General features: G+C 39.2%; 87 protein-coding genes, 3 pseudogenes and 1 riboswitch (1 of these 91 only partly in view). Of the genes and pseudogenes, 50 read left to right on the top strand and 40 right to left on the bottom strand.

What is annotated here, in order from left to right:
• Positions 1-162: 162 nt before the first annotated feature.
• The gene (locus tag PVK63_RS03865) at positions 163-582 is read right to left on the bottom strand and encodes an Hsp20 family protein (protein ID WP_130049326.1); all 420 of its coding nucleotides are present in this window, start codon (positions 580-582) and stop codon (positions 163-165) included.
• Between the two features lie 397 nt (positions 583-979).
• On the opposite strand from PVK63_RS03865, the gene PVK63_RS03860 reads away from it, so the two are divergent.
• Complete coding sequence (locus tag PVK63_RS03860) at positions 980-2,077, top strand: YcjF family protein (RefSeq protein WP_130087313.1); 1,098 nt, start codon at positions 980-982, stop codon at positions 2,075-2,077.
• On the top strand, positions 2,064-3,680 hold the full coding sequence (locus tag PVK63_RS03855) for a GTPase family protein (protein ID WP_130087311.1): 1,617 nt from the start codon (positions 2,064-2,066) through the stop codon (positions 3,678-3,680). Before PVK63_RS03860 ends, PVK63_RS03855 begins: the two co-directional genes overlap by 14 nt.
• A gap of 57 nt (positions 3,681-3,737) precedes the next feature.
• Here the strand turns inward: PVK63_RS03855 and PVK63_RS03850 are convergent, their stop codons facing one another.
• The gene (locus tag PVK63_RS03850; RefSeq protein ID WP_130087309.1) at positions 3,738-5,423 is read right to left on the bottom strand and encodes an amidohydrolase; all 1,686 of its coding nucleotides are present in this window, start codon (positions 5,421-5,423) and stop codon (positions 3,738-3,740) included.
• Positions 5,424-5,555: 132 nt separating this feature from the next.
• Here PVK63_RS03850 and PVK63_RS03845 point away from each other — a divergent pair, with 132 nt between their 5' ends.
• Positions 5,556-6,455 (top strand): LysR family transcriptional regulator, encoded by a 900-nt coding sequence (locus tag PVK63_RS03845; protein ID WP_130087308.1) that lies wholly within the window; start codon positions 5,556-5,558, stop codon positions 6,453-6,455.
• Positions 6,456-6,676: 221 nt separating this feature from the next.
• Positions 6,677-7,318 (top strand): hypothetical protein, encoded by a 642-nt coding sequence (locus PVK63_RS03840; protein WP_130087306.1) that lies wholly within the window; start codon positions 6,677-6,679, stop codon positions 7,316-7,318.
• Here PVK63_RS03840 and PVK63_RS03835 read toward each other — a convergent pair.
• Together PVK63_RS03835 and PVK63_RS03830 are read right to left on the bottom strand one after the other, a co-directional pair.
• Positions 7,315-7,842 (bottom strand): CIA30 family protein, encoded by a 528-nt coding sequence (locus PVK63_RS03835; protein WP_130087304.1) that lies wholly within the window; start codon positions 7,840-7,842, stop codon positions 7,315-7,317. The genes PVK63_RS03840 and PVK63_RS03835 overlap by 4 nt on opposite strands.
• 1 nt (position 7,843) lies before the next feature.
• The gene (locus tag PVK63_RS03830; RefSeq protein WP_130087302.1) at positions 7,844-8,119 is read right to left on the bottom strand and encodes a DUF3081 domain-containing protein; all 276 of its coding nucleotides are present in this window, start codon (positions 8,117-8,119) and stop codon (positions 7,844-7,846) included.
• Between the two features lie 174 nt (positions 8,120-8,293).
• Here PVK63_RS03830 and PVK63_RS03825 point away from each other — a divergent pair, with 174 nt between their 5' ends.
• From PVK63_RS03825 to avs4, 4 genes are all read left to right on the top strand, one after another.
• Positions 8,294-9,598, top strand: a complete 1,305-nt coding sequence (locus PVK63_RS03825) for a DASH family cryptochrome (RefSeq protein WP_165371198.1) — start codon at positions 8,294-8,296, stop codon at positions 9,596-9,598.
• 83 nt (positions 9,599-9,681) lie between these two features.
• The gene (locus PVK63_RS03820) at positions 9,682-9,822 is read left to right on the top strand and encodes a DUF2256 domain-containing protein (protein WP_130087298.1); all 141 of its coding nucleotides are present in this window, start codon (positions 9,682-9,684) and stop codon (positions 9,820-9,822) included.
• 37 nt (positions 9,823-9,859) lie between these two features.
• Positions 9,860-11,431, top strand: coding sequence for a cryptochrome/photolyase family protein (locus PVK63_RS03815; protein ID WP_130087296.1), 1,572 nt, complete (start codon positions 9,860-9,862; stop codon positions 11,429-11,431).
• A 252-nt stretch (positions 11,432-11,683) separates the two neighbouring features.
• Positions 11,684-16,396 carry an AVAST type 4 anti-phage nuclease Avs4 gene (gene avs4, locus PVK63_RS03810; RefSeq protein ID WP_130087294.1) on the top strand — a complete coding sequence of 1,571 codons (4,713 nt, stop codon included), beginning with the start codon at positions 11,684-11,686 and terminating at the stop codon, positions 16,394-16,396.
• Positions 16,397-16,631: 235 nt separating this feature from the next.
• Here avs4 and PVK63_RS03805 read toward each other — a convergent pair whose 3' ends face one another.
• The gene (locus PVK63_RS03805; protein ID WP_242511072.1) at positions 16,632-16,970 is read right to left on the bottom strand and encodes a hypothetical protein; all 339 of its coding nucleotides are present in this window, start codon (positions 16,968-16,970) and stop codon (positions 16,632-16,634) included.
• A gap of 155 nt (positions 16,971-17,125) precedes the next feature.
• Between PVK63_RS03805 and PVK63_RS03800 the strand changes: the two genes are divergently transcribed.
• Together PVK63_RS03800 and PVK63_RS03795 are read left to right on the top strand one after the other, a co-directional pair.
• Entirely contained in the window at positions 17,126-18,796 is a 1,671-nt protein-coding gene (locus PVK63_RS03800; protein ID WP_274439851.1) for a hypothetical protein, read from the top strand.
• Between the two features lie 99 nt (positions 18,797-18,895).
• The gene (locus tag PVK63_RS03795) at positions 18,896-19,741 is read left to right on the top strand and encodes a LysR family transcriptional regulator (protein ID WP_130087288.1); all 846 of its coding nucleotides are present in this window, start codon (positions 18,896-18,898) and stop codon (positions 19,739-19,741) included.
• Between the two features lie 4 nt (positions 19,742-19,745).
• Here PVK63_RS03795 and PVK63_RS03790 read toward each other — a convergent pair whose 3' ends face one another.
• Positions 19,746-20,123 (bottom strand): RidA family protein, encoded by a 378-nt coding sequence (locus tag PVK63_RS03790; RefSeq protein ID WP_130087286.1) that lies wholly within the window; start codon positions 20,121-20,123, stop codon positions 19,746-19,748.
• A gap of 2 nt (positions 20,124-20,125) precedes the next feature.
• Positions 20,126-21,256: a threonine synthase gene (locus PVK63_RS03785; protein ID WP_130087284.1), complete on the bottom strand. Its 1,131-nt coding sequence runs from the start codon at positions 21,254-21,256 to the stop codon at positions 20,126-20,128.
• Positions 21,257-21,637: 381 nt separating this feature from the next.
• On the opposite strand from PVK63_RS03785, the gene PVK63_RS03780 reads away from it, so the two are divergent.
• Positions 21,638-24,100, top strand: coding sequence for a hypothetical protein (locus tag PVK63_RS03780; protein ID WP_274439850.1), 2,463 nt, complete (start codon positions 21,638-21,640; stop codon positions 24,098-24,100).
• On the top strand, positions 24,097-24,399 hold the full coding sequence (locus PVK63_RS03775) for a hypothetical protein (RefSeq protein WP_130087280.1): 303 nt from the start codon (positions 24,097-24,099) through the stop codon (positions 24,397-24,399). Before PVK63_RS03780 ends, PVK63_RS03775 begins: the two co-directional genes overlap by 4 nt.
• 70 nt (positions 24,400-24,469) lie before the next feature.
• Here PVK63_RS03775 and PVK63_RS03770 read toward each other — a convergent pair whose 3' ends face one another.
• Together PVK63_RS03770 and PVK63_RS03765 are read right to left on the bottom strand one after the other, a co-directional pair.
• Positions 24,470-25,951 carry a carboxypeptidase M32 gene (locus PVK63_RS03770; protein WP_130087278.1) on the bottom strand — a complete coding sequence of 494 codons (1,482 nt, stop codon included), beginning with the start codon at positions 25,949-25,951 and terminating at the stop codon, positions 24,470-24,472.
• Positions 25,952-26,105: 154 nt separating this feature from the next.
• Entirely contained in the window at positions 26,106-26,237 is a 132-nt protein-coding gene (locus tag PVK63_RS03765; protein ID WP_130044623.1) for a hypothetical protein, read from the bottom strand.
• 235 nt (positions 26,238-26,472) lie between these two features.
• On the opposite strand from PVK63_RS03765, the gene PVK63_RS03760 reads away from it, so the two are divergent.
• Positions 26,473-27,102 carry a LysE family translocator gene (locus PVK63_RS03760; RefSeq protein WP_130087277.1) on the top strand — a complete coding sequence of 210 codons (630 nt, stop codon included), beginning with the start codon at positions 26,473-26,475 and terminating at the stop codon, positions 27,100-27,102.
• A 66-nt stretch (positions 27,103-27,168) separates the two neighbouring features.
• Here PVK63_RS03760 and PVK63_RS03755 read toward each other — a convergent pair whose 3' ends face one another.
• Both PVK63_RS03755 and PVK63_RS03750 read right to left on the bottom strand, forming a co-directional pair.
• Positions 27,169-28,854: a mechanosensitive ion channel family protein gene (locus tag PVK63_RS03755; protein ID WP_130087275.1), complete on the bottom strand. Its 1,686-nt coding sequence runs from the start codon at positions 28,852-28,854 to the stop codon at positions 27,169-27,171.
• 376 nt (positions 28,855-29,230) lie between these two features.
• Positions 29,231-30,613, bottom strand: coding sequence for an alanine/glycine:cation symporter family protein (locus PVK63_RS03750; RefSeq protein ID WP_130044620.1), 1,383 nt, complete (start codon positions 30,611-30,613; stop codon positions 29,231-29,233).
• Positions 30,614-30,710: 97 nt separating this feature from the next.
• A riboswitch (glycine riboswitch) is annotated at positions 30,711-30,816 on the bottom strand.
• 301 nt (positions 30,817-31,117) lie between these two features.
• On the opposite strand from PVK63_RS03750, the gene PVK63_RS03745 reads away from it, so the two are divergent.
• The 3 genes from PVK63_RS03745 to PVK63_RS03735 all read left to right on the top strand — a co-directional run bounded on the left by PVK63_RS03745 (position 31,118) and on the right by PVK63_RS03735 (position 33,665).
• A complete protein-coding gene (locus PVK63_RS03745) occupies positions 31,118-31,276 on the top strand; it encodes a hypothetical protein (protein WP_130044619.1) in 159 nt (52 codons plus the stop codon).
• Between the two features lie 79 nt (positions 31,277-31,355).
• Positions 31,356-32,102 carry a hypothetical protein gene (locus PVK63_RS03740; protein WP_130044618.1) on the top strand — a complete coding sequence of 249 codons (747 nt, stop codon included), beginning with the start codon at positions 31,356-31,358 and terminating at the stop codon, positions 32,100-32,102.
• A 93-nt stretch (positions 32,103-32,195) separates the two neighbouring features.
• On the top strand, positions 32,196-33,665 hold the full coding sequence (locus tag PVK63_RS03735) for an MATE family efflux transporter (protein WP_130087273.1): 1,470 nt from the start codon (positions 32,196-32,198) through the stop codon (positions 33,663-33,665).
• A 111-nt stretch (positions 33,666-33,776) separates the two neighbouring features.
• Here PVK63_RS03735 and PVK63_RS03730 read toward each other — a convergent pair whose 3' ends face one another.
• Positions 33,777-36,437 carry an ExeM/NucH family extracellular endonuclease gene (locus PVK63_RS03730; protein WP_130087271.1) on the bottom strand — a complete coding sequence of 887 codons (2,661 nt, stop codon included), beginning with the start codon at positions 36,435-36,437 and terminating at the stop codon, positions 33,777-33,779.
• Positions 36,438-36,804: 367 nt separating this feature from the next.
• Here PVK63_RS03730 and PVK63_RS03725 point away from each other — a divergent pair, with 367 nt between their 5' ends.
• Positions 36,805-37,659, top strand: a complete 855-nt coding sequence (locus tag PVK63_RS03725) for a DNA ligase (RefSeq protein WP_130044615.1) — start codon at positions 36,805-36,807, stop codon at positions 37,657-37,659.
• Between the two features lie 57 nt (positions 37,660-37,716).
• Here PVK63_RS03725 and PVK63_RS03720 read toward each other — a convergent pair whose 3' ends face one another.
• From PVK63_RS03720 to rbsD, 6 genes are all read right to left on the bottom strand, one after another.
• Positions 37,717-38,724, bottom strand: coding sequence for a substrate-binding domain-containing protein (locus PVK63_RS03720; protein WP_130047554.1), 1,008 nt, complete (start codon positions 38,722-38,724; stop codon positions 37,717-37,719).
• Positions 38,725-38,799: 75 nt separating this feature from the next.
• Complete coding sequence (rbsK, locus tag PVK63_RS03715) at positions 38,800-39,717, bottom strand: ribokinase (protein WP_130087269.1); 918 nt, start codon at positions 39,715-39,717, stop codon at positions 38,800-38,802.
• Between the two features lie 183 nt (positions 39,718-39,900).
• Positions 39,901-40,779, bottom strand: a complete 879-nt coding sequence (gene rbsB, locus PVK63_RS03710) for a ribose ABC transporter substrate-binding protein RbsB (RefSeq protein WP_130047552.1) — start codon at positions 40,777-40,779, stop codon at positions 39,901-39,903.
• 136 nt (positions 40,780-40,915) lie between these two features.
• Entirely contained in the window at positions 40,916-41,902 is a 987-nt protein-coding gene (gene rbsC / locus PVK63_RS03705; protein WP_130047551.1) for a ribose ABC transporter permease, read from the bottom strand.
• Positions 41,899-43,413, bottom strand: a complete 1,515-nt coding sequence (rbsA, locus tag PVK63_RS03700; protein ID WP_130087267.1) for a ribose ABC transporter ATP-binding protein RbsA — start codon at positions 43,411-43,413, stop codon at positions 41,899-41,901. The genes rbsC and rbsA overlap by 4 nt, the downstream gene beginning before the upstream one ends.
• Positions 43,414-43,425: 12 nt before the next feature.
• Positions 43,426-43,845 (bottom strand): D-ribose pyranase, encoded by a 420-nt coding sequence (rbsD, locus tag PVK63_RS03695; protein WP_130087264.1) that lies wholly within the window; start codon positions 43,843-43,845, stop codon positions 43,426-43,428.
• A gap of 344 nt (positions 43,846-44,189) precedes the next feature.
• Here rbsD and PVK63_RS03690 point away from each other — a divergent pair, with 344 nt between their 5' ends.
• The 6 genes from PVK63_RS03690 to PVK63_RS03665 all read left to right on the top strand — a co-directional run bounded on the left by PVK63_RS03690 (position 44,190) and on the right by PVK63_RS03665 (position 48,212).
• A complete protein-coding gene (locus PVK63_RS03690) occupies positions 44,190-44,900 on the top strand; it encodes a hypothetical protein (RefSeq protein WP_130087262.1) in 711 nt (236 codons plus the stop codon).
• A gap of 105 nt (positions 44,901-45,005) precedes the next feature.
• The gene (gene catB, locus PVK63_RS03685) at positions 45,006-45,632 is read left to right on the top strand and encodes a type B chloramphenicol O-acetyltransferase (protein WP_130087260.1); all 627 of its coding nucleotides are present in this window, start codon (positions 45,006-45,008) and stop codon (positions 45,630-45,632) included.
• Between the two features lie 68 nt (positions 45,633-45,700).
• Positions 45,701-46,966 carry a DEAD/DEAH box helicase gene (locus tag PVK63_RS03680; RefSeq protein ID WP_130087258.1) on the top strand — a complete coding sequence of 422 codons (1,266 nt, stop codon included), beginning with the start codon at positions 45,701-45,703 and terminating at the stop codon, positions 46,964-46,966.
• A 107-nt stretch (positions 46,967-47,073) separates the two neighbouring features.
• Positions 47,074-47,235, top strand: coding sequence for a hypothetical protein (locus tag PVK63_RS03675; protein WP_130044605.1), 162 nt, complete (start codon positions 47,074-47,076; stop codon positions 47,233-47,235).
• A gap of 65 nt (positions 47,236-47,300) precedes the next feature.
• The gene (locus tag PVK63_RS03670) at positions 47,301-47,753 is read left to right on the top strand and encodes a YccF domain-containing protein (protein WP_130087256.1); all 453 of its coding nucleotides are present in this window, start codon (positions 47,301-47,303) and stop codon (positions 47,751-47,753) included.
• A gap of 99 nt (positions 47,754-47,852) precedes the next feature.
• Positions 47,853-48,212 (top strand): DUF4156 domain-containing protein, encoded by a 360-nt coding sequence (locus tag PVK63_RS03665; protein ID WP_130087254.1) that lies wholly within the window; start codon positions 47,853-47,855, stop codon positions 48,210-48,212.
• Between the two features lie 49 nt (positions 48,213-48,261).
• Here PVK63_RS03665 and nqrM read toward each other — a convergent pair whose 3' ends face one another.
• From nqrM to PVK63_RS03650, 3 genes are read right to left on the bottom strand one after another with little or no spacing between them, the layout of a single operon-like run.
• Positions 48,262-48,459 carry a (Na+)-NQR maturation NqrM gene (gene nqrM, locus PVK63_RS03660; protein ID WP_130087252.1) on the bottom strand — a complete coding sequence of 66 codons (198 nt, stop codon included), beginning with the start codon at positions 48,457-48,459 and terminating at the stop codon, positions 48,262-48,264.
• The gene (locus PVK63_RS03655; RefSeq protein ID WP_130087250.1) at positions 48,459-48,896 is read right to left on the bottom strand and encodes a NifB/NifX family molybdenum-iron cluster-binding protein; all 438 of its coding nucleotides are present in this window, start codon (positions 48,894-48,896) and stop codon (positions 48,459-48,461) included. Before PVK63_RS03655 ends, nqrM begins: the two co-directional genes overlap by 1 nt.
• Positions 48,896-49,180, bottom strand: coding sequence for a DUF134 domain-containing protein (locus tag PVK63_RS03650; protein ID WP_122034507.1), 285 nt, complete (start codon positions 49,178-49,180; stop codon positions 48,896-48,898). Before PVK63_RS03650 ends, PVK63_RS03655 begins: the two co-directional genes overlap by 1 nt.
• 223 nt (positions 49,181-49,403) lie before the next feature.
• Here PVK63_RS03650 and PVK63_RS03645 point away from each other — a divergent pair, with 223 nt between their 5' ends.
• Together PVK63_RS03645 and PVK63_RS03640 are read left to right on the top strand one after the other, a co-directional pair.
• Positions 49,404-49,748, top strand: coding sequence for a hypothetical protein (locus PVK63_RS03645; RefSeq protein WP_130044600.1), 345 nt, complete (start codon positions 49,404-49,406; stop codon positions 49,746-49,748).
• Between the two features lie 8 nt (positions 49,749-49,756).
• On the top strand, positions 49,757-50,032 hold the full coding sequence (locus tag PVK63_RS03640) for a nitrogenase-stabilizing/protective protein NifW (RefSeq protein ID WP_130044599.1): 276 nt from the start codon (positions 49,757-49,759) through the stop codon (positions 50,030-50,032).
• A gap of 76 nt (positions 50,033-50,108) precedes the next feature.
• Here the strand turns inward: PVK63_RS03640 and PVK63_RS03635 are convergent, their stop codons facing one another.
• Positions 50,109-51,680: an arylsulfatase gene (locus PVK63_RS03635; RefSeq protein WP_130087248.1), complete on the bottom strand. Its 1,572-nt coding sequence runs from the start codon at positions 51,678-51,680 to the stop codon at positions 50,109-50,111.
• Between the two features lie 310 nt (positions 51,681-51,990).
• On the opposite strand from PVK63_RS03635, the gene PVK63_RS03630 reads away from it, so the two are divergent.
• From PVK63_RS03630 to PVK63_RS03590, 10 genes and pseudogenes are all read left to right on the top strand, one after another.
• Positions 51,991-53,538 carry an arylsulfatase gene (locus PVK63_RS03630; protein ID WP_130047539.1) on the top strand — a complete coding sequence of 516 codons (1,548 nt, stop codon included), beginning with the start codon at positions 51,991-51,993 and terminating at the stop codon, positions 53,536-53,538.
• A gap of 162 nt (positions 53,539-53,700) precedes the next feature.
• A complete protein-coding gene (locus PVK63_RS03625; RefSeq protein WP_130087246.1) occupies positions 53,701-55,953 on the top strand; it encodes a multiheme c-type cytochrome in 2,253 nt (750 codons plus the stop codon).
• A gap of 83 nt (positions 55,954-56,036) precedes the next feature.
• Positions 56,037-56,616, top strand: a pseudogene (locus tag PVK63_RS20020) (AAA family ATPase); the annotation flags it as partial.
• Positions 56,617-56,693: 77 nt separating this feature from the next.
• Positions 56,694-57,041, top strand: a pseudogene (locus PVK63_RS20015) (AAA family ATPase); the annotation flags it as partial.
• A gap of 8 nt (positions 57,042-57,049) precedes the next feature.
• A complete protein-coding gene (locus PVK63_RS03615; RefSeq protein WP_130087243.1) occupies positions 57,050-57,988 on the top strand; it encodes a DUF58 domain-containing protein in 939 nt (312 codons plus the stop codon).
• Entirely contained in the window at positions 57,985-58,521 is a 537-nt protein-coding gene (locus tag PVK63_RS03610; RefSeq protein WP_130087241.1) for a DUF4381 domain-containing protein, read from the top strand. The genes PVK63_RS03615 and PVK63_RS03610 overlap by 4 nt, the downstream gene beginning before the upstream one ends.
• A complete protein-coding gene (locus PVK63_RS03605; RefSeq protein WP_130087239.1) occupies positions 58,511-59,578 on the top strand; it encodes a VWA domain-containing protein in 1,068 nt (355 codons plus the stop codon). Before PVK63_RS03610 ends, PVK63_RS03605 begins: the two co-directional genes overlap by 11 nt.
• Positions 59,571-61,268, top strand: a complete 1,698-nt coding sequence (locus PVK63_RS03600) for a vWA domain-containing protein (protein ID WP_130087237.1) — start codon at positions 59,571-59,573, stop codon at positions 61,266-61,268. Before PVK63_RS03605 ends, PVK63_RS03600 begins: the two co-directional genes overlap by 8 nt.
• Before the next feature lie 2 nt (positions 61,269-61,270).
• Positions 61,271-62,620 (top strand): BatD family protein, encoded by a 1,350-nt coding sequence (locus PVK63_RS03595; RefSeq protein ID WP_130087235.1) that lies wholly within the window; start codon positions 61,271-61,273, stop codon positions 62,618-62,620.
• A 63-nt stretch (positions 62,621-62,683) separates the two neighbouring features.
• Positions 62,684-63,598: a LysR family transcriptional regulator gene (locus tag PVK63_RS03590; protein WP_165371201.1), complete on the top strand. Its 915-nt coding sequence runs from the start codon at positions 62,684-62,686 to the stop codon at positions 63,596-63,598.
• A 57-nt stretch (positions 63,599-63,655) separates the two neighbouring features.
• Here PVK63_RS03590 and PVK63_RS03585 read toward each other — a convergent pair whose 3' ends face one another.
• Together PVK63_RS03585 and PVK63_RS03580 are read right to left on the bottom strand one after the other, a co-directional pair.
• Positions 63,656-65,308, bottom strand: coding sequence for an alkaline phosphatase family protein (locus tag PVK63_RS03585; RefSeq protein ID WP_165371200.1), 1,653 nt, complete (start codon positions 65,306-65,308; stop codon positions 63,656-63,658).
• Positions 65,309-65,403: 95 nt separating this feature from the next.
• The gene (locus tag PVK63_RS03580; protein WP_207215672.1) at positions 65,404-66,189 is read right to left on the bottom strand and encodes a formylglycine-generating enzyme family protein; all 786 of its coding nucleotides are present in this window, start codon (positions 66,187-66,189) and stop codon (positions 65,404-65,406) included.
• 215 nt (positions 66,190-66,404) lie between these two features.
• Here PVK63_RS03580 and PVK63_RS03575 point away from each other — a divergent pair, with 215 nt between their 5' ends.
• Positions 66,405-67,721, top strand: coding sequence for an anaerobic sulfatase maturase (locus PVK63_RS03575; protein ID WP_274439848.1), 1,317 nt, complete (start codon positions 66,405-66,407; stop codon positions 67,719-67,721).
• A 14-nt stretch (positions 67,722-67,735) separates the two neighbouring features.
• Positions 67,736-68,725, top strand: coding sequence for a tetratricopeptide repeat protein (locus PVK63_RS03570; protein WP_130087226.1), 990 nt, complete (start codon positions 67,736-67,738; stop codon positions 68,723-68,725).
• Between the two features lie 70 nt (positions 68,726-68,795).
• On the opposite strand, the gene PVK63_RS03565 is transcribed toward PVK63_RS03570, so the two are convergent.
• Positions 68,796-70,178, bottom strand: coding sequence for an MATE family efflux transporter (locus tag PVK63_RS03565; RefSeq protein ID WP_130087224.1), 1,383 nt, complete (start codon positions 70,176-70,178; stop codon positions 68,796-68,798).
• 278 nt (positions 70,179-70,456) lie between these two features.
• Here PVK63_RS03565 and PVK63_RS03560 point away from each other — a divergent pair, with 278 nt between their 5' ends.
• Positions 70,457-71,062, top strand: coding sequence for a riboflavin synthase subunit alpha (locus tag PVK63_RS03560; protein WP_130044585.1), 606 nt, complete (start codon positions 70,457-70,459; stop codon positions 71,060-71,062).
• Between the two features lie 17 nt (positions 71,063-71,079).
• Here PVK63_RS03560 and PVK63_RS03555 read toward each other — a convergent pair whose 3' ends face one another.
• Together PVK63_RS03555 and PVK63_RS03550 are read right to left on the bottom strand one after the other, a co-directional pair.
• A complete protein-coding gene (locus PVK63_RS03555) occupies positions 71,080-71,283 on the bottom strand; it encodes a CPXCG motif-containing cysteine-rich protein (protein ID WP_130087222.1) in 204 nt (67 codons plus the stop codon).
• A gap of 182 nt (positions 71,284-71,465) precedes the next feature.
• Positions 71,466-72,335, bottom strand: coding sequence for a fructosamine kinase family protein (locus PVK63_RS03550; protein WP_130044583.1), 870 nt, complete (start codon positions 72,333-72,335; stop codon positions 71,466-71,468).
• Between the two features lie 273 nt (positions 72,336-72,608).
• Between PVK63_RS03550 and PVK63_RS03545 the strand changes: the two genes are divergently transcribed.
• Positions 72,609-72,944, top strand: coding sequence for a DUF3802 family protein (locus PVK63_RS03545; RefSeq protein ID WP_130047526.1), 336 nt, complete (start codon positions 72,609-72,611; stop codon positions 72,942-72,944).
• 69 nt (positions 72,945-73,013) lie between these two features.
• On the opposite strand, the gene PVK63_RS03540 is transcribed toward PVK63_RS03545, so the two are convergent.
• The gene (locus PVK63_RS03540) at positions 73,014-73,490 is read right to left on the bottom strand and encodes a C40 family peptidase (RefSeq protein ID WP_130087218.1); all 477 of its coding nucleotides are present in this window, start codon (positions 73,488-73,490) and stop codon (positions 73,014-73,016) included.
• A 334-nt stretch (positions 73,491-73,824) separates the two neighbouring features.
• Here PVK63_RS03540 and PVK63_RS03535 point away from each other — a divergent pair, with 334 nt between their 5' ends.
• The gene (locus PVK63_RS03535; protein ID WP_130087216.1) at positions 73,825-75,417 is read left to right on the top strand and encodes an AbgT family transporter; all 1,593 of its coding nucleotides are present in this window, start codon (positions 73,825-73,827) and stop codon (positions 75,415-75,417) included.
• A 168-nt stretch (positions 75,418-75,585) separates the two neighbouring features.
• Complete coding sequence (locus PVK63_RS03530; protein ID WP_130087332.1) at positions 75,586-76,275, top strand: pseudouridine synthase; 690 nt, start codon at positions 75,586-75,588, stop codon at positions 76,273-76,275.
• Between the two features lie 34 nt (positions 76,276-76,309).
• Here the strand turns inward: PVK63_RS03530 and PVK63_RS03525 are convergent, their stop codons facing one another.
• Entirely contained in the window at positions 76,310-77,113 is an 804-nt protein-coding gene (locus tag PVK63_RS03525; protein WP_130047523.1) for a sterol desaturase family protein, read from the bottom strand.
• 86 nt (positions 77,114-77,199) lie between these two features.
• On the opposite strand from PVK63_RS03525, the gene PVK63_RS03520 reads away from it, so the two are divergent.
• The gene (locus tag PVK63_RS03520; protein ID WP_130087214.1) at positions 77,200-77,943 is read left to right on the top strand and encodes a tRNA-uridine aminocarboxypropyltransferase; all 744 of its coding nucleotides are present in this window, start codon (positions 77,200-77,202) and stop codon (positions 77,941-77,943) included.
• Positions 77,944-78,069: 126 nt separating this feature from the next.
• The gene (gene nagK, locus PVK63_RS03515) at positions 78,070-78,981 is read left to right on the top strand and encodes an N-acetylglucosamine kinase (RefSeq protein WP_130044577.1); all 912 of its coding nucleotides are present in this window, start codon (positions 78,070-78,072) and stop codon (positions 78,979-78,981) included.
• A gap of 139 nt (positions 78,982-79,120) precedes the next feature.
• Here the strand turns inward: nagK and PVK63_RS03510 are convergent, their stop codons facing one another.
• The 7 genes from PVK63_RS03510 to PVK63_RS03480 form a co-directional block, all read right to left on the bottom strand.
• A complete protein-coding gene (locus PVK63_RS03510) occupies positions 79,121-79,453 on the bottom strand; it encodes a PBPRA1643 family SWIM/SEC-C metal-binding motif protein (protein ID WP_105054831.1) in 333 nt (110 codons plus the stop codon).
• A gap of 110 nt (positions 79,454-79,563) precedes the next feature.
• Positions 79,564-80,562 carry a PDDEXK nuclease domain-containing protein gene (locus PVK63_RS03505; RefSeq protein ID WP_242511073.1) on the bottom strand — a complete coding sequence of 333 codons (999 nt, stop codon included), beginning with the start codon at positions 80,560-80,562 and terminating at the stop codon, positions 79,564-79,566.
• Positions 80,563-80,848: 286 nt separating this feature from the next.
• Positions 80,849-82,630: a bifunctional molybdopterin-guanine dinucleotide biosynthesis adaptor protein MobB/molybdopterin molybdotransferase MoeA gene (locus tag PVK63_RS03500; RefSeq protein ID WP_130087210.1), complete on the bottom strand. Its 1,782-nt coding sequence runs from the start codon at positions 82,628-82,630 to the stop codon at positions 80,849-80,851.
• Complete coding sequence (mobA, locus tag PVK63_RS03495) at positions 82,627-83,211, bottom strand: molybdenum cofactor guanylyltransferase MobA (protein ID WP_130044571.1); 585 nt, start codon at positions 83,209-83,211, stop codon at positions 82,627-82,629. Before mobA ends, PVK63_RS03500 begins: the two co-directional genes overlap by 4 nt.
• Positions 83,189-83,896: an energy-coupling factor ABC transporter ATP-binding protein gene (locus tag PVK63_RS03490; protein ID WP_130044570.1), complete on the bottom strand. Its 708-nt coding sequence runs from the start codon at positions 83,894-83,896 to the stop codon at positions 83,189-83,191. The genes mobA and PVK63_RS03490 overlap by 23 nt, the downstream gene beginning before the upstream one ends.
• Positions 83,897-83,908: 12 nt before the next feature.
• Positions 83,909-84,607, bottom strand: coding sequence for an ABC transporter permease (locus tag PVK63_RS03485; RefSeq protein WP_130044569.1), 699 nt, complete (start codon positions 84,605-84,607; stop codon positions 83,909-83,911).
• A 3-nt stretch (positions 84,608-84,610) separates the two neighbouring features.
• Complete coding sequence (locus tag PVK63_RS03480; protein WP_130087208.1) at positions 84,611-85,432, bottom strand: substrate-binding domain-containing protein; 822 nt, start codon at positions 85,430-85,432, stop codon at positions 84,611-84,613.
• Positions 85,433-85,713: 281 nt separating this feature from the next.
• Here PVK63_RS03480 and PVK63_RS03475 point away from each other — a divergent pair, with 281 nt between their 5' ends.
• The 4 genes and pseudogenes from PVK63_RS03475 to PVK63_RS03460 form a co-directional block, all read left to right on the top strand.
• The gene (locus PVK63_RS03475; RefSeq protein ID WP_130087206.1) at positions 85,714-87,135 is read left to right on the top strand and encodes a sigma-54-dependent transcriptional regulator; all 1,422 of its coding nucleotides are present in this window, start codon (positions 85,714-85,716) and stop codon (positions 87,133-87,135) included.
• Positions 87,132-89,174, top strand: coding sequence for a sensor histidine kinase (locus tag PVK63_RS03470; protein WP_130087204.1), 2,043 nt, complete (start codon positions 87,132-87,134; stop codon positions 89,172-89,174). Before PVK63_RS03475 ends, PVK63_RS03470 begins: the two co-directional genes overlap by 4 nt.
• Positions 89,175-89,627: 453 nt before the next feature.
• Positions 89,628-90,359 (top strand): glycosyltransferase family 2 protein, encoded by a 732-nt coding sequence (locus PVK63_RS03465; RefSeq protein WP_130087202.1) that lies wholly within the window; start codon positions 89,628-89,630, stop codon positions 90,357-90,359.
• Positions 90,360-90,380: 21 nt separating this feature from the next.
• Positions 90,381-90,953, top strand: a pseudogene (locus tag PVK63_RS03460) (DedA family protein); the annotation flags it as partial.
• Between the two features lie 108 nt (positions 90,954-91,061).
• On the opposite strand, the gene PVK63_RS03455 reads toward PVK63_RS03460, so the two are convergent.
• From PVK63_RS03455 to PVK63_RS03445, 3 genes are read right to left on the bottom strand one after another with little or no spacing between them, the layout of a single operon-like run.
• A complete protein-coding gene (locus PVK63_RS03455) occupies positions 91,062-92,426 on the bottom strand; it encodes an ATP-binding protein (protein ID WP_274439845.1) in 1,365 nt (454 codons plus the stop codon).
• Between the two features lie 17 nt (positions 92,427-92,443).
• Entirely contained in the window at positions 92,444-93,100 is a 657-nt protein-coding gene (locus tag PVK63_RS03450; RefSeq protein ID WP_130087196.1) for a response regulator transcription factor, read from the bottom strand.
• 32 nt (positions 93,101-93,132) lie between these two features.
• Complete coding sequence (locus PVK63_RS03445) at positions 93,133-93,522, bottom strand: PepSY domain-containing protein (protein ID WP_274439844.1); 390 nt, start codon at positions 93,520-93,522, stop codon at positions 93,133-93,135.
• A 329-nt stretch (positions 93,523-93,851) separates the two neighbouring features.
• Between PVK63_RS03445 and PVK63_RS03440 the strand changes: the two genes are divergently transcribed.
• Positions 93,852-95,408 (top strand): BCCT family transporter, encoded by a 1,557-nt coding sequence (locus PVK63_RS03440; protein WP_130087194.1) that lies wholly within the window; start codon positions 93,852-93,854, stop codon positions 95,406-95,408.
• Positions 95,409-95,503: 95 nt separating this feature from the next.
• Positions 95,504-95,938 carry a hypothetical protein gene (locus PVK63_RS03435; protein WP_130087192.1) on the top strand — a complete coding sequence of 145 codons (435 nt, stop codon included), beginning with the start codon at positions 95,504-95,506 and terminating at the stop codon, positions 95,936-95,938.
• Between the two features lie 66 nt (positions 95,939-96,004).
• Here the strand turns inward: PVK63_RS03435 and PVK63_RS03430 are convergent, their stop codons facing one another.
• Positions 96,005-97,720, bottom strand: a complete 1,716-nt coding sequence (locus PVK63_RS03430; RefSeq protein WP_130087190.1) for a chitinase — start codon at positions 97,718-97,720, stop codon at positions 96,005-96,007.
• A 186-nt stretch (positions 97,721-97,906) separates the two neighbouring features.
• On the opposite strand from PVK63_RS03430, the gene PVK63_RS03425 reads away from it, so the two are divergent.
• Positions 97,907-98,200, top strand: the 5' portion of a protein-coding gene (locus PVK63_RS03425) for a GNAT family N-acetyltransferase (RefSeq protein WP_130087188.1). Its footprint extends 153 nt past the window's final position; the window shows 294 of its 447 coding nt (coding positions 1-294); it begins with the start codon at positions 97,907-97,909; its stop codon lies beyond the right edge, outside the window.

The following is a 98,200-nucleotide window of genomic DNA, read 5'->3' as shown; positions in this document are numbered from 1 at the left end:
ATTCGTTGTACCTAGGTCGATACCAATGATTTTACCCATAATAATTTTTCCTTTGAATTCGCATTAGTTATTTTAATGCAAATATTTTAAATTAGATGTTTTTTGTAAGCGTAAACCGAGTATGAAGATATAGGTTTACGCTATTCTCAATGAAATATATTGCTATTTGTTGATGGCAATCTTACGTGCTTGGACGGCTTCTGGTACTTCTCGAACAAGGTCAATATGAAGTAATCCATTTTCCATGCTTGCTGCAGATACGGTTACATAATCAGCAAGTTGAAATTTTCTTTCAAAGTTGCGCTCTGCAATGCCTTGATAAACGTAAGTTGGTTTTATTTCAGATGAAGTAATGTCACCTGACACAATCAGCATATGTTCGTCTTGAGAAATTGTTAACGAATCTTCAGAGAAACCAGCAACAGCCATGGTAATACGGTAGTTGTTCTCGTCTTTCTGTTCGATGTTATAGGGTGGGTAACCATTTTGAGATGGTTTGTTAGCGCTGTTTTCTACAAGATTAAACAGGCGATCAAAACCAATGGCGTGACGGTATAGGGGAGAGAAATCGATATTACGCATAATACTATCCTTTAAAATAAGCAATAGTTCTCGACGCACTAAGCGAGGAGAAAGAACACATATTCAGAGCCAATATAGACTCATTAATGACATATGGTTCAAGATTAAATATTAGAAACAACGCTACTATTCTTAAATAAGTAATCAGTAGAGCCGCTTCATTGTGATAACGTTTTGTTCCCTATAATAAGGCGAACCAGTTATCAATGAACTCCAAATGGCAATTCATGTAATCAATATATGCTTCCGAAACTTTGCTGTCAACACTTTGATTAGAAAATTTAATGATTATTTTTTGATTTGTATTTTTAATGCAGATATTCGCTTTCAATGATGATTGATCCTTTAAGTGTTATAATCGAGAAATACTTTATTCTTTTCCATTAGTTGGAATGATATGTTCGACCAAATCAAAGCATTCATAAATCCAAATAAAAACCCTGATTTAACTCAAGCTCACGAGTTTCAGCGCAAGCATTTACCTACCTTATGGCTACTCGGTAAAACAGGTGCGGGTAAATCTTCTTTCATTCAGACGTTAACAGGGCTTTCATCTGTGGAAGTGGGTAATGGTTTTGCTCCTTGCACCATGACCGCCGAGGCGTATGAGTTTCCGCAAGATAAGCCAATTATGCGCTTTTTAGATACCAGAGGGTTAGGTGAGGCAGATTACGATCCAAAGGGCGATCTTGAAGAAATAGGTCAATCAGGTCATGCGCTTGTCGTTGTCATGAAGGCCGATGAACCAGAACAATCTTCAGTCATAGCGGCACTAAAACAGATCAAGAAGAAAAAGAAAATTAAGCATTTGTTGTTGATTCATACCGCGGTACTTCTTAGTGAAAAGGCAAATCGTGATCGTCAAACGACCTTTAACGAACAGCAGGTTAAAGAGGTATGGGGTAAAAAAGTTGAGGCAATCTCGGTTGATTTCGAAACCAGCGACGGCACAGTATATAACTATGATGAGTTAATAGAAGAACTCACTAAGATATTACCTGTCATCGGCATGATGGTGGATGATAAAGATCACGCCACTGTTGAAGAAGCAAACTTTGATAAAGTTGAGAACGAAGTGCTTTGGTATTCAGGCAGTGCCGGCGCTAGTGATTTAATTCCAGGGGTAGGGTTAGTCTCTGTTCCTGCCATTCAAGCTAAAATGTTACACAGCTTAGCCAATCAATACGGCGTTGAATGGAATAAGAAAACTTTTAGTGAACTGATAGGTACGCTTGGCAGCAGTTTTGCTTTGCAATATGGAGTAAAGCTCGGTGCAAGGCAATTGGTTAAATTTATCCCCGTTTATGGTCAAACCGTGGGTGCGGTTGCCGCTGCTGCAATGAGTTTTGGAACCACTTACGGATTAGGCAGAGCCGCTTGTTTCTACTTTTATCATAAGAGTAAAGGCGAAGAAGTATCAACTCTGGACATGCAAGATCTCTATAAAGACTCTTTGAAAAAAGGTAAGGAAGTGTCAGGTTATGCACAAGATTAAACGCCTATATCGTCTATTATCGGATCTCTCTGGTGGACGCTGGGGGATAGTCATTATTTCCTCAGTGCTTCCTGTCATCATTATGATGTGTTTCGCTCTGTTTTTTGCAGTTAAATATGGCCACCTATTAGAGCTGTCAATTACCATTGCTATCAGCACGTTGGCGGTCAGTATTCCTTTATTTATTCTAAGCCGCACCGCAGATAAACCAGTTAAAGCCGTAACAGAAGAAACCAAAATTGAGATTAAAGAGGGTCTGGTTAAAGCCTCTGAAGAGTGGTCTCATAATGAAGTCGCCATATGGAAGCAATCACAGCACTATTCACGAGAGTTACTCAAAGACAATGTTGAGTGGGGAAACCTTGACGAAATAGGGTTGGACGTTCTTGAATTTGTGGCAACTAAGTTTGATAAAAAAGCGTTAGATTTCTCAATTCCTGAAGGCTTAAAACTGTTTGAAGAGATCAGCCAGCGATACAAAGTCGTGGTGCAAGAACATATTCCCGGTATTGAGTATTTAAAGCTCTCGTATATTAAAGCGGGATATGACGCTTATGATAAATATGGCGATGTGGGTCAAAAGATAGTAAAAGCCGCGATCTGGGCGAATCATGCAAAAAATCTTTATTATAATCCGCTAAAAGTCGTATCTGATCTCAGTCGAGAGCAAGCTATCTCATCAATGACCAGAGGGGTGGTGTCTGATATGCAGCAAACCGCAAAAGAAGCGTTACTAGATGAAGTCGCTGCGGTTGCCATTGATTTATACAGTGGTCGTTTTAGTTTGGAAGAGGGTGACTTACAAGCATCAAAGATTTCAAAGCAAGATGAAAAGAGAGTAGCGACAGAGTTAGAGCCGATCCGAATTGTGATGGTCGGTCAAACCAGCTCGGGTAAGTCATCGATTATAAATACATTAAAAGAAGAATTTGTCGCAGAGGTCGATGTACTGCCATCTACCGATAACGTGACGGTTTATAGTGCACTCGTCAATGAAGCCGAAGTGAATGTGGTTGATTTACAAGGACTAGACGGTAACGAAAAAACTGAAAAACAGATGTTAAAAGAGATGACCCAAGCGGATTTAGTGTTGTGGGTATTAAAAGCCAATCAATCGGCTCGTGATCTTGATAAGCAACTGAATGAAAAATTCGAGCGCTATTATGCCGATCCAAAAAATATCTCTCGTAAAAAACCAACCGTTATTTCAGTGGTAAACCAAGTCGATAGATTAAATCCGGCTTGGGAGTGGGAGCCACCTTACGATCTAGAACAGCCAACAGCAGCAAAAGCAAAAGTGATTAAACAAGCGATGGAATACAACAAAAAATTACTGTGTTCCGATCTTGTTTTACCGTTATCAATTTCAATAGATAAGACGCATTTTGGTGTTGAAGAGTTAAAACAGACGTTAGTCGATAAGATCACCGAGGCTTATAACGTACAGCGCAATCGTCAGCGAAAAGAGGCGATGGAGAGAGGTGCATCATTGAAAAAACAACTGGGACGCGCAGTTAACGTCGGTAAGAAGGTAGCGCCAAGTGCCCTAAAAGCCGCCGCACCAAAACTGGCTGAAATGGCAATAAAGAAAACAATAAAATAGTTTTTTGTGTTAACTCGCCACCTTTAATAATAGAGGTGGCAAGTTATTTATCTCGAGCTAGTAATCATTATTTACATAGACCGTTTTCCCATCTTTAATCGTTTCTAAAACAACGATGTCTTTTATCTTCATTGGGTCAATCTCAAGTAGGTTCTCATTTAAAATCACCAAGTCGGCACGTTTTCCAATCTCAATTGAGCCTTTACTTTTCTCTTCAAAGTTCTGATACGCGGCATTAATGGTTATTGCTTCTAACGCTTGATATGGCGTGATTTTATGGTGCTCACCTAAGGTTTGATTACTGCGTGTAACACGATTTACTGCACTCCACATATTAGTCATCATGTCTGGGAATAACACAGGGGCGTCCATGTGAATAGTAAACATCAACTCATTTGAATTTGCCCAACCCATAGGCGAGATATTAGATGCACGCCAAGGGCCTAACACGGAATCACGATGCCAATCCCCCCAGAAGAAGGTGTGAGCAGGGAAGAAAGAAGGGATCATCTCATTTTTCTTCATGCGTTTTATTTGGTCTAAACGTGTGGTTTGAGCGTGGATCACCACTGTTCGACGATCTTCTTTGCCATATTTGGCATCAGCCAGCTCAACCGCATTTAATAGGATATCTGCCGACGCATCGCCGTTACTGTGGCTTAGGATCTGAGCATTCATTTGATACGCGGTATCTACCCATTGATTCATCTCATCTTGAGTTAACACTGGGTAGCCGTGATAATCATAAGCGTGGCTGTGTGGGGGTACAAAATATGGCGTTGAGAGATAAGCGGTTTTACCTTGTGGAGAGCCGTCACCCACCATTTTCACGCCTGCTAACGTTAAACCATTAATGGATGATTTCATCGGCATGACTTTTACTGCTTCTTTTAAATCTACCCATTTTGCATAAGCAAGTAGGTCAATTTTTAATAAATCTTGCTCTGCCATGGTTTTCATCGCATTAAGTGCCGGAAGTGTTGCTAAGCCTTCTTGTGTGGTGGTAATGCCATAACCGGCGTATAAATCCTGAACCTTACCAAAACGGCGGATAGCATCTTCTTGAGTCATTTCAGGAAGGTTTCCTAAAATCGGATAAATTGCAGACTCTTCTAAAACGCCAGTGAGTTCACCATTATTATCACGACGCAATACGCCACCATCTGGGTTCGTGCTTTGCTTAGTGAATCCAATGAAATCAAGCCCTTTGCTGTTACAACTCGCAAGGTGTCCTGATATATGCACAGCACAGAAAGGGTACTCTTTACTAAAGGAATCAAAAAATTGTTTAGTAGGATGTTGCTTCTCTTTTAGCTCGGCATCGTCATAACCAAAAGCCACATGAAGGCTGTTGGTATCAAGATTTGGTTGATTAAAGTAGTCCGCCATTCTCTGTTTAATGTCATCAAACGAGTTCACCTCTCCCATTGGTGCAGGATAAAGGAACGGGCTTTCAATTAAAGGAAGATATTGAGCAAAATGCCCATGACTGTCGATAAATCCTGGCGCAAGAGTTTTGCCTTTTAAATCTTTGATTTGGGTATTGGTGCCTTTTTGCTTAAGGATCTCTTGGTTATTACCAACAGCGACAATGATGCCATCTTTTATCGCAACGGCTTCAGCGCGATCAGATTCACCGGTCACCGTAATTATGTCACCATTGGTAAAAATCAGATCAGGTGAAGCCAATACAAAAGGTGAAACAAGAAAGCCTGCAAGTAAACTCAATGGGAACGTCTTCATAATGTCCTCTCTGTTTTTGCCATAACTAAAATTAAGTAATATCTTTTCATGTAATACCAAAACAAAGAAGTCAGTTATGATAGGGTATACCTAACAAGCTGGGTGGAGATATAAAATCAAAGGAGTGATTGAATGCATACATTAGAACAAGTGAGCGCTTTTGTTGCCGTATATGAACAAGGCTCATACAGCAGCGCAGCAAGAAAGCTTAAAAAATCTCGAACTACAGTACGTGAACATGTGGTGGCCTATGAAGATCTGTTAGGTTATTCGCTGTTTGTGATTGAAGGCAGAAAAGCCATTCCAACAGAGAAAGCTGATCATTTGTATCACCGTGCTAAGTTAGTTGAAAAACAAAATCGCTCTCTGTTTGTGCAAAGCCAAGCCTTGTACGAATCTAACGTTCATACCGTTACGATCTATTATGATGTGATCACGCCTCTCAGTTTAATTACGCACATTGAAAAACGTGTGATGGATTACAACTCAGACATCGTTATAAATTGGAAGCATCGCACTCGGCAAGAAGCAATGGATAAATTGCAAGAAGGTGAATGCGATATCGCCATCATGCCATATCGTGGGCAGTTGTTTGCAGAGAAAGAAGTCACATGGAAGGCGATAAAACCGATCCAAGTTGGTTGTTATGCAGGCGTCAACTCACCTTTGGCATTAATTGATGATTTAAAGATCGAAAACTTAATGCTAGATACTCAATACGTCACAGAGAACTTCGTAACTTTAAAATTAAATTTTACCTCGGTTCAAGTTTCACCAAAAATGCACACCGTTAGTAATAACGATCTCCTATGTGAGTTAGTAAAACAGCATGGCTGGACAATTATGCCAAGGCATTACATGACGTCATACGTAGAGCGAGGAGAGGTGGTTGAATTGAAGCTAAAAGAGTTAGGAAGTAATGTGTCTTTTGGCCTCAATGCCTTTTATTGTTACGGCAAGGCAGAGGTAGAAGTGTTTGGACTTATTCTGGAGTGGATTGAAGAATGGGGTGAGGCGCTGGCGCGTTGTTGAGGGGATACATATCTGTTATTTTTCTCATTTATAGTAATTAAAGCTGGCTCTCAAGCAAAGCCACAGGTCAATTATCATCGATGGGCTTTACCATTGAAGCGATCGAACTGAAATAAAAAAGGATATTAACAATGATAACGATTCAAAAAATCGCAATGGGACTGGGCTCTGGCTTACTTGAGCTGTGATGTGGAAGCAAGGTTGGTAAGGGAAGTAAAGGGATGATTTTTATTATTTGCTCAGTCATGTCTATCGTCTATATGATGATAACCATTACTTATGTAGGATACATTAACTATTTTGAGTCGGCATCGAGCATTCTCTCATACGCATCATGGAGCTGTGCATTCATTTTGTTATTGTTTCTGATTTATAAGGGACGTCACAATCCAAACAATCTGAGCAAAATGAAGCGTTGCTCTGTGTTGTTTGTTTTTACGGTTGTGATAGCGGCGATATTTCGGATTGGCCCTATAGGGAGTATCGCACTGGTTTATCACATGGTCATGGGTGAAAAAGTAGCCTTAATAGCTAAAGTTACTCAAAGTCATGATCACTATTTGGTGAATAAAAGTTGTCGAGGACAATTGCAGGCTTTCGATCATACTAACCTAAGGGATGATAAATTATGCGGGATTGGTTTTGAAGATTGGAAAAGGATAGAGCCTAACACTCCGGTGCTTCTTATTGGCACTCAATCTTATTTTGGGGTTAACTTCGAGCGTTATGCGATTCCACCGTTAGACAGCAGAGAGGTTATATTAAATCAATTTACTGATCTGTCTAATTTTGTTTATATTAATGGTTCTGTTCAGGATATTAACATTCCAACGAAAAGACTTATCTACAAAAGTTTTGATTAGGTATGGCTAGGAACGTTATTGAGCGTTTTAAATTGAATGTGAGTCAAACCTAGAGCGAAGGGTGATGTTTGTTTATTCGCAATGAGAAAGCCAACTTGTTTGATATCGTCCGCTACAAGATCGGGAGCGTGACTAAGTAATTGCCCTCTAAAAACAGCTTGAAAATTGTGTAAGTGAAATGTCTTTTTCTGCTGTTTACATTTAGTGGTGGTAAAATCGTGTTTGTATTGAATGCGCTCACCATTCTTCCACGTGGTAAGTCTTAATTGATAGGTATGCCCATCGCCCGTGAACATAAATTCTATTGTGTTTACTTCTTTAGATAGAGGCTCAATATAGCGCTTTATAGAGCTAAAGCCTCCATTGTTTTCTAGTGATAATGCACCTAGAAATCGGCATGTTTTCCCATCGTAGTAAAGCTGGCCAATTGAAATGCCACCCATTACGTTGTCATTTACCACAGACCACCGTTGATACTCGTCGGGGTTTGTAAAATCAATAATTTCAAATTGTTGTTCACTCATCCTAACTTTCCTTAACACTATAATTTTCCGAGAGCACTGACAAACACTGGGTCGTGAAATCAGAATAGTTTGATGCGCGGTCAAATTCGATTTTGAGAGAGCCATGAAACATCAACGTGACGGTCACATCTTTATAGCCCAACCAACAGGTATATCCATCGTAATCGTGCCATGCACAGAGATCGCCCAATACATATTTGTCATTGAGAATATGTCCTGATGAGCGAACGCACTCAAATACTCTAAGAAACTCTTTAATGGTAAGTCTGTTTTCCATGAGAAACTCCTGACTTGTCTACGGGAGAGAGTAGTTTTTGTTACCTAGCTAACTACGATTGAGTGCCGTACCTAGATCACTCTGAATATAAATGAGTTGAAATAGTTGATTTTTTTGTGAACCACAAAGTGCTTTATTACGTAAATTTTAAGTAGTCAGATAATGAGGTTGAAGATGAAAAAAGCATTGTATTGGTTTAGTCATGATTTACGTTTGCAAGACAATTGCAGTTTGGCGTCATTATTAAAACTGGCGGATAAAATTGCCTTTGTCTATGTGGTCGATCCTAGATGGGTTAACTCTGATAATTACGGTCATAAGCAGGTAGGGTATCATCGTTGGCAACTGATATATCAATCGTTGCAACAGCTTAATTCACAGCTACGGGATCACGGGCATCAGTTGCATATTTTATATGGCCGTTCCGAGCAAGTGATAGTCTCTTTAGTGAAAGAGCAAAAAATTGATTTACTTGGTCATTCACAGCAAGTGGGTGTTTACGAGCAAAGCCATTGGCAAAAGGTTCAACAACAACTACCAGAGGTTCATTTTGTATCACATTGGGATTCAACCTTATTTTCACCAAACCAATTAACGTTATCTGAAAAAAATTTAGCGTCCTTTTCAAAATTTAGAAAATCAGTAGAAAAAGCGCCTATAGACCCTTATGAAATCACCGCTATTTCTCTTGAGTCGTTACCACAACCTCTGCAAATTATGGATGCAGCAACGGCTGAGGCGGGATGGGCAAAAGCCAACACTTTATCTGCCGACGTTTATGGCAAAACAGAACACCATGATGGGCCATTTATAGGCGGTGAATTATGCGCAATAGATCATGTCATCGCTTACTTTGAAACCGATAGACCAAGCAGTTACAAAACAACCAGAAATGCGTTAGATGGCTGGGATAATTCAACAAAAATGAGCCACTTTCTAGCCCTTGGTAACCTTTCAGCCAGACAAATCTGGCACCACTTAAAATACTATGAAGCACGTTACGGGGCGAACGAATCCACCTACTGGATTGGCTTTGAACTGCTCTGGCGTGAATACTTTCAATGGTTGGCCTTGCAGTTAGGTTCGCAATTATATCGCTTTCAAGGGGGTGCTGAACATGAGCCAGTAACACAGTATTGTGATGATCGTTTCATTCAATGGTGTGAGGGCAATACATCACACCCACTTGTGAATGCGTGCATGAAAGAGTTAAACAATACTGGATATATGTCTAACCGAGGGCGACAAATCGTAGCCAGTTGCCTAGTTAATGAATTAGGAATTGATTGGCGTTTTGGTGCAGCTTATTTTCAACAACAATTGATCGATCACGATGTCGCCTCTAATTGGGGAAATTGGCAATATATCGCAGGAGTAGGCGCAGATCCTCGTGGTGGACGTCACTTTAATATTGAAAAACAGACTCAGCAATATGATCCAGATGGTCACTACACTAACAAGTGGCAAGCCGAAGAATAAGGATTACTTATAAGGTCGAGCCCTGAGCTCAAAGACTAATGGGTTAGGGCGTTATCAAGACAGATTAGATCAGGCATAAAACGATGAAAAAATCACAGTTACCAGAGAAGATATGCGTTGTTTGTGAAAGGCCATTCAGTTGGAGAAAGAAATGGGAGCGAGATTGGCCTATGGTTAAATATTGCTCTAGGCGTTGTCGGTCTTTACGGCATCAAAGTGAATAATAAATCTACAAACAAAGGTTTAAAATAAAGGATGATTATGAACGATACAGCTGACCGATTACGACTTATTTTAGGCGACCAATTAAATGCCAGTCATTCATGGTTTCAACACCGCGATCCACAAACGATTTACGTGATAGCAGAAATGCATCAAGAAACCGCCTATGTAAAACACCATGTGCAAAAAGTGTGTGCTTTTTTTGCTGCGATGACCCAGTTTGCAACCGCATTAGAAAGTGCAGGGCATCGAGTGATGCACTTAACCTTGGACGATACAGAGCCATTTGAAAAAATAGACGATCTATTAAATCACCTTATTGCTAAACACCAAATTACCCATTTTGAGTATCAACTCCCTGACGAATACCGTTTACGCAGCACGCTAGAGCGCTATTGCTTGTCATTATCAATATCTTCTCAAGTTTATGAAAGTGAACACTTCTTTCTATCTGAAGCGCACATTGAAAAAGAGTTTAAGCCGAACCATCATCATCGCATGGAACCTTTTTATCGTAAGATGAGAAAGCGCTTTAATATACTGATGGAAGAGGGAGAACCTGTTGCAGGCAAATGGAACTTTGATAGTGCAAATCAAAACAAATTAAAGGCAAGTGAGTTTGATTGTGTGCCCACGCCATTATTATTCGCTAACGATGTCACTGATATTCTTAAGCGTCTGGAACGTCATAATGTGACGATGATTGGACAAGCGAATAACCAACTATTGTGGCCTGTAAATCGGCAGCAGGCGAGTGAGTTATTAGTGTTTTTCTGTCGTTATTGCTTACCCTTGTTTGGGAAGTTTCAAGATGCAATGACATGTAAACTTGATGATATGCTCACGCAGAAACAATGGAGTTTGTTTCATAGCCGTTTATCCTTTGCTCTCAATGCAAAAATACTCAGTCCTATGCAAGTGATTGATGCTGCTATTGCGGAGTTTAATCAACGCCCAGATGCCATAGATATTGCTCAGATAGAAGGTTTTGTTCGTCAAATCCTAGGGTGGAGAGAGTTTGTGCGTGGGATCTACTGGCGCAATATGCCTGATTATCAAAACTTAAATAAACTTGAAGCGTCATTATCATTACCAAGTTGGTTTTGGACAGGGAAAACAAAAATGAATTGTATGCATCATGCGATACAGCAGTCTCTTGATTTCGCCTACGCACACCATATTCAACGTTTGATGATCACGGGTAATTTTTGTCTATTAACCGGTATTAAACCTGACGAAGTAGATGAGTGGTATTTAGGGATTTATATTGACGCAATCGAGTGGGTTGAAATGCCAAATACTCGTGGCATGAGTCAGTTTGCAGACGGTGGAATTGTTGCTTCTAAGGCTTATGCAGCCAGTGGTAACTACGTGAATAAAATGAGTGATTATTGCTCTGATTGTCACTATAACGTGAAGCAAATAATTGAACCAAAGGCATGCCCACTAAATGCACTGTATTGGCACTTTATGCATACACATATTGAGCAGTTTAATAACAATCCACGCACCAGAATGGTCTATGCAAATTGGAAGAAAAAATCAGAAGAACAGCAGCAAGTTATCTTAGAGAGAGCAGAACTGTTGCTATTGAATATTGAGGAGTTATAGGTTTTTTTGATTAAAACTTTGAGTAATGTAATTTGTTTTTGCTGATTTCTTACTCATCTATATCTTATTAATCTTACTTTAAATTAAATTCATAATATTGAACTTTTATTCAAACAGCTACCATTGAGTATCAAAGTGTTATTTACATCATGATTTTTAATGAAAAAATCGAGTATGATCGCCCCAAAAATAGTCATAATTTAGACACTGATTGTTTCTATATAATTTAATACTTAAAATGGGAATTTAAAATTGATCAAGACTGATTGGGATATATTTAAAGCAAAATTTTCGACGAATCCACAAGACGCTTTTGAATGGATGTGTTATCTCCTTTTTTGCAATGAATTCCGAGTGAAAACTGGTATTTTTCGATATAAAAACCAATCGGCAATAGAAACCAATCCAATTTCCCAAGATGGAATTAATATTGGTTGGCAAGCTAAATTTTATGAAGCTGCACTATCTAGCCACAAAAATGACATCCTAGAAACGATTACAAAAGCGAAACGTGATTACCCTGATTTAAACAAAATAATTTTTTACACAAATTCAGAATGGGGTCAAAATAAAGGAAAGGAACCAAAAGGCAAAATAGAAGCAGAAAAAAAGGCAAAAGAAAACAACCTGGAAATTGAATGGAGATGCTGTAGCTTTTTCGAGTCTCCGTTTGTTGTGGATGATTGTCGCCGGATTACTTCGTATTTCTTCACTCAATCTGATAATTTATTTGGACTTTTGGACTCGTTTGAGTCTCATACGGATGCAATTCTAGACGATATTGAAACTACTATAACCTTTGGTGACGAAAACGTTTCAATTAATCGATTTAATATAATATCTGAAATTAAAAGCTCAGATGCTAGCGCGCTAATTATAAGTGGCGAAGGTGGCACAGGAAAAACAGCCTTGATAAAAGAGCTATACGAAGATAAAGGGGGGGATGATGCCTTTTATGTCCATAAAGCGACAGAGTTTTCTGTTAGCAGTTTGAATGAATTTTTGTCAGGTGTGTTTTTAAAGGATTTTATTGAGGCACATGAAGGGGTGGGCAATAAAACAGTTGTTATTGATTCTGCGGAGCATTTACTTGATCTAGAAAATACTGGTCCTATTAAAGAGTATCTATCCAACTTAATCAAAAATGGATGGAAGGTGTGGTTTACTACGAGAAATTCCTACCTAGATGATTTGATATTTCAGCTATATGAAGTGTACAAAATTAGCTTTAAGTCGATACACATAGAAAAGCTAAACGAAAATACATTGTTCGAGCTTGCTAAAAAGCATGGTTTTATTATTCCTAATGATAAAAAATTTAAATCGCTCATATTAACTCCATTTTATCTGAGAGAATACTTGAAGTATTATCAGGAAAATAAGGGCGCGAGCTACTTTGAATTCAAGGAGTCTCTGTGGCCGAGAGTCATTACAAAAAGAACCCCTCGAAGAGAGCAATTTTTTATTCGCCTTGCTGAAGAAAGAGCCAATACAGGAAAATTTTTTGTCATTCCTGACATTAGTTACTCCAATGAAAAAGTAGAAGAAGCTTTAGTTTCTGAAGGAATTATTAGTTATGAGCCTAATAGAGGATATTTTATTACTCATGATATTTATGAAGAGTGGGCTCTGGAAAAATTCGTTGAAGGTAGATTTTTATCCTCAGAAAATGCAGAAATATTTTTTGAAAAGATACAACAAACTTTGCCCATCAGAAGAGTTTTCAGACGGTGGCTATCAGAAAAACTTAGCGCCGAAAATGAAGAAGTTAGTCACCTTATTGCAGAAACCTTATCATCTCGTAATATACCGAATTTGTGGAAAGATGAAGCGTTAGTTTCTATGCTTCTGTCCGAATACTCTAATTACTTTTTTAACATTAGTAGAAAGTTACTATTAGAAGACAACTTCAGCCTTCTCAAGCGCATATGTTTATTGATAAGAATAGGGTGTAAGGAGATAGATAGTAGTCTTTTTGATAGGCTTGGAGTGCGAACTCCAGATATTTTATCAATGGATTATGCGGTAACCAGGTCAAAAGGAACCGGATGGAAGTCACTAATTAAGTTCATTAATGAAAATATCGAACATATCGGCGTAGATAATCTCAATTTTGCACTGCCCGTCCTGTACGACTGGAACAGTCACAATAAGTCTGGCGATGCAACTAAATATGCTAGCCTAATTGCTCTATCGTTTTACAAGTTGGTAATCGAAAAAGATACCTATAGTAGGGATGATGGTTTTTCCAAAAACTTGGTCCTAACTATTCTGTATGGAGCACGTGAAATTAAAAATGAACTGGAAGCTATAATTGATGAAGTAACTTTAAACAATTGGAATCGACATAACGACCCATACCACCTTTTGAGTAAATTCATTTTAACCAAAATGGAATGCTTCAATGTTACGATGGAGATTCCGGAAAAAGTAATAGCTCTAGCCAAGTGCTCCTGGATGTATGAAGCATCAGTAAGCGACGATTATTATAGTTCAAGACTAGAGAACGACCATGTATTTGGTGTTGAGACTAGGCACCAAGACTATTATCCAGCAAGTGCTTATCAGACCCCTATATACGCCTTGCTGATGACCGATTTAAAATTAGCACTAAACTTCATTATCGACCTAATAAATTATGCATCAAAAAAATATGCTGAATCTAGTCTTGATAAAGGCCAAGTTGAAACTGCAACATTGTTTCTAGATGATGGTAAAAATATTAGTCTACCTATTTCAACTCGTCTTTGGTGCATGTACCGAGGGACACAGGTAAGTCCTCACTTACTTGAATCAATATTAATGTCATTAGAACGTTTCTTTCTTGAAAGAGGAAAAAGTACTAAATCTGAAACACTTGAATATTATCTAAATTATATCCTAGCAAGAGCTGAATCTTCAGCGCTTGTGGGTGTTGTTGCAAGCATAGTATGTGCATTTTATGAGAAAACATTTAATGTTGCCAAAATTCTATTCAGGACGAAAGAGTTTTTCTTCTATGACTCTTCTCGAATGATACTGGATCAAACACATAAGACTCAACTTACTTCGCTAAAAAACTTTAGTTTCAACCGAATGAATGAACTTCATGAGAATGAAAGGATAAGTGCCTGCGACCAAAAACATAGGCAATATTCATTAGAAAGCATAGCACTTCAATATCAGTTCTTTAGAACTGAGGAAGTAAGTGAAGAGGAATCAGAAAAAAGGCTTCAGGAAATTTGGAAAATCCTGGATCATCATTACAAAAATTTACCAGCTAAGGAACATGAAAGTCATCAATATAAAACATGGCGTTTATATTTAGCTCGCATGGACAAAAGGAAAATGTCACCTGCAGCGAAAGAAGTAGAAAACGGTATAGCAATAGAATTCAATCCGGAAATTGAACCAGATCTTAAAGAATATAGTGAAACGTCTCAGCGCGAAGCAAACAAGCCTTTTACACATTTAGCTTTAAATACTTGGGCTGATAGCAGGCTCTATAATAGAGATAACTACAATAAATATGAGTCTTATGAAAATGATCCATTGATTGCTTTGGGTGAGGCAAAAGAAATATGGAATCAACTTTCAGAAGGCAGCATGACGGTGGAATTGCAGTTTGAGCGAGCCACACCATCGTATGTATGCGCTGTGCTGTTGCGGGACTTCAAAGGAAAATTAGGAAAAGCCGAGCTAGAATTTTGCAAGGAAGTCATATTTGAATATGCAAACATCGTTAACAATGATGATTACATACATCAGATTGGTGACGGCCTTGTTCCTGCGTTATTTGTTCTTCCAAGATTGATAGAAGACTTTCCAGACGAAAGACTTACTATCAAGCTTATCTTAATTAGAGCCTTAATGAGACATGACTCTATATCGATGATGGGAATGGATAGGATAAATTCAGTAGCTATTCAAGCTGTTCAGCACTTATGGAAAGATGAACCTGATTTCATGAAGTCGCTGTACATTGGGTATTTGGTAGTTGCTCAAAAATATAGAGATGTTCAGGATCGTTTAAGACAAGAGGCGTATAAACAGAAAAAGTATGACATTGATAAAAATGACTTTGAACAGGAGTTGTTTAAAGAACTAGAGAATGTAGTAAAGAGTATCGAAGATGAAACCATCAAGGAATCCGCAATAAACAATATTGAAAGCATAGATAACGACATATTGATAACTGCTTTTCAGCTTGCGCCATTAGATAACGCACTCAATAAACCTGTGCCATTTATTGAGGAAATTATCAGGATAATTTCACAACAATTACTCTCACGTGATAGAGAAGACCGTCTTGATTATGCTTTCAGACATGAGTTTTTAAAGCACTATGCTCGATTTGTTCTTCATCTAGGTAATGGCGAAAAGGATAGATACCTGAAATATTTTACCGATGACTTCACCTTGAGCGAAGGTATGGCTGATTTATTAAATGAATTTGTTAGCGCTGAAGACTCGCTGAATATACCGGACTCATTTTGGTTTGTATGGAACCGATTTAAAGGTTGCATTGTTGATTCAATTAGTAGTCAAGGTTGGCGGCATGATAAAGAGCGCATAATCGAATCATTTTTATTTGCAAGAGTCCCTTGGAAGGACGAAGCAATGGCATGGCATACATTTTCGCCAGAGAATAAATTTTTTTTTAATGACCTAAGCGGGAAGATAGGTGGTGAATATTCTTTTATCTATAGTATCAGCAAACTCCTTTGTGGCATTGGGAGTGAATTTTTAGATGACGGTATTTATTGGATCAGTAACGCAATAAAAACCTTTGACATCGACTTGTCGCACGACAAATCAGGAAATACACTATTTTGCTTGGAAAGATATATGAGAAGATATCTATTCAAAAATCATGATAGAGTGAGACAAACACCAAACTTAAAGGCGCAGTCAATGGTGGTGCTGGATTTCTTAGTCGAGCAATATTCCATTACAGGTTACCTTCTCAGAGAAGATATAGCCTAGCTAAAAAAACATTGTAGCCGAGGTAGCCGAGATATGAATTCTGGTGGACTAAGCTAAGTTCACCATAAGACTGCACCCATGCAGTATAACAAATGCTTAAGGTTTCAATATACTTTTGTAGTCAGTCAGAAATAGATTAGATCTATATATCTAAATCATTTCTGTCCAAAAACAAGTTACCCAACTAGAAAAATGGATTCAGTCAATATATGCATCCATTTTTTATCATTCAAAGCTATATATCTTTATTGAAGTGGATTTTATTTAATGTTATCAATGTATTACTGAATATGCTGTCAGAGATACTTTTGGGGGAATCGCTTGGTAATTCTGCTTCTAATTCCTTAATGGCATTAGGCATATTTATCGCAAATTCTTTCATTATCTCTTCCATTCTCGCAGTATCAAATCCAACCGCTTTAGCCGTATCAATAAAATGACGTGTGTATATTTTATCAATAGGGTATTTCTTTCCTTTTGAGGCGTTAATCCCTATGTCTCTATCATATTTGCGATATCCCCGAGCGGGGATAAAGTAGGTCTTATCCCTTGTCGGGGATAAAGTTATACTCAAAAATCAAATACAAAATGAATTCAGCTTAAGCTTATATATTTATTGAATAAATTAAGTGAAAAATACGATGGTAGCGACATATTTTAATTATTTCTTTTTAGAAGAAAGTAATGAATAGAGTATAACTGGAGTAAGAATATATAAAGGTAGTTGTCATGCGTGTTCCGTTTGGTTTAAAAAATAATAAAATCTATCACGTTCAGGATGTTCCTAACGGTTTAAATTGTGGCTGTGTCTGCCCAAATTGTCATCACCCTCTGATTGCTAAAAATCAAGGACAATATAAATGTGCGCATTTTTCGCATCATTCAGGAACAGAATGTTCGGACTATCAAGTTATGAGTTATCTTCATCGGTATGCTCAACAACTTATTGAATCAACAAAATATATTGTTCTACCAGAGTTCTCTTTCACTCCAGAGGTAATTCTTTTAGATAACTCTATGTTAAAAGGAAAAACAATATTTAAGCCAACAAGAAAAGTGAATTTAGATTTAGTTCAAAATGAATACGTATGGCAACGATATAGGATTGACTCTTTTGCAACATTGAAAAGTAGAGAATTGTTTATTGAAATAACCGTTACTCATGAAAATGATGAAGAAAAAGTTGAGGCTATACAAGCAGCTGATAAACCAGCAATAGAGATTATTCTTTCTGATTTACATAACAATATACAGTTATTTTCTGATGAAGAGATTAAAAAATCTGTCTTCAATCCTAATAATGTAAAGTGGATTCATCACCCTAGGGCAATGAATGAAGTTAACGCAGAATTAAATAAACTGAAAGAAGAGCAAATTAAAAAAAATAAATTAATTAAAGCTCAGCTAGATGCTGATGAACGCAAAAAATTGATTGAAACTAAACGAAAAGAATTACGGCTAGAAAACAGAGATAAAGCGAAACTGCGTTATAGAGAAGAGTTAAAAGAGGAGCTAGATTGGTTATCGAATGTTAATGCTAGCTGGATTAAGGCTTATGAATTACAAAAACGAGAGTTGAAACCATATTTCTTAAATTGGGTTAATTTGGACGAATGTCGTGAATTAATTGGATTTCCAGTTAAAGGAGATTGGATATTTGAATCTTGTTGTGAGCACTGGCAGGCTCTTTTAATTACTCGCTTGTTTCAATTTGATGTAAATGAAGGAATTAATGCTAATACATTAAAGAAATTTATTGAAAAGCATGCTCAATTAAATCCAAATATGCGACGTTTGAATATAGCCCAGTATAAAGCAAAAGAAAAATCCGTTAAGAATGGCTCAACCAAAAATTGGAAAGGAGCATGGTATTTAGATTGGGAAGAAAATAAAAAAATAGAGTCACCATATTCTCCTATTATTAAATACTTAGAGTTTTTAGAGATGAGCGATTTACTAGGTAGGGCCAATGATAAAAATGTTTTTTTCTTAAAGGATAACTCTCTTAAACAATACTTCTTGCGAATGAAAATTAAACAACAAGCATATGAAGAATTGAAGGAGCAAGAGAGAAAACGTGAACAAGATAGAATGGATTTAATTATCAGAAGGAATCAAATAACAAAAGACCAACAGAAGCAAAGGGCTGCAGAGATGATTAAAGCTGATGAATTTGTTTTTTATCATCATGAAGGAAAGGGTATTCGATGCCAAAATTGTTTTTTTATTACTCCTGAATTTGAGAACCATAAAAACGCTGAGTGCCCTACATGTGGTAAGTGTGCAGGATTTGTTGGAGAGATTATTACTCAAAACTTTATAGATAAAGCTGTTCATATATACCGATGTGATAATTCTCCTCGTAAGAGTTTATTAAACTTCCCAAAGAAATCTCGTTGAATGTTTGATAAACAAATCACTCCCCATCAACTTTTTTGCAAGCATCATAAAACATAGATAAACTGAGTTAACTATTCCTAATTTTCATAAGATAATGCGATGTTACTTGAAGGTATTGAAACGCTTTTAGTTTTAAGTAAAGAGAAGACAATGAGTCGTACAGGCAGCGTACTGTACCTTAGTCAATCTGCAGTGAGTAAGCGTATTACAAAACTAGAAAAGCGTTTAGGGAAAAAATTAATAGAGCCTAATGGCCGTTATGTCACGCTAACGGCTGATGCTAAATCGCTAATTGACAATATCGCTCCAACGTTTAGCGAACTTTGTGGGCGCATATATGAACAACAAGCTTTAGCGAATGATTCTTTACTTAGAATTGATTGCTCTGAAACGCTTGTGGCAGGGTATTTCAGCCAAGCGCTATCAACATGTTTTCATGATGACCCAAATTTGACCGTCACAACGAATCACACGCCACGAATTGTTGAAAATGTAAAATCAGGAAAAGCGACACTAGGCCTTTGTGCTGGGTATTTACCATCTGGACATGGGTTACTAAGCTTCCATCTTTTCGATGAACCATTTTATGTTGTTAGCAATAAACATTTGGATAAGCTACCTAATGAATTGATAACAACGGATCTGACAAACAGTGCGAATACTCATCAGTCGGTTATTTTAGAAGCCTTAACAGTGAACCCTATAATGGAGCTAGATTCATATACCGCAGCAGCCCATTTAGCATTACAAGGGACGGCTCCGGCACTGATCCCTTTTTCGGTAATAAAAGCATTAAATATAGAAGAGCGTTATTTATATCAATATAGCGAACTCAAACCGCTTTTTAGACCCATCTATATATGCACTAGACAAAATAATTATCGATTAGAGCGAGTTCAAAAAGTCATTACCGCACTTTCTGAGCACGTCAATATTAAGTTATGAGGCGTTATTCACATATAGCGATGCAATCGACTTCAATCTTTAATCCAAAGTGCAGTTCTCTGGTTGGTACTATGGTTCGCACCGGTTTATGATCCATAAAGTATTCTTTGCAAATATCATTAACCGTGTCCCACATATCAATGTCTGAAATGTAGATAACCAGTTTTAATACTTGTTGAAGATCGGTTCCTGCTTCTTCAAGAATTGTGTTCAAATTATCTAATACACGACGGGTCTGTTGGCTTATATCACCGTTTATTTTTTTCCCTGTGTTTGGGTTAATTGGTAATTGGCCTGATACGTAAATTAATCCATTATGTACTATCGCTTGAGAGTAATGTCCTGCTGCTTTTAATGAATTTTTAGTTTGAATATATTTCATTATTAACCTCTCGTATCATTGATTAAATGTTCAATTGAGTTTGTTGCTTTGAGTCCATTTCCGGTTACGACTCCAACGGTGATCTCGTCAGGTTTGATTTCTTGCGTTTTTATAAGCTGATCTATTCCTGCAAATGCCGTCGCTGATGTTGGTTCGATAAAGTATCCTTGTGCTCCCATTTCTTTTAATGCTGATTGAATTTGTTGGTCACTAACACTAATAAAATTTCCATTCGTTTTTTTGACAAATTGAACGATCTCATTCATTCGTGATGAACGCTTAATCTTAATACCCTCAGCAATGGTATTTTCTGATGTAATGTTAATTTCTTTATTATTAAAGGCTTGAACGAATGGCTGAATGCTTTCACTTTGAATACCAAAAAGGCGAGGGAGTTTGCTTATTTCTCCGCCTTTTAATAATTCAGAGAAACCGATATATGCTCCGGCGAGTAAACTTCCATTCCCTGCGGGAACAACAAAATTATCAGGAGCTTTATACCCACATTGTTCCCATATTTCATAAGCGATGGATTTGACGCCTTCGATAAATAGGGGATGCCAGTTATGCCCAACATAATGACTTCCATGAGTGACGCTGCTCTCTATTGCGGCTAGAGCAACATCTTCTCTTGTTCCTTCTATTTCAATACAGCTAGCGCCGTATAATCGCGTTTGTGTCGTCTTTCCTTTGGATGTTCCAGCAGGCACAAATATATTGCATTGTATTTTTCCTTTAGCGGCATAACCGGCATAAGCACTTCCTCCATTACCGCTTGAGTCTTCAGCAATGCTCGTTATTCCATGGTTGTTAAGGTAGTTGATTACAAGAGAGGCTCCTCGATCTTTAAATGAGCCTGTTGGTTGTAGCGAATCGAGTTTAACCAGTATTGGAGTTCCTGATATTTCAGCTTGGCAAAGAGGTGTGATGGTTTCATTGAAAGTGATGTTGATATCGTCTTTTTTTACTGGGAAAGCACTAGAATAGCGTCTAGGTGTGAATTCATTTTCTATGAGATCTTTTTTACTAAATGACGTTTGAGGTTTAACCCATAGGGCAGATCCACATTCACATTTTATGAGTTCAGGTTTCGGTGCGTATTCTTTATTACACGTCATGCAGATGTATTTCATGGATGATCACTTCTAAGTTTGATGAATTAGAAGAAATATTCTACGGGCGATTTTTTTATTTTATAAAGGAAAGCTTGGTATTCGTTCTATTCCCAAATGGAATAGGAGGAGAGAGCTATTCAAAGTAACTCTTATCTTGAATAACGCTTCAAAATTTGTTTAAGAGTATTATAGATTATCCTGACAAGGAGCGATGTGTTGTATACTTTGTGTAATATTAGTATGATGTACGGTGTGTGAGTTAAGAAAAGTATAAAGCTGAATTAACTATAACAGAACAAGATGATATCACTTGTTAGTAAGACACGGTGATAAGACGGTGGTGTAGGGTTATAACCAGGCTACTAAACTGATTAAAAAATGTAGGTGAAGAAATACGATATGTCAGGTTTAAATAAAACAATTATCTTACGAAATGTATATGCTCATAACTGTGTCGTATTATCTTCTTATGCAAGAAATCGTCTTGAAAAAGTGAATACTGAGCAAGAGTTATATTTTGCTTATGATGATATTAATCGTTTCATTAAAGATAATAAAAAAGAGCTAAATCTTAATAATGAGTTTGATAAGCTTAGAAAAGAACTATTGAACAAAGCCTACCAAACGAACAACCTTGATATATCAAAAGAAGTAAGAATATTAGTATCAGAGGTAAGTGATATTGGTGAGTTATTAGCAATCAAAGCCTATATTTTAAATCTTATACAAGATAAAGCATTTCTTAATGAGCTAAACAAATTAAAAAAGCAATTTTCAGAGAATAGAGAAGTTTCGGCATATTTATCAGAAATGGAGAAAAAGGGGATAAGTAATGACAATATTACAGAGATTTCCCAAAACATAAACTCGTTGCAAGAAGCATTAAACATTGATTTACCAGCGATTGATTACACGTTAAAAAAAGCTCTGCTAGGGCTTACTGAAGCTGAATTAAATGTAGTATTCAGTTGTTTAATGCATAAAAATTCTTATTCATCATACATGAAGGAAATTCCTGTAGGCAAAGTGAGTCTTAAATTTTTTGCTGCCCATCTTTCGAATGAAATTTGTTTATATGGTAATTCAACGCTTGATAATACATTAGGGAAATTTGCATTATATGACAACATCCGTTTTCAGAGTGCAATTCAACTTGGTTGGAAGAATAAGGAAAAAATAAGTGATTTTCTTATCGATTCAAAGAGACATAATCAGATAAAAAAAAGAGAGCAAATATTAAAAGGGATTAAAACGTTAGGCACAAGTACCTTTGACTCTGCAGATATTTTACTGAGTCACGTTGTACCAATTATTGAAAGATCTTATCAATACTCAAATATAGATATACATGGCGTTGATGCTATTTTAGAGAAAGATCTTAAGGTTGAAGAGACAGATCTTTTGATTGAAAGAATCTTACCTTATTTCAACCATGTTACTTACGAATGGGATTCAACTTTCGTTCGTAGGAATAAACTGCAGGAAGCGTGTAAAAAAAACTTATTTACGACAGAGCAAATGCATCAAGTTGAGTCGACATGGCAAGATTGCAGTAAAAACCCAAATAAACGCTATGTGGATGTAGCAGCTGCAATTATTGGAGTAGATAGTGGAGAAAAAATAGCAGACAAAGCGGTTGAGGAAATAAAGTTCTATCAAGAGTCTGTAGAAACATTAAGAAAACAAATTGCTGGAGAGCTCTGTGGAAATAGAGCTAAAGGTGGCGTTGATGCCGAGAGATATAAAGGCGATATATTTGAACGATTAAACGTAATATTCTTTAATAAAAATGCAAGATCAATGGGCTCTGATGTAAGAGCTTATACCACGGATGATTTAGGTTTAAAGAATCATCAAGTTATTGATATTATTGTTTTATCTGAGAAAGATAAGGCTTACTTTGATTCATTAAATAGTTTTGAAGATAAAAATGCGTTTATTTCATTACAAGACGATCATTGGCAAGCAAAGTGTAATAACAGCGCAGCAGAAAATATAAATAGCCTTAGTAAATATCAAGGGACAGGGTTTCTTGGAAGTCATAGTGAAAAGGATATTTTTTCTACATTGGGTAATAAATCTTCATGGTCAGAGAGACAAGTCGAAGCGTTTAGAGAAAACTACTCCGATACATTAAATGCCTACGGGATCAGTGGTGAAGCTTTTACTGTAGAAGAAACAATAGAGATAGCAAAGTGTTCACCAAGTGGACTATCTGATGAAGCTCAGTCAATTATTTTGAAGCGGATTGATGATGAACTAAAAGATGTTGGTAAGAATGTCGTTAATTCTGCGATTAATGCCGCTTTAATTGGTGGCGTTGTTTCTGCTTTTATTGAAGCAATTAGTTGTTATCAAGAAAAAGTGCCATTGAAAGTAGCTGCTAAGCGAGTGGCGAAACAAGCTGTCTTAGGTGCAACTAAATCAGCGGTTAGAGCCGCTCTAGTTACATTAGTCACAGCTTACGCAAAGAAATATGCGGCTCAAAAAGCGATGGGTGCAGTTGGAGCTAAAGCGCTCGGTAAAGGAGCGGGTATGGCTGCTGTGTTTGTTATTGAAACTGGTTGGGATTTATTTCAATATCAACGAGGAAAGATTGATGCAACGCAACTACAAGCAAATGTGGGTAATAATGCACTTGGTCTAGGAGCGGGAATAGGTATTGTAGTTATGATTGGTACTGGTGGCCTAGGTGCCGTGTTAGGTGTTGTCGCTGGAGGTACTATTAGCATATTGAATCCCGTTGGTCGATTTGTCGTAACTGATTATGAATCAATATTGAAATATGATCCTTATCGTGGAGATAAACTATCGAACTCTGTTGCTAGGTTTTCTCAGCAGGCTGAACAGGTAATGACATGATTGAAAACATAGAAAAACAGTTTGAAAGTGCGCTAGAACGTTTTGGTGAATCGGCCAAAACGGCAAAAGAAGTGGTGGAATCATCTAAAAGTATTGACCTCGGCATTGATGAAGAAAAGCTGGCAGGGTTATTAGATCTAGTCGATCAACGTATCAATAAAGTGGCGACTGATATTCGTAATGAAATGGCTGAAGAGCGAAAGCTAATCATCAAGCATGAAAAGAAATCCTTAATGATTAATATTGGTATTGCGACTATGGCTGTTGTAGCGTTTATTTTTAATAGAATGCTGGGGTAATAGATAACATGAGAGCTCAATTTTAAAGAGCAGTATGGTTTGTTTATCCATACTGCTTTAACTACATTTATTATAGATAACGCTTCTCTAGATGTGCTTTAAAGAAACTCGCATTTAGCACATCACCTGTTGCTTGCTTCACTAAATCATCGGTTGAGAATAGTGACGCCTTGCTCCAGATATTATCTGATAACCAAGTGAAAATAGGGCTTAAATCACCGCTTAGTGTGGCTTTCTCTACATCTACGGTTTGCTTCATTGCTGCCATAAACTGTGCTGCGTACATTGCGCCTAATGTGTAACTTGGGAAGTAACCAAAGCTGCCGTCTGTCCAGTGAATGTCTTGCATACAACCGTTTTTGTAATTGCCTTTGGTGGTTAAACCTAGGTACTGCTGCATTTTTGCATCCCACAGTTCAGGGATATCTTTATAGCTAATTTTACCGTTCATTAAATCACGCTCGATTTCATAACGTAAAATAACGTGGGCAGGGTATGTCGCTTCATCGGCATCTACACGGATAAAATCAGGGTTTACGCGTGTGTAGATCTTTTGCAGGTTATCTGTCTCAAAGATCTTCTGATCTGCGTTTATAAAGTTCTTTTGTACTAATGGCGAGAGCTGAGAGATAAATTCAGCACTGCGGCCTAGTTGCATCTCAAAAAACAGGCTTTGGGATTCATGAATACCCATTGAGCGAGCTTGTCCTACTGGCAGACCTGCAAACGCTTTTGGTAATCCTTGCTCGTAACGTGCGTGACCTGTTTCGTGCACGGTTCCCATTAATGATTGCACAAAATCGTTTTCATCATAACGCGTAGTGATACGAACATCTGTCGGTACGCCGCCACAGAAAGGGTGCATGCTCACATCAAGACGACCGTGATTAAAATCGAAGTTCAAAAACTTCATCACATCCAAACTCAGTTGGCGTTGTTGCTCTGTTGGGTAATTGCCCTCAGGTAAATAGATTGCTTCTGTTGCTTGTTTCTCTTGAATGTTTTGAATGAGCGTTGGTAGCCATGATTTTACGTCGTTAAATACTACATCCAGTTTTTCAGTGGTGGTTCCTGGTTCGTATAGATCAAGCATGGCATCGTAAGGGGTTAGGCCTGTGATCTCTGCGCGAATTTGTGCTTCTTCTTGAGATAGGGCAACCACTGCTGCAAAGTTTTTGCTGAAACCTTCCCAGTCATTTTCGCTACGTTGTGAGCGCCATGCATGCTCACACTTAGAGCCTGCAAGAGATTGCGCTTCTACTAAGCTTTCAGGCAGAGCCGTGGTTTGTTGCCATTGTGATTTCATTTCACGAAGGCTTGCTTGTTCATTAGTAGATAAAGATTCGGATTCTGCTTTATCAAACCATTCTGCTAGCTGCGGGGCATTACCAAGTTGATGCAAATGAACAGACAGCTCAGCCATGGCTTCTGAGCGAGCTTCGTTACCACCCGATGGCATTACGGCAGCTTGATCCCAACCACAAATAGCGGAAAGATGCTCAAAACGAGAGATTTTTAAATGGTGTTGAACGAGTTTTTGGTAATGGCTCATAGATATTCCTTCATTTTAATTATTCTGACTTTTAATGATTGTAACTCTATGTTTATCGCAAGGTAAAATATTTATAGTAATCAATGACATTAAACAGATAAAAAAATACCCCGCATTTAGCGAGGTATCAATTATCACAAACAGCGACAATAGGTTAACTGATTTTTACTGGCCAACCGTAAGATATGTATTCTTCAGCCAATTTCTCGGCAATATCGCGAGAAACGGTTGCTGAAATCCAGTTACCAAACCCCATTACTCGATATTCAAATTTTACGTGATTCATTTCTCATCTCCCCCTGAATTAATGCGTGTACTTTATCGGGCTTCGTACCAAATAACTTTCGAATTAAGGTCAAATAGATCTCTATATGGCCTAATTTATATATCCCTATTAAGTTTATTGAATGCAGGGAATGTATAGAGTTATTACTCAAATTTATAAATGCAACAATTAATGATAGTAAATTCGTGTTTAATCGTTATATTAACAATAATCTCAATCAAATATGGATATAAGCATGATAACGGATTTTTGGGCATTCTTTATTGCTATATTGTTACTAACAATGACTCCCGGGTTAGATACTGCACTGGTTATTCGTAACACTACTCGTGGTGGTTGGAAAGATGGAATAACGTGTAGTTTTGGTATCTGTTGTGGTTTGTTTGTGCATGCCACTATGTCTGCGGTTGGTTTATCCGTATTACTTGTAAGTTCTGCTGAATTGTTTACTGCGGTAAAAACCATAGGTGCTATTTACTTGATTTATTTAGGAATACAATCAATAAGAAGTACATTTAACCCGTATCAATCGCAGAACGTTAATAATGTGATAAACCGAGAGGGTCAGCCTTTAATGCTTTCATTTAAAGAGGGTTTTTTATCCAATATATTAAATCCAAAAACAGCGGTTTTTTATTTGGCTTTATTGCCACAATTTATTAACCCTGAATACAGTGCGTTTGCTCAATCGTTACTGATGGCGAGTATTCACTTTATTATTGCTATGTTTTGGCAGGGTGGAATTGCGCTACTGGTTGAAAAGGCGAAAGAGTTAATGTCTAGCGAGAAGGTAACGAAACGCATAGAAAGAGTGACTGGAGCCGTATTAGTTTTATTAGGTGCAAACTTATTGGTTTCAAAATAAAACTCGGATTAAATAAGAATGCTATACATGGATGTTGTTGATGTCATGAATAGCATTCTTTTTTTGCTAACTCTCTTTTGAACGAGCAGAATCTATCACGCTACCAATCTCTTCAGCTATTGTATTTTCTTCGTTTGGTTTTTTATCTTTCTTGGCAAAGTGTACGTGTATATCTTGCTGTGCAAAAGGGATCGAAATTCCTTCTTTATCAAAACGCAGTTTTACCTCGCGGGTAATATCCCAATACACATCCCAATAATCATCGGTTTTCACCCATGGGCGTACAATAAAATCGACGGATGAAGCCCCAAGTGTATGAACACGAATGTTCGGCTCTGGTTTTTTTAATGCGGCAGGGTGGGCATCTACTATTTCAGCAAGAATTTTCTCTGCGTGTTCGATGCTGTCGTCATAACCAATGCCAAATACCATATCGACACGGCGCAATCGTTCATGTGTGACGTTCTTAATTACGTCGCCCCAAATCTTACTGTTGGGTAAGATAATGATTTGGTTATCGAAAGTTTTGATCGTGGTGTTAACAAGGCTCATGGAGCTTACCTTGCCAGATACACCGCCAGCCTCAACAAAATCCCCGACATCGAATGGACGGTAGATGAGCAACATCATGCCTGACGCAAAGTTGGATAGGGTGTCTTGCAATGCAAAACCAATAATAATACCGGCAACACCAAAGCCAGTAAGAACGGGCGCGAGATCTAAACCAACTTTTGAGAACGCAATTAAAATACCAATAAAGTAAATGAGCTTACTCGACATGGAGACAAAAAAGTCTTGCATTAATTTGCTCATTCGTAAGTGTGGTTGTACAACGGCTTTTAGAACGACCCGTCTAGTGAGTCGAGCAACCATACGAGTTGCAAGTAATATTAATACAAAGACCAAAAACTTTAATAGCTGATCTGGAGCGTGCTTTAGAAGCCAATCAGTACCTGATGAAATCCAATTACTTAAGATAGCGGCGATAACAGGAACGTTGAGAATGTCTTCCGTTAAGTTTCCGGTAGTAAAAAACAACTGGCGCTTATAATCGGTGGTATTGATGTTTAACTGATCAGCAATAGCGATGAGTTTTCTTAGACCATAAGTTGAGTTTGTCACTTTTCGTTGAAAAATTAGATGTTCTAGGGTGAGAGCGGTTTTTTCTGAATCAGAAGATCGTTGAAGTTGATCTGAAAGCAATTGTTCTCGACTGGTATCAAAGCTTAAAGAGGCTGAAAGGAATTTGATTTTTTGATCGATGAACAGCGTAAATTCAGCCAATTTGTTATCTTCAGGACTGCCAAGTTGTGCGAGCCATTGATAGTTTTCAAGTTGATCGTTTAAAGCGAAGTAATAATAGTCTTTTGATTCTTTTAAGGTGTTTTGTAGTGCAAGTTTTTGTTCAATCGTTGCTTTATCTAGCTTTTCTTGTTTTTCTTTAATGCTTTTATCAAGATAAGCGATAGAACGATTGGCATAAGCGACTTGATTTTTTACTTCAGCAACCAGTAGAGGTGTGGTTGTTTCATCATGACGCTTAATTAAGTCAGCTAAAACGGCTCTTAGTTGGTTATTTTTACCAAGTTGCTGAACACGGATAACAGCAAGATCACTTCCTTTAAATGAGGCTGCTTCTTGTTTTAGTCGAGCGACTTCATTGTTTATTTTATCTAAATCAGCTAGATCTTGAGCTTCATTTGCAAAAGTAATTGTGCTGAAAAGTAAAAAGAATCCAATAAGATAGCGCATAGTGCCTCTACTGCTGTTGAAGTGGTATGAAATCTATTGTAATGAAATATATAGGAAAGTGGCAGAAGAACTTTATTAGAGAATGTCACAAAAATGAAAAAGCAGCCGTGAAAGCTGCTTTTGCTAGAGCATACTGAACAGATTATTAATCAAGCTCTTTGAACTCAGTGATAAGTGCTTTACAAAAGGAAAGAAAAAAACCAATTATCATCACTAATAAGACTGAGCCAAATATAAGAGTTAATATTTCCATATATCACCTCGATTTAAATACAAGGTGAGTATAGCAATTTATGTAGTATTTATCCTGCTTGCTCGTGAAGCAAATGTTGCAGTTTGTTTCTGCTTTGCTAATTATCGTTGCTTTTAACCGATTTTATACGTTGTTAAAAACGTTTGATTCTTTATTACTGCCTTGTTTATTAAAGAAAAGTTGCGTTTCTTCTATAATTATGTGGCGTAAGGCAATTAAACCGATTAAATTTGGGATCGCCATCAAACCATTAACAATATCTGCAATCACCCAAATGGTATCTAGGTGCATATAAGCACCGGAAGCCACTAAAGCAATAAAGATAATTTTATATGGAAGAACACCTTTAGTACCAAATAAATAGGTTACACAACGCTCCCCATAATAGTTCCAACCTAAAATGGTGGTAAAGGCAAAAAACATTAATCCAATCGATACAAGGTAAGGGCCTAGTTGTTCAGAGCCTAGACCAATAGCAAATGCTTGAGTTGTCATTAGTGCACCAGCAGAATCCCCTTGCCAAACACCAGTAACGACTAAGGTTAACCCTGTCATAGTACAAATGATCACGGTATCAAAGAAGGTACCTGTCATTGAAACAAGACCTTGTTTTACACAAGAATCCGTTTTTGCGGCAGCGGCAGCGATAGGAGCACTACCAAGACCTGATTCGTTTGAGAATACGCCACGCGCTACACCCGACTGAATAGCAAGCATGATAGACGCACCAATAAAGCCACCCGTTGCTGCTGTACCTGTAAAGGCGGATGAAATGACTAATTGAAAGGCAGCAGGCAGTGCTTCAGCTTGGAATAATAATACCGATGCACATGACACAACATAAATAACCGCCATGGTTGGAACGACTTTCTCTGCTACTTTCGCAATAGATTGAATACCACCAAGCGTTACAACGGCAACAAGGACAGTAAGGATGCCGCCGGTTAACCATGCAGGCGCGTTCATTGTGAGGTGAGCTGAATCTACAATCGCGTTAATTTGTGGGAAAGTACCAATCCCAAAACAGGCAACGCCTAAAGCAAATAGGGCAAACAATTTAGCGAGCCACTTATTACCCATACCGTACTCTATGTAGTACATAGGGCCGCCGATCATCTGGCCATTGCTGTCTGTTTTTCTGAATTTTACCGCTAATAAACACTCTGCGTACTTTGTAGCCATTCCAAATACGGCTGCAAGCCACATCCAAAATAGAGCACCAGGTCCCCCCATTTTTATTGCGGTGGCAACACCAACAATATTACCCGTACCAATAGTGGCAGATAGGGCGGTGCATAATGCAGCGAAACTAGATACATCACCTTTACCTGTACTTTGATTCTCTTCTTTTGAGAAGACCATTTTTAGTGCAGTCGGTAAGTGACGAAGTTGGAAAATACGAAGTCGGAACGTAAAGTAGATACCTGTACCCACTAATAAGATCAATAGAGGTGGACCCCAAATGAAGTTATCGATAGTAACAAGCGTGTTGTGAAAAGTGTTCATGGTTTCCCCTTAATAAAACATATAGAAAGGAGAAGAGAGAGTGGTGTACTAAAACTAAAAAAATAGGCAATAGTATAGAGCCGAGATTAATCGGATCACTTTCTCCTCTGTCCTTTTGCCTGAGAGTTTCACCGTTATCATTTTTCAGATAAGGGCTTGCTCCTTCGGCGGCCGATTTAACGGCTCTCTCCAGAGATTCCTCCAACTACAGTCCTCACCTTATTCATAAAAAATGAACTAGGCACCTGAAAGATTTACTTCTTCGGTGGGCGTTGCCAAAAATGGCGTTGCCGCTCTCCTGCAGTCTTCATCGGATCAACAAATTGTAAGCTACGTAGTAGCTAAGTTGAGTATGTTAGACAAGTCACATTTTTTTGTCATGCATTTTATTTACAAAATAGATAAAAATTGATCGAAAACGGTTTCTTTGTTCAAAATAACAACGATAACTCAAGTATTTAGAGTGTAAAAATGTGCTAAAGTATAAGAAAAGCGAGGTGTACTATGTTACGAGTTGCTGTCATTATTTTATTGTTTGCTCTTTCGGCACTGTTATTCAAATACAGAGCAAATGAAAAAATTCAAAAATCGGTGGTTTATACGTCAGTGATTGGTGTTGCTATTTATGTGGCATACATAATGATTTCAGAACTGATCCGATAAACTGTTTGTTACTTATAAAATGTGTAGAGAATGCATCTATACTATCTATTGTTTATATATGAATGCTTGAGGTTAATGCGTGAGTGTAGAAAATCAAACCAGAACGACTGACGATCATGACGAAGACGTTATCATTATTGAAGAAAAATCAAAAACAAGTCATTGGGTTGCTGGGGTTACCTTAATCATTGGTGCGATTACGGGTGGTCTCATTGGTTCGAGTCTGTCTGATAATAAATGGTCTGCGGCTTATACTCAGCTAGAAGCGAAAGCCAAGCAATATCAAACTGAATTAAAGCAAGCAAATGAGAAAAGTGCAGAGCTTGATATCCTGATCTCAAAAGAGAAGGAACAAGCGTTAGAAGCGCAGCAAAAAGAGCATGATGTTGAAAAAACGCAATTACTTACAACCGAAGCAGATAAGCGCTCGTCACTAAGTAAAAGTGTAGGGGCATTAACGTCTCAAAAAGCATCACTTGAAATGCAGGTAGAAGAGCAAGATAAGCAAATCACGACGTTGAGCAATCAAGTTGATTTGCAGCTTACGATGCTTTCTCGTGCAAAGCAGTTATTTCAGCGTCAGCTACAGTTAAAAGAAGAAGCGGGTGATCTAGAAGTAAAAATTGAAGTGACAGGGGCTAATGAGAAGCAACTTGCTAAAGATTGTGCTGTGTATTTGGAAGGCAAAAGTTGGGATGTGAAATCGGACGTATGTAAGCGTCAAGAAGAAGCAAAAAAACAGATTGCACAATATAATGATGAACTTCAATTATTACAGATGGACATTAAAGAGATCGATCGTATTAGCGAAGATTTAGGAATGTAAGTACTTTTCTCGAATAAAGAAACCACACATTGGTGTGGTTTTTTTATAGGCTTAAATTGTATTGAGAATTATTTCAGTAATTGGAGAAGATGAGTGAGTGATCAATCGGCGAAATTTGTTCAGGGCTCTACAATGCGTCATATATTGGTGATGTCGGGAACGGCTTCTATCGGATTAATGGCATTGTTTGTTGTTGATTTACTCGATATGTTTTTCATTAGTATGCTGGGGCAGGTTGAGTTAGCGGCGGCAATTGGGTTTGCTGGGACAATTATTTTCTTTTCTACTTCTGTTTCTATTGGCTCATCCATTGCAATGGGAGCTCTTGTTTCTAAGGCATTAGGAGCAAAAGAAAATGATAGAGCAAAACAGCTGGCTTCAAGTACTTTAGTTATCGCTTTTATTGTAAATAGTATTGTTACCATCATCATGTTCTGCTTTATTCCTGAGTTGCTTGCAATGATAGGGGCAAAAGGAGTAGTGGCAGAGAGAGCACAAGCGTACCTTTCTATTTTATTACCAAGTACGCCTATTATCGCGATAGCAATGGCTGCTGGGGCAGGCTTAAGAGCCGTTGGTGATGCGAAACGTTCTATGCTTGCAACGCTTTATGGCGGTCTTGTGAATGCGGTACTTGATCCTATCTTTATCTTTGGTTTTAACATGAATGTGGAAGGGGCTGCGATTGCTTCTGTTATTTCACGTTTGACGGTTTTAATTTTCTCACTCTATCCATTAATCGTGACTCATAAATTGGTCACACTACCTCAATGGAAAGACATCAAACATCATACGCCAGCCATATTTACTATTGCGATCCCGGCAATTATTACCAATACCGCAACGCCAATTGGAAATGCGATAGTGACCTCGACACTTGCACCATTTGGTGAGGATTTTGTGGCTGGTTTCGCCGTTATTGGCCGATTAATCCCTGTAACGTTCGCTGTGATTTTTGCTATGTCAGGTGCTGTTGGACCTATTATTGGACAAAATTACGGTGCTAAACGAGTCGATAGAGTAAAAGAGACGTTAAGAAATTCATTATTATTTTCATCGGTTTATTGTGTCTTCGTTTCTTTGATTTTGTACCTACTTCAAGATCAAATTATTGCTTGGTTTAGCTTGGTGGACGATGCTGCTCTTATTATGACGACATTCTGTACCGTGGTTGCTATTACTTTTATTTTTAATGGTGCCATGTTTGTTGCGAATACGTCTTTTAATAATTTAGGCAAGCCATTGTATTCAACGGCACTGAATTTAAGTAAAGCCACTATTGGTACCTTACCGTTCGTGTATTTTGGGGCGCAGTGGTATGGCGGTATTGGTGTTCTTTATGGACAAGCTCTAGGTAATATTGTGTTTGGTATTATCAGTATTTTGGTATTAAAAATTCATGTTTCTTATATGGTTAAAGAGCATTGCAAAGCCGTTTCGTCTGAGGATACTTTAGGGGATATTACGGTAACCATGACACCATTTTGTAATAATGATGCAGTGATTATGCAAAGTGGTGTTGAGAATAAGGAAAAGTTAGATAATCCCTCTCTGTCGGGATAAATAGACCATCTAATTAGTTACATTGATATTATAAAAGTTAACTCTAATAAAAAGGGTGCCGTTGTATAAATAAAATACAGTCGCCACCCTTTGTTATTTTAAGTCTTGGTACTATTTTTGTTTAGAGAGTTTTCTGCGTAAGAAACCAAACCCAAACAATGAAGCCAGCGCAAAAAAGTTAAATGATGCTGCTTTTTCATACTCGAGTGAAATAACGATAGGATCATGATCGGATGCTGAATACATGTCATTGTATTTCGCCATGTCCCCCGTGTATTTCGGACTGTATTCAAATAAATTACTTTCTGCTGCATTAATGTGCCAATCTTCAATTTCAGTAATACGTTCAACCAGTGATTCATTGGCTAAGGCGTGGTCAAGATTACCTAATTCACCAGAGTAGGTGTAAGAGAAGGTCTCTGTGCCATGTAGGTGTGTGTTTAGGTTGATATAACCATAACCTTGGGTTATTTGGCTGCCCGTTTCTTCATAAGGGAGTGGGTTACCTTCTTTATCAGTACCGAGTGTGGTGTAAGCTGCGGTAAAGATATCTCGGTTGTATTTCTCTTGGCTGTAATCGGTTAGTGTTAGTAGGGGATCTTCCATGCCATAGGCGTTCATATCACCTAGGATTAGAATATCGCCTTTAACGGTTTCAAGATCATCACCAATGGCTTTCGCTGCGGATACTCTAAAGCGGTTACAGTTACCTTGTAGGTCGGCTGGGTCGTTGTCTTCTTCAAAATTCTGCCATTGCTCGATACATTCTGAGCCTTTTGATTTTAGATGATTAACCACGACGGTTAATGGCTCTTTAGCTTCTTTAACCATGAATTCTTGCACTAGGCTATGACGTTGGTATTTGTCATAAGCAGGGTTAAATTCAATGGCGCCATTGTTGTCTCGAGTAATGGTGTTTTCGGCAATGTGTTGTTCTGGTGTTTTGATAACACGCGCTTTGCCTTTGAGTGTCACTTCACTTGGACGGTAAAGCAGGGCAACCATAATGGCATCTGAGCCTAAGTATTCGCCTTGGTACTTGTCTTTGTTTTTAATCTCAACGTATTTGTAGTGATCTTCTTCATCTTCAAATTGTGCATTTAATGCAGTGGTTAGATCATTAATCGCACTGTTTTCACCAAAGCCATTATTTTCAACTTCCATTAAACCAATAATATCGGCATCAATAGCAACGAGTGCCGATAAGATTTTTGCTTGTTGAACAGCAAAATCATCCGCATTAACGGCACCACGGTTTTGTCCTGTAGGGTTTGCATCACCGCCAGTCGCTACTGAGGTGAAGTAGTTTAATACGTTAAAGCTTGTGATGGTTAAATCTTCATCATCAATACTTGGTTCGTCTGTTCTCTCAACGTTAAATAGGGTTGAACCATCATCATTAAGTGCTTGAGTAATGATATTGTCTTGAGTGATTGTGTTTGAAGTAACTAAACGGTATTGACCGTAAGAGTAAGCAACAACACCTTCTAGGCCTTCAATACGTGCACCTAAGCGTAGATAGGAATCCGCACTACCGTCTTGGTCGATATCAGTACCAAAATCGGGGAAGTAAGGTACTTTTCCGTTCGCGGCTTTGTTATCAGATTCAATAGTAATTTGGCGTTTTGCATTTTCTTCTGCTAATGCAATGGCTTCAGAGCTTTCTGCAGCAAATAACTGTGTTGGTTTGAATAACGGTTCACCATGAGATAACACCATGTTGTTACGCTTGCTGCCATAATCAAAGCTAAAGTTTCGTGTAATACGCAGGTCTGAATGAGAAGTGAGTTGTACCTTCATTCCTTCATGGCGCTCTAATGCGTCTGCTAATGTTTCGCCTTCATTAATAACAAGTTTATTGACCTTAGCTGGAGATTCAGTCCTTTGAACTACGTAGTTATTGGTATCAGACTTTAGTTGTGTTTGGTTATAGTATTCTTGAACCTTGGCTTTTACGCACACAATTGCCCCTGGTTGGATCTCTTGTGATGGTGCACTGCCTGTGCTTACGAAGATACCTTCTGAGCTGTTGGGATCAAAGTCATCATTCAAACCCTGTAAATAAAAGCCTTTTAGCAAGCTTTCACCACGCGCAGTCACAATACCTTGAACGAAGTACTCTTCTTCAGAAATAAACCCACTGGTCACTAGAGGCGATTTATTGCCTGTTCCTTGAATTTGGTTTATTTCAGTAAAGGTTGGAGAGGAGCCTGATTCAGTTTCACAAGCAAATGGAGGAGGTGGCGTTACGCCTTCTTGATATTCACCAAGGCCTTCAATATTGTCTTTTGGTTTTTCAAGCCACATAGCAGCATCAAACGTTGTGCTAGGTGTTAAATCTGCTCGCACAAAACTCTTATCTTTGCCCCAATCTACATCGCCATCAATACCAATTCGATCATGCTCTACGCCATCTTTAAACAGCATATAAGTTTCGTCGCCATTGTGATTTACAATGCTTTCAGTACTGTTTGTTACGGTTAGGATTGAGTCAGATGATCTACTGTTTGAAATAACGTAAACGCTTTTTGCATCTAAGGTAATTGAGGATAAATCGAGATCATTTTTCCATTCGTTTAACCCATTGTATTTGGATTTAAGAACGTAACCAGAGAGTGATATAGCGTTGTCACCAGTATTACTAATTTCTAATGATTTATTGTAACTTCCGCCTTCAACATATTGAGAAATTATAATTTCTGCGTATGCATTACTAGAGAGGGCTAAGCCAACAGCCATAGCGATAGAGGTTTTTAATTGAGGTCTTTTCATTTCACTGCTTTCCGTAGTCATGTTATATGAATTGATGTTTCTTATTTGTTTTATCTATAATTTAAAGCTCTCATATTGATATGTTATAAACATTACTTTTACATGAATAATGTGAGACTAAGCAGTGTCGTTACGCTATTAATTTGGCAGAAGTCAATTTAATAACAAAAATAGTAATAGTGTATATACAAACAGGTCCTGTTGAGTGGATGCAAACAAATATGCATTACTTAAAGTAAGATTACATTGAATGTAGATATGGATCGTAGAGAAAGGGATAACTATGGAGTAGGTCTTTTTCTGTATAAATAATATGCAATGATGGTTCATCAATGAACAGTATTATTTATATATAGGAGATCATTAAATGAAAAAGGTCCAACTCTCAACACTTGTTGCTTTGGGAGTACTTTCTCAACCTGTTATTGCTTTAGATGAGCCAAACACAGCCACAATTGCGATTTCACTGGCGATGAATTACGAGAGTTCAGTTGATATTGATGCCTACTGGTTGAGTGAAAAACTCGATGGCATAAGGGCCTACTGGTCTGGTTCTGAGCTGTTAACTCGAAAAGGACACAAATTGCACGCGCCAGATTGGTTTACCGATCCTTTGCCTGATCATCCTATTGATGGGGAGTTATGGGCAGGTCGTGGTGGTTTTCAAAAGGTAGCGAGAACGGTACTTGATTCAGAGCCTGACGAAGCGTCTTGGAGAGACATTCGATTTATGATGTTTGACTTACCTAGCTCTGCGGGGATGTTTCCAAAACGGTACTATGAATTATCAACCATGATTAAAGCGCTTGATATTCCACATTTAAAATTAGTAGATCAACATCCGATAAGCTCTGAAGAAATGCTGTTTGATGTATTAGAAGATATTTCAGCACGAAAAGGGGAAGGGGTAATGTTGAGAAGAGTTGATGCTGTATACCGCCCAGGACGACATGATGATTTGATTAAACTGAAAAAACATCAGGATGCAGAAGCAATTGTTATTGGCTATACTGCAGGAAAAGGAAAGTATCGGGGTATGGTTGGGGCATTGATATTGAAAATGCCAGATGGAAAAGAATTTAAGATCGGCAGTGGGTTAACGCAAGCGTTAAGAGAAGAACCGCCTAAATTGGGGCAGCAAATTACTTACCGATATAATGGCTATACAGACAACGGGATACCTAAATTTGCACGATATCTTGCGGTGCGGGAAGGGTATTAACGATAGAGTGCTTATTTTAGATGCACTCTATCTTTGAGGGGGATTGTTGAAAAATGATTAAGCGATTATTGGCTTGACGCTATCACGCACGACTAAAGTAGGCTCAAGCTGTATTACATGATTAGTTTCTGATTTGGTTTGGATTTTTTCCAATAATGAATCAACGGCTTGCTGCCCTAATCGATGTTTTGGCTGATGGATAGTAGTTAATGATGGCGTAATGTATTTAGCCATTTTAATATCATCATAGCCCACAATAGAAAGATCATTAGGCACAGAAATACCTTTTTTATTAGCGCAATTAATCACACCCATTGCCATCATGTCATTACACACAAAGAGTGCGCTAGGTAACTTCCCTCGACTATGAAGCTCATTAAAAGCGGCCTCTCCACCTTCACATTCAAAGTCACCAGAGGCAATCCATTCTTTATTGATCGCTACTCCTGATTCCTCCATCGCTTGCACAAAACCACTTAAACGTTGTTGTGCTTGTAGCTTATTAAGAGGACCCGTTAAACAACCAATCTCAGTATGTCCTTGTTCAATTAAATGCTTTGTTGCTAGATAGCCACCGTGGTGCGAGTTGTCTTGAATTTTATCACTAGGAAAATCAATCAAGCCCCAATCCATTACCACTGTTGGTACAGCTTGGTATCGAGAGAATAATTCAAGTACTTGATTTTCAATTTCGGTGCACATTAGCAATAAGCCATCAACACGCTTTTGTAATAGGGTATCTAGGCTTGAGTGAACGCGCTTAGCATCGCCTTCGGTATTACATAGAATCAGGTTATAGCCCATTTCATAACAACGACGCTCAACGCCTTTTACGACTTCACCAAAGAAGGGGTTGGTAGAAGTCGTAACTAACATGCCAAAGGTTTTTGTATGATTGACTTTTAAGCTACGAGCGAGTGCAGAGGGGGCATAATTTAGCTCTGTGACTGCGGTCATTACTCGTTCAGAAATGTCTTCACTAACAAAGCGTGTTTTATTTAAAACATGACTTACTGTAGAGGTTGAGACACTTGCATGTTTGGCTACATCTTTGATTGTTGCCATAAATTCAATCCTTTATTTATGTCTTTATGAGCAAATCACAAAGGTATTTTGCTCATAAAGACATCAAAATCGGTATTAATGCTCTAGTAAAAAACGTTCTACTTCTGTAATAGAAGGAATAGAGGTTTGAGCACCCATTCGAGTTACTGAGATTGCCGCCGCAGCATGAGCAAATTTGATTGCATCGTCCAATTTACGGCCAGACTGTAATCCTGTTAAAAACGCGCCATTAAAAGTATCACCGGCACCTGTTGTGTCAGTTGCTTGAACTCTAAAGCCTTCAACTTGGCGACCAGAACCATTTTGGCTGATCCATACTCCTTTACTGCCAAGGGTGATCATTACCGTTTCAATACCCTTTGCATGAAGGGCGTCAGCAGCCAGTTGAGCACTTGCCATATCGGTTACTTCAATGCCTGTTAGTAATTCAGCTTCTGTCTCATTTGGAGTAATCATATCAACAAGTTGCAATAAGTCATCACTTAATTGATGCGCAGGGGCTGGGTTTAATACCACTTTAGTACCTGCGGCTTTGGCAACTTGTGCCGCTTTTTCGATGGTTTCAATAGGGGTTTCAAGCTGCATTAATAGGGTATCAGCCGCTTCAATTAATCCGTGATGAGGGGCAATACGCTCTGCTGTTAGTCGTGCGTTTGCTTCGGCGGAGATACAGATGCTGTTTTCACCCGTTGCAGCCACTTGGATCATTGCAATGCCTGTTGGGGTGTTTTCTTCTATCATTACGGCTTGGGTATTAATGCCATCGATTTTAAATGCTTCAATCATTTGGTGACCAAAGCTGTCGTCACCTACGCTTGCGATAAATGCGATATCAGCACCTAAACGAGCAGCAGCAACGGCTTGGTTTGCGCCTTTACCTCCAGGAATAACAGAATAGCTGTGACCGTGTAACGTCTCACCAGGGCGAGGGAAAGAAGCAACTTGAAGAACGTGGTCTGCGTTTACGCTACCTAAAACAACTAATTTATTCATAATGTGCCTTGTTTCTTATCTGTGACCGGAATGTGGTCTTAAAACCTATGGGTAAATGTTTTTTCTTTACTTCATTTAACGATACGTTTTATATCTATTTTTGCTCTTCTAAGAAGAGTGGAGCATCGATACAATGTAGTTGTGAGCGTATCAATGCTCCCGTTTTATTACTTTATGAGTTGATTACTTAGTAATAACTTTTAGGTCAACTGGGATGAATTTTTCAACAGTTTCGCCTTTAAGAACTTTAACCGCTGTTTCTACACCAAGTGCACCAATTAGGTCTGGTTGTTGTGCAATCGTTGCACCAAGTAGGCCACGGTTAACCGCTGCAATACCGTCTTCTGTGCCATCAAAACCAACGATTAATACGTCTTTACCTGATGCTTGAACAGCACGTAGAGCACCTAACGCCATTTCATCATTTTGAGCAAATACTGCTTGAACATCAGGGTTTGCTGCAATCATGTTTTCCATTACGTTAAGACCTTTAGTACGGTCAAAGTCAGCAGGTTGGCTACCAAGTAGGGTCAGATCGCCATTATCAACCGTTTTCATGAAGCCTTCACCACGCTCACGTGCTGCCGATGTTCCAGCGATACCTTCAAGTTGGATAACGCGTGCTTTTTCGCCCACTTTTTCCATGATGAATTTACCTGCCATCTCACCACCAGCAACGTTATCTGAGGCAATATGGCTTACTACGTCACCACGGCTTGCACCACGGTCAAGCGTTAATACAGGGATGCCAGAGCGGTTAGCCATACGAATCGCATTTGATACCGCATCAGAATCTGTTGGGTTAATTAGAATTGCTTTTACACCACGAACTGTAAGATCTTCAATGTTTGAAAGCTCTTTACTTGGATCATTTTGAGAATCCAGAACAATCAGTTTGTAGCCTAGGTCTTTTGCTTTTGCTTCAGCACCTTCTTTCATGGTCACGAAAAATGGGTTGTTCAATGTAGACACGACCATTGCCATTGTATCTTGAGCCGCAGCTGTCGATGCGAAAGAGGTAGAAAGTAGGGCTGCCGAGATTAGGGTTGCTAACTTTTTCATTCTATATTCCTTGTAGAGTGTAGGGCGGCACAATTCAAACAGGGTACGTCTGGTTGTGCCTATTTTTGTTTTAAACAGCAAACGAATGTATAGGGGTGAAATTTTTGTATTACGTTCTTATATAATTTAGTGCGTATTACTTGCTCTTGTTGTCCACTAATACTGCCAGTAGGATAACTACCGCTTTGGCAATCATTTGGTAGTAAGAAGAAACATCTAATAAGTTCAGTGCGTTGTTTAAGAAGCCGATAATCAGAGCACCAATTAGCGTACCCATGATGCGACCTTTACCACCAGCGAGGCTTGTACCACCAAGTACAACCGCTGCGATAGCATCTAGCTCATAACCCATACCTGCTGTTGGTTGAGCTGAAGAAAGACGAGACGTTACGATTAAGCCAGCCAGTGCAGCAAGTAGACCACAGATTGCGTAAACACCGATCTTTACGCGATCCACATTGATACCAGATAAGCGAGTTGCTGATTCGTTACCACCTAGAGCATAAACGTAGCGACCAAAGCGTGTGTGGTTTAGTAAGTACCATACAGATGCAAACACGATAACCATTAGCCAAATTGGAACAGGGATGCCAAGTGCGTAACCTGTACCGAACCATGCAAAGCTGTCTGCAACATCGGTAAAGCCAGTTGAAATAGGGCGACCTTCTGTGTAAACCATTGTCACACCACGTAATAACGTCATGGTTACTAGCGTTGCAATGAATGCTTGAACTTTACCTTTTGCGATAATAATACCGCTGATTGCACCTAGAGCAGCACCAGCAAGTAGCGCCGTTGGAACCGCAATCATTACTGGAATTTCAAGGCCAATCATGGTTGCAGCAAAGGCACCACAAAGGGCTAATACAGAACCAACGCTTAAGTCGATACCCGCAGTTAAGATAACCAACGTCATACCTACCGCGATAATCGCGTTAACTGAGGTTTGGCGCAGGATGTTTAAGATATTGTCGACAGTGAAAAAGTTGTCGTTTAAAAAGGAAACCACGACAATCAAAAGTAATAGCGCGATTAACGATTTTTGCTCAATCAGCCATTCTTTAGAAAACATGCCGCCTTTCTTTTGTTGCGTTTCAGATGAAGTCATTGATTTAGTGCTCATGCTATTACCTCGATGTTTTGCTCAACAGTTTTACCTACTGCACAAGCCAATAATTTTTCTTGGTCGGCATCTTTTGCCATGAATTCGCCACTGATACGGCCTTCATGCATAACTAAGATACGGTCGCTCATTCCTAATACTTCAGGCATTTCAGATGAGACTAAAATAATGCTCATGCCTTCGGCTTTAAATTGGTTAATTAATTGGTAGATCTCTTTTTTCGCACCAACATCAACGCCACGTGTTGGCTCATCTAAAATCAATACTTTAGGACGAGTCATAAGGCCTTTAGCAATCGCCACTTTTTGTTGATTACCGCCAGACAAGTTACCGATAATTTGGTCGCGAGTAGGGGTTTTAATATTGAATAAGCGAATGAAATCTTCTACTGCTGTGACTTCCGCGTAATGATCAATCTGGACACCTTTTGATAACTGATCTAACGAGCATAAAGACATGTTCTCTTTAACGGATAAACCAAGTACTAGGCCATCACCTTTACGATCTTCAGAGATATAAGCAATGCCGTTTGCCAAACCATCACGAGGAGAGATTGGGTTAATCATCTTGTTGTTCAGTTTAATCGCGCCACACGTCATTGGTGCTGCACCGTAGATAATTTTCATTAATTCAGTACGACCTGCACCCATTAAGCCTGATACGCCAAGGATCTCGCCGCGATCTAATGAGAAGCTAACATTGTGAACACCAGGGCCAGAAACATCGAACAGCTCTAATGATTTTTCATTGTGTTGAACATCAATACGAGGGTATTGCTCATCAAGACGACGGCCTACCATCATTTCAATTAGTGTGTCTTCATCGATATCTGCAACTACACGTTCGCCAATGAATTTTCCATCACGAAGGATAGTAATGTCATCACAGATCTCGAAGATCTCTTTTAGGCGGTGTGAGATATAAACAATGCCACAACCTTCATCACGAAGCTCATTGATCACTTTAAACAGAGATTCAGTTTCAGTATCTGTTAACGCATCTGTTGGCTCGTCCATGATGATAACTTTAGATTTGAACGACAGTGCTTTGGCAATCTCAACCATTTGTTGCTCACCTAAACTCAGTTCACCTAATAGCTGACGAGAGTGGTGTTTTACATTCAAACGTTTCAGTAGAGCATCTGCATCACTGTACATTTCAGCCCATTTGATGCCACCAAATGCATTGGTTTTCTCACGGCCTAAGAAGATGTTTTCAGCAATGGTCAGTTCAGGAATAAGGTTCAGCTCTTGGTGAATAATACTGATACCTGATTCTTGAGAGTGTTTAGGTCCATTAAAGTTAACCGCTTTGCCTTCATAGCGGATTTCGCCAGCATCCATTGCGTAGATGCCCGTTAGTGACTTCATCAAGGTTGATTTACCCGCGCCATTTTCACCCATCAGGGCCATGACTTTGCCGGGATAGACATTAAGACAAGCACCATCCAGAGCTTTCACGCCTGGAAAGGCTTTCTCAATGCCGTTTAATTCTAAGATAGCTTGAGTCATAACGTGTCCTATTTAAAATACAACGCCAGATTGGAAAATAACGTTAGCATAAGGAGTGCATTCACCTGTGCGAACAATCGCTTTGCTTTGCTGTGTGTGTACTTTAAATGCCTCGTGAGACACGTAAGAGATGGTAATTGATTTTCCACACAGCGCTTCTTCAGCAGCAATAAGTGTCATCAGCTCATCGTGTAGTTGTGGGCTAACGGTTTTGAACTCTTCAGCAACAATTACGCCTTCAATTTGCATTTCAGACAATGTCGCTTTTACGGTATCAATAAAGGTTGGTATTCCCTGAACTAATGCTAAATCGATTCGTTGTGATTCTTCAAAAATCGGCAGGCCAGCATCGCAAATAGTGACTTCATCAGTATGGCCAAGTGTGGCGATTACATACGATAACTCTGCGTTTAGTAGTGTATTTTTCTTCATGAGAATACCTTTAGTTAATTAATTATGAACACATACTGCTTGTTTAATGCCCATCGAAACGTTTGCGTAAACGTTTCGATGGTGAATTTAGAGCAATAAATAGCACTTTGCATCTAAGAATGTAACTAAGTGTGATCAAACGCAGGAATCTAATTGATGAAAGACTAAATAAGAGATCTTAGTCAAATTTTGGTGGTAGCTAAAGGATGGAAGGAGGGGGTACTTTTAAATGTGTAATCTCTAGGAACTAAAACATCAATTGAATATCGAATGACTACTTATACTTCAGTATAACGAATAGATTGGCGTTTATTATTTTAGATATTTAACATTGAGGTTGAATAATGCGTGTAACCAATTGTCTTTATTTAGGTTTTGTTTTATGTAATGCACCCTCAGCCATGGCTGAGTTAGAGACGACGGTGGTCGTTAAGGGAGATAAGTTCGTCTATGAAGGGGATATCTCTGATGACGCTAATGAAACGCTGTTGTCGTTATATAAAAATAATGGACAGATTAAAACATTAGAAATTAAGAGTTATGGTGGGGAAATTAACCTTGGGATGGATCTCGGTGAGTTTGTTTATAAAAATAACTTAACCGTTGAAGTGAACGATTATTGTTTTTCATCATGCGCAAATTATGTATTTCCAAGCGGAAAAAGAAAATTAATAAGTAACCGTGCTGTTATTGGTTTTCATGGCGGGGCAAGCAGTAACGAATTTGATGATAGTGAGTTTGAAAAAGAGTTAGCCAGTCTATCTATTCAGCAACGTGAAGAGACATTAAATGAAGCGGCTAACTATATGAAAGATTCGATAAAGCGTGAGGATGCGTTTTATTCCATGATTGGGGTTGATCAAAGGATCACGACATTGGGCCAAAGTGATGATTTCTCTCAGTTTGACGAAGGAGGTTATGATGGCTGGTACTACTCAATATCTGCTTTAAATAAATTAGGTGTTGATAACGTCTTTTTGATTGAACCTCCGGTGGAATATAAACCAATCAGAAGTGATTTAACGCTTTTTGAAATTGATGCGGATAAATTTTAATACACAAAGTTACTGAGAATTATTTGGTGTATTAAAAAATAGGTATTTATAATAGCTTTGTAATTTTGGCTAATATCTAGCTGTTTATTAAAGAGGGAGTAGATAGTGAACAATTATTTCGAAAGCCCTTTTATTGGTAAGTCATTAAAAGAGCAAGTAACTAACCCCAATATTATTGTTGGTGAGCACAGTTACTATTCTGGTTATTACCATAATCACAGCTTTGATGATTGTGCTCGCTATTTACTTTCTGATAGAACAGATATTGATAAGCTAATTATTGGTAGTTATTGTTCTATTGGGTCAGGCGCTGTTTTTATGATGGCAGGAAACCAAGGGCACCAACATAAATGGGCAAGTACCTTTCCATTTTTCTATCAAGATAACGATAACTTTGCTGATGCTAAAGATGGCTTTGAACGTGCTGGTGATACCGTTATTGGTAATGATGTTTGGATTGGTACAGAAGCAATGATCATGAGTGGTGTCACTGTGGGTGATGGTGCAATCATAGCAAGTCGTGCTGTGGTGACTAAAGATGTAGAACCATACTCCATTGTGGGTTCAAATCCGGCTAAACATATCCGCTATCGTTTTACAGAGACTGAGATTGCTCAGCTAGTAGAAATGAAGTGGTGGCAGTGGAGTGAAGAGAAAATTAAAGGTGCAATGGACTTACTGTGTTCGTCTGATATTAATGGCCTTTATGCGTATTGGAAAAAAACGATTTAATTAACCGTAGAGGGCATAAATAGGCTAAAATAACCGGCTATTATTTTAGCTTTGAGCCCTTTATATTCATGACCACGACGACAGCACCAGCCAACTTTGCAGAACTTGGCCTTATTTCACCATTGTTAGCACGATTAACAGAGCTGGAATATCAACAGCCAACGCCTATTCAAGCACAAGCTATCCCGAGTGTATTAGCCGGACGTGATTTAATTGCAGGGGCAAATACAGGCTCAGGTAAAACAGCAACGTTCGCATTGCCTATGTTGCAGCAAATTTTTGAGCAGCAGTCAGGGAAACCCCACAGCAATAAAGGCAATTATGTTACTGGCCTTATCTTAGTTCCTACTCGTGAGCTTGCACAACAAGTCGCTGATAGTATCAAATCATATTCCGCGCATTTTAATGGTGCGATTAAAACGGTGTCTGTGTTTGGTGGTGTATCTGTTAATAAACAAATGCTGAACCTTCGTGGTGGTTGCGATATTTTAGTTGCAACGCCAGGTCGATTACTAGATTTGATCTCAAGTAATGCCATTAAGTTAGACCAAGTAAAAACCTTAGTACTTGATGAAGCCGATAGAATGCTAAGTCTTGGTTTTACTGAAGAATTGTCTCAGCTATTAGCGTTAGCGCCAAAGCAAAAACAAACACTGTTATTTTCAGCAACGTTTCCAGAAGAAGTAGAAACGTTAACTCAGGCGTTACTCATTAACCCGGTAGAGTTGCAATTACAAAGTGCAGACGCAAGTACCTTAGTGCAGCGCGTATTTACCGTTAATAAAGGTGAAAAAACAGCCGTATTAGCGCATTTGATTCATCAACAGCAATGGCGACAAGCACTTATTTTTGTCAACGCTAAAAACGGTTGTAATCACCTAGCCGATAAACTGTCAAAGCGTGGAATTACTGCAGAGGTATTCCATGGTGATAAAGGTCAGGGCGCTCGTAGCCGTGTTCTTGAAGGTTTTAAAGCGGGTGAGATTGATGTACTGATTGCTACAGATATTGCCGCTCGTGGTTTAGATATTGAAAAACTGCCAGTGGTTATCAATTTTGATTTGCCAAGAAGCCCAGCAGATTACATGCACCGTATTGGTCGAAGTGGCCGTGCAGGTGAAGTGGGTCTAGCATTATCATTAATTGATTTTGAAGATTACCATCACTTTAAAATCATTGAGAAGAAAAACATGATCCGACTTGAGCGTGAGCAAGTAGAGGGTTTTGAAGTAGATGAAGAGATCACAGAGGCCTTATTAGAAGCGATTAAACCAGTCGCAAAACCAGAAGGCACAGGCAAGAAGAACAAAAGAAAATACCCAGATAACTGGTAATAAATAGATCATCTAATTAGTTACATTGGTATTATTAAAAACACTCGACACTTCATATTGTCGAGTGTTTTTCTATAGTTAAGAATTTTCCTAACTTGGGAGTGCTTGTGAGAAAATTTTATACAACGGAAGGAAATACGTCTTCCAAAAAACAAAAAGAAGCCTATCCTGTACTTGCACTGTGTGAAAATTGTGTGGGTCAATACACGGTCATTAGTGAAGGTGAGAGAACTTACGATGAATGTGTAAAGTGTGGCGCTGACGATTAACTACAGTGATCTAATTTACGGTTTAATCAATTATCAGATATAGAATGATAAAGTAAGGAAATAAAATGAGCGCAATTGGTAATTTAATTTGGTTCCTTTTTGGTGGCGTATTCATGGGTCTAGCATGGTGTTTTTTTGGTGTATTAGCCTTTATTAGTATCATTGGTATTCCATGGGGAAGAGCGTGTTTTGTTATTGCTGGTTTTTCTTTTTTCCCGTTTGGTAAAGAAGCGATTTATCGTGATGAATTAACCCGAAACGAAGACATAGGCACAGGTAGTCTTGGTTTTATTGGTAATGTTCTGTGGTTTATTTTTGCAGGTTTTTGGTTAGCGATTGGCCATGTAATGTCAGCGGTAGCTTGTTTTGTGACGATTATTGGTATTCCATTTGCCATTCAACACTTGAAGCTTGCTGTAATCTCAATTGCACCTATTGGACAAACAATTGTTGATAAAGAAGTTGCAGCGGCCGCTCGTCGTGCTAATGCAGACGCAGAAGTAAATAAGTGGCGTTAATAAAAGAGCAGGGCACAATTAATAAAATTTAGATTATTACTTGCCAGCGGCTAAATTTTCACTAAAATCGCGCAACATTTATTTGGTAGTGATTAATTAATGAAAACGCTAATAGCTAGCTCTATGTTAGCATCGTCAATGATATTAACAGGCTGCGTGACTTTCCCAACTCAAGAATCAGAAAAAGTAGATGTGATTTGGGATGAAGTTGAAGTAGTAAAAGATTGTCAACGTTTGGGGATTGTATTTGGCTCAGAAGGCCATTTTTACGATTACTGGCTGCACGCTGATAAGGATATGGTTTGGGGTACATTAAACCAAATGCGAATTAAAGCAGCAGCACTAGGCGCGGATACATTGTATTTATATCAGTCTTTAGATTTTTCAAGCTCTGTTACTATGTTTGGCAACGCTTATTTGTGTGAGCAACCAGAAGAGAATGTAAGCCAGACTAAATAGCTTTTTAGACGAAGAAAAGGGCATCCATAAATTATGGATGCTTTTTTATTTATTTTTCGGAAGGTTCTGATATTTGATAAAGTTTATGTTCATCGCAAGTTGTTTCACAATTACATACTTTATCTACGCCAACATTGTTTAATCCGCCGCAACTTCCTTGAATTTCCTTACGCCCAAAGATTACCCCTAAAGCCATCAGAAGAATGACTAATACAAAAACACCAAAGGTAATTAAAACGGTACTCATTATTTAAATCCTAATACAGTCAATTTGTGTTTTAGTTGTGATGGGGCACTTAACTTTGAAGTCGTCATACTGTGCTTTTTATTACAACAACCTTGTTTTGTATTTTTACAAGGACGACCTTGAGATGCACAAGTCAATTCAGGAAAGTCAGTGAATGTAGCGTCATTTAACGAGATATGACCTTGAGCGTGAAATACTCGAATATTTGACTCGAGTAAGTTACCAAGCATTTTTTGTCCAATATTACGAACAATAAGGGCATTAATCTGTTGGTTTTTTAATAGCGAGAGTAGTGATTTTTTGCCACCACAACCAGTGCTATTAAGTGCAGGATTTGGCACTGTTTCTGAATGTGTTTGGTCTGTAAAAAGAAACGATTCAGCTTTAGAAAAGTGTCCTGCAATACGGCCATTTTGATAAGGAATAGCAAATTTCATTATTCAGTCTCCGTTTGGAGCATTAAAGCCTGACCATTAACCAAGCAGCTGCTTACTTTAAATCTTGCTTGTTTAACTATGTTGCCGAAGGTTTGTCGAGAAACCATCATCTGGTCGGCTGCGTCTTGTTGACTTAATCCTTCAAAATCAGCCAATCGCAATGCTTCTAATTCTTCAGCAAGTAGTTGAACTTGCGGTAGTTCTGTTGTTGGTACGCCATTAGGTTTAAAGCAACTGTATGGTGCTCTACTACAAATACGACGACACTTTTTAGGTCTAGCCATCAATGCTCTCCATTAAATACAAGCAAAGTATAGGCTTGTTAATGGCATATGCCAATAATTATTTTTGGCATATGCTATTAACCGAGTTCGTTAAGATTAAAAAATAATCATGAAGAGTATTTTTTTTATTTAGATCAAGTGGTTTTTATTATGACTAACGACAAGGTGATATTTATTCGATATTATGCGCCTTTATTAGAATAATGAATTGGCAATAAATCTTATGAAAATTTCTGTTGATGGTGGTTCTTTTCAAGTTTCTGTTGAAACTGAATATGCAGGGTTGGTAGTTGAAGCAACAAAGATTTTTCACTCAACTCGTGAGCAAGCTGGATCAAACGATAAAGCGATTTTGCGTTTTCTACAAATTATCATTGAACACCGTGAAGATAATGATGCTATTGGGTATGCATCAATGGGGTTATTAGGTTGGTATAACGAAGTTATTTATGCTGTTGAAGATAAAGACATTACGCTAAATTTGCCTAAGATTTTGCCACATCTATTAAATCCATCGGGTGATCTTACGGCTACTAGCGCGACTGAAATGAACACGTTTAAGCATTAGTATTACCGATGAGCCAAGCTGAAATTCAAAAAGTGATTGCTAGTTTTACTTCAATAGAACAGGTTCTTAAACATTTTGATATTGAGTTTGACAGTAAGTTTATTAATGAATATCGAGTGCCATTAATGAAACGGATTAATGGCAACTTGCTGCTTGCGAAACCGGATGATTGGTTTTCGGCTCGTCGTGCATTAAGAAATGCCTATTGTAAGATTCAAAGAGGACGATTAGATCCCCACACTCGTTCAGCGTGTCGTGGTTGTACTACATGTATTCGTCGATAATTTCACAATAGTTATATACAAAAAGCCCTCAATGTTAATCCATCGAGGGCTTTCATTTATTAACTTAACGATTCAATTATTTCACGTTTAAGCTGTTCATTTGTTGTTGCAGTTTATCCAGTTGCTGCATTTTCCCTTTAAGTTGTAAGGATTCTGATGTGATTGTTGCAGGGTTCATAATTGTCCCATTTTGCATCGGGTAATCAGGCAGCGTTGAGAAGAAGTCACCTAATACGTCTTGAATAGGTACAAATAACCACATGTTATCTGCCATCCAGCGTAAGTACATTGCTGATTCATGTGGCGCTTTTTCAAATGGGTCAGCACGTAGGTGGATAATTTGAGGCCAGTTTGGTTCTAGACGAACTGCGTTAGAAATATTACCTTCCATTACCGCAAAGTTTAATTTCCAATCCTGCCAACGAACCGCGTTTAACTCACCATTTGCAGTGAAGTAGAGTAGGGATTCTCGAGGGCCTTTATCTGTTTTTCCTTCAAAGTACGGTTTGAAATCATAGCCATCAATATGAACTTTGAATTCTTTGCCGTTGGCTTTGTAGCCTTTAGCGAGCTTCTCTTTCACATTAGGAACACCCGCAGCATCAAGTAAGGTTGGAAGCCAATCTTGGTGTGCCATCATTTCATTGATTTTAGTGCCCGGTTCGATAGTTCCCGGCCAACGAACAAGTTGTGGAACGCGCATACCGCCTTCCCATGTTGTTCCTTTCTCGCCATGGAATGGAGTTGCACCACCATCTGGCCATGTTGCTGTTTCTGCACCGTTGTCGGTTGAATAAATAACAATGGTGTTATCGGCAATGCCAAGATCATCTAGTTTATCAAGTAAAATTCCGACATGGTCATCATGCTCAAGCATACCATCAGCGTAAATACTGATGCCTGACGCACCTTGGTATTTCTCTTGTAGACGAGTCCAAACGTGCATACGAGTGGTGTTATGCCAGATAAAGAAAGGCTTATCCGCTTTAACTGCTTTTTCCATGAATGCGAGCGTTGCATCTAAGAACTCTTCATCGGCGTGTTCCATACGTTTACGCGTCATCGGTCCTGTATCTTCAATCTTGCCATCGGCATACGACTTAATCACACCACGAGGGCCGTAGTTTTTACGGAATTCAGGATCTTTAGGGTAGTAGTAAGTTTCAGGCTCTTCTTCTGCGTTTAAGTGGTAAAGATTACCAAAGAACTCGTCAAAACCGTGGTTAGTTGGCAAATGTTTATCTTGATCACCAAGATGGTTTTTACCAAATTGAGCTGACATATAACCTTGATCTTTTAATAGATCCGCAATAGTTGGTGCCCAATCTGGAATACCGTGATCAGAGCCCGGCATGCCAACGGTCAATAACCCAGTTCGAAATGGTTCTTGGCCTGTAATGAAAGCAGAACGTCCAGCAGTACAAGATTGTTGACCATAGTGATCAGTAAAAAGGGCACCTTCGTTTGCAATACGGTCAATGTTTGGGGTTTCGTAACCCATCATGCCTTGGTTATAGGCACTGATGTTCCAGTAACCAACGTCATCACCAAAAATAGCGAGTATGTTTGGTTGAGATGCAGCCATCACTGTGCCTGAGGTGGCAAGTAGGCCAACGCCAACAGCAATCTTACTTAAATTATGTCCCATGAAGAACTCCAATTAGTTGCGATTAATTGTCTGTACTCTAAGTGAGAATTAATGATTCGTCGCTTTATAGCGGTTATAACCAATGGTTATTTTTAAATTAAGTGATTGAATTTAAATGATTATTTGTAAGGTGTGATTAAAGACTAATTGAGATATTGATCAGAAATACGATATTTATGTTTGAGTGATGAAGAAAAGGAATAGAGACAATTGGCATAAAATTGAATAAAAAACATCATTAAATTCGATTCTGCTTGTTTTATAGACTATATATTTAATCGTAACTGCTTATACATAAACAGGAGGTTATATGACGTTGAAACAAGGAACAAATCGTAGGTTAGGTATTTTAAGTGCGGTATTAATGGGAGCTTCTGGCTATACCCTTGCTGCCGAAAAGCCCAATATTTTAGTAATTTGGGGTGATGATATTGGTCAATCAAATATCAGTGCGTATACCTTTGGTTTGATGGGATACAAAACCCCAAACATTGATAGCATAGCAAAAGAAGGGATGATGTTTACCGACTATTACGCAGAGCAATCGTGTACTGCTGGTCGTTCAACGTTTATAACTGGTCAAAGTGTATTACGAACAGGTCTAAGTAAAGTCGGTTTGCCGGGTGCAGATATAGGTTTACAAGCCGAAGATGCAACCATTGCGGAAGTGTTAAAACCAATGGGCTACATGACAGGCCAATTTGGTAAAAACCACCTTGGTGATAAAGATGAGTTTCTTCCAACAGCGCATGGTTTTGATGAGTTTTTTGGTAATCTTTACCACTTAAATGCGGAAGAAGAACCGGAAAATATTGATTACCCTAAAGATCCTGAGTTTCGTAAAAAGTTTGGACCTCGTGGGGTAATTAAATCGTACGCTGATGGCAAGATTGAAGATACAGGCCCGCTTACACGTAAGCGTATGGAAACTGTCGATGACGAAACCGTTTCTGCGGCAATTGATTTTATGGGTCGTGCAGTGAAAGCTGATAAGCCATTTTTTGTGTGGTGGAATGCGACTCGAATGCACTTTAGAACTCACGTAAAACCGGAACTGCAAGGTTCAACAGGGATCAGTAATTACGCTGATGGTATGGTTGAGCACGATAATCACGTTGGGGAGCTGTTAAAAACGGTAGATAAATTGGGTATTAAAGATAATACGATTGTTTTCTACTCTACAGATAATGGGCCACATATGAACTCATGGCCTGATGCGGGTACAACGCCATTCCGAAGTGAGAAAAACACCAACTGGGAAGGGGCTTACCGAGTACCAGCCATGGTTCGTTGGCCGGGTAAAATTGAACCGGGCGTAGTATCTAATGAAATTATGCACCACATGGATTGGCTACCAACATTTGCAGCTATTGCCGGTAATGACGACATAAAAGATGAATTGAAAAAAGGAACCAAACTTGGAAATAAGAGCTTTAAAAACCATCTAGATGGATACAACTTCTTACCTTACTTAACCGGTAAAGAAGAGAAAGGCCGTCGTGATGAAATCTTTTACTTTACCGATGATGGTGATTTAGCCGCACTTCGTTATAACAAGTGGAAAGCAGTATTTATGGAGCAACGTGTTAATGGTACGCTTCAAATTTGGGCTGAACCATTTGTAACTCTACGTGTGCCTAAATTGTTTAACTTACGTATGGACCCATATGAAGTCGCAGATGTAACGTCTAATACATACTATGACTGGTTGCTAGACCATGCATATATGTTTGTTCCAGCACAGGCGTATGTAGGACAATATTTAGCAACCTTTGAGGAATTTCCTCCGCGTCAAAAAGCAGCAAGTTTCGGCCTTGATCAGGTAATGGAGAAGCTGCAACAGCCTCACAATAAATAGTAAAAATCAGATAACGCTAGGGCTCTTCGGGGCCCTTTTTTATTTCTGCTAGCATTCACATATTGATAAATCCTAATGGAAAAATCAGTAAATATACTCTATATCTAATGTATTGTTATCTTTAGGATTAGAGATAGAAAATGTATCAATACAAGGATGTATATGAGCAGTAAAATAATCACCTACGCACTTTGTGTGGTATGGATAAGCATTATTGGTTTTTCATCGAATACAGTTGCTGCCGATTTTGTCGGTAATGACACTTGCGTGGATTGCCATAAAGAAGAAGTCGAAGCATGGATTGGTTCTGATCATGACATGGCAATGAAGCATGCGGATAAAGACAGTGTGTTTGGTGATTTTAATGATGCGAGTTTTGAGTTTGAAGGAAAAACCAATCGCTTTTTTAGAAAAGGTAAAGAGTACTGGGTCAATATCGAAGGACCTGATGGAAAGTTCAACGATTACCAAATTAGCTACACGTTTGGGTTTGAGCCATTACAGCAATATATGGTGGAATTTGACGATGGACGTATCCAATTAATTCCATTCGCTTGGGATTCACGTAGTGCAGAAGAGGGTGGTCAACGTTGGTACCATCTTTATCCAAATATGAAAAAAACGGATGAATTTTATTGGACCAACTCAGGACAAAATTGGAACTTCATGTGCGCGGATTGTCATTCGACCGACGTTAAGAAAAATTACGATATAAAAACAGATACGTATAGCACCACATGGTCTGAGATTAATGTCAGCTGTGAGGCGTGTCATGGCCCTGCAAGTGAACACCTAATATGGAGTAATAACCAAGAAGGGGTTACTAATCAACACTATGGTTTTGAACGAGATTTAAGTAAGTCAGTCAAAGAATGGGTCTTTAAAGAAGGTCACACAACACTGCAACCAAAGCAAATCCAAGCCACTGCTCAAATTACTATGTGCGCGCAGTGCCATAGTCGCCGAACCCAATTAAATGAAGATCAGGCTCATATCAAAGGTGATTCAAAAACATTATTAGATAGCTACCTTCCAAGTTTAATCACTGCTGAGCTTTATCATAATGATGGCCAAATTTATGATGAAGATTATGTCTATGGGTCATTTATGCAATCGAAAATGGCAAAAAAAGGCGTTACATGCAGTAATTGTCACGATCCTCATACGACAAAATTAAGTATTCCTGAAGAAGCTATATGCAGCCAGTGTCATATAGCATCAGAATATACGCCAGAAAAGTACACGTTCCATGAGGCCAATACCGAAGCTTCGCAATGTACGACTTGCCATATGCCAGAGACGACTTACATGGGTGTAGATGCAAGGCGTGATCACAGCTGGCAAATACCAAGGCCAGATCTGAGTAAGAACATTGGTACTCCTAATGTTTGCACCCAATGCCATGAAGACAAAGATGACAGTTGGGCCGATAAGCAGGTTGCTCAATGGTTCCCTGATTCTCCATATCGAAATCAGCAACACTTTGCTGTGGCATTTTACGCATCAGACATTAATTATCGTGGGGCGGGAGATGCCCTGTCATATACAGCACAAGACGCAAAACAAGCGGGTATTATTCGAGGCTCAGCTCTGCAAAGGTTAAGTCGTTTTCCGAGCAAGAATACATTAGTGGCACTTGGTAGAGCGATAAAACATGATGATGAACTTATTCGTTTAGGAGCAGTGCAAGGCTCTGCAGGATATAGCGCTTATGACCGTTGGCAGATCCTTTCTCCATTATTAACCGACAACGTTTTAGCGATCCGCTCAGAAGCCGCAGGGGCATTAGCCGCGTATTGGTCTGATCTTAATCCATTACAAAAAGAGCAACTAACAGCACCATTAAATGAATACATTAACATTCAACTGTTTAATGCAGATCGAGGCTTCGGGCGAACTAACTTAGGCAATGTGTATCGCTCTCAAGGAAAGCTAGAAAAAGCAGAGCAGGCCTACTTAGGTGCGATTGAAATTGAACCCTATTTTATTAATAGCTATGTCAATTTAGCAGATATGTATCGTACGCAAGGTAAAGAAAACAAAGGACTTGAACTGTTAAAAGAAGGAATAAAAGCGCAGCCAAATTCAGGAGCTCTGCCTTACAGTGCGGGACTAGCGTTATTGCGATTAGAGCAGAAAAAAGAAGCTAGCCAGTACTTTAGAAAAGCCGCAGAGATCGAGAAACAAAACTCTCAATATTGGTATGTGTATGGATTATCGATGGAGCCTTTTGATGGAGCAGCTGCCGCGCAAGCCTTGAACCAAGCCTTTGAGCTCAGTGGCGATCCACAGCATCTGTTTGCTCAATGCGACATGCTATTAAAAAATCAGCTCAAAAAAGCAGCACAATGCATTACTCAATTGGAGCAGTATGCTCCGAAAAATGTCATTGATGCATTAAAACAACGCCTTTAATGATGAACGGTATAACCAATAGTTATAGAGCAAGTATTTACAATGAATAGATAAAATTTATCTCGTTAGGATAGGGAGCAAACATGAATCAAACCCAACAGGCAATAAATACATTGATAACACAGGTTGAACAGTCCGTTATTGGTCAGTCTCACGTGGTACGCTCGTTGGTTATTGGGTTATTAACTCAAGGTCATGTACTGCTTGAAGGCCTGCCGGGAACCGCTAAAACACGTTCCGTTAAATCATTAGCAGACAACTTACATACCTCGTTTGGGCGGATTCAATTTACACCAGATCTTCTTCCATCGGATGTCACGGGTACTGAGGTGTATCAAGAGTTAAACGGTAAACCACAACTGCATTTTCAACCAGGGCCTATTTTTAACAGCATAGTATTGGCGGATGAAATTAATCGAGCGCCAGCTAAAGTACAAGCGGCATTATTAGAAGCGATGGCGGAAGGAACGATCACCGTTGGCGATCAAACGCACACCTTACCTGAACTCTTCATGGTACTCGCCACACAAAACCCAGTAGAACAAGAGGGTACATATCCATTACCAGAAGCGCAAATGGATCGATTTATCATGAAGGTTTCTGTTGATTACCCTGATGATGAGGCAGAATTAGACATTATACGCCTTGTTCGTTGCGAAGAATCTTCTCAAAAGCAGACAGAGGAAAAAAAGGAGGATAAGTCAGAAAGCGCAGTTAATATTCAGCTTGATACTTCTGTCGTCATGCAAGCAAGAAGCGAGTTATCTCAAATTGAAGTCTCTGAGATCAGTGAGCGTTATATCGTCGCCTTAGTTATGGCGACACGTAAACCTGAGCGTTATAACGAGTCTAATTTATCTCGTTGGATTGAAATAGGCTCAAGCCCTCGAGCGTCAATTTCACTGGATAAATGTGCGCGAGCTTATGCGTGGTTGCAAGGTCGAGATTACGTAGAGCCAGATGATATACGAGCAATGGCTCATTCTGTGTTGGGGCATCGTGTAACCTTGAGCTACGACGCGTTGGCGGATGGCGTAACGCAAGAGCAAGTCATTAATGAGCTATTGGATCATGTTGTTATTGGGTAGGGCTTTTTATGAATGATAAAAGTACTGATCCACGAATACATTGTGATTACAGCAAGCTAATTAAACTGCAATCTCAAGCGAGGGCGTTCAGTTTATTACCAAATTTAAAATCAGGCACTGCGTTGTCTGGCCGCCATTCGTCTATTTTTCGGGGGCGAGGTTTAAATTTTGAAGAGCTAAGACATTACCAACTCGGTGATGATATTCGTAATCTGGATTGGAAAGTCACGATGCGAACCGGTAAGCCTCATGTTCGTTCCTATACTGAAGAGAAAGATCGTCATTTTATTATTTGTGTCGATCAACGCAGTAGCATGTACTTCTCATCTGTCGATACCATGAAATCGGTCGTTGCAGCAGAGCTTGCAGCATTAACGGCTTGGCGAATATTACAAGACAGTGATCGAGTGGGGTTTGTTCTTCAATCAACAGAGAAACTGCATTGGTTAACCGCAAAACGATCTCAAGGGGATTTACTCCATCGATTAAAGTTGTTAGCCAATACAAATCAGTCGTTAGATGTGATGAGTAAAGACAGTGATGCGGTGAGTTTCTCTCAATTTGTCACCTTATTAGGACGCCTAAAATTAAAAGAAACGACAATCATCATTCTTAGTGATTGGCATGGCACTACACCGGATGATATTACCCATTTAAAGCACCTTCAAAAGCATAACGACGTACTTGGTGTGCTTATCTCTGATCCTTTTGAATCCCATCTTCCAGCATTACATAACGACTGGGTTGTTGGCGATGGTTCATTGCAAATTAGTATTAATGAGGCAAAGAAGTTTGATTTAGCCAATAAAGGGTTAAGTGAACAGCAAAGTTTAAAAAGAGAACAATTGATCCAACTCATGGCTGCAAAAGGGTTGCCCGTTATCGAGACAGATACGTCAGGTGCTCATATCGAACAATTTAAACGTGCTGTAGGAGGTCGTCGATGAGCCTTCATACACCACCAAGCAGCTATATATTAAGAGATCTGAGTGAAGTGGTTACCCCTGAACATGTCAGCTGGTTTCCTCAAACGTTAGGGTGGAAAATAATCGCTATCACTTTGGCCGTTTTTAGTCTCTACAAAGCCATAAAGTGGGGAAAAAAGTGGTGGGGAAATCGCTATCGTCGTGAAGCTTTAATACTCGTTATTTCTATGAAGGTAAGGCTTGATGAGCAAGTGAAAATGTCGAATGAGTCGCAAGTGAGTCAGCAACTAACTCATGATCTATTTGAGGTGATGAAAGCTGCGGTTGTTTATCTGAATCCTCAACATGCTCCTGTTTTTGGTAATGATTTTCTTTGCGTAATCGACGGTTATTTTCCGCAAAGTTCGACCCCTTTTGATGATGACATTGGTGAAGGGTGGATGAAAGCGCTAGTTCAGAGTAAAAATCAATTAACGTTTCAAGAGTTACAGCAATTACTTACCATGTGTGAAGCGTGGCTACGTCATCATCAGGGGGAAGCGAATGTTAATTGATCAACTTGAATTTGCGAACCCGTATTGGTGGTGGGTACTGCCACTACCAATGGTTATTTATTGGTTCATTCCTGCTTATCGCACTCGTCAATCAGCCATAAAAGTTCCATTCTTTGATGTGGTTGCTAAAGCCTTAGATGAGACACCATCTGATGGGGCAGGTCAGCTGACTCCTAGTGTGTGGCAAAAAGCGATTTTGATTTTATCTTGGGGGCTATTGGTTTTAGCGTTAACCAAACCGACCATTTTAGGAGAGCCTCAAACCCGTGAGCAATTAGGACGAGATGTTATGGTTGTGGTCGATTTATCTGGCTCAATGGCTGAGCGAGACTTCGTTTCTTCTATTCGAACTGATAATGGTGAGCGCCAATCCATTTCACGTTTAGACGCTGCTAAAGAGGTATTATCCGATTTTGTGAAAACCAGAAAAGGCGATCGTTTAGGGCTCATTTTATTTGGCGATGCGGCTTTTGTTCAAACGCCATTTACCGCTGATCAAAAAGTTTGGCTTGAATTGCTTAATCAAACCGATGTGGCAATGGCTGGGCAAAGTACCCATTTAGGAGATGCTATTGGTTTAGCGATAAAAGTATTCGAGCAAAGTGGTGACGATGAAACGGCGGTAAAACTAGATAATACGATTGATATAAAACCAAGAGAAAAAGTTGCAATTGTACTAACCGATGGTAATGACACAGGCAGTTATGTTGAACCAATAGATGCCGCAAAAGTCGCTGCTGCGAAAGGGGTTCGTATTCATATGATAGCGATGGGGGACCCAAAAACCGTGGGTGAACAAGCGCTTGATATGGAAGTCATAAATCGCGTAGCTAAATTATCCGGTGGTAATGCATTTGAGGCGATGAACCGTGACGAATTAAGTTTGGCCTATGATGAAATTGGAAAATTAGAACCGCAATTGTATGAGAGTACAACTTATCGTCCAAAGCAATCAATACATTACTACCCAGTAATGTTGATCGTTATTATGTATTTATTGGCGTTTAGCTTAGTGACTGTTAAGCGTTATTTTAAAGCAGGAGAGGCGGATGTTTGATTCTCTTATGTGGCAACAAATCGTTGAGCAGTTTCATTTTATTCGACCTTGGTGGCTATTGGCTTTACTTCCTCTTGCATTATTAGTTTATTTACGTTGGAAGCAGGACAGTAAGAATGAATGGCAAGATGTATTACCCGAGCATTTGCGTTCAGCATTAACCATCAACGATATGGGGTGGAAAAAACAACTTCCGCTCAAGTTACTCAGTGTCTCTATGTTTATTGCTATTATCGTGTGTGCAGGGCCAACTTGGGAGCGTGAACCGTCCCCGTTTGGTGAAGATAAAGCGGCGTTGTTAATTGTATTAGACAACAGCCCATCGATGTTGCAAAAAGACTTAGCCCCGAGTCGATTAGAGCGGTCGAAACAGAAGATCCGAGATTTACTTAACGAGCGAAAAGGTGGAAAAACCGGGCTTGTCGTATTCTCCGGATCCGCACATTTAGCCATGCCATTAACCAAAGATAACTCCGTTTTTGCTCCATTTTTAGCCGCAATTAACCCAGATATTATGCCCGTTGAAGGGAAGAGTGCAGAGAGTGCACTAGCATTAATAGAACCACAACTTGGTGATAACAGCGCAGGAACCGTTTTACTGATCAGTGACGGCGTTAATCCTAAGACGATTCAAGCGTATGAAGAGTATTTTCAAAATAGCTCACATCAACTATTGGTGCTAGCGGCAGGTAATAAAGATAAAGTGAGTGATAACCCAATGGATTTATCTTCATTACAAACGCTAGCACGAAAAAGTAATGGTAGCGTGGTGGAAGTGACGGTTGATGATCGTGATATTCAATCACTCAACAATAAAATTCAGCGCCATATGCAGTTGAATAATGAGTCAGCGATGCCGTGGAAAGACATGGGTTACTATTTACTGTTCTTGGTCGCGTTATTGATGCTTTCATGGTTTAGAAAAGGTTGGTTAGTGAAATGGTGTTTAGTGGTATGTGTGGTTTTTCCAACCTTATATTCAACGCCAACCTACGCTGAAAACGTGAGTTTAAAAGCCAAAACTGAAGAGCCTGTGAGTACGGTGACATTATGGCAAAAAATCACTGATGGCTGGATGAACTTATGGATGACGGCGGATCAACAGGGGCAATGGTATTTCGAACAATCAGACTATTTAAAAGCGGCAAAGCAGTACCAAGATCCACTTAAAAAAGGAACGGCGTATTACTATGCGGGAGAATATCAATTAGCCCACAGCGCATTTTTACAAGTGAAGTCTAATTTAGGCCTGTTTAATGCGGCAAATGCGCTAGCAAGACAAAGAGAATATGTAGCAGCGCGGGATATTTTCCAGGGGTTATTAGCTGATGATATTGATTCAGAATTAAGAGAAAAAACGGAAAATAATTTGTCTGTAATGCAAGGTATTGTCGATGAAGTAAACCGTACCAGTGAAAGTCAAAAAGGCACAACCGATGGTCCAGAAGAGTCGTTTGAGTTAGCAGAAGATCAGCCTAAAACCGGTGATGGTGCCGATGAAGAGGTTGATGCCTCTTTAATGACAAAAGAGAGTCTCAATGCCAATGAGATTTTGGGCAGTCAAGAATTAGCCGATAAATGGTTACGTAGAGTTGAGGCTGATCCGAAATATTTCTTACGTGCTAAGTTTCAACTGCAACGATACGAACAAACTCGCAATCACGCAACAGATGCTGTGAAGGAGAAGTGAAGATGACCATTAGTAAACAAAGCACAACTCATCTAATGCTCTTCGTTATTATGATAGTAGCGGGTTTCAGCTTTCCAACGCACGCGACATCAATAAAAGAGTTAAATAAATCAGACCGAGTGGTAATAAAAACGTGGCTTAGTGAACCAGCTAATAAGGATACATCACTTAAAACGCCTCGCTACGCGGTCAATGAGCAAATCATTCTTTATATTGAAGTTGCAACACCAAGATGGTTTACCAGTGGCACTCGTATTGCCAATATTGAGATCCCGAATGTCGTGACTAAGCAGCGAAATACGTTAGCGACCAATTTTACGGAACGAAAAGATGGGATTACTTGGAGCCATCAACGTTGGGAAATTACCTTATACCCGCAAGAGAAAGGACGCTTTGTGGTACCTTCTACCGAAGTGAATATCGAGGTTTCCCGTGAGGGAGGCGGTAATGTATCAGGCACCTTATACAGTACACCACAGCAATTTACAGCAGCAATACCATCCGGGTTATTAACGGACGATCAAACTTGGGTATCTGGACGTAATCTAAGCATTGATCAGCAATGGAATCGCTCAAGTGAGGAGTTAAAAGTCGGAGATACAATAACTCGAACACTCACTATTAGAGGTGAAGATACCTTAGCGATGCTACTGCCTAATATAATAAATAGTTCTTCTAGTAATGAGTACCAAAGCTACCCGCAACCCAATCAACTTTCAGACTCTCAAACGCGCGGTGATTATTTTTCAGAACGTAAAGAGTCGAGTGTGTATGTGCTGCAGGCTGGAGGTGATCTCACTTTTCCTGCCTATCAATTAACATGGTGGGATTTGGATTCTCAGCAACTAAAAACCATTGAGGTAGCTGGAGAAACGGTTAAGGTCTCGCATACATTCCAGTCATGGTTAAAAGCCTATTGGACTTTTATTCTGGGGGGATCAGCCAGTGTTATTTTCATTGGTTTTGTTGTGGTACGCATAAGACATTATTATAAAACGCACCCTTTACCTGCGTGGTGGATCTATTCAAGGGCGGTTAAGCAGGGTCAATGGAGCCAGGTAAGAGTATTGCTTTATCGTGTGCTGCGACAACAGCATCAGCAACTTGAACTTAAAAAGCATTCTCAAGTTAATGAGTGGCAACAAGACTCGACAGATTTTCAAAGTGAAAAGGTGACAGTGTCACTATCGCGGGCGGTTTGGAAGAAGGTCAATGTTTTATCGAGTCCGTTAATCGCTTTATTTACTAGATTAACACCTAAAAGAGCACTTCCTCAGTTGGATAAATATCGAGAGCATTACCTTGCTAAAAACACCGATGTTCAAGAGAAATCACACAAAACTAAAGAATAGCGCTTGTGTCTATTTATCAATGATATACAGTGAAATCAGGATAAATAGACCATGACGGTTATTATGAAAAGTACTGAATTAAATTTGATCCCTATCTTTGTAGCTATTTATGAAGAAAGTAATCTATCAAAAGCTGCGGCCAGAATGGATATTAGCCAGCCAGCAGTAAGTAAAGCGCTAAAGCGGTTACGTGAAATTTACGATGATCCGCTTTTTCACCGCAGCACAACAGGGGTAGAGTCTACGGTCTTTGCCTCTGATATTTATCCTGCGATGTCGGCGGCACTCAAAAATTTCACTTCAACACTGTCAGCGTCAAGAGAGTTTGATCCTAAAACATCTAATCGTATCTTTTCTATTGCCGTTGTCTCTACGGTAACTCATTCTTTTATTCCAAGATTAGTGCGTCAAATTCGACAGGCTGCGCCTCATATTGCGTTAGAAATACATCCTCAATTTACCGAGGATCTTGAGGCTGATTTGCGCTTACAGCGATATGATTTAGTCATAGATATGGCTATCCGTGGCAGAACTATGCTGAAATCAGAAGTCGTATATTCTGAAAAACTGATGGTCGTGTGCAGCAAAGATCACCCAAGGATAGGAACGTCTATTTCACTTGAAGAGTTTTTAAAAGAAGAGCATGTGGCAGCTTCTCGTTGGCATAGCCGAAGCAGCTTACTTAATGGAGAAGACATTAAAGAGCTGGAAGCGCGTAATATCGTGATTAGAGCCTCTGGGGCATTAGAAATGATGCCCATTATTGGCTCAACAGAGATGATAGGATTGATGCCAAAATCTGCGGTGGATGGCTTGGGTAACTACTATAATTTAAAAGCGTTGGATTTACCGTTTGAGAAACAAGAGCACGATTTATGTACTATTTGGCACCCAAGTAGAACAACAGAAAGTGGACATCGTTGGTTGAGACAACAAATACAAAAAGTAGCCAAAGCCGAATTTAACGAAATTAAGTAAATTGATACAAAAGTAAAAAGCAGCCCAATAATAAGGCTGCTTTTTTGATGGCGGTATTTAATGTTGAGTCACTTCTTTCAAAACCTCACCAGTTGCGCCACTTGGTTGCGTGATACCTAAAACATTCGATAAGGTTGGTGCAATGTCGTAAGGGGTAATTTCGCGACTTACTTTTTCATCATCAATATTATATCCAGCAAAGATAACCGGAACATGAGTATCATAACGCCAAGGTGAACCATGAGTAGATGCAATGGTTAAACCGTCCATGTCATTAATGTAGTTTCTAGGGTTATAAACCACATAAACATCGCCTGATCGCATTGGATGATAGTTATTTTTCACCAGTTGCATGGTGTGAGTATTTGGCACTTGGTTTTTCTCAATATCTGAGCTTGTTACCGCATACGCAATGCCTTTCACTTTTAACAGTTCTTCTGCTATTACTTTTTGTACCTTATCTAACGCTATGCCTTTCTTTTTGATTACTTCATGATTTAGATAGACATAAGGTTGGGCATATAAACGAATAGCGTCTTTCTCTAAGCCAAATTCGCTTTTTAAACGCGCAAGTAACTCTGGGGAAATTAGGGTGTTTTGATTGAAATAAGCGGCTTGATTTGCCCCTAACGCATTAACCGTAGCAGGGGCTTCAGGCACACCGTGATCGGCTGACAGCACAATCAGTGTATTCTTCAACCCAACTTGCTTATCGACTTTTTTAAGTAAGTTGGCAATGGTTTTATCTAATCGAACTAAGTTGTCTTCTGTTTCTAAACTTGATGGGCCATACATATGAACCACATAGTCATTTGATGAGAAACTCACAGCAAGATAATCCGTAAACTTTCCTTTGCCTAAGTCTTCTTCTTTAAGCAGGGTTTCAGCAAAGTTCCCGGTGATTTCATCTCCTGCTGGGCTAAGTGTTAGCATGGTGCTGTAGTATTTATAGCTTGCAGGGCCATAAGGGTGAGGGAAGGTGCGTTTAAATCCTGCAAGGTCAACTTTGTAATCGGGATTGCCTTCTTTTAGAGTATATTTATCTTCAGGCAGTGATAATGCCCATTTTTTTCCTGAGTATTGGTTAGGTACTTTTTGTTGGTTCCATGCAGTAACCCATGCAGGGTACTCATCATAATAGTAATTACTGGTCACAAATTCTGATTGTGCTTTAGAGAACCAAAATGCTTTCCCTGAATGACCACCTAACGAAATAGCGCCACGGTCTTTTACTGATACCGAGAATATTTTTGATTCACCATTGCTTGCTATCGCGAGTTCGTCACTAAATGTGGTAGATAAAATTGGCTCAGGAGAACGACCATCTTGGGTTGCTACTTTTTGAGTCGGGTCGATCTCGGTTGATTTATTTACACCCGCACCGGAAGTAAGCATGCTGTAATTGCCATCTTCAACGTTATAGACCAAGCGTTCTTCGTTTCTGTCATACCACACATTACCAACCATGCCATGAACACTTGGTGGCGCTCCTGTAGCAAGGGAGACATGTCCAACAATCGTTTCGGTATTTCCGTGTTGGTAATGAGCATTGGTATAATAAGTACCATCTTCCATTAAGTAGCGAAAACCATCTTCGCCAAAGTTCGCCTTGTAGCGTTCTAACAAATCACCGCGAAGACCATCTACAGTAATTTGTAAGATGAGTTTAGGGTTGTGGTCATTCGCCAGAGTGGTTACTGGTGTCATCATTACTCCAGCGAGTGCGAGACAATATAATGCGTTGTTCTTCATGTTTTTATTCCTTGCCAAAAGAGTAAATTTTTATTGGTAATCTTAAGTGTTGATTACTTTGCATCTCTTACTAAGCGTAGCCCCATATCAGCCATGATGATGGATTGGCTTGCGAAATCTCGACGATAGTTTTCTGATTCATTTGCCTTATAAGAAAAACTGCTGCCTCGCACTGATTTGTGCGCTAAGCCACTTGCTTCGTCTCGTGCATTGTTTGGGTTATCGGTTGGTGAGAAACGATAAAAAGTATCGTCATAAGCATCACTGACAAACTCGCCAACATTGCCTGTCATATCATATAAGCCTAGTTCATTGGGTTGCTTCATTCCAACGGGATGAGCTTGATTATTGGCGTTATCGGCAAACCATGCGACATCATCAATGTTGTTTGATCCACTGTAAGTGTAGTTTTGGCTTAAATTTCCTCCACGAGCGGCATATTCCCATTCAGCTTCTGTTGGAAGACGGTACGTTTCACCTGTCAGTTCATTGAGCTTTTCAATAAAGTAATTGGCTTGCTGCCAGCTTAAGTTATTTACGGGAATGCCTGGGGACTGGAAATAACTGAGTGATGAGCCCATTACCGATTCAAATAATTCCTGAGTGACTTCAAATTTTGAAATATAGAAATCATTAACCGAGACAAGGTGAGCAGGCTTTTCTGCTTTTGTAGCCGATGGAGAGTCTGAACCCATAAAGTATTCGCCACCTTCAACATAGACCATCGTCTCTTCTATTTTTTGAGTGACAGGGTGTGGTGGCGCGGTTGCACATCCTGCTAGCACTGAACTAAGAAATAAGGTGGTAAATAATGTTTTAAAATTGGTTAAAAAAGAGATTCTAAACATGACATTCTCAACAGTAATGATTGAGTATTTATCATACAGTGAAAAGACTTTCCAAAATGGAATAACGTGTATAACTAATACCAATGTTCTTTTTGTTTATTATGGAGTCAGAACTTACTTAACAACTGGCTATAAAGGGTGGCTAATAGGTTTGTTAGGTAAGTTCTTTTTCTCAAATCAAACACTCACTACCAATAGGAATCAATATGATCATTACTCAAGGTCCTCAGTTTCAGGGTAAGGCTTCAAAACGATTACATGTCATGGCAAAACCCATTGGTGCTGTGTGTAATATTGATTGCACGTATTGCTATTATTTAAGTAAAGAGGACTTACTTGAATACAAAAAAGGCTGCTCACCACAAATGGATGACGAGACATTAGAAACGTATATTCGTCAATACATTGAAGGTCAAAACACCCCTGAAATCATCTTCTCTTGGCAAGGTGGAGAGCCAATATTACTAGGTTTAGATTACTTTAAGAAAATTGTAGAGTTTCAGAAGAAATATAAGCCTGAAGGGATCATGATCTCGAATGATTTACAGACAAACGGTACCTTATTAACCGATAAGTGGTGTGAATTTCTTGCAGAGCATAACTTCTTAGTGGGCTTGAGTATTGATGGCCCTGAAATGCTGCACAATGCGTATCGAACCAACAAAGCGGGGCGTGGTACGTTTAAGCAAGTGATGAACGCTGTTGAATTATTGCATAAACACAATGTGAGATTTGCGACCTTAACCTGTGTAAATAACTTAACGAGCCGAAATCCATTAGAAGTGTATCGATTCTTGCGTGATGTGGTGAAATCGCCACAAATGCAGTTTATTCCGATTGTTGAACAAAAAACCTTTAGAACGGTTGCGCCACAAACAGAACAACTGGCTGCACAACTGCGTCAAGGGGATAAGCGCCTTATTCCGGGAAACAAAGAATCAATAATGGAACCTTGGTGTGTTTCAGATGAAGCATGGGGTAATTTCCTAATTGCAGTATTTGATGAATGGGCCCAGCATGATTTAGGCAAAGTGTTCGTTCAATATTTTGAAGCCAGTGTTGAAACCTGGATGGGGCGTAAAAACCCATTATGTACTTTGGGTGAGATTTGCGGAAAAGGCTTAGCAATGGAGCATAATGGCGATGTTTTTGCGTGTGATCATTATGTTTATCCAGAATATAAAATTGGCAATATCCATACTCAAGAATTAGATGAACTAGCGTACAGTCGTAAACAGCAAGAGTTTGGCTTTGCTAAAGCGAAAACATTAACTACTCAATGCCAGCAATGTGATTATAAATTTGCCTGTCATGGCGAGTGCCCTAAAAATCGATTTATTAAAACATGTGATGGTGAGCCGGGGTTAAATTACCTGTGCGCTGGGTGGAAAAAGTTTTTTGCTCATGCGGATAAATCCATTGCGTATATCTTAAGAATGCTAGGCAATCCAGTTCAACATGGAAAATTTAGTGATGCGGCTCGACAGCAAGCGCAATCTTCTGCGTTTCCAACTAAGTTTTAATGGAGGGGAAGAGAATGAAACCATTACTGAAAAAATGCGCCGCACTAGGGCTTGCTAGTTTATTTGCCATTGCAACGCCAACCTATGCGACGGATTCACTGCAAAATATGACACCAGAGCAACAATTGGCTTATACGGCACAAAATAAAAATGAGAGTACAGAGAAGCGCGCAGAGGCGTTGCGTCAATTAGCGCGCTATCCTAATCAAAACAGTTTAGTTGCCGTAGCAAGAGGATTAAAAGATCCTGACCCCATGATCCGCGAAGCGGCAGTGATAGGATCTGATTTATACCAATTTAAACATCGCTGGCAGATAGTATCGCCGTTATTAACGGATTCTGAGTTAAGCGTTCGTATGGCAGCAACGGCAAATTTGCTTCGTGAATACAACCAGATGTCGGCATCTCAGCAAGATCAAATTGAAGCGCCATATCAAGAAGTAACCGTATATTTGGCAAAACAAAAAGACAGTGCTGATCAATTACTGTTAGCGGATGCCTATCGTTGGCATGGTGAGTGGTCTGAAGCCGATGATATTTATCAGAAACTTGTGAAGATAGAGCCTAACAATTCGCAAATATGGTTGAATTTATCGGACAATTACCGAGCACAGAACCAAGATGAGCAAGCTTTATTGGTATTAGATAAAGCGATTGTTCAATTACCAAAAGAGGCGAGTCTATATTACTCAAAAGCGTTAACTCAGGTACGTTTAGATCAAAAAACGCAAGCAGCGCAGTCGATTAAAACAGCAGCAGAACTGGCAGATAACAACAGTTATTATTGGTACCTAAATGGCGTGTTGCACGAAGATATTGACTTGAAAACCGCGACAGAATCGTTTGAGAAGGCGTATTTGATTTCAGGCTCACCGGAACAACTTTATGCGGTATGTGATATTTACGTGCGCTATGGAAATGAAAAGGCAGATGCCTGTTTAGTTGAGCTAGCAAAGGTTGCCCCTGACTATGTAATTACTCAACTAAAAGAAAAACAAAAATAATTAGTACTGTTAATAATAAAAAAGCCCGAGGAATTAATACCTCGGGCTTTGCTGTTTATACTTGTTTGAATTAGTGCACTATTTGCAGTTCATCCACTTCCATATTGATTTTAGTAGGGTTCTTTTGCAGCCAACGTAAACGTAAGCTTAATAAAATCGCAGAAGTCGTTAGACCGCCAATAAAGCCAAACCAGAAGCCATAAACACCCATCGGCTCAGTGATCCAATCTGTCATACCAAGAACGTAACCCGCAGGTAAACCTACAATCCAGTAAGAAACAAACGTACACTTAAAGATAGCCGTCATGTCTTTGTAGCCACGAAGTGCACCAGCGGCAACCACTTGAACAGCATCAGTACATTGGTAAATAGCAGCAAGAAGCATAAGGCTTACCGCCAATTCAATTACTTCTTTGTTGTCAGAATATAGATATGCGATCTGCTCACGGAACAATAAAGTTAATATCGCAGTGCAGCATGCCATTAGCAAACCAAAAGCCAATCCACAGAAGCTTGCAATCTTAGCGCCTTCAAGATCGTTTTCACCTAATTTATGACCAACGCGGATACTAACGGCAATCGCAATACTCATTGGCACCATGAAGATCAACGATGAGAAGTTAATCGCAACCTGGTGTGCAGCTACAACAATTGATCCTAATGGTGACACTAATAAGGCAACCGCTGCAAATAAAGTCACTTCAAAGAAGATAGACAGCGCAACAGGTAAACCTAATTTGAATAAACGGTAGATCTCTTTCGCTTGTGGTTTATTCCATGTTTCGTATAAATTCACACGACGTAATTTAGGTGCAATAAACGTATAAATCACCATCGTGATAAACATTAGCCAATAAACAATAGCAGTCGCAACACCACAACCCACACCGCCTAATGCTGGCGCACCCATCTCACCATACACAAACATCCAGTTTAACGGCACGTTAGCTGCTAGACCGATGAAGCCGATGATCATTGCTGGCGTGGTTAACGATAAGCCTTCACAGAAGCTACGTAGCGCTTGGAATAATAAAAATGCAGGAGCAGCCCATAGTACCGCATGTAAATACCCTTGAGTTTTTTCAAATAACTCAGGTTCTACATCCATAGCCGCAATAATAAAGCCAGCGTTATAAAGGATAAGCATAATAGGTACAGAAACGATTAACGCTAAGTAAATACCTTGATGGATCTCAAATGGAACTTTTTTAGATTTTCCTGAACCGTTCAATTGAGCAACAACAGGTACAAGCGCCATTAATAAGCCAACACCAAATAATACTGATGGAAGCCAAACACTTGCTGCAATTGCCACTGCTGCCATGTCAGTTGCGCTTACGCCACCAGCCATAACGGTATCAACAAAACCCATGCCTGTCTGAGCGACACTCGCAATTAGGACTGGTGTTGATAATTTAATTAATCGAACGATTTCTTTTTGGTATCTGTGCACTGATTCACCGTACAAATTTTTAGTATAAAAAGGGCATTAATGTATTAAAGAGCATAAATGCGAGTTCATTTTGCGCTAGTCGCTATCGCAAAAGAAAATGGGGTCTGATTGAGTGCTTTGAACAGAGGAAACTGTTAAAGGTAAGCAGAAAGTGGACAGTATATAGATTAAGAGAGACTTCACAAAATGAAATATTCAACGTATCGTAGATATTTTTAAAATAACCAAAGTTAAATAAATCGTTTTAATGTATTTGTTGGTATTGATAGGAGAGAGTGATGTTTACTGGGATTGTTGCGACAACTGCGAAAGTAATTGAAATAGTAAAGAAAGAGAAATTTCAAACCCATGTAATAGAAATTCCTGCACCGTATCATCAAGGTTTAGAAATTGGTGCTTCTGTTGCTCATAATGGCTGTTGTTTAACCGTAACCAACATTAATGGGCATCTTATTTCTTTTGATTTGATTGAAGAAACATTGCGTTTAACTAACCTTGGGTTATTAGAAGTAGGGCAATTTATTAACATCGAACGTGCAGCCCGCTTTGGTGATGAAATTGGCGGCCATTCAATGTCAGGTCATATTGTTGATGTGATGACAGTGAGAGAGATTAACCAGACCACAGAAAATTGCCAAATTTGGTTTGATGTCGCGCCGCAGTGGACAAAATATATTTTACATAAAGGCTATATTGGCGTTGATGGAATCAGTTTAACGATTGGTGATGTTGATGAAAAAGGCTTTAACGTTAATTTGATCCCTGAAACGTTAGAAAGAACCAATTTAAGTGGTCGTGCTATTGGCGATAAAATTAACTTAGAAATTGATCCGCAAACACAAGCAATCGTAGATACCGTAGAGCGAGTGTTAGCGAATCAATAATGAGTTAAAGAAGTAACTTAAAACAGTCCATCTTCCTCATTACTCGTCGTCAGATTTACAGATTGATTTTGAGGATTTATCTCCATCGTGAATTCAATTGCTCGATGACAAGATGGGCAATCATCATAGATTTTTTTATTTGACTGTTTTTGGTCAATCACCATATCAATGGAATGATGACAATTTGGACATTGGATATTCTGGTTAGTGTAATTATTCACAACAAACTCCTTCTACTGTTCTGCAATTACGATATATGGGTTGACTATTGGTTGCTCGTTAATAGTAGAAAACAGAGTTGGTTTTTGTAGTGAATTAAGTGCAAAAGTTGATAGCTTCGATGTTTTTTCATTAAGATGAGTAAAAAATGAGATGGTAAGTACCATCTCATGATTTTATATGGTTATTTTTTATTCAGGTTAAGTTTTTCAATGAGTTGTTGAGCATGAAACATGTATTCTCCACCAAACATGATGCAATGGTTAAGAATGTAATACAGGTTATATAGGTGCTGTCGAGTTTCAAACCCATTAGAAATAGGTGTGATGGATTGGTATCCGTCAAAAAAGCTATCTTGAAAACCACCAAATAACTCTGCCATTGCTAAATCACATTCTGGATCACCCCAATAAGAGGCAGGATCATAGCTGATAGGTCCTTTGACACTTAACGCGATATTGCCATGCCAAAAGTCGCCATGTAAGAGTGCTGGTTTGGGTTGATGGTTGTGTAAGATATTTTTAGTGTTCTTGACTAATGTTTCAATATCACCAAATTCCATTCCTTTCTCATGCAATAATTGCAATTGCCAGCCAATACGTTGCTCAGCAAAGAAACAGGCCCATTTACGATGCCAAGTATTTACTTGTAGAACATTGCCAAGATAGTTATCACAATCAAAGCCATATTCAACTTGGTCACCCCATAAATGGTGGTTTGCTAAGCTTACACCAAGTTCAAAAGAGGTTTGCTTATCCATGGGTTTAGTGGGTAAGAAATTTAAGACTAAAAAAGCGTGGTCTTTAGTGGTTCCAACATGAAGTGGAGAGGGAACGAAGATGTGATCGGATTGATCAAGTTGATTTAAACTTTCTATTTCTGTTTCAAAAATCGGAAGCTCAGCTCGTTCATTTATTTTAACGAAATAACGCTGAGAGCCATCACTGATCATATAGCAATCATTAATTTCTCCACCAGTGATGATCTCACGTTCAGAAATAGTGAAGGGACGTCCTGTTACGTCAGAGATTTGCTTTGCTATAGCCTGCCACATAATTGCCTCTCTTGATTATCTGAAAAACCACACCATTAAGGATAGTGTATTCCTAATAAATATCTGTGAAGTATGGCAGATAATACCAATACAATTAATTAGATAAACGGTAATGCATAAAAATCACACTTATAATTGCTTATGTTGTCAATAGAAACGGAAAGGATTTGAGTGTTATTCTCTATTTTGATAAATTGTGACAAAACATATTAAAAATAAGTTTATAAGCCTTTAATCTTTTAAGCGCTATGAACCATAACAAGTGGATAAATTATGATTGTCAATACTGAAGGCTACCATTCATTAATTGAATACCTTACAGAGAATTTAGCTATTTTTGCTAATCAGCAAGGGGATACTGGAGAAGAAACTGTGGAAGACATTGTGACTGATCTAGTGGCTTCTAATTTAATGACGGTATTTGCTCAAAATCCAGAGCTAGAATCGGAAATGAGATTCACCTTATTGCGAGAAGCCGATGCTGTGGTGGCGGATTTAGGTGAAGTATTAGCAAGTGCTTGGGTTCAAAAAGCGACAAATGAGCAAGTAATGTTCTTAGATGACTACATAGGCTTGATTAAAAACCTATTTGATAGCGCATTCCGATAATTAGTAGAATTGCTATTAAAGCCAAGTACATTGAAGGTTATTCAATTTACTTGGCTTTTTTATGTTCCTTTATAGTACTCGCCTAACCTGCCAAAATGCCTTCTTCCAATAAGGATTATCTAGGCTTGAAATGATCACACCTTTTGATGTTGAAGCATGCATAAATTCTCTATTTCCAATATACACCCCAACATGCCTAACTTTTACACTTGTTTTAAAGAAAATTAAATCGCCTTTTTGCGCATTTTCTAGTGGTATTAGCTGGCCTATTACGACTTGATACTGAGTCGTCCTAGGTAAAGAGAGTTGGTGTAAGTTGTATAAAGCATCTTGAGTAAATGCAGAGCAATCAACCCCACGTTTCGTTGTGCCACCATATTTATAAGGTACGCCTTGCCATTCTTGAAAGTAATCTTGATACGCATCAGACGTTGATAACTGAGGATGCTGAATACGAATTTCTTCTTTCGTTAATTGAGGTTCAGGAGAAGAGGCGCAGCCAAATAGAGTGAGTAGAGTAAAAGCTAAAATAAAATGGCGAATCATGTGTCATCCTAGATAAAAAGCAACCTCACTATTTTGACTTATTTTCATAGTTTAACGCAATATTAATAATAATCTTATGTATTCTCTATGATCTTTGTGAATTAATTTGATTAATTGTTGGTCAAAGGTGTGGTATTTGTTTGGTGAGTTGGGTTAATAATCTACAAATGAAATGTTTTGTGACATTTAGTGCTTTCCTTGTTTTTTACAATCATGTAACCTTTGCGTGAATTTTGGAAGTACTTACTTTTAACTAAAATACTCATAATTTAACCATTTGGTACGAAGTGTTGTGTTTTATTTGAAGAGCTAAGTCAAAAACAAGGAGTTACAGATGAGTTCGTCTGCATCGCAACAACAGAATCAACAGCAGCCAAAAAGGCCGTTGTTCACACGTTTTCTTGATTCAGTAGAATATTTAGGAAATCTATTACCACACCCAATTACTCTGTTTGCAATCTTTTGTGTGGCAATTTTAGTTTCATCAGGCATTGCTGGCTACTTTGAACTATCAGTAATGGACCCTCGCCCAGAAGGGGCAAAAGGCCGAGCCGCTGATGGTATGATCCACGTGGTTAGCCTTTTCAATGCTGAAGGTTTACAGCTTATCGTTACTAACCTAGTGAAAAACTTTGTCGGTTTTGCACCATTAGGTACCGTTCTTGTTGCAATGCTTGGTGTTGCAATCGCTGAGCATTCAGGCATGTTATCTGCTGCAATGCGCGGCATGGTAATGGGCGCGTCTAAACGTATGGTTACAGTAACGGTTGTATTTGCAGGTATTATTTCAAATACAGCATCTGAGCTTGGTTACGTAGTACTTATTCCTCTAGCTGCAATGCTTTTCCATTCATTAGGTCGTCACCCGTTAGCAGGCCTTGCGGCTGCGTTCGCTGGTGTGTCTGGTGGTTACTCAGCAAACCTTTTAATCGGTACGGTTGATCCACTGCTTTCTGGTATTACAGAAACAGCAGCACAAATGATTGATCCAACTTATACGGTTGGCCCTGAAGCGAACTGGTACTTCATGTTTGTATCAACCTTCTTTATCTCAATTACTGGTGCTTTTGTTACTGAGAAAATTGTTGAACCAAAATTGGGTAAATACAATGATGAAGAAGCGTCTGAAGATTTATCAAACGATAAAATGGGTAAGCTAACTGCTATTGAGAAGAAAGGTCTTAAATTTGCAGGTGTGGCTGTTCTTGTTGTGAGTGCATTACTTGCATGGACGATTGTTCCTGAAGATGGTGTATTACGTTCAGCAACTGGTACGGTTGCAGGCTCTCCATTCTTGAAGAGTATTGTGGCATTTATCTTTATATTCTTTGCTATTCCAGGCTTTGTTTACGGTAAAGTTACAGGTTCAATGAAAAATGACCGTGATGTGATCAATGCAATGGCAACATCAATGTCTTCAATGGGCATGTATATTGTTCTTGTATTCTTTGCTGCACAGTTTGTTGCTTTCTTTAAGTGGACTAACTTTGGTCAAGTGATAGCAGTAGGTGGGGCGAGTTTCCTACAAGATATCGGCCTTACTGGTCCTATGTTGTTTTTCGCATTTATCTTAATGTGTGGCTTCATTAACTTAATGATCGGCTCTGCATCTGCGCAGTGGGCAGTAACCGCACCAATCTTTGTTCCAATGCTAATGCTAGTAGGTTACGCACCAGAGACAATTCAAGCGGCTTACCGTATCGGTGATTCAACAACGAACATCATCACTCCAATGATGAGCTACTTCGGTCTTATCCTTGCGGTAGCGACACGTTACATGAAGAACCTAGGTATCGGTACACTGATTGCAACCATGCTTCCATACTCAATGGTGTTCATGTTTGGTTGGAGTATCTTGTTCTACCTATGGGTATTCGTATTCGGTTTACCAGTAGGTCCGGGTGCAGCAACGTTCTACACACCATAACGGTTAATAGAATAAACGTTTAGCTCTGAGTATGTAATTAGCCCTAAGCATATAAATAAAAAGGCGATCTTCGGATCGCCTTTTTTGAACGCTCGTTTTTGTAATACGATTGCTTATTTGAATAGAACAAGGATAATGACGTTATGATGAGTGGTAATGTGTGGTTCTATGCGTCTTGATAAGTTTATTTGTAAAAGTACAGAATTAACGAAAACCCAAGCGGTTGAGTTGATTCTTGAGGGAAGGGTAAAAATAAACAGTGACGTTGTCACACTTGAGTCAACCCAAGTTCATGAAAATAATCAAGTTACGCTGAATGGGAAAGAGTTAGTCGCTCGACCTTTTCGTTATATATTAATGAATAAACCTGCGAATACGATTTGCTCTAATGTTGATGAAGCTTATCCTTCTTTATTTAACTATATAAAAGAGGGAAATAATGAAGAGTTGCATATTGCAGGGCGGTTGGATGCAGATACGACAGGGTTAGTGTTAATTACTGATGATGGACATTGGTCATACAATATAATTACACCAAATAAAAAATGCGAAAAAGTGTATCGAGTGGGTTTACGTAAACCAATAGCAGAAGATGCAGAGAAACAATTTGCAACCGGAGTACAGTTACAAGGTGAATTACAACTTACGCGTCCTGCCAAGCTTGATATTATTACGCCCCAAGAGGTTCTACTTACTATTACAGAAGGTAAGTTTCATCAAGTAAAACGAATGTTTTCAGCGATTGGCAATAAAGTCGTCTCTTTACACCGTGAGAAGATTGGATCGATTAGTCTTGATGTAAACGAAGGTCAATGGCGTTACTTAACGGAAGAAGAAGTAAACTCATTTAGTAAATAGTAATGAGGTGCTGTGAACACCTCATTACTATATTTTATTTATTTCTAAATGGTTGCGTCAGCATTTTATCTAAGCGTTGTTCTTTTTCTTTTCTGAAAAAACCAAGCCCGATTTTCATCTCTTTATGCCCATCTATTGGTTTTACTAAATAGGTTTTACTAATGCGATCCCAAATAGATAAAAAGAAACCATAATTATTATGCATTTCAGAGATATGAACAGAATGATGAACCCGGTGGAAGTCAGGCGTCACCAATAACACTCGAATATAGCGATCTAACCACGTTGGGATAAACAGATTGCTGTGGTTAAACATCGCACTGACGTTTAAAGTAATTTCAAACAGAATAACCGCTTCAACTGGAATACCAAGTAAACCAATAGCCGCTATTTTTACCAACATAGAGATAATGATCTCGATAGGGTGAAAACGCGTCCCTGTGGTGACATCAATGTCTTGATCTGAATGATGCATTCGATGCAAGCGCCATAATAAAGGAACACGATGAAAGGCGCGATGTTGCCAATAGATTAACCAATCCAATAACAAGATAGAAAGAAGCCCTGTTAAAAATGATGGCGTGTTTAAATAATTAAATAATCCCCATTGTTCTTGTTGTGCAATAAAAGCAGCATCAATGGCTAATAAAGGCAGAGTGAGACGAAGAATTAAGCTATTAAAAAAGACTAAACCTATGTTACTAGCCCAACGTGTAGATTTTTTTTGCGTTAAGACTTTACGTGGCCATTGGTATTCAGCTAAAGCAAAAATGATGAATGCAACGATAAAGAAGCCCAAGCGTAGAGGGTCATTGTATTCAATCCAGTTAATTTCCATTCGGAATTCTCTTATTAAACTTGTTATTACTCATACTGTAAGTAAAATGCGCTTTTTTTTCCATATAAATAGCTTGGTTATTGCAAATGCGTATTCACAAAGTCCACCAATTACATAAAGAAAGATTAGCACGTTCTACAAAACCCTTTAATGCGCGTGGTGCTAATGTTAACCGTTGTGAGTACTGCCAAGTACATAAAGACTACTGCATTTGTGAGCATCAACCAGACGTTCAATCTAACGCGGCTTTTTTGTTAATAATGTTTGATACTGAAGTTTTAAAACCAAGCAACACAGGCAAACTTATTGCAGACTTAATTCCTGAGACTCATGCTTATCTGTGGTCTCGCACTGAGCCAAATCCAGAGATGCTTGCTTTATTGCAAGATGACTCGTATCAACCGTTTGTTATTTTCCCTGAAGAGCAGATTGAAAATAAAGCGCTAGTCACTAATGATATTGTAGTTGCAGAGGGCAAAACGCCTTTATTTATTTTACTTGATGGCAGCTGGCGTGAAGCAGGCCGTATGTATCGTAAAAGTGTTTACCTACATCAATTGCCTGTGTTGTCATTTAATAGTGAGCACCTGTCTAGCTACATTATGCGTAAAGCATCAAAAGATCATCAGCTTGCTACGGCAGAAGTAGCAAGTTTGGTATTGGATTTATTTGGTGAAAAAGAAAATGCGAAGCATCTAGAGTGTTGGTTTGAGCTATTTCGAGAGCACTACCTTTACAGTAAGCGACCAGTGAAGGGAGCAGAAAGAGGGATGGGGTTAAAACGTTTGGTTGATTTTCGTACAGAACTGAAAGAAAGCAACCAAATCTAATGGGGATTTGAGGTACATTTCACACAAAATAGAAGGTAATTCCGCCTAGGTCACAGTCTGTATTTATATAAATTAGGTAAGATAACACCATAAAAAATTTAAAATAGATTAGGACAAGGATACCTTATGTACTACGGTTTTGATGTAGGCGGCACAAAGATTGAATTTGGCGCGTTTAATGAAAAATTAGAGCGCGTTGCCACTGAACGAATTCCAACACAAACAGAAGATTACGCATTATTGGTTGATGACATTGCTGGCTTAATTGCAAAATATGATGCTGAATTTGGCGTTGAAGGTAAAGTCGGTTTAGGGATCCCTGGAATGGAAGATGCCGAGACAGGGGCGCTATTAACAAGTAATGTTCCTGCTGCTAAAGGCCAATTTTTACGTAAAGACTTAGAAGCAAAAATTGGTCGTTCAGTAAAAATTGATAACGATGCAAACTGTTTTGCACTATCAGAGGCGTGGGACGAAGAATTAAAAGACTCTCCATCAGTTATGGGCCTAATTTTAGGCACTGGTTTTGGTGGTGGTTTAATTTTTGATGGTAAAGCATTCTCTGGTTACAGCCATGTAGCAGGGGAGTTAGGCCACTCTCGTTTACCAATCGATGCATGGTTCCACCTTGGTGAAAACGCGCCGTTATTAGGCTGTGGTTGTGGTAATAAAGGCTGCTTAGATAGCTATCTTTCTGGTCGTGGTTTTGAACTACTTTATGCGCATTATTATGGCGAACAAAAGAAAGCGATTGATATCATTAAAGCCCATGCCGAAGGTGATGTGAATGCGGTAGAGCATGTTGAGCGCTTTATGGAGCTGTTAGCTATTTGCTTTGCTAACCTGTTTACCTGTTTTGACCCACACGTGGTTGCATTAGGCGGTGGTTTATCAAACTTTGAATTGATTTATGAAGAGTTGCCGAAACGTCTTCCAAAGCACTTATTATCAGTAGGTCGCGTGCCTCGTATTATCAAAGCAAAACACGGTGATTCTGGCGGCGTTCGTGGTGCAGCATTCTTAAATATTAAAGACTAATCTTGACTCAATATTTAGAATAGAAAATGCAGATACAAAAAGAGCCTCATGTTGTTTGTTATTACTAACAGATAAACAGAGGCTCTTTTTTTTAAATACAATCAGCTGTTTAGCTAAAAGTTAAATAACGGAGTCGTTATTAAGCACAGCATTTTTTGTATTTTTTACCACTACCACAAGAACAAGGTTCGTTGCGGTTAGGTGTTTTTTCAAAGCGAGTTGTTTTTGGCTTGTTTAAAACGCCTTCAAGCTCAAGAATATTTTCTTCTTTCTCAGCATTCACTTCGATGTTTGCGAATAAGTTGTGCTCAGTAAGCTGCGCTTCAATTTCAACTTTACGCTCTTCTGTTTGAACAACTAAAGTTAGTGGTGCTTCTTCAGTACCTAACTTAACGTCACGCTTGGTGTTAAAACCAGAAAGAACGTGATTTTGACGAGTTTCGATACGACCTTTGAAGAACATTTTAGACATCTTGGAGCCTTATAATTTTTGAACACAGTATTTTAGGCACTTTATACCATCAAAGTGCCTAGCAATAAACTAGAATAAAGCTCTAAATATAATTAAGACAGAGTCTGGTGTCAGTATTCATACTTTCCTTGCTGCTCGAGGATTAGCCGACGATCCTTTTCTAACTGTTGGCGTAACTCTTCTTCAGTTGGTAGTTCTGTTATATATTTAGAAGCGAAGAGTTGTTCACTCTCATTGAGGACTGAATATTTTGCTACTGTTTTATTGTTTTCAGTACACAGTATTAAGCCAATAGTAGGGTTGTCATCACTGCGTCGCTTTTTTTCTTCATACATTCTTACATACATATCCATCTGACCTACATCCTGATGAGTCAATTTATGCATTTTTAGATCAATCAGTAAAAAGCATTTTAGATGAAAATTATAGAAGACGAGGTCGATGTAATAGTCACCATCATCTGTTGTAATGCGTTGTTGACGTTCAACAAAAGCAAAACCTTTTCCTAATTCAAGTAGAAATTTTTTGAGGTTATCAATGAGCCCTTGCTCATTTTCTTGAAGAGAGTCGTTCGGTAAACCAAGAAAATCAAAAATGTAAGGATCTCGTAGATAGTTTTTTGCTGATACAGCAAGAGCATCAGTGTGTTGCTTGGCTTCATCTAAAACAGGTTTAATCGCTTTATTATCAGTTTGGCTAGCCAGTAAGCGTTCATAATAGAGAGTACCAATTTGACGTTCTAGGGCTCGAGCAGACCAAGATTGCTCAATAGATTCTTGCATATACCATTGACGGGCCTTATTGTTTTCTATGCGAGTAAGGATACGGTAATGAGTCCAACTCAATTCGAGACGCAGTGAGTCTCGAATTGGAAAATATAAAAATAGAGCTCTCATTTTTCTAAGATTTGTAACATCAAATCCTTTTCCAAACTCTTTAGTTAAAGAAAGTGATAATGCTTTTAGAGTCCCTTTGCCGTATTCAGCTCGGCTTTGTCCTTGTTGTTCATCTTCTACGATCAAATGTCCTATCCGCCAATATGTTTGAACCATCGTTGAATTAACAGCTTGAGCAACGTGTTTATGGCTGCGGTTTAATACATCTCGAATACTGTCTAGTAATACGTTTGATTGTGGTATTAATGGCTTAGTTATAATGTCCTCGTAGCTTTGAAATAATAATTTTGGTAATTACTAGCACATTCTTTTTGATTAAATCATTTAATTGCATTGGGATAATGAAGGATTGCTCTTGAAAATATATAAGCTTCTCTTTTGATTGTTTTAGAAAAAAGCAAAAACGAGACTGAAGTCAGAAAAGATAAGAAATAGAATGATAAAAAAGCCCCACAAACGTGAGGCTAGATTCGATATTGTTTAAGAAAGATACACAGTGTTATACACGTGAGTTTAACGGAATAATTGTCACTTTCTGACCAATATCTACCGACTCAACCTCAGGTTGCACTTCAATTAAGCAGTTGGCTTCACTCATTGAACGTAAGATGCCCGATCCTTGCTTACCTGTGGTTACCACTTCCATTTGACCATTTTGGTTAATCGAGTAAATACCACGGCTGTATTCAGTTCGGCCAGTACGAGAACGAATAAACTCTTTAGCAATTGCCGTAAAAGTCTCAGGTTTCCAGTCATCTTCGCCTTGAAGTTTACGTAATGCAGGCTCAACAAACTGTAAGAACGCCACCATTACCGCAACAGGGTTACCCGGTAAACCAAAGAAAGGGCTATCACCAATATGACCAAAGGCAAGAGGGCGACCCGGACGCATATTGATACGCCAGAAATTAATATTGCCTAGTTTATCTAAAATCGTTTTGATGTAGTCCGCATCACCAACCGACACACCACCAGAAGATAAGATCATATCCGCTTGTTGTGATGCTTGAGAAAGCGTTGATTCTAAAGCAGCTTCACTGTCTTCAATGATACCGAAATCAATCACTTCACAGCCGATTTTCTGTAATAACGCAGTCAGCGTAAAGCGGTTAGAGTCGTAAATAGAGTTGGCTTTTTGTGCTTCACCCGGCGCTTGAACTTCATCACCTGTCGAGAAGATAGCCACTTTTGTTTTAACGATAACAGGGACAGAAGCAATGCCTAAAGAAGCAAGCATACCGACTTCAGGAGCCGTAATGCGTGAGCCTCTTGCTACACAGATTTGGTTTATAGCAAGGTCTTCACCAGCTAAACGAACATTTTGCCCTTTACGAATGCCTGATTTACCCGCGTCGAAACGTACTTGGTCAGCTTCTTGAATCGCTTGTTCACGCATGATCACCGTATTACCATTTTCAGGCACAGGCGCACCCGTCATAATTTTTGCGGCTTCACCATGCTGAAGAGGGCGATCATAGCTGTGACCTGCCATGATTTCAGCAACGACCGTATAGCTTTCACGCTCTAAATCATCACCACAAATCACATAGCCATCCATTGCTGAATTGTTATGTTGAGGAACATTAATCGGCGATAAAATATCTTGAGCAGCTAATGCATTAATCGACTCAACTAAAGACACATTACTTTGTGAATTTAGAGGTGTGATTGCTTCTAAAATCTTAGCTCTTCCTTGGCTAACAGATAAAAGCGCAGGAGATAACTCGTCGCAGTTAGCGGATAGGTCACTTTGTTGTTTATGCTGATGCTGTTTTACGTAGTCAACAATGAACGCAGTGATAGCATCGGTATCATTGATATCCATTTGCGGTAGTTCTGATTCGGCTTTGGAATCAGAGGCAATCGCAATAATGTTGTTATCTTCAGGGAAAATCCAAGGCTTGCCGATTTCATCACGATGTAATTCAATCTTGGTGTATGGCAGCTGTTTAAAGCCTTCAATAAGAATCAAATCAAGTTCAGTTTGATCTAACTTATTGATGAGTTGTTGGCAGGTCGTTTCTTCATCAGGCGTTTCAGTAATCAACGCATTACGAAAACGAGAGCTAATCAACATTTGGCTTGCACCCGCTTTACGTAAGCGGTAGCTGTCTTTACCTTCTTGGTCGATATCAAAATTATGATGAGCGTGTTTAATGACTGCGACTTTTAGTCCCATATCAGTCAATTTTGGTAATAGCTTTTCTAATAATGTCGTTTTACCTGTGCCGCTATAAGCAGCAAAACCCAATAAAGGGATAGACGCAGTCGTTAAGCTCATAATAAAGATCCAAATTGTTCGAGTTCTTGAGGGCTATTCAAATTGATAAAAGCATTAGGGTAGTCAGAGAAATCAGCAAATACGGTATTACACTCTTTGTATAATAGGATGATTTTTCTGTCACCGCGCGCTAAGAAGGCATCAATTTTAGGAATAATGCGTTTGTGCATTAAAGTGACGACAGGTTGCATGTACTCACCATCGTGAGCAACAACAATATCAGTGTCTTCTTTTACCGCATCGCAAAGCAATGAAACTAAATTGCTCGGAAGGTTAGGGGAATCACAAGGAATAAATCCAACCCAGTCAGAATTCATATTTATTAGGCCAGAATGCATTCCTGCCAATGGACCAGGGTATTCACTAAACTGATCTGGAAAGGTGACCGCGTAACGTGAATATTCTTCAGTACTGCGGTTAGCATTGATGGCAATCTGGTCAGTTTGAGGTGTTAATGTATCTAAAGCGTGCTCAATTAACGGTTTATCTTGAAATAGAACAAACCCTTTATCTTTACCGCCCATACGACGAGCTTGTCCACCCGCTAAAATTACCCAACTAGTTTGCTTTGGCTGGAGCATATTTATCCTTGCTAACGATCACTTTTAATGGGGTTGATTCTATCAGCTTTGCGTCTGAAATGGTCCATTGACGATGACAAATTTCAGTTAATGCGTTGGTTTGGTGACTGGTGACAACAATGCTAGAGCCACGTTCAAGGAGATCTTTCGCCATAATAACCAATAAATCGATGGATTCTTGATCAACACTGGCACTTGGCTCGTCCATTAGCAGTATAGAAGGTTTTAGCACCCAAGCTCGTGCCATAGCGACACGTTGTTTTTCACCACCAGATAAAACAGAAATATGCTCGTCAGCTAACGTTTCAAGACCAACCATGCGTAGCGCATTGATCACCATATTGCGTTTTTCAAGTTTATTCATGGTGGTGTATTTCATGCCATAAATAACGTTATCGAAAACGGTACCATCAAATAAAAATGGGTTTTGATGAAGGTACACAATTTGGTTATTGCCTGAGCGACCAAATAAGCGTGCAGTCCAATGGGGTTGGTTCAGATTAAGCTTGCCAGTCGTTGGGTTTTGTAATCCAGATAAAATCTTAAGTAGTGTTGTTTTACCTACACCATTAGCGCCACGTAAATAGACAGACTCTTTTGGTCCTAATGATAAATGTGGGATATGGAAAAGCACACGATCATTAAATCGCATCGATAGATTATCGGCAGTAATTCTTATTGTCATTTTTTATGCCTACTAAGTACGTAAATACCCTTTACCACGAGTGATAGAGAGTAAAAAATTTAATACCAAAGCTAAAATTAATAGCACCATACCAAGGGCAACCCCTTGAGCAAACGCACCTTTTTGGCTTTCCATAGCGATTGCGGTTGGAATGTTTCGTGTTGCATTAAAGATGTTACCGCCGACCATCATCGAGCAGCCGACTTCAGTAATAATTCGAGAAAACCCAGCAATAACGGCGGCTAGGATAGGGAATCGCGTTTCCCAAATTAAACTACCAAAAGCACGTGGTAATGAAGCGCCGAGGGTAAATGCGGTTTCCCATACACGTCGGTCACTGTGTTGAAATGCGCCGTGCATCATGGCAACCATGATAGGAAAACAGATGAACATTTGACCGATGATCATCGCTTCTTGAGTAAAAAGTAATTGCCAATCGCCAAGAGGTCCAGATCGAGAAAGAACCATATACAGCAATAAGCCAATTACCACAGTAGGTACAGATTGTAACGTGTTAATAATAGAGAGCAGTAGCCACCGCCCAGGAAACGAGCCATACGCAAGCGCAAACGCCAACAAGAGTGCTGGCAATAACACAACCGCCATTGCAAATAGTGAGACAGAGAATGAAACACCAACGATGCTCCATAATGCAGCATCACCGCTAAACAGTAATTGAATGGCTTCGTGAGAGGTGGCTAAGATAGTCATGGATTATTTAGCGTCCGCAGTGAACAGTTTTTTACCATTAAGAGTAAAGCTATCGATCATTGCTTGGCCTTTATCACTAATTAACCAATCACTGAATGCTTGAGCGCCTTTCGTATTTAAGTTCTTGTAACGCTCAGGGTTAATCAGAATCACTTGGTAAGGGTTAAATAGACGCTTGTCGCCCTCAACCATGATCTCAAGATCAAGTTTGTTTTGGTAAGCTAGCCAAGTACCACGGTCTGTTAATGTGTAGGCTTGTAGTTCAGAAGTCATGTTCAATGTTGGTCCCATACCTTGGCCAACGGCTTTGTAGCCACCAAAGTTTGGTTCAATCTTAGCTTGAGACCATAAAATCAATTCTTTTTTGTTTGTGCCAGAGTCGTCACCGCGAGAAACGAAAGTAACGTCTGATTCCGCCATGTTCTTGAATGCCGCAGTCACGTCTTTCATGCCGTGAATGTGTGCAGGATCGGCTTTAGGACCAACTAGAACAAAATCGTTATACATTAATGCTTTTGGATCAACGCCATAACCTTTTTCAACAAAGTTTGCTTCCGCTTTAGGGGCGTGAGTCATTACTAAATCAACATCACCATTTTCGCCCATTTTTAGCGCTTTACCTGTGCCCGCTGCCAATACTTGAACTTCGTAGCCAGAATCTTTTTTAAATTCAGGCAATAGGTAATCAAGTAAACCAGAGTGGTAAGTACTTGTTGTCGTTGCAAGACGAACGATACTAGCATCATCTGCATATACGTTCGTTGCAGAAAAAGAACCAAGAGCCAGTGTAGCCATCACTGTAAACGTACTGATTTTATTGTTCATGTTATATCCATGTAGTGTTATTAAAATTACTGCAAGTGCAATAAATGAATAGACTCATCGCCATTAAAGCAATCACTATGCCAGAAATAATATTGATAGTATCATCTTTAACTTAATGATATTTAAGCGATTGATGGGTATTCTGACATAAAAGCCCTACAAAAAATGTGACTAGGACAAAATGTCTCATACGAAAGGATACATTTTGTAGAATACAGGGTAGAATAATTAGGACATTTTGACCCACATATCTTGTTAAAGCGTATAAATTAGGAAACTCTATGGTCTCGAAATTAGATTGGAATGCATTTTCAGTGCTTGTTGTTGATGATGAAGTAGGTATGCAAACCATACTAAAAAAAGCATTAAGCAAACAATTTGGACAGGTTCATACTGTTGGAACCATTGAAGATGCCGAAGCCATTCGCCAATCTCACCATCTTGATTTGATTATTCTTGATATTAATTTACCGGGCCAAACTGGACTAGAATGGCAAGAGAGCATAGCTTCTGACTCTCGAAACTACGACGTCATATTTATGACCGGATACGCAGAGTTAGACACTGCAATTCAGGCATTGCGATTAGGGGCTGCTGATTTTATTTTAAAACCGTTTAATCTCGAAAATATGCTGCAAGCGGTGAAGCGTTGTATGGATCGTCGTTTAGTTGAACGCACTAATTTTGCACTGCAACGAGAAGTGGAAAAAAATAACCCAATTGAAATGATCGGTAATGCGGAAAAAACCATAGAGCTAAAACAGATGGTTGCTCAACTGGCACCATCAAATGCCGCAGTTCTTATTGAAGGTGAATCAGGTACAGGTAAAGAGCTTGTGGCTCGTGGTTTACACCAATTAAGTCACCGTAAGGGGCCGTTTGTTCCTCTTAACTGTGGTGCTATTGCGCCTGATCTTCTTGAAAGTGAATTGTTTGGTCATACATCAGGTGCCTTTACTGGAGCTAAAAAAGGACGTGAGGGATTATTTAGAGTCGCTAACGGTGGAACTCTATTTTTAGATGAGATTGGTGAAATGCCAATAGGGATGCAATCGTCTCTTTTACGTGCTTTAGAGCAAAAAGCCATTCGACCAGTGGGTTCTGAAAAAGAAATTCCAGTTGATGTTCGTATTGTAGCTGCAACCAACCGTAATTTATTAGAAGAAGTTGAAAAGGGTAATTTCAGAAAAGATCTCTTTTATCGCTTAAATGTTCTGACGGTATCTTTACCCGCTCTGCGTGAACGTAAAGCGGATTTGGCCTGCTTAACAGAACATTTTTCACACATGATAGCGAAAGAAATGGGATTAAAACCAATTCATTGGGCGCATGAAGATATCGTTGCGATGGCTCAATATGATTGGCCCGGGAATATTCGTGAGCTGAAAAATATGATTGAGCGTTGTATTTTACTCGGTAAACCGCCAGTAGATCATTGGGCTAGTCTTCAAGGTGATGTGCCATTGCAGCAACCATCATCTAGCCAAGAGCAAGTTTTAGATAAAGAACCAACGGAATGTACGTGTATGCCAGAAATGGATGAATACCCTGAGCAGTGGACATTAAAAGAAGTTGAAAAGAAGCACATCATCACGGTGGTAGAGCTGCATGATGGAAATAAATCTGCTGCTGCAAGGCAACTTGGTGTTGCTCGTAAAACATTAGAAAGAAAATTTAAAGAGTGGAGTGAAGAAATCGCATGATGCTGTCTTTGTCGTTATGGAAGCGACGTGTTCAAACCATGGTGAGATATCGATTACTGTGGCTAAACTCGGTCCCACTGTTTTTAACACTATTAGCGCTTGTTGTGATTACCGCATTTTGGTCGGTACATTATACCTGGCAAAATGCACTTAATGATGTAGGAAGTAAACTTTCTGTTGCCAATAATAGCATTGTTTTTTTACAGAAAGAGCAAGGAGCAGAGCTTCGCGGTTTTGTTGAGTCTTATCAATTTCAAATTAAACTAAAAGAGAGAGATTCTGACTTTACAAACTGGGTAAGAGATCAAGCAGGGAAATACAATTCAGATTATATAGCGCTTCATCCCATTAGTTATGTTGATCAGTTACCTGCAACTATTGTAAAAGCATTGTCACTGGGGATCTCTCGGACATTTTTCCAAGTCATGGAACAAGATGATTTGAATAATATTTCACCTGTATTGGCCTCTAAAGCTTATGTTGTCAATAAAGAGGACAACAGCATAGAAAAGCGAGGACTAATCAGCCGTACTTTAATTCCTATTTTTAATGAGCATGGCCATTTAGAGTGGATTGTAGATAGCGGTATTCTTTTAAATAACAGCACCTTCTTAGTTGATCGCATTCGAGACTTAATTTATCCAGAGGGCGATCTAGCCGCTGATAATTACGGGACGGTCACGTTATTTCTAGATAATTTGCGTATTAGTACTAACGTGCCATTACATAATGATTTTGCGAATAAATCACTTAATCAAGGCCGTGCTATCGGAACGACGGTATCTGCGAAAGTAAAAAACAACGTAATAGAAAACGGAGAGCGCTGGGTTAATAGGGCTTATGTATATAACGACTGGTATATTTCCGCTTATCAACCAATTAGAGACATGAATGATAAGGTGATCGGAATGCTCTATACCGGCTACCTTGAGTGGCCACTGTTAAAACAATATTTACAAAATTTAGTTGAGGCAGGAGTAACAATATTAATTACTCTTTTATTATCGACTATTTTTGTGCACCGAGGTGCCAGGGATCTCTTTCAGCCAATAGAAAAAATCCATTATGTTGTTAAATCAGTACAGATGGGAAAAGACGTTCGTATTGGTGATTTAGGTCTTAATAATCATCATGAACTTGCAAGTTTAGCTCAGCAGTTTGACAATATGCTCGATCAACTTCAGCAACGAAACTTGGAGATTCAACGGGCCTCAAAAGATCTTGAGTCAAAAGTGGAATCAAGAACCGCCAGTTTGCATGAAAAAACCATTGAGTTAGAACAATACATTAAGTTGCTCAAACAAGCTCAAGATAAGTTAATCATGAGTGAGAAGTTGGCCTCTTTAGGGGAGCTTACCGCAGGTATTGCGCACGAGATCAATAACCCAACCGCCGTAATCTTAGGTAACACTGAGTTGATTAAGTATGAGCTTGGGGAGGGCGCGGAGGTTATTTCAGAAGAGCTTGATGCGATAATGGAGCAGATAGATCGAATTCGTAATATCACGCGCAGTTTGTTGCAATATAGCAGACAAGGTGGGATTCAAGATCAAGTTACTTGGCAATACATAAATCCTATTATTGAAGAAAGTGTCACTTTAGTTCGAACCGGGGCACATAAGCGAGATATCGAGGTGGAGTTTGACTTTGAACAGCCACCACGAGTAGAAGTGAATCGCCATCATCTGCTACAAGTATTGGTTAATTTACAGATGAATGGTATTCATGCCATGAACAGTAAAGGGAAGTTGATCATTCGAAGCCGTACATGGTGTGAAGAAGGCGAAGAACGTGGTGCTATTATTGAGGTGGAAGACTTTGGTAGTGGAATGACTTCAGAGCAATTAAGTCGGATCTTTGACCCATTTTATACCACCAAACGAGAGGGTACTGGGCTTGGTCTTTCTGTCTCTCAGAGTTTACTCAGCCAAACGGATGGGGAAATTAAAGTTCGCTCGCAACTTGGAAAAGGCTCGGTATTTACGGTTTATTTGCCAACAAAGTCTAATCAGCAACAATACGATAATTTGGTTGGTTAATCGTAATCCTAAGATACGGTGGGTAAGTGAGTAAGAACGACGAGAAAAGAAATGTTATCTGACTCACAAATTTATGCACTAAGGTCTCAAATTGGTTTTTTTTTAAGCGGAGTGTTTATAAAAAGTCTTGAAATTTAATTAGTGATATTAGATAGTTAGCACGTCCGGTTATGACCCCGAACAGTTCCAAATTAAGCCACATTTTGAGACGTGTGGCTTTCCTTTTCTTCTCTTTTCAATATTTTTCACCCTCTTAAACAAGTCTGTTTTTTTGTCTGTTTACTCATTCTTGAGATTTATACCTATGTAATAAATAGGTCAGATAATTAATGGAATTGGTATTATTCGTATATATGAATTGAACATGAACAAACCACTCATGCTTTGTTAAGCCATTGCTTTGTATTATTTATTCCAAGTTACTTTTATAGCGAATAAATGGAGAATATAAAGATGAGCCCACTAAGTATTGTAATCATCACCCTAAATGAAGAAAAACGCATTGGTCGTTTATTGGAAGATTTAACAAAACAAACAAATCAAAACTTTGAAGTGATCATTGTTGATTCAAACAGCGAAGATGCCACATGTGAAGTTGCTCAGGCCTTTGAAGCGAGCATTCCTGATCTAACGATTCACAAAATGGATAAACGTGGTGTTAGCCTAGGTCGTAATACTGGCGCATCACTCGCTAAGCATGAACGCTTACTATTTTTAGATGCCGACGTAAGCCTAAAAGCAGATTTTCTTGAGAGAGCAGCAACACAATTAGCTGAGAAAAAATTAGAAGTTGCTGGTGTGTATATGGGCTCTAAAGGGCTTCCTATTGCTCATAGAGTAGGCTACGCCTTATTTAACTTAGGTTTATTTGCTACTCAATTCACTTTTCCAACCGCCGTTGGTGCGTGTATTTTCTCAACAAAGCGTGCGCATAAAGATCTTCAAGGTTTTGATGAAAACATCACTTTATGTGAAGACTGTGATTATGTGAAACGAGCAAGTCAAACATGGCGATTCCGCTTTTTGTCAATGACGTTTGAGTTTGATCCACGTCGATTAGATCAAGATGGTTTATTTACGATGGGATCTACGTATTTAAAAGCCAATGTCCGTCGTTTTTTCTTTGGTGAAATGCGCAATAACGAGATGGAATATAAATTCGGTCATTATTCTGAGCAAAAGTAACCAGCATAGGTAAGCGTGCTTATGTATGATTCTATGGCATTATTTACGGGCGCATTATTGGATGCGCTCATAGGGCCAAATTTATTTGTTCCGGGTGAACCGTTCTTAGTTGCAGCCGGTTTTCAGCTTCATCAAGGCGTTTGGGCTGGCGTTATTGCGGTATTGCTTGGTGGTCTTATTGGTGATCAACTCAGTTATTGGATTGGACGTCGCTTTGGCCGAAAGGCTCAGACACGATTAATTAACTGGCAACCAAAAACTCGCCGTCCCATTGCTCGCTGTCGCTTGTTACTTCAAAGAAAAGGTAATTCGGTCTTACTGTTTGCTCGCTTATTAGGACCAGTGGCTTGGATCGTTCCTTTTATCGCTGGTGTAAATAATATCGAGTGGCGACGATTTTCATTGTTTGCATCTATTGGATTACTACTTGGCGTGGGTCAATTTGTCTTATGGGGGTATTTACTCTCTTATGGGATTGATGCCTTTCCATGGATGAGTGATATGACACTATTTGTCACCGAGCATAAACAATCAATAGTTACCTTGTTACTGATAGTTATTTTTTTCGTGATGGCAAAGAAGTTTCAATGGAAAGATATTCGTCATTGGATCATCACAGAGTTTACTCATCGCAAATAATTAGGGTCGTTTGACCCTAATTTAGATTGTCAGAATACGATGTTTAATAAAGCAGAAAAACGATTATTCTTTTACTAGTGGGAAGGTTAGGGTGGCTTTTAGTCCTCCCATTGCACTCTTTGATAACTCAAGCGAGCCGCGATAACTGTGTGCCATTTCACTCACGATATTTAGCCCAAGACCTGTTCCTGGAGTAGTTTCATCCAAACGGATACCGCGTTTAATGACTTGCTCAAACTCTGATTCAGGAATACCCTCACCATTATCCTCAATCATGATACGAATTTGATTTGCTTCAACTTGCTCAGAATGAACACGGATCATTGAATGCGCCCATTTATACCCATTTTCAAGTAGATTCCCTAGCATTTCATCGAGATCGGTCTTATCGACGGCGATATGATCTTCACTGTCTAACTCATTTATTAATATCACTTCACGTTCAGCATAGACTTTATCAAACGCCATTGAGATCGCATCTACTCGTTCAGAGGGTGAGGTAGCCACTGAGAGGATATTCATTGAACCTGCCATGCGAGCACGACTAAGGTGATAATCAATATGTGCTTGCAGTTGAGCAATAGGGGCAGACAGACGATTTTTATCTTCAACGCTCAAATATTCTAATTCATTTTTAAGTACCGATAGAGGCGTCTTTAATGAATGAGATAAATTACCTGCATGATGACGAGCACGTTCAAGTAACTCTTGGTAATGAAATAATAGTGCGTTGAGATCAGAAACTAATGGCGCGATTTCTTGAGGATAATGCTGACTTAATGCCTGTTGTTCACCTTTACGCAGCATAACTAACTCAGATTGCATTTTAGCTAGAGGGCGAAGTGACCAACTGACTTGAATACCGATAAGAAATAAAACCCCACTAAATAATAAGCCAAGAATGATCCAGAGCTGGCCTGTAAGTTGATGTAAGGTTTTTTCTAATGGATCTTCATCAAGACCAACAGTGATGGTTATTGGCTGTTTAATTTCAGGAAGGTAAATATTTTTTTGTATATAAATAAGTTCTTCGTTATTAGCGCCTTTCACTTTTGGGTTAATAGATAAATTATCTTCTTTGAATGTGAGCTTTTTATCCCACAAAGATCGCGAACGAAGATCATCACCTTTAGTTGATGCGCTCCAATAAAGGCCACTGTAAGGCTGACTAAAGCGAGGATCAGATAAACGCGATGGCATGATGAGATTACCTTCGCTATTCACTTCGATATTAGCGGTGATCTCATCCATTGAAAGCGATAACTGACTTTTTACATCTTGGACTAGATAATCGTTTACTAATTTAGGGATACCAATTCCCGCAGCAAATATCATGGCAGATAGCCAAAAAGCCGCAGCAAGAAGCAAGCGGCTTTTTAGACTCAATTTTTTGAAGGTATCTTTGAATTGTCTCGGTGATGTATTCACAGTAGACCTTTTATATTTTAAGGGTTTAGTTGGTAGCCAAGACCACGAACCGTTTTAATAATTTGTGGTGCTATTTTTTTACGAATTCGACCGATAAATACTTCAACCGTGTTTGAGTCACGATCAAAATCTTGTTTATAAATGTGTTCAACTAAGGTAGTTCTTGAAATAACCTTATCGGGATTATGCATAAAGTAGGCAACAACTTTGTACTCTAGTGCCGTTAAACTCACGGCTTGATCTTGCCAAAGTACTTTTGAGCTGCGTGTATCTAAACTTAATTCCCCAATTTTTAAAATAGGAGAAGCGTTACCAGAAGCGCGACGTAATTGAGCACGAATACGAGCGATCAATTCAACCATTTCAAAAGGTTTGGTTAAATAATCATCGGCCCCTGCATTTAACCCTTCAACACGCTGAGATAGGGTATCGCGAGCACTTAGAATAATGACGGGTGTATTGATGTTTTCATCTCGAATACTTTTCAATACGGTTAGCCCATTTAACTTAGGGAGCCCGAGATCGAGAACAATCGCATCCCACTCTTCTGTTGTTGCGCGATATAAAGCATCGACACCATCTTGAGATAATTCTGGAACCCAATCAGCACTTTCTAAGGTTTCTACAATTTGTTCACCTAAGCGTGGGTCATCTTCTACGACTAAAATTTTCATTATTATTCTCTTAGTGATTATCTTTTTTGTTGTTATTTAAGAGCTGCGCGAATATCGCGGCCTTTAATCTCTGTAATTGCTAACGTTGCTGCATCATATTCAACTTTGATTATATTGTTTTCATGTACCAGTTTTAATTCGTAGGTCCATTCATTGTCGTCTTCATCCAGCTCTACTTTAATTATTCGGCCATGAAAGTCTTTCTCAACCATAGCGTAAAGCTCAGAAAATGGCTTTACTAAACCGGCTTGAACCGCGTCATAAACTTCATCTTGATCTTCATCGATATCTATTTTAACGCCATTTTGATGAACATCTTGAATGAGCTGATGTCCATCAGGGTGAGCATTCGCAAAAGCACTTTGTGATAATGGGAAAAAAGTGAATAGGGCAGCAAGGTATAAGGCTGATTTTTTTAGCATGATGCTTCCTAATTAAGTCAATACAACATCAGTATAAAACAGCGAAGATGAATAGAACATGAATTTTATTCTGAAGATAGTCGGATAAGAAAAGTTCAATATTCTCTAATCACAATGAGTTATTTTGATAAATGTGTAAATTATTATAGGTTGTTGTGGTGTTTTATGGTGTATTTTGTAGGTTGTTGATTTTATGGCTTAAATTTTAAATTTAGTGATTAAAATCATAAATATTTGACTGTTTTTTTGCCATTTTTAAAAATATTTCACTGGTTTTACGTTTTTTAAGCTGTTAGAGTCCCATCCCTCACGCATCAAGTGGGATACCCATGTTTAAAAATAGCAATGAAAATAGCGATAAACTAGTTCCAACACTTACTATAGGATTTATCCTTTTATTCCTTCTCTTTGCTCTTGTTGATCTCTCAACATTTACAGCAACGATTCAAACCTTATTTATGTCAGCATCGACCATGTTTGGGTTATGGTGGCAGTGGTTAATGATCATCACATTTGTTATAGCTCTTATCATAGCGATGAGCAGTTATGGCAAAATTAAGATGGGTGGTGAAGAAAAACCAACGTTCGGTACGTTCAAATGGGTCGCAATGATCATGTGTACCTTACTTGCAGGCGGTGGCGTTTTCTGGTCAGCTGCTGAACCAATCTTTCACTTCATTACACCTTCTCCAACTTTCTCTGATGTTAAAACTGGCACCCTTGCAGCCGTAGCGCCTGCGTTAAGCCAAAGTTTTTTGCATTGGGGCTTTCTAGCATGGGCTGTATTAGGCACATTAAGTACGATTGTACTAATGTACGCACATTATAATTGTGGTGTTAAATTGCGTCCCCGTGCTTTGCTATATCCAATTTTAGGCAACAAACTTGAAAATCATTGGTTAGGCTCATTGATTGATGCCTGTTCAATTATTGCGGTTGCTGCCGGTACAATTGGCCCAATTGGTTTCTTAGCAACGCAACTTAGTTACAGCTTAACGGTACTGACAGGACTTGAAAGTTCACTGATGAGTCAAATCGGTCTTTTATCTATGATTGTGGCAATTTATTCAGTTTCAGCCTTTACGGGGATGGACAAGGGCTTACAGTGGTTAAGCCGAATGAATGTTATTGGCGCTGTCACTTTATTAGTAGCCATTTTGGTACTAGGCCCAACAAGCTTTATCTTTACTGAGTTTGGTCTTGCATTTGGTAACTATATTCAACACCTACCAGAAATGAGCTTAAGTACCGCAGATCCTGCATGGAACTCGTGGTGGACTTGGTTCTTCTGGGGATGGTTTATTGGTTTTGCACCAATGATGGCTATCTTTATTGCGCGAATTTCTAAAGGTCGTAGCGTTCGTGAGTTAGTGATTACCGTGGCAATTATTGCTCCTATTGCGACAAACTTTTGGTTCTCGGCACTAGGTGGTACAGGGATCTTCCTTGAGTTACAAACCCCAGGTAGCATCTCTGGACCATTACAAGAAGCGGGTTTACCTGCAGTACTGTTAGCGTCATTAGAGCAATTACCACTAAGCTGGTTATTAATTCCTGCATTTTTAGTGCTTACGACGACGTTTGTTGCTACAACAGGTGACTCAATGGCATATTCAATTGCAATGGCTGTTGAGGGAACTGATAAGCCATCACGTTTCCAGCGTCTATTTTGGGCGTTAATGATGGGTATTGTTGCTGGCGTATTATTGATTGCAGGGGATGGTGGATTAAACGCTCTACAATCTTTTATTGTGATCACAGCGGTTCCAGTTTCAATCTTACTTGGCTTTACGTTTATTTCAGCGCCTATTGCTGTATTAAAAATGAAAAAAGTTGAGCAAGCAAGCAAATCGTCAGTAGACTGCACTAAGAGCGTTACTGTGTAGTCATTGATTACGTTTTGATTGAATGGGAGGCTTATCGCAGACATTGCGGTAAGCCTTTTTTATTATGGGGATTCGATTATTTCAGGAGTTAATGTATGCAAACTAAGAAAGCCGTGCTGCAGCAGTTATTTTTGCGAGAAGTAAACGGGGATCCAATTACTGAACGTAATGAATTATCTCATTGCACCATAATAGAAACAGAGTTCGCTATGTGGGAGAGAGAGAAGAGGGATTTTTCATTTGATGAGGTCTTTGAATCTCACTGGATAAAAACCTGTACTGCTGGTTATATTACTGAATTGATCTTTAAAGCAGATGGAAGTTTAACTGAATTTACCTTGTTTGATAGATTAAAAACGGTGGGCCATTGGGTGTTAGATGAAGGCTTGTTGTATGTATCAATATTTAAAGGTGAAAACCAATACGATTTTGTGATTGTGGCAAACTCTAGCGTTAACATTCACTCTGCGATTGAATACAAAAATGACGAGTTGCATTCTTACCTTAAATTAGCTCAGACGAGGGTATAAATAAAAGATGGGCCGTTAATAACGACCCACCGTAATATTTTCTATTAATCATTTATATCGAAAATATTATTGCTTTCTCCAAACTCCCCATTCACCAGAAGCTTCAGGGTTATTACCTTGAGTCCACCACTGAGCTTGATACGTAACACCATTAACGGTTACTTGGTCACCCGTATTATAAGTGGCTGTTGCATCCCATGTAGATGATGGATCTGTTGGTTCAGTAGGAGGTGTTGGCTCTACCGGTGCTGGTGGCGTCGGCTCTACTGGAGTAGGGTCAACAGGCGTTGGCGGTGTAGGCTCTACAGGTGCAGGGTCGACAGGTGTTGTTGGAGTCCCACTGATCACTTCCCAAACACCTGTTGTGCTCGTTGCAGGGTTATCACCTTGGTTCCACCATTTAGCTTGGTAAGTTACACCATTTACAACCACTTGGTCGCCAGTGTTATAAACCTTGCCTGCATCCCACGTGTTTGTTGGATCCGTCGGGTCAGTTGGCTCTGATGGATCCGTTGGAAGCGTTTCAACAACACGAGTTACAGGCCAGTTAGCGTGAGACTCATAGAAGTTAGTGACACATTTTTCATAGTCACCAGGAACAAGTGCAGAATATGCAGTTTGAAAGCCGACTAATTCACATTCAAAAGAAGCGCCTTCTGGACGATCAGGGTAGTATTTCCAGTTACCATCCCAGTTAGTGTAAAGTACATCGGTCGCACCATTTAGATTCAAACTGCCATAAGGGGTTTGTTGCCAACACGTATTTGCTTCATCTGCTTCAACTGGGATTTCGTAATGTTGTGCTAACCCTTCCCAATAGCGAATACGGTTAACTGGCTGGCCTTTGTCTTTGTTCTGCTCTCCACATTCAATACCGCCATTAATGACATTAATTGTTGTACCAAACCCATAACCAATGCCTGCATCAGTTTCTCGTTGAGAAGGGGTCCAAGTACGGTCAATAACATGCAGCATGGCAGGTTTTGGTGCTTGAGGCGTTAAGAAGAACCAAACGGCTGATGCTAGGTTTAGCCAAGAATCAGCAACTAGCCCAGGATTATTGAGCAACACAGTAGCATCGCCATCGAACATGACTTCAGAGAAAGCGCCGTAGTTAAAGTGGTAAGATAATTGTTTTGCACCACGGCCAAAATAGCCTTCACCAGCCGCACATGGCCAACGTTTATTTTGCCAGTCATTTTGGCCACACCCTGTGGTATAGCCTTCTTGACCTTCAGACCATCCCATTTCACGAACATGGACTAAGGCTTGTTGCCATTCTTCAAGCGCAAGAGGGTTATCTGACACGTTATCAATGGCAATATGCCCACCAGTCTCTTGAGAGAAATGCGCGAATGCCGTTACGATTGATTTTTTACAAATAGCATCAGCGTCGCGTCCATCCGTATAGTCACCACAAAAAGCAGGGAACTTACCAATAGCACGCAAGAAACGTGTATACGTATATTCAGGCGCTGCCATTTGAGTTAAGAAGAACCATTCAGATTGTGGGAAAACTCGTTCAACACGCTTTACGTTAGCTGGGTTGGTTGCAACACCGGTATCAATGGCTTCTACTGCAGCATTTGGCAATGTTTCTAGCGCTTTAGCCCATACGTCGTACATAGGGTCTAATGTTTTCGCATCTTCAGCAGCCTTAATTTCAGCTTTAGATACAACATAACCTGTTGGGTTTTCAGGATCTGGTTGAGGGTTCATTGTGAAACTATTGGCTGCAAAACTGCAGGCAAGTAACGAAGGGAGTATAGCGAGTTTAAACATGGATAACTTTCCTTGTCGTTATTTATAGAATAAAAATAAGTTAGAATAACTATAGAAGTTTTTATAAGGTTCGGTTATCTAGAAACATGAATCAGTTTTAACTATGCGAGTTGTTTCAAAGAGTATAAATTATAAGCGAAAGCATATTCGCAATGTGATTAGCGCTACAGTCAGGGAAATATATTAATGGTAAGTGTCAGAGCAGCAGAGAAAATTGATTTAAAGAAAGTTTATGAAATAGAAACAGAAGCGTTTGGTACGCATGGATATCCTTCTTTTTTTATTCGACAAGCCTTTGACTGTTGGTCTGATGGTTTACTTGTGGCTAAAAAAGCAGGTGAGGTTGCAGGGTATGTGTTGCAAGTGCCATCGAGTGCAACTAAAGGAGATGCTTGGGTATTATCGTTGGCAGTATCAAAGAGCGCACAAGGCTGTGGCTTAGGTAAAAAATTATTAGAAACAGCGATTGAGAATGCCAAA

Origin of the sequence: Aliivibrio sp. S2TY2, from assembly GCF_028765525.1 — a bacterium.
Classification (GTDB): Bacteria; Pseudomonadota; Gammaproteobacteria; order Enterobacterales; family Vibrionaceae; genus Aliivibrio; species Aliivibrio finisterrensis_A.
The sequence above is the reverse complement of the archived record's forward strand: the minus strand, read 5'-3'. Positions and strand labels throughout refer to the sequence as shown.

Bases quoted from the DNA above. Each gene is read 5' to 3' on its own strand.
- PVK63_RS03500 (WP_130087210.1), bottom strand. From the start codon at position 82,630: ATGAGCTTAACGACTGCGTCTATCCCTTTATTGGGTTTTGCTGCTTAT.
- PVK63_RS03610 (WP_130087241.1), top strand. From the start codon at position 57,985: ATGAGCCTTCATACACCACCAAGCAGCTATATATTAAGAGATCTGAGT.
- rbsC (WP_130047551.1), bottom strand. From the start codon at position 41,902: ATGAGCACTAAATCAATGACTTCATCTGAAACGCAACAAAAGAAAGGC.
- PVK63_RS03730 (WP_130087271.1), bottom strand. From the start codon at position 36,437: ATGAAAAGACCTCAATTAAAAACCTCTATCGCTATGGCTGTTGGCTTA.
- mobA (WP_130044571.1), bottom strand. From the start codon at position 83,211: ATGCTCCAGCCAAAGCAAACTAGTTGGGTAATTTTAGCGGGTGGACAA.
- PVK63_RS03510 (WP_105054831.1), bottom strand. From the start codon at position 79,453: ATGTCTAAAATGTTCTTCAAAGGTCGTATCGAAACTCGTCAAAATCAC.
- PVK63_RS03490 (WP_130044570.1), bottom strand. From the start codon at position 83,896: ATGACAATAAGAATTACTGCCGATAATCTATCGATGCGATTTAATGAT.
- PVK63_RS03825 (WP_165371198.1), top strand. From the start codon at position 8,294: ATGAAAAAAGCATTGTATTGGTTTAGTCATGATTTACGTTTGCAAGAC.
- PVK63_RS03770 (WP_130087278.1), bottom strand. From the start codon at position 25,951: ATGAGCCATTACCAAAAACTCGTTCAACACCATTTAAAAATCTCTCGT.
- PVK63_RS03435 (WP_130087192.1), top strand. From the start codon at position 95,504: ATGCAAACTAAGAAAGCCGTGCTGCAGCAGTTATTTTTGCGAGAAGTA.
- PVK63_RS03485 (WP_130044569.1), bottom strand. From the start codon at position 84,607: ATGACTATCTTAGCCACCTCTCACGAAGCCATTCAATTACTGTTTAGC.
- PVK63_RS03795 (WP_130087288.1), top strand. From the start codon at position 18,896: ATGTTACTTGAAGGTATTGAAACGCTTTTAGTTTTAAGTAAAGAGAAG.
- PVK63_RS03650 (WP_122034507.1), bottom strand. From the start codon at position 49,180: ATGGCTAGACCTAAAAAGTGTCGTCGTATTTGTAGTAGAGCACCATAC.
- PVK63_RS03680 (WP_130087258.1), top strand. From the start codon at position 45,701: ATGACCACGACGACAGCACCAGCCAACTTTGCAGAACTTGGCCTTATT.
- PVK63_RS03815 (WP_130087296.1), top strand. From the start codon at position 9,860: ATGAACGATACAGCTGACCGATTACGACTTATTTTAGGCGACCAATTA.
- PVK63_RS03540 (WP_130087218.1), bottom strand. From the start codon at position 73,490: ATGATTCGCCATTTTATTTTAGCTTTTACTCTACTCACTCTATTTGGC.
- PVK63_RS03800 (WP_274439851.1), top strand. From the start codon at position 17,126: ATGCGTGTTCCGTTTGGTTTAAAAAATAATAAAATCTATCACGTTCAG.
- PVK63_RS03690 (WP_130087262.1), top strand. From the start codon at position 44,190: ATGCGTGTAACCAATTGTCTTTATTTAGGTTTTGTTTTATGTAATGCA.
- rbsK (WP_130087269.1), bottom strand. From the start codon at position 39,717: ATGAATAAATTAGTTGTTTTAGGTAGCGTAAACGCAGACCACGTTCTT.
- nqrM (WP_130087252.1), bottom strand. From the start codon at position 48,459: ATGAGTACCGTTTTAATTACCTTTGGTGTTTTTGTATTAGTCATTCTT.
- PVK63_RS03520 (WP_130087214.1), top strand. From the start codon at position 77,200: ATGCGTATTCACAAAGTCCACCAATTACATAAAGAAAGATTAGCACGT.
- PVK63_RS03865 (WP_130049326.1), bottom strand. From the start codon at position 582: ATGCGTAATATCGATTTCTCTCCCCTATACCGTCACGCCATTGGTTTT.
- PVK63_RS03670 (WP_130087256.1), top strand. From the start codon at position 47,301: ATGAGCGCAATTGGTAATTTAATTTGGTTCCTTTTTGGTGGCGTATTC.
- PVK63_RS03860 (WP_130087313.1), top strand. From the start codon at position 980: ATGTTCGACCAAATCAAAGCATTCATAAATCCAAATAAAAACCCTGAT.
- PVK63_RS03635 (WP_130087248.1), bottom strand. From the start codon at position 51,680: ATGGGACATAATTTAAGTAAGATTGCTGTTGGCGTTGGCCTACTTGCC.
- PVK63_RS03450 (WP_130087196.1), bottom strand. From the start codon at position 93,100: ATGAAAATTTTAGTCGTAGAAGATGACCCACGCTTAGGTGAACAAATT.
- PVK63_RS03465 (WP_130087202.1), top strand. From the start codon at position 89,628: ATGAGCCCACTAAGTATTGTAATCATCACCCTAAATGAAGAAAAACGC.
- PVK63_RS03535 (WP_130087216.1), top strand. From the start codon at position 73,825: ATGAGTTCGTCTGCATCGCAACAACAGAATCAACAGCAGCCAAAAAGG.
- PVK63_RS03765 (WP_130044623.1), bottom strand. From the start codon at position 26,237: ATGAATCACGTAAAATTTGAATATCGAGTAATGGGGTTTGGTAACTGG.
- PVK63_RS03645 (WP_130044600.1), top strand. From the start codon at position 49,404: ATGAAAATTTCTGTTGATGGTGGTTCTTTTCAAGTTTCTGTTGAAACT.
- rbsB (WP_130047552.1), bottom strand. From the start codon at position 40,779: ATGAAAAAGTTAGCAACCCTAATCTCGGCAGCCCTACTTTCTACCTCT.
- PVK63_RS03820 (WP_130087298.1), top strand. From the start codon at position 9,682: ATGAAAAAATCACAGTTACCAGAGAAGATATGCGTTGTTTGTGAAAGG.
- PVK63_RS03430 (WP_130087190.1), bottom strand. From the start codon at position 97,720: ATGTTTAAACTCGCTATACTCCCTTCGTTACTTGCCTGCAGTTTTGCA.
- PVK63_RS03640 (WP_130044599.1), top strand. From the start codon at position 49,757: ATGAGCCAAGCTGAAATTCAAAAAGTGATTGCTAGTTTTACTTCAATA.
- nagK (WP_130044577.1), top strand. From the start codon at position 78,070: ATGTACTACGGTTTTGATGTAGGCGGCACAAAGATTGAATTTGGCGCG.
- PVK63_RS03530 (WP_130087332.1), top strand. From the start codon at position 75,586: ATGCGTCTTGATAAGTTTATTTGTAAAAGTACAGAATTAACGAAAACC.
- PVK63_RS03440 (WP_130087194.1), top strand. From the start codon at position 93,852: ATGTTTAAAAATAGCAATGAAAATAGCGATAAACTAGTTCCAACACTT.
- PVK63_RS03720 (WP_130047554.1), bottom strand. From the start codon at position 38,724: ATGGCAACAATCAAAGATGTAGCCAAACATGCAAGTGTCTCAACCTCT.
- PVK63_RS03475 (WP_130087206.1), top strand. From the start codon at position 85,714: ATGGTCTCGAAATTAGATTGGAATGCATTTTCAGTGCTTGTTGTTGAT.
- PVK63_RS03570 (WP_130087226.1), top strand. From the start codon at position 67,736: ATGAAACCATTACTGAAAAAATGCGCCGCACTAGGGCTTGCTAGTTTA.
- PVK63_RS03855 (WP_130087311.1), top strand. From the start codon at position 2,064: ATGCACAAGATTAAACGCCTATATCGTCTATTATCGGATCTCTCTGGT.
- PVK63_RS03550 (WP_130044583.1), bottom strand. From the start codon at position 72,335: ATGTGGCAGGCTATAGCAAAGCAAATCTCTGACGTAACAGGACGTCCC.
- PVK63_RS03835 (WP_130087304.1), bottom strand. From the start codon at position 7,842: ATGAGTGAACAACAATTTGAAATTATTGATTTTACAAACCCCGACGAG.
- PVK63_RS03845 (WP_130087308.1), top strand. From the start codon at position 5,556: ATGCATACATTAGAACAAGTGAGCGCTTTTGTTGCCGTATATGAACAA.
- PVK63_RS03525 (WP_130047523.1), bottom strand. From the start codon at position 77,113: ATGGAAATTAACTGGATTGAATACAATGACCCTCTACGCTTGGGCTTC.
- PVK63_RS03745 (WP_130044619.1), top strand. From the start codon at position 31,118: ATGTTACGAGTTGCTGTCATTATTTTATTGTTTGCTCTTTCGGCACTG.
- PVK63_RS03775 (WP_130087280.1), top strand. From the start codon at position 24,097: ATGATTGAAAACATAGAAAAACAGTTTGAAAGTGCGCTAGAACGTTTT.
- PVK63_RS03760 (WP_130087277.1), top strand. From the start codon at position 26,473: ATGATAACGGATTTTTGGGCATTCTTTATTGCTATATTGTTACTAACA.
- PVK63_RS03790 (WP_130087286.1), bottom strand. From the start codon at position 20,123: ATGAAATATATTCAAACTAAAAATTCATTAAAAGCAGCAGGACATTAC.
- rbsA (WP_130087267.1), bottom strand. From the start codon at position 43,413: ATGACTCAAGCTATCTTAGAATTAAACGGCATTGAGAAAGCCTTTCCA.
- PVK63_RS03585 (WP_165371200.1), bottom strand. From the start codon at position 65,308: ATGATGACACCAGTAACCACTCTGGCGAATGACCACAACCCTAAACTC.
- PVK63_RS03840 (WP_130087306.1), top strand. From the start codon at position 6,677: ATGATTTTTATTATTTGCTCAGTCATGTCTATCGTCTATATGATGATA.
- PVK63_RS03785 (WP_130087284.1), bottom strand. From the start codon at position 21,256: ATGAAATACATCTGCATGACGTGTAATAAAGAATACGCACCGAAACCT.
- PVK63_RS03480 (WP_130087208.1), bottom strand. From the start codon at position 85,432: ATGAACAATAAAATCAGTACGTTTACAGTGATGGCTACACTGGCTCTT.
- rbsD (WP_130087264.1), bottom strand. From the start codon at position 43,845: ATGAAGAAAAATACACTACTAAACGCAGAGTTATCGTATGTAATCGCC.
- PVK63_RS03575 (WP_274439848.1), top strand. From the start codon at position 66,405: ATGATCATTACTCAAGGTCCTCAGTTTCAGGGTAAGGCTTCAAAACGA.
- PVK63_RS03850 (WP_130087309.1), bottom strand. From the start codon at position 5,423: ATGAAGACGTTCCCATTGAGTTTACTTGCAGGCTTTCTTGTTTCACCT.
- PVK63_RS03590 (WP_165371201.1), top strand. From the start codon at position 62,684: ATGAAAAGTACTGAATTAAATTTGATCCCTATCTTTGTAGCTATTTAT.
- PVK63_RS03780 (WP_274439850.1), top strand. From the start codon at position 21,638: ATGTCAGGTTTAAATAAAACAATTATCTTACGAAATGTATATGCTCAT.
- PVK63_RS03750 (WP_130044620.1), bottom strand. From the start codon at position 30,613: ATGAACACTTTTCACAACACGCTTGTTACTATCGATAACTTCATTTGG.
- PVK63_RS03545 (WP_130047526.1), top strand. From the start codon at position 72,609: ATGATTGTCAATACTGAAGGCTACCATTCATTAATTGAATACCTTACA.
- PVK63_RS03665 (WP_130087254.1), top strand. From the start codon at position 47,853: ATGAAAACGCTAATAGCTAGCTCTATGTTAGCATCGTCAATGATATTA.
- PVK63_RS03725 (WP_130044615.1), top strand. From the start codon at position 36,805: ATGAAAAAGGTCCAACTCTCAACACTTGTTGCTTTGGGAGTACTTTCT.
- PVK63_RS03615 (WP_130087243.1), top strand. From the start codon at position 57,050: ATGAATGATAAAAGTACTGATCCACGAATACATTGTGATTACAGCAAG.
- PVK63_RS03830 (WP_130087302.1), bottom strand. From the start codon at position 8,119: ATGGAAAACAGACTTACCATTAAAGAGTTTCTTAGAGTATTTGAGTGC.
- PVK63_RS03630 (WP_130047539.1), top strand. From the start codon at position 51,991: ATGACGTTGAAACAAGGAACAAATCGTAGGTTAGGTATTTTAAGTGCG.
- PVK63_RS03625 (WP_130087246.1), top strand. From the start codon at position 53,701: ATGAGCAGTAAAATAATCACCTACGCACTTTGTGTGGTATGGATAAGC.
- PVK63_RS03445 (WP_274439844.1), bottom strand. From the start codon at position 93,522: ATGCTAAAAAAATCAGCCTTATACCTTGCTGCCCTATTCACTTTTTTC.
- PVK63_RS03600 (WP_130087237.1), top strand. From the start codon at position 59,571: ATGTTTGATTCTCTTATGTGGCAACAAATCGTTGAGCAGTTTCATTTT.
- PVK63_RS03470 (WP_130087204.1), top strand. From the start codon at position 87,132: ATGATGCTGTCTTTGTCGTTATGGAAGCGACGTGTTCAAACCATGGTG.
- PVK63_RS03605 (WP_130087239.1), top strand. From the start codon at position 58,511: ATGTTAATTGATCAACTTGAATTTGCGAACCCGTATTGGTGGTGGGTA.
- PVK63_RS03755 (WP_130087275.1), bottom strand. From the start codon at position 28,854: ATGCGCTATCTTATTGGATTCTTTTTACTTTTCAGCACAATTACTTTT.
- PVK63_RS03655 (WP_130087250.1), bottom strand. From the start codon at position 48,896: ATGAAATTTGCTATTCCTTATCAAAATGGCCGTATTGCAGGACACTTT.
- PVK63_RS03560 (WP_130044585.1), top strand. From the start codon at position 70,457: ATGTTTACTGGGATTGTTGCGACAACTGCGAAAGTAATTGAAATAGTA.
- PVK63_RS03595 (WP_130087235.1), top strand. From the start codon at position 61,271: ATGACCATTAGTAAACAAAGCACAACTCATCTAATGCTCTTCGTTATT.